This window comes from Alistipes putredinis DSM 17216, assembly GCF_000154465.1.
GTDB lineage: Bacteria > Bacteroidota > Bacteroidia > Bacteroidales > Rikenellaceae > Alistipes > Alistipes putredinis.
On the sequence record NZ_DS499580.1, the window covers coordinates 170,854 to 286,196 of the forward strand.

Annotated in this window: 105 protein-coding genes, 3 tRNA genes, 3 rRNA genes and 4 pseudogenes (2 of these 115 only partly in view); 75 read left to right on the forward strand and 40 right to left on the reverse strand. The window is 51.1% G+C overall.

Going from position 1 to position 115,343, the window contains the following annotated elements:
* Positions 1-355 carry the final stretch of a 1-deoxy-D-xylulose-5-phosphate synthase gene (dxs, locus tag ALIPUT_RS09585; protein ID WP_004329702.1) on the forward strand. It extends 1,535 nt beyond the left edge of the window, so 355 of the gene's 1,890 nt are visible here — the last part of the coding sequence; its start codon lies beyond the left edge, outside the window; the stop codon is at positions 353-355.
* Between the two features lie 37 nt (positions 356-392).
* The gene (locus ALIPUT_RS09590; RefSeq protein WP_187117647.1) at positions 393-929 is read left to right on the forward strand and encodes a lipocalin family protein; all 537 of its coding nucleotides are present in this window, start codon (positions 393-395) and stop codon (positions 927-929) included.
* A 99-nt stretch (positions 930-1,028) separates the two neighbouring features.
* Here ALIPUT_RS09590 and recR read toward each other — a convergent pair whose 3' ends face one another.
* Genes recR through ALIPUT_RS09610 form a run of 4 tightly spaced genes read right to left on the reverse strand, consistent with a single transcriptional unit; the run spans position 1,029 to position 6,008 of the window.
* The gene (recR, locus tag ALIPUT_RS09595) at positions 1,029-1,625 is read right to left on the reverse strand and encodes a recombination mediator RecR (RefSeq protein WP_004329704.1); all 597 of its coding nucleotides are present in this window, start codon (positions 1,623-1,625) and stop codon (positions 1,029-1,031) included.
* Between the two features lie 40 nt (positions 1,626-1,665).
* On the reverse strand, positions 1,666-2,493 hold the full coding sequence (locus tag ALIPUT_RS09600; RefSeq protein ID WP_004329705.1) for a tetratricopeptide repeat protein: 828 nt from the start codon (positions 2,491-2,493) through the stop codon (positions 1,666-1,668).
* A gap of 5 nt (positions 2,494-2,498) precedes the next feature.
* Positions 2,499-4,349 carry a BatD family protein gene (locus tag ALIPUT_RS09605; protein ID WP_004329706.1) on the reverse strand — a complete coding sequence of 617 codons (1,851 nt, stop codon included), beginning with the start codon at positions 4,347-4,349 and terminating at the stop codon, positions 2,499-2,501.
* Between the two features lie 48 nt (positions 4,350-4,397).
* Positions 4,398-6,008 (reverse strand): fumarate hydratase, encoded by a 1,611-nt coding sequence (locus ALIPUT_RS09610; protein WP_004329707.1) that lies wholly within the window; start codon positions 6,006-6,008, stop codon positions 4,398-4,400.
* 197 nt (positions 6,009-6,205) lie between these two features.
* Here ALIPUT_RS09610 and ALIPUT_RS09615 point away from each other — a divergent pair, with 197 nt between their 5' ends.
* The 3 genes from ALIPUT_RS09615 (at position 6,206) to ALIPUT_RS09625 (ending at position 7,969) form a co-directional block, all read left to right on the forward strand.
* The gene (locus tag ALIPUT_RS09615; protein WP_040293786.1) at positions 6,206-7,198 is read left to right on the forward strand and encodes a class II fructose-bisphosphate aldolase; all 993 of its coding nucleotides are present in this window, start codon (positions 6,206-6,208) and stop codon (positions 7,196-7,198) included.
* A gap of 122 nt (positions 7,199-7,320) precedes the next feature.
* Entirely contained in the window at positions 7,321-7,608 is a 288-nt protein-coding gene (locus ALIPUT_RS09620; protein ID WP_022460437.1) for a GNAT family N-acetyltransferase, read from the forward strand.
* 273 nt (positions 7,609-7,881) lie between these two features.
* Positions 7,882-7,969 (forward strand) — tRNA-Ser (locus ALIPUT_RS09625).
* Positions 7,970-8,478: 509 nt separating this feature from the next.
* On the opposite strand, the gene ALIPUT_RS09630 is transcribed toward ALIPUT_RS09625, so the two are convergent.
* Positions 8,479-8,814: a cupin domain-containing protein gene (locus ALIPUT_RS09630; RefSeq protein ID WP_004329710.1), complete on the reverse strand. Its 336-nt coding sequence runs from the start codon at positions 8,812-8,814 to the stop codon at positions 8,479-8,481.
* A 328-nt stretch (positions 8,815-9,142) separates the two neighbouring features.
* On the opposite strand from ALIPUT_RS09630, the gene ALIPUT_RS09635 reads away from it, so the two are divergent.
* On the forward strand, positions 9,143-10,159 hold the full coding sequence (locus ALIPUT_RS09635; protein WP_004329711.1) for an IS110 family RNA-guided transposase: 1,017 nt from the start codon (positions 9,143-9,145) through the stop codon (positions 10,157-10,159).
* Between the two features lie 4 nt (positions 10,160-10,163).
* Complete coding sequence (locus ALIPUT_RS09640) at positions 10,164-10,520, forward strand: DUF488 domain-containing protein (protein ID WP_004329712.1); 357 nt, start codon at positions 10,164-10,166, stop codon at positions 10,518-10,520.
* 75 nt (positions 10,521-10,595) lie between these two features.
* Here the strand turns inward: ALIPUT_RS09640 and ALIPUT_RS09645 are convergent, their stop codons facing one another.
* The 4 genes from ALIPUT_RS09645 to ALIPUT_RS09660 all read right to left on the reverse strand — a co-directional run bounded on the left by ALIPUT_RS09645 (position 10,596) and on the right by ALIPUT_RS09660 (position 15,473).
* On the reverse strand, positions 10,596-11,732 hold the full coding sequence (locus ALIPUT_RS09645; protein WP_004329713.1) for a cytochrome d ubiquinol oxidase subunit II: 1,137 nt from the start codon (positions 11,730-11,732) through the stop codon (positions 10,596-10,598).
* A 5-nt stretch (positions 11,733-11,737) separates the two neighbouring features.
* On the reverse strand, positions 11,738-13,303 hold the full coding sequence (locus ALIPUT_RS09650) for a cytochrome ubiquinol oxidase subunit I (RefSeq protein ID WP_004329714.1): 1,566 nt from the start codon (positions 13,301-13,303) through the stop codon (positions 11,738-11,740).
* Between the two features lie 66 nt (positions 13,304-13,369).
* Complete coding sequence (locus ALIPUT_RS09655; protein WP_004329715.1) at positions 13,370-13,600, reverse strand: DUF4492 domain-containing protein; 231 nt, start codon at positions 13,598-13,600, stop codon at positions 13,370-13,372.
* Positions 13,601-13,805: 205 nt separating this feature from the next.
* The gene (locus ALIPUT_RS09660; RefSeq protein ID WP_004329716.1) at positions 13,806-15,473 is read right to left on the reverse strand and encodes a formate--tetrahydrofolate ligase; all 1,668 of its coding nucleotides are present in this window, start codon (positions 15,471-15,473) and stop codon (positions 13,806-13,808) included.
* Between the two features lie 345 nt (positions 15,474-15,818).
* On the opposite strand from ALIPUT_RS09660, the gene ALIPUT_RS09665 reads away from it, so the two are divergent.
* A complete protein-coding gene (locus tag ALIPUT_RS09665; protein ID WP_022460302.1) occupies positions 15,819-16,469 on the forward strand; it encodes an HAD family hydrolase in 651 nt (216 codons plus the stop codon).
* A gap of 5 nt (positions 16,470-16,474) precedes the next feature.
* Here ALIPUT_RS09665 and ALIPUT_RS09670 read toward each other — a convergent pair whose 3' ends face one another.
* A complete protein-coding gene (locus ALIPUT_RS09670; protein WP_004329718.1) occupies positions 16,475-17,602 on the reverse strand; it encodes a sigma-54-dependent transcriptional regulator in 1,128 nt (375 codons plus the stop codon).
* Positions 17,603-17,795: 193 nt separating this feature from the next.
* Between ALIPUT_RS09670 and ALIPUT_RS09675 the strand changes: the two genes are divergently transcribed.
* The 21 genes from ALIPUT_RS09675 (at position 17,796) to ALIPUT_RS09780 (ending at position 34,895) form a co-directional block, all read left to right on the forward strand.
* Entirely contained in the window at positions 17,796-18,491 is a 696-nt protein-coding gene (locus tag ALIPUT_RS09675; RefSeq protein WP_040293788.1) for a DUF4290 domain-containing protein, read from the forward strand.
* Positions 18,492-18,525: 34 nt separating this feature from the next.
* Positions 18,526-19,668, forward strand: a complete 1,143-nt coding sequence (locus ALIPUT_RS09680; RefSeq protein WP_050751522.1) for a peroxiredoxin family protein — start codon at positions 18,526-18,528, stop codon at positions 19,666-19,668.
* A gap of 3 nt (positions 19,669-19,671) precedes the next feature.
* On the forward strand, positions 19,672-20,403 hold the full coding sequence (locus ALIPUT_RS09685; protein WP_004329724.1) for a UDP-2,3-diacylglucosamine diphosphatase: 732 nt from the start codon (positions 19,672-19,674) through the stop codon (positions 20,401-20,403).
* Positions 20,404-20,410: 7 nt separating this feature from the next.
* Positions 20,411-21,310 (forward strand): thymidylate synthase, encoded by a 900-nt coding sequence (gene thyA / locus ALIPUT_RS09690; protein ID WP_004329725.1) that lies wholly within the window; start codon positions 20,411-20,413, stop codon positions 21,308-21,310.
* A gap of 2 nt (positions 21,311-21,312) precedes the next feature.
* Positions 21,313-21,810 carry a copper resistance protein NlpE N-terminal domain-containing protein gene (locus ALIPUT_RS12160; RefSeq protein ID WP_004329726.1) on the forward strand — a complete coding sequence of 166 codons (498 nt, stop codon included), beginning with the start codon at positions 21,313-21,315 and terminating at the stop codon, positions 21,808-21,810.
* A gap of 2 nt (positions 21,811-21,812) precedes the next feature.
* Positions 21,813-22,295 carry a dihydrofolate reductase gene (locus ALIPUT_RS09700; RefSeq protein WP_004329727.1) on the forward strand — a complete coding sequence of 161 codons (483 nt, stop codon included), beginning with the start codon at positions 21,813-21,815 and terminating at the stop codon, positions 22,293-22,295.
* 67 nt (positions 22,296-22,362) lie between these two features.
* Positions 22,363-23,058, forward strand: coding sequence for a 4Fe-4S dicluster domain-containing protein (locus tag ALIPUT_RS09705; RefSeq protein WP_004329728.1), 696 nt, complete (start codon positions 22,363-22,365; stop codon positions 23,056-23,058).
* Positions 23,059-23,061: 3 nt separating this feature from the next.
* Positions 23,062-24,150 carry a heterodisulfide reductase-related iron-sulfur binding cluster gene (locus ALIPUT_RS09710; RefSeq protein WP_004329729.1) on the forward strand — a complete coding sequence of 363 codons (1,089 nt, stop codon included), beginning with the start codon at positions 23,062-23,064 and terminating at the stop codon, positions 24,148-24,150.
* Positions 24,147-25,157, forward strand: a complete 1,011-nt coding sequence (locus ALIPUT_RS09715) for an FAD-dependent oxidoreductase (protein ID WP_004329730.1) — start codon at positions 24,147-24,149, stop codon at positions 25,155-25,157. The genes ALIPUT_RS09710 and ALIPUT_RS09715 overlap by 4 nt, the downstream gene beginning before the upstream one ends.
* A 2-nt stretch (positions 25,158-25,159) precedes the next feature.
* Positions 25,160-25,495 (forward strand): 4Fe-4S dicluster domain-containing protein, encoded by a 336-nt coding sequence (locus ALIPUT_RS09720; protein ID WP_004329731.1) that lies wholly within the window; start codon positions 25,160-25,162, stop codon positions 25,493-25,495.
* Positions 25,496-25,497: 2 nt separating this feature from the next.
* On the forward strand, positions 25,498-27,318 hold the full coding sequence (locus ALIPUT_RS09725) for a (Fe-S)-binding protein (RefSeq protein WP_004329732.1): 1,821 nt from the start codon (positions 25,498-25,500) through the stop codon (positions 27,316-27,318).
* Positions 27,319-27,535: 217 nt separating this feature from the next.
* Positions 27,536-28,012, forward strand: coding sequence for a hypothetical protein (locus ALIPUT_RS09730; RefSeq protein ID WP_040293791.1), 477 nt, complete (start codon positions 27,536-27,538; stop codon positions 28,010-28,012).
* 132 nt (positions 28,013-28,144) lie between these two features.
* Positions 28,145-28,217 (forward strand) — tRNA-Met (locus ALIPUT_RS09735).
* Positions 28,218-28,328: 111 nt separating this feature from the next.
* Complete coding sequence (locus tag ALIPUT_RS09740; protein ID WP_004329734.1) at positions 28,329-28,724, forward strand: hypothetical protein; 396 nt, start codon at positions 28,329-28,331, stop codon at positions 28,722-28,724.
* A gap of 224 nt (positions 28,725-28,948) precedes the next feature.
* Complete coding sequence (locus tag ALIPUT_RS09745; protein WP_004329736.1) at positions 28,949-29,485, forward strand: PspC domain-containing protein; 537 nt, start codon at positions 28,949-28,951, stop codon at positions 29,483-29,485.
* Between the two features lie 193 nt (positions 29,486-29,678).
* A complete protein-coding gene (locus ALIPUT_RS09750; RefSeq protein WP_004329737.1) occupies positions 29,679-29,903 on the forward strand; it encodes a PspC domain-containing protein in 225 nt (74 codons plus the stop codon).
* Positions 29,904-30,020: 117 nt separating this feature from the next.
* Positions 30,021-30,362, forward strand: a complete 342-nt coding sequence (locus ALIPUT_RS09755; RefSeq protein ID WP_004329738.1) for a PadR family transcriptional regulator — start codon at positions 30,021-30,023, stop codon at positions 30,360-30,362.
* A gap of 29 nt (positions 30,363-30,391) precedes the next feature.
* Complete coding sequence (locus ALIPUT_RS09760) at positions 30,392-31,198, forward strand: head GIN domain-containing protein (RefSeq protein WP_004329739.1); 807 nt, start codon at positions 30,392-30,394, stop codon at positions 31,196-31,198.
* Positions 31,199-31,208: 10 nt separating this feature from the next.
* Positions 31,209-32,456 (forward strand): PspC domain-containing protein, encoded by a 1,248-nt coding sequence (locus tag ALIPUT_RS09765; RefSeq protein WP_004329740.1) that lies wholly within the window; start codon positions 31,209-31,211, stop codon positions 32,454-32,456.
* Between the two features lie 430 nt (positions 32,457-32,886).
* The gene (gene pfkA, locus ALIPUT_RS09775) at positions 32,887-33,867 is read left to right on the forward strand and encodes a 6-phosphofructokinase (protein ID WP_004329743.1); all 981 of its coding nucleotides are present in this window, start codon (positions 32,887-32,889) and stop codon (positions 33,865-33,867) included.
* A gap of 26 nt (positions 33,868-33,893) precedes the next feature.
* Positions 33,894-34,895, forward strand: coding sequence for an adenosine kinase (locus tag ALIPUT_RS09780; protein ID WP_004329744.1), 1,002 nt, complete (start codon positions 33,894-33,896; stop codon positions 34,893-34,895).
* Between the two features lie 41 nt (positions 34,896-34,936).
* Here ALIPUT_RS09780 and ALIPUT_RS09785 read toward each other — a convergent pair whose 3' ends face one another.
* The 3 genes from ALIPUT_RS09785 to ALIPUT_RS09795 form a co-directional block, all read right to left on the reverse strand.
* The gene (locus ALIPUT_RS09785) at positions 34,937-35,842 is read right to left on the reverse strand and encodes a glycosyltransferase family 2 protein (RefSeq protein WP_004329745.1); all 906 of its coding nucleotides are present in this window, start codon (positions 35,840-35,842) and stop codon (positions 34,937-34,939) included.
* A gap of 223 nt (positions 35,843-36,065) precedes the next feature.
* Positions 36,066-36,932: a Cbp1 family collagen-binding glycoprotein adhesin gene (locus ALIPUT_RS09790; RefSeq protein WP_004329746.1), complete on the reverse strand. Its 867-nt coding sequence runs from the start codon at positions 36,930-36,932 to the stop codon at positions 36,066-36,068.
* A 276-nt stretch (positions 36,933-37,208) separates the two neighbouring features.
* Positions 37,209-37,736, reverse strand: coding sequence for a DJ-1/PfpI family protein (locus ALIPUT_RS09795; RefSeq protein WP_004329747.1), 528 nt, complete (start codon positions 37,734-37,736; stop codon positions 37,209-37,211).
* 157 nt (positions 37,737-37,893) lie between these two features.
* On the opposite strand from ALIPUT_RS09795, the gene ALIPUT_RS09800 reads away from it, so the two are divergent.
* A complete protein-coding gene (locus tag ALIPUT_RS09800; RefSeq protein ID WP_004329748.1) occupies positions 37,894-38,253 on the forward strand; it encodes a winged helix-turn-helix transcriptional regulator in 360 nt (119 codons plus the stop codon).
* 84 nt (positions 38,254-38,337) lie between these two features.
* On the opposite strand, the gene ALIPUT_RS09805 is transcribed toward ALIPUT_RS09800, so the two are convergent.
* Positions 38,338-38,814 (reverse strand): PLP-dependent aminotransferase family protein, encoded by a 477-nt coding sequence (locus ALIPUT_RS09805; RefSeq protein WP_004329749.1) that lies wholly within the window; start codon positions 38,812-38,814, stop codon positions 38,338-38,340.
* 16 nt (positions 38,815-38,830) lie between these two features.
* Positions 38,831-39,993 (reverse strand): annotated as a pseudogene (locus tag ALIPUT_RS09810) (IS4 family transposase).
* Between the two features lie 251 nt (positions 39,994-40,244).
* Between ALIPUT_RS09810 and ALIPUT_RS13160 the strand changes: the two are divergent.
* The 5 genes and pseudogenes from ALIPUT_RS13160 (at position 40,245) to ALIPUT_RS09825 (ending at position 44,013) form a co-directional block, all read left to right on the forward strand.
* Positions 40,245-40,397: a CHC2 zinc finger domain-containing protein gene (locus tag ALIPUT_RS13160; protein WP_004329752.1), complete on the forward strand. Its 153-nt coding sequence runs from the start codon at positions 40,245-40,247 to the stop codon at positions 40,395-40,397.
* Between the two features lie 119 nt (positions 40,398-40,516).
* Positions 40,517-40,819: a hypothetical protein gene (locus tag ALIPUT_RS13165; protein ID WP_004329754.1), complete on the forward strand. Its 303-nt coding sequence runs from the start codon at positions 40,517-40,519 to the stop codon at positions 40,817-40,819.
* Complete coding sequence (locus ALIPUT_RS13170; RefSeq protein WP_231290545.1) at positions 40,813-41,055, forward strand: toprim domain-containing protein; 243 nt, start codon at positions 40,813-40,815, stop codon at positions 41,053-41,055. The genes ALIPUT_RS13165 and ALIPUT_RS13170 overlap by 7 nt, the downstream gene beginning before the upstream one ends.
* Positions 41,056-41,365: 310 nt before the next feature.
* Positions 41,366-42,253: pseudogene (locus ALIPUT_RS13265) on the forward strand (mobilization protein); the annotation flags it as partial.
* Positions 42,254-43,044: 791 nt separating this feature from the next.
* The gene (locus tag ALIPUT_RS09825) at positions 43,045-44,013 is read left to right on the forward strand and encodes a leucine-rich repeat protein (protein ID WP_004329758.1); all 969 of its coding nucleotides are present in this window, start codon (positions 43,045-43,047) and stop codon (positions 44,011-44,013) included.
* A gap of 127 nt (positions 44,014-44,140) precedes the next feature.
* On the opposite strand, the gene ALIPUT_RS09830 is transcribed toward ALIPUT_RS09825, so the two are convergent.
* Both ALIPUT_RS09830 and ALIPUT_RS09835 read right to left on the reverse strand, forming a co-directional pair.
* On the reverse strand, positions 44,141-44,893 hold the full coding sequence (locus ALIPUT_RS09830; RefSeq protein WP_004329759.1) for an MBL fold metallo-hydrolase: 753 nt from the start codon (positions 44,891-44,893) through the stop codon (positions 44,141-44,143).
* 21 nt (positions 44,894-44,914) lie between these two features.
* Positions 44,915-46,117 (reverse strand): L-serine ammonia-lyase, iron-sulfur-dependent, subunit alpha, encoded by a 1,203-nt coding sequence (locus ALIPUT_RS09835; protein WP_004329760.1) that lies wholly within the window; start codon positions 46,115-46,117, stop codon positions 44,915-44,917.
* A 585-nt stretch (positions 46,118-46,702) separates the two neighbouring features.
* On the opposite strand from ALIPUT_RS09835, the gene ALIPUT_RS09840 reads away from it, so the two are divergent.
* Entirely contained in the window at positions 46,703-47,104 is a 402-nt protein-coding gene (locus ALIPUT_RS09840; RefSeq protein ID WP_004329761.1) for a hypothetical protein, read from the forward strand.
* Between the two features lie 371 nt (positions 47,105-47,475).
* Here the strand turns inward: ALIPUT_RS09840 and rplT are convergent, their stop codons facing one another.
* Together rplT and rpmI are read right to left on the reverse strand one after the other, a co-directional pair.
* Positions 47,476-47,820: a 50S ribosomal protein L20 gene (gene rplT, locus ALIPUT_RS09845; protein WP_004329762.1), complete on the reverse strand. Its 345-nt coding sequence runs from the start codon at positions 47,818-47,820 to the stop codon at positions 47,476-47,478.
* Positions 47,821-47,922: 102 nt separating this feature from the next.
* Positions 47,923-48,117 (reverse strand): 50S ribosomal protein L35, encoded by a 195-nt coding sequence (gene rpmI / locus ALIPUT_RS09850; protein ID WP_004329763.1) that lies wholly within the window; start codon positions 48,115-48,117, stop codon positions 47,923-47,925.
* 583 nt (positions 48,118-48,700) lie between these two features.
* On the opposite strand from rpmI, the gene ALIPUT_RS09860 reads away from it, so the two are divergent.
* The gene (locus ALIPUT_RS09860) at positions 48,701-49,366 is read left to right on the forward strand and encodes an MgtC/SapB family protein (RefSeq protein ID WP_187117648.1); all 666 of its coding nucleotides are present in this window, start codon (positions 48,701-48,703) and stop codon (positions 49,364-49,366) included.
* 81 nt (positions 49,367-49,447) lie between these two features.
* Positions 49,448-50,104, forward strand: coding sequence for a DUF1919 domain-containing protein (locus tag ALIPUT_RS09865; RefSeq protein WP_050751524.1), 657 nt, complete (start codon positions 49,448-49,450; stop codon positions 50,102-50,104).
* Between the two features lie 168 nt (positions 50,105-50,272).
* Here the strand turns inward: ALIPUT_RS09865 and ALIPUT_RS09870 are convergent, their stop codons facing one another.
* From ALIPUT_RS09870 to ALIPUT_RS13180, 3 genes are all read right to left on the reverse strand, one after another.
* On the reverse strand, positions 50,273-50,620 hold the full coding sequence (locus ALIPUT_RS09870) for a hypothetical protein (protein ID WP_147554452.1): 348 nt from the start codon (positions 50,618-50,620) through the stop codon (positions 50,273-50,275).
* A gap of 247 nt (positions 50,621-50,867) precedes the next feature.
* Positions 50,868-51,515: a YiiX/YebB-like N1pC/P60 family cysteine hydrolase gene (locus tag ALIPUT_RS09875; protein WP_004329768.1), complete on the reverse strand. Its 648-nt coding sequence runs from the start codon at positions 51,513-51,515 to the stop codon at positions 50,868-50,870.
* Between the two features lie 459 nt (positions 51,516-51,974).
* The gene (locus tag ALIPUT_RS13180; protein WP_004329769.1) at positions 51,975-52,421 is read right to left on the reverse strand and encodes a hypothetical protein; all 447 of its coding nucleotides are present in this window, start codon (positions 52,419-52,421) and stop codon (positions 51,975-51,977) included.
* Positions 52,422-52,815: 394 nt separating this feature from the next.
* On the opposite strand from ALIPUT_RS13180, the gene ALIPUT_RS09880 reads away from it, so the two are divergent.
* From ALIPUT_RS09880 to rrf, 3 genes are all read left to right on the forward strand, one after another.
* Positions 52,816-54,342, forward strand: a 16S ribosomal RNA gene (locus ALIPUT_RS09880).
* 188 nt (positions 54,343-54,530) lie between these two features.
* Positions 54,531-57,404, forward strand: a 23S ribosomal RNA gene (locus tag ALIPUT_RS09885).
* Positions 57,405-57,512: 108 nt separating this feature from the next.
* Positions 57,513-57,626, forward strand: a 5S ribosomal RNA gene (gene rrf / locus ALIPUT_RS09890).
* The 16S, 23S and 5S rRNA genes sit together here, the layout of an rRNA operon.
* A gap of 1,229 nt (positions 57,627-58,855) precedes the next feature.
* Here rrf and ALIPUT_RS09895 read toward each other — a convergent pair.
* Entirely contained in the window at positions 58,856-59,827 is a 972-nt protein-coding gene (locus tag ALIPUT_RS09895; RefSeq protein WP_004329772.1) for a type I phosphomannose isomerase catalytic subunit, read from the reverse strand.
* Between the two features lie 234 nt (positions 59,828-60,061).
* Here ALIPUT_RS09895 and ALIPUT_RS09900 point away from each other — a divergent pair, with 234 nt between their 5' ends.
* Together ALIPUT_RS09900 and ALIPUT_RS09905 are read left to right on the forward strand one after the other, a co-directional pair.
* Positions 60,062-61,924, forward strand: coding sequence for a heavy metal translocating P-type ATPase (locus ALIPUT_RS09900; protein ID WP_004329774.1), 1,863 nt, complete (start codon positions 60,062-60,064; stop codon positions 61,922-61,924).
* Between the two features lie 16 nt (positions 61,925-61,940).
* Complete coding sequence (locus ALIPUT_RS09905; RefSeq protein WP_004329775.1) at positions 61,941-62,363, forward strand: Fur family transcriptional regulator; 423 nt, start codon at positions 61,941-61,943, stop codon at positions 62,361-62,363.
* 110 nt (positions 62,364-62,473) lie between these two features.
* Here the strand turns inward: ALIPUT_RS09905 and ALIPUT_RS09910 are convergent, their stop codons facing one another.
* Complete coding sequence (locus tag ALIPUT_RS09910; protein ID WP_004329776.1) at positions 62,474-63,055, reverse strand: anthranilate synthase component II; 582 nt, start codon at positions 63,053-63,055, stop codon at positions 62,474-62,476.
* 50 nt (positions 63,056-63,105) lie between these two features.
* Between ALIPUT_RS09910 and ALIPUT_RS09915 the strand changes: the two genes are divergently transcribed.
* Entirely contained in the window at positions 63,106-64,080 is a 975-nt protein-coding gene (locus ALIPUT_RS09915) for an aminodeoxychorismate synthase component I (RefSeq protein WP_004329777.1), read from the forward strand.
* A 5-nt stretch (positions 64,081-64,085) separates the two neighbouring features.
* Positions 64,086-64,694: an aminotransferase class IV gene (locus ALIPUT_RS09920; RefSeq protein WP_004329778.1), complete on the forward strand. Its 609-nt coding sequence runs from the start codon at positions 64,086-64,088 to the stop codon at positions 64,692-64,694.
* Between the two features lie 86 nt (positions 64,695-64,780).
* On the opposite strand, the gene ALIPUT_RS09925 is transcribed toward ALIPUT_RS09920, so the two are convergent.
* Positions 64,781-65,665 carry a HEPN domain-containing protein gene (locus tag ALIPUT_RS09925; RefSeq protein ID WP_004329779.1) on the reverse strand — a complete coding sequence of 295 codons (885 nt, stop codon included), beginning with the start codon at positions 65,663-65,665 and terminating at the stop codon, positions 64,781-64,783.
* Positions 65,666-66,181: 516 nt separating this feature from the next.
* Between ALIPUT_RS09925 and ALIPUT_RS12165 the strand changes: the two genes are divergently transcribed.
* The 9 genes and pseudogenes from ALIPUT_RS12165 (at position 66,182) to ALIPUT_RS12870 (ending at position 72,313) form a co-directional block, all read left to right on the forward strand.
* Positions 66,182-66,814 (forward strand): helix-turn-helix domain-containing protein, encoded by a 633-nt coding sequence (locus tag ALIPUT_RS12165; protein WP_004329781.1) that lies wholly within the window; start codon positions 66,182-66,184, stop codon positions 66,812-66,814.
* A gap of 575 nt (positions 66,815-67,389) precedes the next feature.
* Positions 67,390-68,241, forward strand: coding sequence for a PepSY-like domain-containing protein (locus tag ALIPUT_RS09940; protein ID WP_004329784.1), 852 nt, complete (start codon positions 67,390-67,392; stop codon positions 68,239-68,241).
* Positions 68,242-68,333: 92 nt separating this feature from the next.
* A pseudogene (locus ALIPUT_RS13185) lies at positions 68,334-68,847 on the forward strand (hypothetical protein).
* 47 nt (positions 68,848-68,894) lie between these two features.
* Positions 68,895-69,371, forward strand: a complete 477-nt coding sequence (locus tag ALIPUT_RS12555) for a hypothetical protein (protein ID WP_081443387.1) — start codon at positions 68,895-68,897, stop codon at positions 69,369-69,371.
* A 343-nt stretch (positions 69,372-69,714) separates the two neighbouring features.
* Entirely contained in the window at positions 69,715-70,116 is a 402-nt protein-coding gene (locus tag ALIPUT_RS12865) for a hypothetical protein (RefSeq protein ID WP_004329787.1), read from the forward strand.
* Between the two features lie 83 nt (positions 70,117-70,199).
* Positions 70,200-70,577, forward strand: a complete 378-nt coding sequence (locus tag ALIPUT_RS09955) for a hypothetical protein (protein WP_147554454.1) — start codon at positions 70,200-70,202, stop codon at positions 70,575-70,577.
* Positions 70,578-70,789: 212 nt separating this feature from the next.
* Positions 70,790-71,596, forward strand: a pseudogene (locus ALIPUT_RS09960) (KilA-N domain-containing protein).
* A 31-nt stretch (positions 71,597-71,627) separates the two neighbouring features.
* Complete coding sequence (locus ALIPUT_RS09965; RefSeq protein WP_147554455.1) at positions 71,628-72,107, forward strand: hypothetical protein; 480 nt, start codon at positions 71,628-71,630, stop codon at positions 72,105-72,107.
* A 32-nt stretch (positions 72,108-72,139) separates the two neighbouring features.
* Positions 72,140-72,313: a hypothetical protein gene (locus ALIPUT_RS12870; protein WP_155813749.1), complete on the forward strand. Its 174-nt coding sequence runs from the start codon at positions 72,140-72,142 to the stop codon at positions 72,311-72,313.
* Between the two features lie 378 nt (positions 72,314-72,691).
* On the opposite strand, the gene ALIPUT_RS12875 is transcribed toward ALIPUT_RS12870, so the two are convergent.
* Positions 72,692-72,862 (reverse strand): hypothetical protein, encoded by a 171-nt coding sequence (locus ALIPUT_RS12875; RefSeq protein WP_004329794.1) that lies wholly within the window; start codon positions 72,860-72,862, stop codon positions 72,692-72,694.
* Positions 72,863-73,017: 155 nt separating this feature from the next.
* Between ALIPUT_RS12875 and ALIPUT_RS09975 the strand changes: the two genes are divergently transcribed.
* From ALIPUT_RS09975 to ALIPUT_RS10010, 8 genes are read left to right on the forward strand one after another with little or no spacing between them, the layout of a single operon-like run.
* A complete protein-coding gene (locus ALIPUT_RS09975; RefSeq protein WP_004329795.1) occupies positions 73,018-73,221 on the forward strand; it encodes a helix-turn-helix transcriptional regulator in 204 nt (67 codons plus the stop codon).
* Between the two features lie 7 nt (positions 73,222-73,228).
* Complete coding sequence (locus ALIPUT_RS09980) at positions 73,229-73,993, forward strand: DUF2971 domain-containing protein (RefSeq protein ID WP_004329796.1); 765 nt, start codon at positions 73,229-73,231, stop codon at positions 73,991-73,993.
* Positions 73,994-73,997: 4 nt separating this feature from the next.
* A complete protein-coding gene (locus ALIPUT_RS09985; RefSeq protein WP_004329797.1) occupies positions 73,998-75,587 on the forward strand; it encodes a class I SAM-dependent DNA methyltransferase in 1,590 nt (529 codons plus the stop codon).
* A complete protein-coding gene (locus tag ALIPUT_RS09990) occupies positions 75,574-76,620 on the forward strand; it encodes a PDDEXK nuclease domain-containing protein (RefSeq protein ID WP_004329798.1) in 1,047 nt (348 codons plus the stop codon). The genes ALIPUT_RS09985 and ALIPUT_RS09990 overlap by 14 nt, the downstream gene beginning before the upstream one ends.
* Positions 76,621-76,623: 3 nt before the next feature.
* Complete coding sequence (locus ALIPUT_RS09995) at positions 76,624-77,742, forward strand: restriction endonuclease subunit S (RefSeq protein WP_004329799.1); 1,119 nt, start codon at positions 76,624-76,626, stop codon at positions 77,740-77,742.
* Positions 77,743-77,754: 12 nt separating this feature from the next.
* Positions 77,755-80,982 carry a type I restriction endonuclease subunit R gene (locus tag ALIPUT_RS10000; RefSeq protein ID WP_004329800.1) on the forward strand — a complete coding sequence of 1,076 codons (3,228 nt, stop codon included), beginning with the start codon at positions 77,755-77,757 and terminating at the stop codon, positions 80,980-80,982.
* A gap of 20 nt (positions 80,983-81,002) precedes the next feature.
* On the forward strand, positions 81,003-83,306 hold the full coding sequence (locus tag ALIPUT_RS10005; protein ID WP_004329801.1) for a PHP domain-containing protein: 2,304 nt from the start codon (positions 81,003-81,005) through the stop codon (positions 83,304-83,306).
* Positions 83,307-83,308: 2 nt separating this feature from the next.
* Complete coding sequence (locus ALIPUT_RS10010) at positions 83,309-83,554, forward strand: hypothetical protein (protein ID WP_004329802.1); 246 nt, start codon at positions 83,309-83,311, stop codon at positions 83,552-83,554.
* Positions 83,555-83,674: 120 nt separating this feature from the next.
* Here the strand turns inward: ALIPUT_RS10010 and mobV are convergent, their stop codons facing one another.
* The 7 genes from mobV to ALIPUT_RS10045 all read right to left on the reverse strand — a co-directional run bounded on the left by mobV (position 83,675) and on the right by ALIPUT_RS10045 (position 92,368).
* A complete protein-coding gene (mobV, locus tag ALIPUT_RS10015) occupies positions 83,675-85,216 on the reverse strand; it encodes a MobV family relaxase (protein ID WP_004329803.1) in 1,542 nt (513 codons plus the stop codon).
* A 151-nt stretch (positions 85,217-85,367) separates the two neighbouring features.
* Entirely contained in the window at positions 85,368-86,417 is a 1,050-nt protein-coding gene (locus tag ALIPUT_RS10020) for a DUF6371 domain-containing protein (RefSeq protein WP_004329804.1), read from the reverse strand.
* Positions 86,418-86,573: 156 nt separating this feature from the next.
* A complete protein-coding gene (locus ALIPUT_RS10025) occupies positions 86,574-87,962 on the reverse strand; it encodes a DUF3987 domain-containing protein (protein ID WP_004329806.1) in 1,389 nt (462 codons plus the stop codon).
* On the reverse strand, positions 87,955-88,392 hold the full coding sequence (locus ALIPUT_RS10030; RefSeq protein WP_004329807.1) for a helix-turn-helix domain-containing protein: 438 nt from the start codon (positions 88,390-88,392) through the stop codon (positions 87,955-87,957). The genes ALIPUT_RS10025 and ALIPUT_RS10030 overlap by 8 nt, the downstream gene beginning before the upstream one ends.
* Before the next feature lie 127 nt (positions 88,393-88,519).
* Positions 88,520-89,671, reverse strand: coding sequence for a DUF6043 family protein (locus ALIPUT_RS10035; RefSeq protein WP_004329808.1), 1,152 nt, complete (start codon positions 89,669-89,671; stop codon positions 88,520-88,522).
* 53 nt (positions 89,672-89,724) lie between these two features.
* Positions 89,725-91,056 (reverse strand): site-specific integrase, encoded by a 1,332-nt coding sequence (locus ALIPUT_RS10040; protein ID WP_004329809.1) that lies wholly within the window; start codon positions 91,054-91,056, stop codon positions 89,725-89,727.
* A gap of 13 nt (positions 91,057-91,069) precedes the next feature.
* Positions 91,070-92,368 carry a site-specific integrase gene (locus ALIPUT_RS10045; protein ID WP_004329810.1) on the reverse strand — a complete coding sequence of 433 codons (1,299 nt, stop codon included), beginning with the start codon at positions 92,366-92,368 and terminating at the stop codon, positions 91,070-91,072.
* A 306-nt stretch (positions 92,369-92,674) separates the two neighbouring features.
* On the opposite strand from ALIPUT_RS10045, the gene ALIPUT_RS10050 reads away from it, so the two are divergent.
* Positions 92,675-95,854: a PL29 family lyase N-terminal domain-containing protein gene (locus ALIPUT_RS10050; RefSeq protein WP_004329811.1), complete on the forward strand. Its 3,180-nt coding sequence runs from the start codon at positions 92,675-92,677 to the stop codon at positions 95,852-95,854.
* Positions 95,855-95,963: 109 nt separating this feature from the next.
* The gene (locus tag ALIPUT_RS10055) at positions 95,964-96,641 is read left to right on the forward strand and encodes a RipA family octameric membrane protein (protein ID WP_040293799.1); all 678 of its coding nucleotides are present in this window, start codon (positions 95,964-95,966) and stop codon (positions 96,639-96,641) included.
* Between the two features lie 254 nt (positions 96,642-96,895).
* Here the strand turns inward: ALIPUT_RS10055 and ALIPUT_RS10060 are convergent.
* Both ALIPUT_RS10060 and uvrC read right to left on the reverse strand, forming a co-directional pair.
* Positions 96,896-96,979, reverse strand: a tRNA-Leu gene (locus ALIPUT_RS10060).
* Between the two features lie 78 nt (positions 96,980-97,057).
* The gene (uvrC, locus tag ALIPUT_RS10065) at positions 97,058-98,875 is read right to left on the reverse strand and encodes an excinuclease ABC subunit UvrC (RefSeq protein WP_004329814.1); all 1,818 of its coding nucleotides are present in this window, start codon (positions 98,873-98,875) and stop codon (positions 97,058-97,060) included.
* A gap of 184 nt (positions 98,876-99,059) precedes the next feature.
* Here uvrC and ALIPUT_RS10070 point away from each other — a divergent pair, with 184 nt between their 5' ends.
* Positions 99,060-99,989 (forward strand): hypothetical protein, encoded by a 930-nt coding sequence (locus tag ALIPUT_RS10070; RefSeq protein WP_004329815.1) that lies wholly within the window; start codon positions 99,060-99,062, stop codon positions 99,987-99,989.
* A gap of 14 nt (positions 99,990-100,003) precedes the next feature.
* Positions 100,004-101,374: a DUF5723 family protein gene (locus ALIPUT_RS10075; RefSeq protein ID WP_004329816.1), complete on the forward strand. Its 1,371-nt coding sequence runs from the start codon at positions 100,004-100,006 to the stop codon at positions 101,372-101,374.
* A gap of 201 nt (positions 101,375-101,575) precedes the next feature.
* On the opposite strand, the gene ALIPUT_RS10080 is transcribed toward ALIPUT_RS10075, so the two are convergent.
* A complete protein-coding gene (locus ALIPUT_RS10080; protein ID WP_004329818.1) occupies positions 101,576-102,112 on the reverse strand; it encodes a 5-formyltetrahydrofolate cyclo-ligase in 537 nt (178 codons plus the stop codon).
* Positions 102,113-102,231: 119 nt separating this feature from the next.
* Between ALIPUT_RS10080 and ALIPUT_RS10085 the strand changes: the two genes are divergently transcribed.
* The 3 genes from ALIPUT_RS10085 to ALIPUT_RS10095 are packed head-to-tail and all read left to right on the forward strand — an operon-like array spanning position 102,232 to position 105,691.
* Entirely contained in the window at positions 102,232-102,930 is a 699-nt protein-coding gene (locus tag ALIPUT_RS10085; protein WP_004329819.1) for a succinate dehydrogenase cytochrome b subunit, read from the forward strand.
* Positions 102,931-102,962: 32 nt separating this feature from the next.
* Entirely contained in the window at positions 102,963-104,909 is a 1,947-nt protein-coding gene (locus ALIPUT_RS10090; protein WP_004329820.1) for a fumarate reductase/succinate dehydrogenase flavoprotein subunit, read from the forward strand.
* A 38-nt stretch (positions 104,910-104,947) separates the two neighbouring features.
* On the forward strand, positions 104,948-105,691 hold the full coding sequence (locus tag ALIPUT_RS10095) for a succinate dehydrogenase/fumarate reductase iron-sulfur subunit (RefSeq protein ID WP_004329821.1): 744 nt from the start codon (positions 104,948-104,950) through the stop codon (positions 105,689-105,691).
* Positions 105,692-105,963: 272 nt separating this feature from the next.
* Here ALIPUT_RS10095 and ALIPUT_RS10100 read toward each other — a convergent pair whose 3' ends face one another.
* The 4 genes from ALIPUT_RS10100 to zupT form a co-directional block, all read right to left on the reverse strand.
* Positions 105,964-106,248, reverse strand: coding sequence for a winged helix-turn-helix domain-containing protein (locus ALIPUT_RS10100; protein WP_004329822.1), 285 nt, complete (start codon positions 106,246-106,248; stop codon positions 105,964-105,966).
* Positions 106,233-106,886, reverse strand: coding sequence for a hypothetical protein (locus ALIPUT_RS10105; protein ID WP_004329823.1), 654 nt, complete (start codon positions 106,884-106,886; stop codon positions 106,233-106,235). The genes ALIPUT_RS10100 and ALIPUT_RS10105 overlap by 16 nt, the downstream gene beginning before the upstream one ends.
* 185 nt (positions 106,887-107,071) lie before the next feature.
* The gene (locus ALIPUT_RS10110) at positions 107,072-107,299 is read right to left on the reverse strand and encodes a 2TM domain-containing protein (protein WP_004329824.1); all 228 of its coding nucleotides are present in this window, start codon (positions 107,297-107,299) and stop codon (positions 107,072-107,074) included.
* A gap of 501 nt (positions 107,300-107,800) precedes the next feature.
* Positions 107,801-108,601, reverse strand: a complete 801-nt coding sequence (gene zupT / locus ALIPUT_RS10115; RefSeq protein WP_004329825.1) for a zinc transporter ZupT — start codon at positions 108,599-108,601, stop codon at positions 107,801-107,803.
* A gap of 877 nt (positions 108,602-109,478) precedes the next feature.
* Between zupT and ALIPUT_RS10120 the strand changes: the two genes are divergently transcribed.
* From ALIPUT_RS10120 to carB, 6 genes are all read left to right on the forward strand, one after another.
* Complete coding sequence (locus ALIPUT_RS10120) at positions 109,479-110,654, forward strand: DEAD/DEAH box helicase (protein ID WP_040293897.1); 1,176 nt, start codon at positions 109,479-109,481, stop codon at positions 110,652-110,654.
* Positions 110,655-110,674: 20 nt separating this feature from the next.
* On the forward strand, positions 110,675-111,115 hold the full coding sequence (locus ALIPUT_RS10125; protein WP_004329830.1) for a cold shock domain-containing protein: 441 nt from the start codon (positions 110,675-110,677) through the stop codon (positions 111,113-111,115).
* A 29-nt stretch (positions 111,116-111,144) separates the two neighbouring features.
* Positions 111,145-111,453, forward strand: coding sequence for an RNA recognition motif domain-containing protein (locus tag ALIPUT_RS10130; RefSeq protein ID WP_004329831.1), 309 nt, complete (start codon positions 111,145-111,147; stop codon positions 111,451-111,453).
* Between the two features lie 470 nt (positions 111,454-111,923).
* Entirely contained in the window at positions 111,924-113,201 is a 1,278-nt protein-coding gene (locus ALIPUT_RS10135; RefSeq protein ID WP_004329834.1) for a dihydroorotase, read from the forward strand.
* A gap of 162 nt (positions 113,202-113,363) precedes the next feature.
* Positions 113,364-114,455 (forward strand): glutamine-hydrolyzing carbamoyl-phosphate synthase small subunit, encoded by a 1,092-nt coding sequence (gene carA, locus ALIPUT_RS10140; protein WP_004329835.1) that lies wholly within the window; start codon positions 113,364-113,366, stop codon positions 114,453-114,455.
* Positions 114,448-115,343, forward strand: partial view of a carbamoyl-phosphate synthase large subunit gene (gene carB / locus ALIPUT_RS10145; protein WP_004329836.1) — the 5' portion only. It continues 2,287 nt past the right edge of the window; 896 of the gene's 3,183 nt are visible here — the first part of the coding sequence; it begins with the start codon at positions 114,448-114,450; its stop codon lies beyond the right edge, outside the window. Before carA ends, carB begins: the two co-directional genes overlap by 8 nt.

Genomic DNA, 115,343 nt, shown 5'->3' on the forward strand with positions numbered 1-115,343 from the left:
CGGTACGGTCGGCAATTTTGCTTCCGAGGCCATTGCGCGTATGGAGGCGGACGGGATTCGGGTGGCCCATTACGACCTGCGTTTCGCCAAGCCGCTCGACCAGGAGCTGCTGCACGAGGTCGGACGTAAGTTCCGTTGTGTGGTGACCGTCGAGGACGGAGCCTTGCGCGGCGGCGTGGGAGAAGCTGTCGTCGCGTTCTTCTGCGAGCACGGCTATCTGCCGAAGGTCGTGAGCCTGGGCATTCCGGATCGTTTTGTCGAACATGGAACGCCCGCGCAACTGTATGCCCAGTGCGGTTATGATGCCGAGGGAATTTACCGCACGCTGAAAAGTTTGCAGGAATCTTTGCAATAGACGTAATCCGGTATAGAATATGCGATACACCCTCGTTATGACCAGGGTGAAAATCGAATATATGCTGTTTGCGGCGATGTTGCTTGTGGCGGGCGCCGCGTATGGTCGGGGACCGGTCGTTGCCGCTGTCGGCAGTGGACCGTGGGCGAATCCCGATTTGTATGTCGGCGAGTGGTACGAGATCGCTCGTTTCGATCATCCGTTTCAGGAGGGGACGGTCGGATCCCGGGTGGTTTACCGATTATTGTCGGAAAGTAAAATGCGAATCGTCTATCGGGGCAAGGACGGCAGAACGGGCCGGGACCGGATTTCGAGTGCAAAAGGTCGGTTGTCTGCCGATTACGAATGCCTGCGGGTTTCGTCTTTTTGGTTTTTTTATAGCGACTATACGATGCCGGCATGCGATTCCGCTGCCGAGCGGCAGTGGGTCGTCTTAAGCGGCCGATCGGCCAAATATTTATGGATTCTCGCTCGCCGACCTCGATTATCTACGCAGGTGCTGGTCCGGATTCTGGACCAGGTCGAAAAACAGGGATTCGATACCGATAAGCTTCATTTCGTCGATCAGCGGTGAAATGTCGGCCAGGTGGAAAAACAACCGCGAATATTCGTTTCGGATATTCGCGGTTGCTTTGTATTTGGCGGAGGTTCGGATTTTCCGGGCGCGAGTTTCCTATTCGATTTCCCGCCGGTTCATCAGTGCGTGAGTAATCGTCAGTTCATCTACGTATTCCAGTTCGTCGCCGAAGCCGATCCCCCGGGCGATCGACGTGACTTTCACCTGCGGGTACTGGCGCAGCCGGTTGAGCAGATAGAACAGGGTTGTTTCGCCTTCGACCGAGGTCGAGATGGCGAGGATCACTTCCCGGATCGTTCCCTGGGCGATCCGCTCGATCAGCAGGTCGATCTTCAGGTCCGAAGGGGCGATGCCCTGCATCGGAGAGATTACACCGCCCAATACGTGATAGAGTCCACGGTACTGGCGGGTATTTTCGATCGAGAGTACGTCGGCGACCTGTTCTACGACACAGACGGTCGTATGGTCGCGCTCCCGGTCGGCGCAGATCGGACAGATTTCTTCATCCGAGAGGTTGTTGCACAATTTGCAGTATTTGATGTCGCGGCGGAATCGGTCGATGCTGCGTGTCATGTCGCTTACCGAATCGGGTTCCATGCGCAGCAGGTGGATCGCCAGGCGCAACGCCGTGCGGCGTCCGATGCCTGGGAGTTTCGACAGTTCTCCGGTCACGTCTTGAAGCAGTCTGGACACGTTCTTGGAAATTTTTGGATTCGCAGGGGCGGATCCGGTTTTAGATGGTTTCGAACGTCGAGCACTCCATCCAGCCCTTTTTGCCGTCGGCGATGGTGATTTCGCACCAGCCGTTCAGACGGTCCGAAATTTCTACTTTGGTGCCTTCGTGCAGAATGAAGAGATCGGTCGAGTTCTGATCGGGAGAGCTTTTGACGGCGACGGCATCCCGCAGTACGACGGCCGATGTGCGGTCGATCGCCTCCCGGCGGTCGATGGCTGCGAAGCAGAGGGTCAGTACCAGCAGCAGAAAGGCTGTCGCGGTGCCGTAGAATCCTATCTTGCGTCGTACCAGACGACGGGAGAGCAGGTAGAAAAGCGCCGAGCCGAGCATTGCCGCCAGGAAGACCAGCGAGAGGACGGCCCATGTCGTGCTGCTCAAAAGGTTGCGCAGATTCGACAACCAGGTTTTGACGAAAAATTCGGGGACGGCGTCGATGTGGTCTTTGGTCATTTTCTCAGCGACTTGCAGGTTGTAGCGTATGTCTTCGTTCCCGGGATTGAGCCTCAGCGCCCGGTTGTAGTTGAGGATCGCCCGACCGATTTCCTGCTCCTTGAAATAGGCGTTTGCCAGGTTATAGTAGAGTTTGCCCGATTGCCTGCCGCTCGACAGAATCGTTTCGTAAAGCGAAATTGCCGTAGGAAAGTCGTTGTTGATGTAAGCCGTGTTGGCCTGATCCCACAACTTGTCGGGATCGGATGCGTAAGCTGCCGAGGCGGTTTGCTCCGATTGTGGGTGTTGAGCCAGCGAATCGGTTCGGGCGGCAGTCTGCCCCGAAACTGCCGCGCTCAACAGCGTGGCGAGGAGAAAGAGAATATATCGTTTCATGGCTTTTAGCGTTTGATGATCGATTCGATGCGGGAAATCAGTTCGAGGCCGTCCCGATATACGTCGCTCATACGGGCCGAAGCCACCGGCGAATATTGGGCTTCGTCGCAGCGGGTGATGAGTTCCGAGAAGAGCTGGGTGTCTTCCGGCGCAGCCCCGCGCTTGTGGAGCTCCTCGCGGACATTTTCCTTGGTGAGATTGGCTACCGGGATATTGAATTTATCGCTCATATACCCCCATAAAGCCTTCAGCATCTCTTCGTAGAAGGCGTGCTGGTTGTGCTCTTCCATATAGTTCTTGGCTATCCTGAAACGCTGAATGGCCACTTTGTTGGCTCGCCGGCCCCGGATCAGAGCCGCATTCTGGCTGTCGCGGATCTGCTTGCGCAGCGCGATGTAAGTTCCGGCGAAAATGACGAGAATCGCAGCCAGCAGTCCGATATAGAGTCCGCTCAGGAAGAATGGCTCGTGCATCGGCTGGAGGTGTGCCTTGCCCAGGCGGATGAAACGGATGTCCTGTCCCAGCATCTGAACGTCCTCCTTGGAGAGTCCTTTGACCATGTAGCTCTCTCCGCCGTTGGCATCCGGTGTGATTTGCAGCGGGAAGCTTTGCGAGGAGAGGGTCACATATTCCCGGCGGTCGGGATTGAAGTAGGTGAAAAGAATCGAATCGATACGGTACGTCCCTTCGGCGCGCGCGATGAACGGATATTCGAATTGCCGGTAGCCGGAGGTTCCCGCAGTCGCCGTTTGGATGGATTCGGTGGTTTTGACGTTGTATTGCTCGAACGAGGCGGGCAGCGTCAGTTTCGGTGCTTGGATGAAAGGCAGGTTGCCCTGTCCCGTGATTTTCACCGTGAAGGTCCCGGCCGAGTTGGCCGCCAGTTGGTCTGCGGAGAGCGACGCGTCCATGGAGAATTTGCCGACGGCGCCCGTAAAGCTGGCCGGAGCGCCCGCAGGGAGCTCTTTGACCGTGATGTTCACGCGGGGCGTCTGCAACTTGCGCCGCAAATTATAGACTTCGTGCCCGCCGCCAAAGAACGGATCGATATTGCGGCGGCTCTGTACGATAACTTGTGCAATGGCGGTGATCGTTGCGGGTTCGATCACGAGCGTACCCGCCTGCTGCGGGTAGAGCAGACACTCTTTTACGACTGTCGATTCATAGACCTTGCCGTTCAGGGTTTCACGCTGCCACATGGCGTTCGAAACGTCGATGTCCTGCGTCCAGAAGCCGTTGAAGGAGGGGAATTTAATGTCTTCGTAGCCCACGATCGCCACCCGGCGGTAGAGCTTGAAGGTCGCCAGCAGGGGTTCGCCTTTGAAGACCGACTGTTTCGATATGTGGACGCGCAGCAACAGATCGTCTTTGGCAATCTGTCCCTGGGCTTCCTCCTCGATACTTTCATCCGAAGAGTCTGAATTTCCCTGCGGAGCCCGGGCGCTGCCTGCCGACGGTTTGTCGGAGATCTCGATCGGCAGAGGCTGGGTCTTGTATCTTTTTTTATCGACCTTGATCGAGGCTGGACCGATCGTGATGTTGCCCGCGTCCTGGGCCAGCAATACGTAGGTGATCGTATAATTGACGTTTTTGGTCATCGCGCCGTTGATGATCTGGATCGAGTGTCCCTGGGAGATCGCCGGGCCGGCCAGTACGTCGAACGCCCCGAAATCCGGCGCTTCGAACGAATCGTCGTCGGGCGTGGCGTTGAGCGAGAACTCCACCCGGAAACTTTCGCCTGCCGTGACGACCATCGGGGCGTTGGCGCTGAAAGTAACCTCGTCGGCTCTTGCTGCGGAGCCGACGAAGATTACGAAACATAATGCGAGGGTTATTTTACAGAAAAAACCTTTCATTGACTGTCTGTTTCCTTGGTTGCCCCTATAACGGCCGGGGCGGAGCGTTTAGTGTTTGAGCTGCGCGAAAAAATCGTTGCCTTTGTCGTCCACGAGGATGAAGGCCGGGAAGTTTTCGACGTAGATCTTGCGGACGGCTTCCATACCCAGTTCCGGGAAATCGACCACTTCGACCGATTTGATCGAATCTTTGGCCAGCACAGCCGCCGGACCGCCGATCGAACCGAGGTAGAATCCGCCGTGTTTTCGGCAAGCGTCCGTCACCTGTTGCGAGCGGTTGCCCTTGGCCAGCATGATCAGCGAGCCGCCGTGCTCCTGGAACAGATCCACGTAAGGATCCATACGGCCTGCCGTCGTGGGTCCGAAGCTGCCCGAAGGCATTCCTTTCGGCGTCTTGGCCGGACCGGCGTAATAGATCGGGTGTTTCTTGAAATATTCGGGCATCGGCTTGCCCTCATCGAGCATCTGTTTGATGCGGGCGTGGGCGATGTCGCGGGCCACGATGAGCGTGCCGCGCAGGTTCAGGCGCGTTTTGATCGGATATTTGGAGAGGATTTCGCGCACCTTGTCCATGCCTTGATCCAGGTCGATGTCCACGGCGGGCGACATGGCGGGGGCCTCTTTGGGCAGGAAGCGGGCCGGGTTCTTCTCGAGCTGTTCGAGGAAGATGCCCTCTTCGGTAATTTTGGCTTTGATGTTGCGGTCGGCCGAGCAGCTTACGCCGATGCCGACGGGGCACGACGCCGCGTGGCGCGGAGCGCGGATCACCCGCACGTCGTGTACGAGGTATTTGCCGCCGAACTGGGCGCCGATACCGCTCTCCCGGCAGATCTGGAGGATTTTCTGTTCCCACTCCAGGTCGCGGAAGCAGCGTCCTCCTTCGTTACCCGAGGTGGGCAGCTGGTCGAGGTAACCTGCCGAAGCCTTCTTGACGGTCGCCAGACACATTTCGGCCGACGTGCCGCCGATGCAGACGGCCAGGTGGTAGGGCGGGCAGGCTGAGGTGCCGAGATCCATGAGTTTCGAGCGGAAAAATTCCAGAAGCGATTTCTCGTTCAGCAGCGCTTTGGTCTGCTGGTAGAGGAAGGTTTTGTTGGCGGAGCCGCCGCCTTTGGTGATGAACAGGAATTTGTATTCGTTGCCTTTGTCGGCGTAGAGATCGATCTGTGCGGGCAGGTTCGTGCCCGAGTTCTTCTCCTCGGTCATCGTGAAGGGCACCACCTGCGAATAGCGCAGGTTGCGCTCCTTGTAGGCTTCGTAGGCGCCCCGGGCGATACATTCGGCGTCGTCCGCTCCCGTAAAGACATTCTCGCCCTTCTTGCCGATGCAGATGGCCGTGCCGGTGTCCTGGCAGGTCGGCAGTTCGCCTTCGGCGGCGACCGTCTGGTTGAGCAGCATGGTGTAGGCCACGAATTTGTCGTTGTCGGAAGCTTCCGGATCCTCCAGAATGTGGCGGAGTTGCTCCAGATGGGCCGGGCGCAGGTAGAACGATACGTCGGTATAGGCTTCGCGGGCCAGCAGTTCGATACCTTTGGGATCGACCTTGAGAATGCGGCGTCCGTCGCATTCGACGATCTTGACATACTCTTTGGTCAGCAGACGATATTGCGTCTTGTCACATTCGATCGGGAATGGTTCTTGATAGATGAATTCCGACATGGTGTTGAGGTCTTTATTGTAGCGTTAGAAAAATTGCCAATTATTCGCAAATTTACTAAAATAAAATCAGAATATTCCGTTTGAGCGCTATTTTTTCTCCCGTCTGATTTTTATTCGGGAAAGTGCCTGTTCTTTAGGAAATAATGTTTAATTTTGTAAAGATTGAAACGCATAAATTCTTAAATTATTATATAATTATGGTATCTTATAAAGAATTGGGCCTGGTGAATACCCGCGAGATGTTTGCCAAGGCGATCAAGGGTGGGTATGCCATTCCCGCTTTCAATTTCAATAACATGGAGCAGATGCAGGCCATCGTGCAGGCGTGCGTCGAAACTTCGTCGCCCGTGATTATGCAGGTGTCGTCGGGTGCCCGCAAGTATGCCAATCCGACCATTCTGCGCTACATGGCCCAGGGTGCCGTGGAGTATGCCAAGGAGTTGGGTAAGAACATTCCGATCGTGCTGCATCTGGATCACGGCGATACTTTCGAGCTTTGCAAGGATTGCGTCGATATGGGTTTCTCGTCGGTGATGATCGACGGTTCGCACCTGCCTTACGATGAGAACGTGGCGCTGACGAAGAAGGTCGTGGAGTATGCTCACAAGCACGATGTGACGGTGGAGGGCGAGCTGGGTGTGCTGGCCGGTGTCGAGGACGAGGTTTCGGCCGAACACCATACCTACACCCGTCCCGAAGACGTGGAGGATTTCGTGAAGAAGACCGGTGTGGATTCGCTGGCCATCTCGATCGGCACGTCGCACGGAGCCAATAAGTTCAAGCCCGAGCAGTGCACGCGCAATGCGGACGGCGTGCTCGTGCCGCCCGAACTCCGTTTCGACATCCTGGAGGAGATCGAGAAGCGCATCCCTGGGTTCCCGATCGTGCTGCACGGCTCCTCGTCCGTGCCGCAGGAGTACGTGCATATCATCAATACGCACGGCGGTGCGTTGAAGGATGCCATCGGCATTCCGGAGGAGCAGCTGCGTCGTGCCGCCAAGAGCGCCGTTTGCAAGATCAACATCGACTCGGACAGCCGTCTGGCCATGACGGCCGCCGTGCGTCTGGTGCTGACCGACAAACCCGCAGAGTTCGATCCCCGCAAATACCTGGGGCCGGCCCGCGAGGAGATGAAGAAGCTCTACATGCACAAATGCGAGAAAGTTCTCGGATCGGCCGGCAAGGCGTAGCCGATTCGTGCGGATTGCGATACCGGACCGGGCAAATCGCCCGGTCCGGTTTTTTCTTTCCCGAAATGTGGGTTGCGGTGCGGATTTTGTTCTTCTTTGCATACAATCAATATTCGATGGTTATGAAAAAGTATGAATTGAAGAATAATAAGGCGCTCGGACGTTATGAATTCGATTTGGGCGGTGCTACGGCAGCGGTGGATTACGAGGAGTGCGGTCCCGGGTGTATCGCCGTTACCCATACGGGCGTTCCCGATCGGTTCTGCGGACAGGGTATCGCCTCGCAGTTGACACTGGCGGTGTTGGAAGATTTGAAACGGCAGGGGCTGAAAGTGGTTCCGCTGTGTCGATTCATGGCCCGTTATATTCTGCGGCATCCGGAGTGGAAGCAGATGGTTGCGGACAAGTAGCGGGTGCGACGGCGTTATACCGTTTGCGCCTGGAGATTCGTTTTTGGGTAGGGTCGGTTCCGTGCCGGCCGTTCTTCGGCTATAAGGCACGCGGCCTTTTGCCTGACGGCGAATGGGCGGGAGCCAGGGGGAATGAATGCCGTTTGCCCGGGTTCTGAAGCATGCGGGAGCGTCTTTTGCCGACAGTGGCCGGAAAATATCGTGCCGGACGGTGAATTAGTAGGAGCGAAATTTGGTCGATTGCCGGAAAAATCATTATCTTTGCCCATCCGAGGAGAGGTGCTCGAGTGGTTGAAGAGGCGCGCCTGGAAAGCTCGTATACGTCTAAAGCGTATCAGGGGTTCGAATCCCCTTCTCTCCGCAAACGACCGGGTGGTCGGCTGGGTTGCAAACATTCGTTTGCAACCTTTTTTATTTTCGGGGTGGACAAATTTGTCCGGAACGGTCTTAAGATAAAAGTTGGTCGTATGGCTGGCAGGCGAAAATCAGGAGTTCGCAAGGTCGCCTCCGGTCCGACGGAGGGAAGGACGGGCGGCATGCGGTAACGCGAAGTCGAGCGCGCTCTGCCGAAGAGTGGAACCGGGGCGAAATGTTGTACGGAAACACAGCTTTTTTGTCTCTGCAACGCGGCAAAGTCGTTCGAATGGGCTGCCGCGATAGAATGGCCGATACGTTTTTTGTTTCGGGACATTTGTACCCTCCGGCCGGATCGGGGAGAGGTGTTTTTTGTGAAGCTGATCCGCAATCCCTGATCTTTCAAACGATAAAATTTGAAAAGCCGCAAACATTGCTTGCGGCTTTTCAGTTACCAGGATAGAATGAGTGCATTGGGGGCACGGTATACGAAATTGATTCGTGCGGTGTATCGACTTATTTACCATTTTCGTTGTTTTTCAGCGTAATGCCTATCATGACGGTTTCTGCCTGTGCGTTGTTCCATACGGAGTGGGGAATACCGCCTTTGACGACGAACGCTTCGTTTTCGCGGATGATTCGCTCTTGTCCGTCCAGCAGCACTTTGGCTTCTCCCTGCGTGACGATGAACAGGTGGTCGGTAGCGTGGGTGTGGGGCGTGACGGGGCCGCCGCCGTCAGGGGCGAGATAGGCGATGGCGCCGTTTACGATCTGGCCGCAGGCTCCGAACAGATTTTTGGCCAGGAAATTTACGTGTTCGGATGGTGTGATGAATCCATCTTTTTTATACATATCGGTATTTTTTTGAAGTTGTCCGGGGTATTTTGCCCGTTATTTGTTGAAGCGAGTACAGATTGTTAAGACGAATCGAGTACCTTAGATTTGCGCAGTAAACAGGAGATGAGATAGAGTTGGTAATTTTGTAGAGAAGAGGTTAGCTAAAAGAAAGGGAGGCAGGGAGTGAACCAGGTATCGATAAGAATTCAAGATTCATTTCCATATTAGGACTCTTTGTCTTTCTTGAACCGAGACCTGAATAAGAATTTAACCTTTCATTGTTAAGGTAGTTAGGATAGGTTCAAGTTCCTTTCTCTCAATTTGATGGTCAAAAACAAAAGTAATGGACAATTTTTATTTCATCGGGGTTGACGTCAGCAAAAAGAAACTGGACTTCTGCGTACTATTCGAGGGTAAGGTTCTGCGCGAAGAACAGGTAAGCAACCACCAGCAGGCTGTCGCCAGACTGATCGGCGAGTTGAAGAACGATTTGGAAATGGATAACGAACAGTTTTTAATCTGTGCCGAACATACGGGGCAATATACTTTCCCTCTGGTATGTGCTTGCAAGTCGGTCGAGTGCAAACTTTGGTTGGAGAACCCGTCCCAGATCAAATATTCATCCGGTATGCAGCGGGGCAAGAACGACAAGGTGGATGCAAAGCGCATAGCCATTTACGCTTCACGGTTCGGAGATAAGGTTAAGTATTACGACCGTCCCTCCGAGGAGATAGAGAGGCTTAAACAGTTGGAGAGGGAGCGTGCGCTTTACGTTACCGACCTGGCTAAATACAAAGGCCAGATGTACGATCAGAAAGATTTTATGCCGGCGGCGCTTTATCGCAAGAAAACAAAGCGGATGAAAGGCTTAATACAGGAACTACAAGCGGCTATCGATGCGATCACTGCTGAAATGGAGAAGATCATAGGCTCAACGGAAGTGCTTGCGCGCCAGATGGAACTTTTAATGTCGATAGACGGTGTAGGTAAAGTGGTAGCTCTGAATGTGATTATCGAAACAGAAGCGTTCTCCCGCTTCGACAATCCCAGAAAGTTCTGCTGTCACGCAGGTGTCGCTCCGTTCTCATACACATCCGGGAGCAGCCAGCACTCCAAAAACAAGGTCTCGCATAGGGCCAACAAGAACATAAAGAAACTGCTACATATGGCAGCCGTATCGGTAACTCATCGTAAAGAGGGTGAACTAAAGGCCTACTATATGCGGAAAGTAGAAGAAGGAAAGAACAAAATGTCGGTAATCAATGCGTTACGTGCTAAAATCGTGGCCCGCATGTTCGCCGTCATCAAAGAAATGAATTTTATACTCCTATTTACTCTTAAAAACTTGCAAAAACCATAAGAATATGGAAGTACGGCTGAAACGGGTTTACGACCCTGAAAGTCCCGGAGACGGATTTCGGGTGCTGGTGGATAAACTTTGGCCTCGGGGCATTCGCAAAGAGGCGTTTCATTACGATTTGTGGGCGAAGCGGATCGCTCCTTCGACGTCGCTGCGGGTGTGGTATCACGGGGATCCGGCAGGCCGTTGGGCGGAGTTTCGGCGCAAGTACCTCGATGAGCTGGGGAGTTCGGCTGCCATGCAGGATTTTCTCGACCGCATTCGGACCTATCCGGATGTGACGTTGCTCTATGCCTCGAAGAACAGGGTTGAGAACCATGCGGTGATTTTGAAGGAGTTTATCGAGAAAAACCTGAATTGACGGTTTTGCCATTTTGCAGCGGGCCCGGAAGATCACTCTTCCGGGCCCGCTGATCGAGGGATCGTCGAAGTGTCTTTAGTATTTGAGTTCTTCTTTGGAGCCGTCTTGGGGTTTGCGGCTCAAGGCCCACCAAGCGTAGCCGATGTAGGCGACGACGAATGGAATGCAGAGCGATACGATACTCATGGCCTTGAGGGTGAATTCGCTCGACGACGAGTTGTAGATCGTCAGCGACGACTGCATATCGGCCAGCGAAGGATAGTAGGAGGTATCGTTCCATCCGGCCGTAAGCAGCAGGGCGAGCACCGTGAGGACCGTTCCCGATCCGCTCAGCCAGATCGCCTTGCGGCTACCGCGCCAGCCCAGCCAGATACTCCAGAGAACCAGCGCCACACCCGCCAGAAGCCCTATGCCGACGTAGGGCATGGCCAGCAAATTGTGCAGGTATTTATACGGTTCCGGAGCGATGATTCCCGTCGCCGGATCGACACTCCAACCCTGGGCGAAGAGCAGGCTTACGAGGAATACGAGGAAAAACACGAGGAATGTTCCTGCGGCGCAGAGCGAGCGGCGGCGCGAGCGTTCGCGGATCTGTGTGTCGTCGATGTCGTTCATGAAGTAGTGGAGCGCCAGCATCCGCGAGAGGAACAGCACGGCCAGTCCCAGCGCCACATTGCGGTAGTCGAGCACCGCTTCGAGTCCGTGCCAGGGAGTCGTCCACTGCGAGATCGTGGTGTCGCCGCCCAGGTTGGCCATGTTGAACCGATCGACGGTGAAATTCGCACCCGTGAAGAATGTGCCGACAGCGGCGCCCAAGAGGATCGTTCCGAGAAATCCGTTGATCTTCAGGAACCAGTCGAAAGTCTTTTCTCCGAATACGTTATTGGGTTTGCGCCGGTATTCGTACGAAACGGCTTGCAGGACGAAGACCAGCAGAATCAGCATCCAGACGTAAAACGCTCCGCCGAAACTGGTCGAGTAGAAAAGCGGGAACGAGGCGAAAAACGCGCCGCCGAAAGTTACCAGCGTAGTGAACGTGAGTTCCCATTTGCGGCCCAGCGAATTGACGATCAGGTTGCGTTCGTGTTCCGTACGTCCGATGGTGTAGAGCAGGCTTTGGCCGCCCTGCACGAAGAGCAGGAAGACCAGCAAAGCTCCCAGCAGGGAGATCAGGAACCACCAGTAGTGTTGCAGCAATGCCAAAGTATCCATAATTTTTACTCTTTTTCAGGTCCGATCTTGATTTGTTTGCAGAGAATGCTGATTTCGGCCACGAGCAGTGCGGTGAAGAGCACCAGGAAGATGAAGAAGGTCGTGGCGACCGAGCCGCTGGCGATGCGCGAAGCGGCGACACCGACCGGCATCAGATCCTGTATCGCCCAGGGCTGGCGGCCCACTTCGGCGACGATCCAGCCTGCCTGGGAGGCCAGGTAGGCGAGCGGCATGCAGAGGAGCAGCACCCACAGCATCCAGCGCTTGCGTTCGAGCGTGTCCCTGCGGTTGAACCACCAGGCGGCAGCCAGCACCAGGATGAAAAGACACCCTGCGCCGACCATCAGGCGGAACGAGTAGAAAAGCAGCGGTACGTTGGGTACGGTTTGCGCGGGCGAGTCGAGGTAACCGTAGCCGAAATAGGCGAAATACTCTTTCAGGAAGACGGCTCCTTCGGGGGTGTCTGGATCGAATTTGGCCCGTATCTCGTCGAGGGTCGCTTCGTCGCCTGTTTCGCGGGCCTGTTTGAAACGCTCCAGTTCCGCGATGGCTACGCGGCCCCGTTCGATCTTTTCGATCGTCGGCATGATGCCGTATTGAGGGTTGCCGTTCACCAGGTCGTTGATGCCCGGTACGAAGGCGTCGGCGTCGCGGAAACTCATCAGCGACAGCATTTTGGGAATAGCGATCTTGAAATAGAAGGCATCCTCGTTGTTCGAGCGTTCGGCTTCGGGCCTCAAGATGCCGACTGCGGTCAGGGCTGCCCCCTCCTCTCCGTCGTAAAGGGCTTCGAGAGCCGCGAGTTTCATCGGTTGCACCCGGGCCACGATCGCTCCCGAGCGGTCGCCCGTGAATGCGGTAATCAGAGCGAATACCAGACCGAAAACCGAAGCGACGGCGATGCTCTTGCGAGCCATCTTCTGTTCGCGGCCGCGGAGCAGGTACCAGGCGCAGACGGCGCAGACGAACAGCGCGGCCAGCACGAACGACGAGGTGACCGTATGGGTGAACTTATTGACCGCTACGGGCGAGAGGAGTACGTCCCAGAAGGAAGTCATCTCGTTGCGGACGGTATCGATGTTGAAGGTGCAGCCTACCGGATATTGCATCCAGGAGTTCGCTACCAGGATCCAGAGGGCCGACAGATTGGCGCCGACGGCCGTGAGCCAGGTGGCGGAAAGATGGAAGCCTCGGCTGACGCGGTTCCAGCCGAAGAACATGACGGCTACGAACGTGCTTTCGAGGAAGAAGGCCAGGATGCCTTCGATGGCCAGCGGCGCACCGAAAATGTCGCCGACGAAGTGGGAGTAGTTCGACCAGTTGGTGCCGAATTCGAATTCGAGGATGAGGCCCGTGGCTACGCCGATGGCGAAATTGATACCGAACAGACGCATCCAGAATTTCGCCGTGCGTTTCCAGAACGGATCGCCCGTGCGGTAGTAGATGGTTTCCATGATCGCGCAGACGATGCTCAATCCCAGCGTGAGGGGGACGAACAGCCAGTGGTAGATCGCCGTCATGGCGAATTGGGCCCGCGACCAATCGACGGTTTGTAGATAGTCCGACAACATACTTTTGAGATAATTAGTTGAGTTTTAGTATTCGTTTCCGTTGTCTGGGAGGGGTTTGCGGCGGCCTCACTTGCCGGAAACGTCGGGAATGGTTAATTGTTCGAGTACGTGTTCGCTGCGCTGTTCCTGGCTCATGCCGGCCAGTTGGTCGGGAAAGAAGAAGAGTCGCAGAATGGCGAACATGATGAAGAGTTTCAGTAGGATAATGGCCCAAAGCGTCCGTCCGAGGGTCATCGAGCGGAATCCGTCCACGTAGAATCGGAAGATGTCGGCCGGGGTCGGGATGCGTTTTGCCATTATTTGAAGTGTTTTCGATCAGTCAGGGCAGAGCGAGTCGATTCGTTATGCCGGGCACAAAATAGTCGAGAAATTCAACGATTTTAAAACACTCAAAAATAGAAATAATAGTTGAATCCGCCAAATCGGGACGGACTGTTGCGGAACTTGTGCCGTGAAAAATCGGGGTGCGATAAAATTCGATCTTTTATCGCACCCCGCAGAATCAGCTCAATCCTTCGATCAGTCCGTTTACGATGTCGATGTGGCGGGCCTGCGGCTCTTTCGGAAGACCCGGCATCCGCATGATTTCGCCCATGACCACTACGATCATCTCCGCGCCGTTGTTGATGATGATGTCGCGGACTTTCAGTTCGAAATCTTTCGCTACGCCGTACGCTTTCGGGTCGGACGAGAAGGAGTACTGGGTTTTGGCGATGCAGACGGGGAAGTGGGCGATGCCCAGCTTTTCGATCTCCTTGAGTTTCTTTTCCGCCAGCGTCGTATAGACGATCGAGGAGGCTCCGTAGATTCCTTCGGCGATTTTTCGCACCTTTTTCCGTATCGAATCGCTCTCTTCATAGGTGAATTTCAGGGGTTTAGATGGGTTTTTCTCGATGGTTTCGGCAACCAGCCGGGCCAGTTCCACTGCGCCTTTCCCACCGTCGGCGAAGACCGTGTTCACCGCAAAGCCGACCCCCTTTTCCTTGCAGTGTTCGGCGACCAGGGCGATCTCTTCGTCCGTATCGCTGGCGAAGCGGTTGAAGGTGACGATCACCTGCTGGCCGAAGTTTTTCATGTTTTCGATATGCTTGTCCAGGTTGGCGAATCCCCGGATCAACCCCTCCTTGTTGGGCTCTTTGATTTGTGCTTCGGGGACTCCGCCGTGCAGCTTCAGGCTTTGCGCTGTCGCTACGATAACGGTCAGTTTCGGGGACAAGCCCGCTTTGCGGCATTTGATGTTGAAGAATTTTTCCGCACCGAGATCCGCGCCGAAGCCGGCTTCGGTGATGACGTAATCGCCGTAGGTCAGGGCCATCTGGGTCGCCAGCACGGAGTTGCAGCCGTGGGCGATGTTGGCGAACGGGCCGCCGTGGATGAAGGCCGGGGTATTTTCGGTGGTCTGCACCAGGTTGGGAAGCAGGGCGTCCTTCAGCAGGACAGTGATGGCGCCTGCGATGCCCATGTCGTTCACCGTGAACGGCTTGCCGTCATAAGTGTAGCCCAGCAGGATATTGCCGACGCGGCGCTTCAGATCGTCGATGTCGGTGGCCAGGCAGAGGATCGCCATAATTTCCGAGGCGGCCGTGATGTCGAATCCCGTTTCGGTCGGAATGCCGTTGGCCGAACCTCCCAGCCCCGATACGATGTTACGAAGGCTGCGATCGTTCACGTCGAGCACCCGCTTCCACTTGACCTCTTTCAGCCCCTCGCAACTGTTCCGGTTCTGGTAGATGTAGTTGTCGAGCAGGGCGGTAATCATGTTGTGGGCCGATGTCACGGCGTGGAAGTCGCCCGTGAAATGCAGGTTGATGTTTTCCATCGGCAGCACCTGCGAATAGCCGCCGCCGGCTGCGCCGCCCTTCATGCCGAAGCAGGGACCCAGGGAGGGTTCGCGCAGGGCGACCACCGCTTTCTTTCCGATTTTGTTCAGGCCAAGCGACAGGCCGATCGATACCGTAGTCTTGCCGACGCCCGCCTTGTTCGGGGTGATGGCCGAAACCAGGATCAGGTTGTGCTTGTCCATCTCTTTCTTGTCGATCAGGTGGATGGGCACCTTGGCGATGTAACGGCCGTAATTCTGGACTTCGTCACGGGGAACCCCCAGCTTTTCGGCTATGTCTTCTATTTTATTTAATTTCGTTTCGCGTGCAATTTCGATGTCTGTTTTCATAGGTTTTGTCCGATTTATACGATGATGACAAAGTAAACTCAAAATCCCGAAATAACAAAATGTTTCGCGTGCATCGTTGCCTTCGGACAGCTTTTTGTCCCTTTTTCGGGGCCGTTTCAAGCGCTTGGACCGGTAAAAGCGAATGAATTCGCCTTTGTGCTCGGCTCCTTTGTAATTTTAGATATTTCGCCTCGGCAAAACGCAAATAAATTTGCTTTTGCGCTCGGCTTATTCGTATCTTTGGCTCGGCTTTGGGCGTTTCGGCCGATAGGGGCCGTTTTTACGGGGCAGGAACACGGCTCCTGCCCGTTTTCGGACTATTTATTTGCAATTCAAGGACTTGATATGGATACGAAATTGATGATTTTCGACCTGGACGGGACGTTGCTCGATACGATCGGCGATCTGGCGGCTTGCTGCGATCATGTGCTGGCTGCGCGGGGATTGCCCCTGCATACCTATGAGGAGTATTGCGGTTTTGTCGGCAACGGCGTTATGCGGCTGGTCGAACGGGCGCTGCCCGAGGAGCTGCGCACGCCGGAAACGGTGGCGGCGGTGCGTGCGGATTTCGTGGCTTACTATACCGAACATATCGACCGTTTTACACGTCCCTACGAGGGTATTCCGGAATTGCTCCGGGAGTTGGTGCAGCGTGGAGTCCGGCTGGCTGTCGCTTCCAACAAATTTCAAATCGGTACCGAGAAGTTGGTGCGGATCTATTTCCCGTCGATCCGTTTCGATGCGGTTTTCGGTCAGCGCCCCGGAGTCCCGCTCAAACCCGATCCGCAGGTGGTGCGGGAGATTCTCGCCGATACGGATGCGGAATCCGGAGCGGTGCTGTACGCCGGGGATTCGGGCGTCGATATGGATACGGCCCGGGCAGCCGGTGTCCGGTCGGTCGGTGTGACTTGGGGCTTCCGCGACCGGGCGGAGTTGTATGAACACGGGGCAGACCACGTAGTGGACCGCCCCGGTGAGATTCTCGAGTTGCTCTGAAATGTTTAACAGTAGAGTTCTACGTCGTTCGGTGTGATTTTGGTGCCGCTCAGGACCACGAGCCGCTCGATGACGTTGCGCAGTTCGCGGATGTTGCCCGTCCACGGCATTTGCCGGAGCATTTCGACCGCTTTTTTATCCATCGGTTTTCGCGGCATGTCGTATTCTTCGCAGATCATATCGATGAAGTGATCGACCAGCAGGGGAATATCCTCCGAGTGTTCGCGCAGGGGCGGTACTTTGATCAGGATAACGCCGATACGATGGAAAAGGTCTTCGCGGAAATTTCCTTTTTTAATCTCTTCTCGCAGGTTCTTGTTCGTCGCCGCGATGATCCGCACATCGACATCGACGTCTTTGTCGCTGCCTACGCGGCTGATCTTGCGCTCTTGCAGGGCCCGCAGCACCTTTGCCTGCGCCGCCAGCGACATGTCGCCGATCTCGTCCATGAAGAGCGTTCCGCCGCTCGCCTGTTCGAATTTGCCCTTGCGCTGTTTGATGGCCGAGGTGAAGGCTCCCCGCTCGTGGCCGAACAGTTCGCTTTCGATCAGTTCGGAGGGAATGGCCGCGCAGTTGACCTCAACGAACGGCGCTCCGGCCCGGTTGCTTTTGGCGTGGAGCCAGCGGGCGACGAGTTCCTTGCCCGTGCCGTTCTCGCCCGTGATCAGAACGCGGGCGTCGCACGGTGCGACCTTGTCGATCAGACGCCGGACGTGTTGCATTTGCTCGGAAGTGCCTATGATCTCTTCCGTGTGACCTGCCGAGCTGCGTTTCGCTTTGGCTTTTGCCGCCGTGCGCGGCGCTTCGGCTGCCTGTTCGAGTGTTTGCCGGATCGACTGCATCAGGCGGTTCATGTCGATCGGTTTGGTGAGGTAGTCCTGCGCTCCGTTCCGGAGTGCCTTGATAGCCGAATCGACCGTCGCTTCAGAGGAAAGTACGATGAAAGGTACGTCGCTCTCGGGAAGCCTCGTTTCATGATCCGAAATGATCAGATCGAAAGGGATACGTTCGCATAATACGGATGCCGCCGCTTCATTTTCAGCGCTTTCCGCCGCTATTCCTTCAAACTCCAGCCGTTCTCGCAGCGTGTTGCGTATGCTTTTCGATTGATCCAGGATTAAAACTTTTGCCATACCTTGCTTTTGTGATTTTTTTACGTACTTTTGTGACGAAGTTAATATATTATTCGCAGGAATCCAACTTTGTAGATAAAGTTGATTTCAAAGGTGAATTTACGATCGCTTTGAAATTTATATCCGCGAAATCTTTTCAGAATGTTATTGGAACGGTTCGCAATAACAATGCCACCGAACTCCCGCAAAAATTATGCAAAAAAATTATAATTATAAAAGACGGAAGCTTTTTTTGCCCGAATACGGCCGCCATATTCACGAAATGGTCGATTCGCTGATGCAGATCGAAGACCGCCGCGAGCGCAACCGGCAGGCCCGTGCGGTCATCGCCGTTATGGGAAACCTGAATCCCCTGTTGCGGGATACGGCCGACTTCACTCACAAGCTGTGGGATCACCTGTTCATCATGTCCGACTTTCAACTGGATGTGGACTCCCCCTATCCGCAGCCTTCGCGCCAGGAACTTACCACGGTGCCCCGGCGTATGCCCTATTCGTCGGGACATATCGAGTACAAGCATTACGGCAAATATGTCGAACGGATGATCCGGCGTCTGGCCGATGAGAAGAATCCCCAGGTAGTCTCGCGGACCGTCGATAACCTGGCGCGTTACATGCGCACCAAGAGCTACGAGTACAATCAGGAACATCCGAATAACGAGGTTATCATAAAAGACATAAAAAAAATGTCCGGAAATGCGATCCAAATCGACGAAGTGGCTCTCAATAATATCCGAAGCGATTATAAACAGCCCTTTATGGCGCATCCGCAAAAAGGTCAGAAAGGTCAGAAGGGAGCGCAGCAACGGCAACAGAAGAATCGGAATCAGCATCAGTCGCGCAATTTCAACGGCAAGAACGGGGGCGCACGGCACAATACCTCGAAATAGGGTTCCGTTTTTTGATAAACCATTTTCTCGCAACATGCGCAGCAGATTTTTTATTTCGATCGTTTTTCTGGCAGGGGCGCTCCTGGCGGTTTCCTGTCACTCTTCTACGGTTAAGATTTCGGGTCGTATAGTCGGTTCGGATTGCCGGATGATCTATCTCGAGCAGGTTACTCCGTTGGCGCAGACGCTCATCGATTCGGCGCAACTGGATGAAACCGGGAATTACAAATTGGAATTGTGCGATGTGGACCGTACTCCGGCGCTTTACAACCTGGTCTGCAACGGCGATAAGATTCCCCTGTTCCTGCAGGGCGGAGATCGCTTGACGGTCAGCTCGGTCGGACGTGTGGTGCACAACTATACGGTCGAAGGGTCTGAGGAGTCGGAGTTGCTGCGCCGATTTTATCAGCCGTTTGTGGCCGGGATGCAGCGGCTCGATGCGTTGAGTTCTTCGCCGGAAACTTACAGGATGACCGACGAGGAGATTCGACGGATCGAGTCTGAATATTGGGCCGAATACCGCCGGATCAAACACGAACAGATCAAGTTCATCGTCGAGCATAAGTCTTCCCTGGCCGGGGTATATGCCTTGTACCAGCGGCTTCCGGGCGAAACTTACCTTTTCAACCTCGACGGAGATGTGATTTACTACCGCATGGTGGCGGAAGCCATCGAGGAGCGTTATCCGGAGTCTTCCTACCTGCCGTTGCTGGCCAGTGAGATCGCCCGCATGGATGCGCGGCAAAATCTGATGTCGAATATCGCCGAAACGAATTTTCCCGATGTCGAGTTGCCCGATATGTTCGGCCGTAAAGTGCGTTTGAGTTCGTTGCAGGGAAAGGTCGTGCTGGTGGATTTCTGGTCGGCCGAATTGGGAAACAGCAACGCCATCAACGCCGAATTGAAGGAGGTTTATGCCGAATATGCCGACCGGGGATTCGAAATTTACCAGATCGGTGTGGATGTTTCGAAAGATATCTGGATCAACGCCGTGCAGGAGCAGCAGCTTCCCTGGATTTCGGTTTGCGATTTCCGGGGACGAAATTCTCCCGCACTGGGGCTTTACAACGTGCAGAAACTGCCTGCTAACTTTTTGATCGATCGTGAGGGTATCGTAGTGGCCCGCGATCTTTACGGTACGGGGTTGCAACGGGCGCTCGAAGCGCAATTCGAATAGGCTATGTATTACTTCGCATCGGACATTCATTTGGGCGCGGGAGGGCCGGCTGCGGCCCGTGCGGTCGAGAAACGTTTCGTGGCGTGGCTCGACGAAGTTTCCCGCGATGCCGATGCGGTCTTTATTCTGGGCGACCTTTTCGATTTCTGGTTCGAATACAAACGGGTCGTTCCCAAAGGGTTTGTGCGCGTATTGGGAAAGTTGTGCGAATTGACCGACCGGGGGATTCGGGTGGTTTTCATGACGGGTAATCACGACATGTGGGTTCGTGACTATTTCGAAGCGGAGTGCGGAGTGGAGGTCTATACTTCGCCCAGGATCATGGAGCTTGCCGGCAAACGGGTTTTCCTGGCGCACGGCGACAATATGAAGATCGATCATCTTCCTGTGCTGCGCTTTATGAATGCCGTGTTCCGTTCCAAAACGATCCGTTTCCTTTTTTCATGGCTCGTGCATCCCGACTGGGCGATGCGTTTCGGGCAGTGGTGGAGCGGCAAGTCCCGCAAAAGCCATCTGGTAAGCGAGATGGGCGACCATATTACCGACCCGCTCATCGAATATGCCCGCGAATATGCCGGTGCCGAACGCCCCGATTATTTCATCTTCGGCCATATGCACCAGCCGCGCGACTATTCCGAAGGAAATTTGCGGGTGCTGTGCCTTGGGGAGTGGCACTCCGATCCGGTCTATGCGGTCATCGACTCCGAGGGCAACGCCTCGTTGAAAAAATATTGATTCGACCATGCAACAGTATCTCGATTTGCTCCGTAAGATCCGAAAGGACGGCATTGTGAAGAGCGACCGTACCGGAACCGGTACGCGCAGCATCTTCGGCTACCAGATGCGTTTCGACCTGGAGGCTGGGTTTCCGCTGCTTACCACCAAGAAAGTTTTCCTGAAAGGGGTGATTTACGAACTGCTCTGGTTTTTGCAGGGCGATACCAATATAAAATACCTGTTGGATCACGGGGTCCATATCTGGGACAACGACGCTTACCGCTATTACAACGAACTTTGTGTCCGTCACGGGGTTTTGCCGCTGGAGCGGGAGGCCTTTCTCGATGCCGTGCGGCGGGAAGAGCCTTCGTCGATCGACGGTTACCGTCCGGGCGATTTGAACCATGTGTACGGGTATCAATGGCGCAGTTGGCCCCGTCCCGACGGAGGGTGCATCGACCAGATCCGGCAGGTGATCGACCAGATCAAACACAGCCCCGATTCGCGGCGGATGCTGGTGTCGGCGTGGAACGTGGCCGAGGTGGACGATATGGCGCTGCCGCCCTGCCATGTGCTGTTTCAGTTTTACGTGGCCGGAGGGCGCCTTTCGTGTCAGCTTTACCAGCGGAGCGCGGATACGTTTCTGGGCGTACCGTTCAACATCGCTTCGTACGCGCTGCTGACGATGATGATCGCGCAGGAGTGCGGATTGCGTCCGGGCGATTTCGTCCATACGCTGGGTGATGCGCACCTTTATCTGAACCATGCCGATCAGGTTGCCGAGCAGCTGTCCCGCACGCCCCGGCCGTTGCCGACCCTGCGGCTGAATCCGGCGGTGCGGTCGGTCTTCGATTTCCGTTACGAGGATTTCACGTTGGAGAATTACGATCCCTGGCCGGCGATCAAGGCTCCGATGTCGTTTTAGCTATGCGGGTAATTCTGTATATGCTGTCGGTCGCAGCGCTGTTTTTTTCGGCATCGTGTTCGCATGCGGACAGAGGCGGTAAGGTCGAAACGGAAGTTCCTCGAACTTCGATGGACCCGGAGGGATTGGGCGGCCGGCAGGTGCTGGTATATGAAGGAACTCTTCCGGCGGCTTCCGGCGACGGAATAACATGTGTTAAGCTTACGATCGAAAGCCGGGAACACAGCGGCGACGGTACGTTCACACTCGAGCGGTTTTATTCGGAAGTCGATGCCTGCCGGAGAGAGGTGTCCGTGAGGCGAGGCCGCAGATATACGTTACGGGGGATTCCTGAAAATGCGGATGCGACCGTCTGGCAGCTCGTGACCGAAGAGGGGGACGAAACGATCAACCTGTTGAAAGAAGGGGGTGATACGCTGACCTTGCTGGATGCGAAACAGCGGATCCTGCCATCCGTATCCGGCTTCGAACTGATATTAAAAGAAAAAACGATTGATTAGACATGATTGCCATTATCGTCGCAGTGGCCGAAAACGGAGTGATCGGCGGTGATAATCGCCTTTTGTGGCATATTTCCGAAGATTTGAAGCATTTCAAGGCCGTCACTACGGGACATCCGGTGGTGATGGGCCGCAAAACCTATGAGTCGTTGGGACGTCCGCTGCCGGGTCGGCGCAACGTGGTCGTCACGCGGCAGAATATTTCGATCGAAGGGTGCGACGTGGTGCATTCGCTCGACGAGGCGCTGGCGCTTTTCCGCCCGGAAGAGAAGGTCTTCGTCATCGGGGGGGCGCAGATCTATGCTCAGGCGCTGCCTCTGTGCGACGAGTTCTACCTGACGCGGGTGTTCCATGCCTACCAGGGCGATACCTGTTTTCCGAGGTGGGATGAACGGGAATGGGAAATTATTGACAGCGAGTCGTTTGCTTCGGGGAAGGAGTTTCCTTACCCCTTTGCGTTCGAACATTACAGACGGCGAAAATAGGTATTTCTACTACTGTACGGTACCTGGGGAATGGATAACTTTGCTGCTGCGAAGTTATCTTTTTTGTATGGGTAAGTATTTCGATATGCTGATGGAAGATGTGCGGATGAGGGAGGGCCTTCATTCGTGCATGAATTGCGGCGTGTGTACGGGTGTCTGCCCGGCGGCGGAGTTTTACAATTACGATCCCCGTCAGATCGTCAATATCGTGCAGACGCAGGACGACGATGCGATCGAGGAGCTCATGCGCAGCGATGTGATCTGGTATTGCGGCGAGTGTATGTCGTGCCGGCCCCGCTGTCCCCGAGGCAATACTCCCGCTTATGTCATCCAGGCGCTGCGGACGCTTTCCCAAAAGCTCGGTTTCTTCGTCGAGAGCGAGAAGGGGCGGCAGCAACTGGCCCTCAAGCGCACGATCGGGGAGAATATCCTCCGTACGGGTTACTGTGTGACCCCGAAACTGGTGAAGCCCGAGCTGCATCCCGAGCAGGGTACGGTTTGGGAGTGGATCTACGAGAACGATGAGGAGATTTACGGACAGTTTTCTGCCGCTTACAACCGTCCCGGTGCCGGGGCGCTGCGCAAGCTGGACGACCGGTCCATGGAGGAACTTCACCGGATATTCGACGTCACGGGCGGCAAGGAGTTTTTCGACACGATCGAAAAGCATTCCGACCGCAAGGCCCGCGAGATGGGATACGACGGTGCGGACGACGAGTACATGATGGATACCTACACCAAAAATTCCAACGAACATTATTAGCGTATGAAACGGTCGAGCTGGAGCGATTACCAGAAGGAGATCGCCGACGATAAATATTACTATGTGCGCAGCTGCATCCGTCAGAACTTTTTTCCGGGCAGCGAGAAGGCGTTTTTGAACATGTTGCAAAAGGATCTGGGACGCGATGTCTTCGACGATCCGCTGCACACCTCGTGTACGGGCATCGGCTACCATTCGGACATCGTGCCGCTGGATACGATCATGACGGTCGTGGCCCGGCAGTTCGCGCTGATGACCGATGCGGGGTATGAGAATTTCATCTCTTCGTGCATCACTTCGTTCGGCATCTATACCGAGATACTGGCTACCTGGGAGGAGTTTCCCGAGAAGGAGGAACAGACGCGCGAATACCTTTATAAGGCTACCGGCCGCGAGTTCCGCAAGCCGAAAAGCCTGGCCCACACTTCGGACATCGTTTTCCACTTGCGCGAGGAGATCGCCCGCAAGGCGAAATACCGGCTGGTCAATGCTGCCACCGGAGAGCCGCTGCGGGTGGTCGAACATATCGGCTGCCACTACGCCAAGATTTTCCCCAAGGCGGGTATCGGCGGTTCGGAATTTCCTTATGTGCTCGCCGGTATGATCGATGCGTGGGGCGGCCAGTGCGTCGATTATCCCGAGCGGCGCCATTGCTGCGGTTTCGGATTCCGCAACTACCTGGTGCAGGCCAACCGGGGCTATTCGGTGGCCAATTCGCACAAGAAACTCGAGAGCATGGCTCCCTACAAGCCCGATTTCATCGTGGCCAACTGTCCGGGATGCGCCATGTTCCTCGACAAATGGCAATATACGATCGCCGAGATGGAGGGCGTCACCTACGGTCAGGACGGACGAGGTATTCCGGTACTGACGTACGAGGAGATGGCCGGTCTGGTGCTGGGTTACGATCCCTGGGAACTGGGTATGCAGATGCACCAGGTGGATGTGGAGCCGCTGCTCGAAAAAATGGGCATCGACTACGATCCTGCGGCCAAATACCTGGGGCGCCACGGAAAATTCATCGGGAAACCGGCACCTTCGGCCGTCAATTGCGGCGTTCAGGATATGATCTATAATATCAAGGCACAATGAAAAGAGAGGTTATCATCGTAGGCGGCGGTGTCGCCGGTATTCAGACCGCACTGCGGCTTGCGGATCGCGGCATCCGTCCGACGATCGTCGAGAAAGAGCCCGATCTGGGCGGCAAGCTCCGGGGATGGTATCATCTGTTCCCGTCGCTGACGCCTGCGTCCGAGGTGCTTTCCGAGTTGCGTCGCCGACTGGCGGCACGCGATGTCGAAGTGATGACTTCCGCCGAAGCGGTGTCGATCACCCCCGGCAGCGTGACGTTGGCCGACGGCCGCACCCTGGAGTGCGGCTCGGTGGTCGTTTGCTCCGGCTTCACGCTTTTCGATGCCCGGCTCAAGGAGGAATACGGCTACGGGGTTTATGACAATGTTTTCACTTCGGCCGACATCGAGCGGATGCTCAACGAAGGGAATGTGACTACCTCCAGCGGTCGCCGTCCGCGTCGGATCGCCCTGCTGCACTGCGTGGGATCGCGCGACGAGAAGGTGTGCCAGGCGCATTGTTCGCGTGTTTGCTGCATCACGGGTGTCAAACAGGCCATGGAACTCAAGCGGCTGTTTCCGGATGCCGACGTCTTTAATTTCTATATGGATATTCGTATGTTTGGGCCAGGTTACGAAGAGATGTACCGCGAGGCTCAACAGAATTATAATATTCATTTCGTGCGCGGACGTATTTCGGAAGCGAGCCCGACCTACGACGGCCGGTTGCAGATCAAGGCCGAAGATACCCTGACGGGGCGTCCTTTGCGGATGAGCGTCGATATGCTGGTGCTGCTCGTCGGGATGCGGGCGAACGATTCGAACGCCGATTTCGCGGCTTCGGCCGGGTTGAGGCAGGCGCCCAGCGGCTTCATGGAACCGCAGGACCTCTTCTTGAACAGCGCCCGCAGCGGTGTGGACGGGATCTTTTACGCCGGTACGGTCACCGCGCCGAAGAATATCGGAGAAACATTGAACGAGGCCGATGCGGCAGTGGAAGCCCTGACGGCTTATCTGGGGAGGGTATAGTCATGGCAGCGATCAACTGGGGATATGCGATCAACAAGCCGCGCGTGATCGACATCGACAGCAACAACCTGCGCAAGAGCGACGAGATCCTGCGCGAGATGCCCGAATTGCAGACCTGCATCGGCTGCGGCGGCTGTACGGCGACCTGTACGGCCGGCAACCTTACGGATTTCAATTTCCGCAAACTCCATACGCTCGTGCGCCGGGGCGAATATCAGGGCGTCTATGAACAGATGAACAAATGCATGTTGTGCGGCAAATGCCGCCTGGTGTGTCCTCGTGGAATCAATACGCGGGCCGTGGTGATGCTCATCAAACGTAAACTGGGGGATTTCTGACGATGAATTTTTACGCGACATTCTCTATTCCGTTCATCGTGGGCGTCGTGACGATGTTCGTCGTTCTGATCGTCAAATACGGCTCCTGGATCTTCGGTCTTTCGGCTGCCGACCGCATGCGGATCGTCAAGGGCATTCCTTCGCGGCAGACGCCATTGGCGGTCTGGGAAGTGGTGCGCGAATCGCTGCTGCACCGCCGCATCTTCAAGGTCAATCCCTTGCTGGGCTATATGCACATGAGCCTGGCCTTCGGATGGTTCCTGCTGATCGTCGTCGGATGGATCGAAACGGTCGCCTACCTGGGGTTCCGGTACGTTCCGCTGCATGGGCATGTCTTTTTCAAATATTTCGCCACGGAACTGCCGCACAAGCCGGTCTTCGATTTCCTGATGGATCTGCTGCTGCTGTTCGTACTTTCGGGCGTGACGCTGGCTTTCGGCAAGCGTATCTATTCGCAGGCGATGGGCATGCACCGCACGACCAGGCACGTACTGGGCGACCGAATCGCCCTGTCGGTGCTGTGGCTGATCTTCCCGGCCCGCCTGCTGGCCGAAAGCATCACCTGCGCTCTGCACGGCGGCGGGGGATTTCTCACGGGTACGATCGGCGAGTGGATGGCGCATCATGTCAATCCGATCGTCCTGCAGACGCTGTACGAGCCGTTGTGGTGGGCCTATTCGATCTGTCTGGGGCTATTTTTCATAGTGCTGCCCTTCTCGCGTTATATGCATATCTTCACCGAAATTCCCCTGATTTTTCTGCGCCGCTACAAGCTGCATTCGACCGAGAAGGAGGGATCGTTCGACCGTTTTCAGACCGATGCCTGCTCGCGGTGCGGCATCTGCATCGACCCTTGTCAGTTGCAGAGCGAATTGGGGATCGACGACGTGCAGTCGGTCTATTTCCTGCGTGACCGGCGGTATAACCACCTGCGTCAGTCGGTGGCGAACAACTGCCTGATGTGCGGCCGCTGCGAACAGCGCTGTCCGGTGGGGATCGAACTCAATACGCTGCGTCTGAATTCCCGCGACACGATGCGCAATACGCCCGATGAGAAGCGCTACGAGTATTTTCAGGGGGTGGACCGTTCGGCCGGCGAGGGCCGCGTGGGTTATTTCGCCGGGTGTATGACCCTGCTGACGCCCCGTATCCTGTTGGCGATGGAGCGGATTTTCAAGGCTTCGGGCGAAGAGGTCTGGTGGGCGGACAAGGAGGGCGGCGTTTGCTGCGGCCGGCCTCTGAAGCTCTCCGGTGAAACCGATTCGGCCCGCAAGATGATGGATTACAACATTGCGCTTTTCCGCAAGCACCGGATTACGACGCTCGTCACTTCGTGCCCGATCTGCCTGAAGGTATTCCGGGAGGAGTATCATCTCGAAGGAATCGAAGTGCTGCACCATTCCGAGTATATGCTGCGATTGATCCGGGACGGCCGCCTACAGCTTCGCCGAGGGGCGCAGACATTCACTTACCACGACCCCTGCGAACTGGGACGCGGGAGCCGTATTTACGACCAGCCGCGCGAGGTGATCGAAGCGGTGGGCGTGCTGCTCGAACCGGCCCAGACGCGGGAACACGCCCTCTGCTGCGGCTCTTCGGTGGCCAATACGGCGATTTCGGACGCGCAGCAGCTTCGCTTGGCGCGTTCCGTGGCGAAGGAGTTGAGCGCTACGGGAGCGGGGACGATCGTAACGGCTTGTCCACTTTGTAAAAAAGCTATCGCACGCGGAGCTGACGGCCGGGAGGTGCTGGATCTAGCCGAGGTCGTGGCGGCTGCTTTAGTGTCGAAGACAGTGGCGGCTGTGCCCGACAAGGGCGTCTGACGTTCGTCTGCTCCCGATGGTATGTCCGGATGGAGCGGTGAGGAGGCGTATGAAGTAGGGTTTCTATGAGAAGGCGCTGTTGTGGCAGAACATCGTTGTAGAGCCGTATTGCGGAATTTTTCTGGGGTCGGGGAAGTATATTCGCTAATTTTTCGTATATTCGAGTCGTAGGGAATGGAGTCGGATGGCTTTTATCCGGCATTTAAAAAATCGAGCCATGAGTAAATACGGTTATGACGATACGAGACAGACGCGTTTTCGTCGGCTTCTTTTGGGAATGGGAGTCGCAATGCTTCTGTTCTTTTTGCTGTTGAAAATCTTTTTTGCGGAGCAATTGCCATTTACCTCGCTCCATTGGAAACTGATATTCGGCTATTTTCTTTTGTTGTCTGTTGCGGTACTGGTCTATCCTGTGTTTCGGAAGATGCGCGATCAGGATCGGTGGTCTATTCAGAATGGAGCGATCGAGATCGAGGAGGGAGTATTGCACCTCTCCGTGGTCCGTGGTCGAGAGACCCGACGGTTGAATGTCGAGATAAAGAACCTGAAGATCGTTACGAGCGATGATGTTCGGATTCGGATCGATACTCCGGTCGGACAGCTGACGATCAGTGCCGACAAATTCGTAACTCCGGAGGAGTATGCGAGCTTTCAGGCGGAATTGATTGGTGCCGGCTGCAAGCGCGAGGAGTGATTCATCGGCTTGAAGGCCTGCTTAATCGGTATTTGTTTTTGGGTTTATTGTCGAAATATTTGGCAGAACCATTTTTTTGTTTTATCTTTGCAGTCACAAAAGCGGAATATTCGCATCGAATAAACGATATATCGCGGGATGGAGCAGTTGGCAGCTCGTCGGGCTCATAACCCGAAGGTCGGAGGTTCGAGTCCTCCTCCCGCTACTAAAGTGGACAATTCTCTCGAATTGTCCACTTTTTTTATATTGATGATTTTTAATGGAAATGAGGTCTAATGATTGTGTTTTGTTCTTTATCTAATTGTTTTTTGATATCATGAAAAAAGTATTCGTTGTATTCTTGTTTATTTTTTCAACCGTTTCCACTTTTGCGCAAAGTGAAGGCGAGAGTGTTAAGCCAATAGGGGGAATTACTTTATATCGAAATGTTTCATTGGCGGCAATAGAACAGAACAATTATTTAGATGTGATTGTTAAATTTAAGGCAGCAGAACTTGGTGATTATTTTACCAATGGAGTCAAAGTAGTTGTTGTGGATAATAATACGGGTAAAAAGATTTATAGGAAGCGATTTTCTAAGTCTTATCTTTATGTGTTTTCTGATGGTACAATAGAAGTTGGTAAAGGGAATGCTCTTACCCAAATTATATTATTTAAATATAAGGATGGAAGTGGTTGGGGGATGATATTAAAGGAAAGAGGCATTTATTAGTTTCGTGGAAATATTATATATTTAGTCTTTCTATCTTATGTTAAAGCGTCCGGTTTACCTCTGGCGCTTTTTTTATATTTATAGAGGTGAAATTATTGGTAAACGAAATTTTTTGTTGAAAAAATAGTACTATGTATTGCATGGTAATTACTTTTACATTATATTTGTAGTGTGATAGAACTGTAAAGAATATACAACTCATTTATTAATGATAGATATTGACCATGAAAGAGACTATTAGCGTAAATTTGGCTTCCCAGGCATTTACTTTCGACAAGGATGCTTACCGTCGGTTGAAGGAGTACCTGGATGCGATCCGTCGGCGGTTGCCGGCCGGTGATCCGGAAATTCTCAACGATGTGGAAGCCCGACTGGCAGAGATTTTCCGGTCCAGGATTTCATCGCCGATGATGGTCGTTACCCTTCAGATGGTGCAGGGGGCGATGGCGCAAATGGGCGATCCTTCGGAATTCGGCGAGCTGCCGACCGGGGAGAAGCGAGACGAGGCGTCCGTGGATGCGGAGAGTGCCTCGTGCGTCAGTTCCCGGCACTTGTACCGTTCGCGGACGAATCGTTCGATCGCAGGCGTGTGCGGCGGAATCGCTGAGTTCTTCGGGATCGACTCGACGATCCTGCGCCTTATCACGCTGTTCCTGATTCTTTTCGGCGGTCTGTCGCTGTGGGTTTACATCATCCTGTGGATCGTGATTCCGTCGGAACCTTTGAATTGTATCTCTTCGAAATCTAAGAATCTGTTTTGAATTTTATAGATGAGTTGAACATTCGCTGTGAGAAAGTGTTTCGGCTTCTTTGAGCCTCTTTTCGGTATCTTCTTTTTTAGCTGGTTTTGAAAATAGCCCGCAATTTACGGCAACTACCCAAAAAGAATCTACTCGAAAACGGCTTTCGAATAATCTCGAATAAAATTCAAACAGCTTCTAAAAATGGAAATCTATGAAAGCAGAAAGAAATCATGCGAGATTGTACCGTTCGTCGGACGATGTAGTCATTGCCGGTGTGTGCGCCGGAGTAGCCGATTATTTGGGACTCCCGTCGGGAAAGGTGCGGCTGGCGACGCTGCTCCTGGTACTGGTCGGCGGTTTGTCGATTTGGGTTTATATCCTGTTGTGGATCGTCGTACCCAAAGGTCCCAAACGGCTCGAAGGGAATTCCCGGTAGGCCGAATCCGGGACAGCCCGGAAACTGCCCGGGGAAAGGGTTGCGTATTTCCGATATGCGGACCGGACCCGGAGCTGAAACATGAAATAAGAAATTCAATGTATAAACAACGATGATATGGTTGAGGATAACGTAAAGGCGCAGATGCGCAAGGGTATTCTGGATTACTGCATCCTGGCGATCCTCTCGCAGGGGGATTCTTATGCTCCGAAGATCATCGCCGAACTCAAGGAGGCGGAGATGATCGTGGTCGAAGGGACGCTGTATCCGATCCTGACGCGGCAGAAGAATGCGGGCCTGCTCACTTACCGGTGGGAAGAGTCCCCGCAGGGACCGCCCCGCAAGTACTATTCCCTTACGGACAAGGGGCGGGAGTACCTGGCTTCGCTGGATGAAGCGTGGGAGGAACTGGTAGGACAAATTCAAATGATTCGCCACCGGGAAAACGACCCGGCATAACCGATTGATTAATTAAAAAACTGAAAACGATGAAAAAATTGATGATGGCCCTGTTGGCAATGATGGCCGTTCTGTTCGGTACGACAGCGTGCGGAGGCAGTATCTTCGGTCAAACCCGGATCAAGGGAAGCGGAAATCTGATAACCCGCACCGTGGCGGTCGGAAACTTTCATACCATCGATGCTTCGCGCGGAGTGAAGGTCCTGCTTACCGACGAGCCCGGCGATATCGAAATCTGTGCGGATGATAACCTGATCGAGTACGTGCGGGTCGGGATCGATGGTGGCGAGTTGAAGATTACGGTCGCTCCTCGCATTCATGCAGTGCCTTCGGAGCAGATCCTGGTGCGCGTACCTTACAACGGAAATATCCGCAAATTGGAGGCTTCCTCCGCTGCGAAGATCGTGGCCAAGACACTCTTTACCGGCAGAATGCTGGAGATCGAAGCGTCGAGCGCAGCCAGGATCCGTGTGGATGCACAGGTCGAAACGTGTGAAATCGACGCTTCGAGCAGCGCTAAAGTCGTGGCGCAGATCGATGCGGACCGTCTGGAAGCGGATGCTTCGAGTGCATCGTCGATTCTGTTGCAGGGGGCGGTGCAGAAAGCGGTGTTCGAAGCCTCTTCCGCTGCGTCGATCGATGCCCGGAAGCTGGTCGCACACTTCTGCGAGGCGGAGGCGTCGAGCGCTGCCGATATTCGGGTCTATTGCGAGCAGGCTTTGCAATCCCGAACGTCGAGCGCCGGAAGCGTTTCCTATGCTGGACCGTGCAGTGTGAATTCTGCCGATACGAGCGGCGGTTCTACTCGCGGTGCAGCGAATAACGAACTCAAATAGACCGATCGCGATGAAAGAGGTTAAGAAATGCAGTATTTCGGGGATTGCCTTCACGATGGAGGCCGATGCCTTTCAGGTGCTTTCGCGTTACCTGGAGAGCTTGAACGATACGTATAGAAATACCGACGGCGGAAAGGAGATCGTCGAGGATATCGAGGCCCGTATCGCCGAGCTGATTCTCTCGCACCAGGATAATTCTAAAGTGGTGGAGCTATCGTTGGTCGAGGAGATTATCGCTCAAATGGGGTCTGCCGAAGCCATTCGGGAACAGGAGGGCCGTGAAGCCCCGCGCGGCGAAGGCCGGATTCCGCGTCGCCTGTACCGGGATATGGACCAGGCGCGCCTGGGCGGTGTCTGTTCGGGTGTGGCCAAGTATTTCGGGACCAGTCCCACGTGGATCCGTCTGCTGATGTTCCTGCCGCTCATTCTGTTGCTGTTGTTGGGATGGATTCCGTTTTTCTGGTGGCTTGTGCCGCTGATGAGCAACTTGCTCGGCGTGTTCTTTATTTGCTACCTGATTATGTGGTTCGCTGTACCGGCAGCCCGTACTGCGCGTCAGAAGCTCGAACAAAACGGACAGCGGATTACCGTACAATCCATCGAGGAGGCTTCGGCGGCGAATCACGATGTCGATGCCGATGCCAAACCGGTCGTTGCCAAGGCCGTTTATGCCTTGGGGCAGGTCGTCCTGATTGTATTGAAACTCCTGGCCGGCTTGCTGGTATTCGGGTTGATTCTGGGTGCATGCGCATTGATTATCGGTCTGTTTGCTGTCGGGATGGCCGGTCCGGAGGTTGTGTCTATCGATGCGGGCATCTGGACGGTGTCGCTGGGGATTATGACCGCGTTGGTGCCGGTGCTGTTGCTGATTTATGTGTTGATGTGCCTGATTGCTTCCCGCAAACCGAGCCGCCGGGCCGTCCTGACGACTTTCCTAATCTGGATATTGATTATTATCGGCCTGGGTGTTTCTGCGGTCCGGGAGCGTGAGCGGGGATATGAATGGTATGAGATAAGGACGGAAAGCTACGATCCGGATATGGAATTACCGGCTTTGCCGGACCCCGGATCTGCCGATAACTCTTTGTTAAGAGTGGATACACCCGAAGGCATGGTTGATTTGAGTGCCGGGGAAGGCCGGGTGAAGATCGCGGTGGAGGATAAGGAGGACGGTGAGAAAGTCGATATCCGTGTCGGTTCGAAAGGCGTGAAGATTACCGCGACGGAACCTGCGGCCGAATGCGATGATTTTGATTGATTTTGAATAAAAGCGTTGATCGAAATAAAAAGTTTTTTCAGGTCGGAGCCGGATCTTTTTCCTGAGGGAAAAGTCCGGCTCCGGTTTTTGTGGCGGACCGAAGGAGCACGCCGCAAGGCATATTGCACGGAAGTTGTGTGGCGGAAGGTGCGGACGTTCGGAATTTCCCGGCTCCGGCGGAGCGGGACTGCCGCGTGCGACGGTCGTTTCCCTCGGAGTAAAGTTGCGGAGGACGGTTGTTTTTCGTATATTTGACTTCGTCCAATATACTCGCGCTCGGCCGAGCTAAAATAAATTTTGCTCGGCACTCGACTTATTCGTATATTTGGCTTACCCCGAATATACTCCCGCTCGACAAAACCGAATAAAATTCGCTTTTGTTCTCGACTTATTCGTATATTTGAACGTTTTTTCAGTAAAAAGAAAAAGTATGGCTGCAATTAAGTGTATCGGAGTGCTGACTTCGGGGGGCGATGCTCCCGGGATGAATGCCGCGATCCGTGCCGTGACGCGTACGGCGATCTATAACGGGTATTCCGTAAAAGGTATCATGCGCGGTTATAAGGGATTGGTCGATGACGAAATCATCGACCTGCAATCGGATTCCGTGAGCAATATCATCCAGCAGGGCGGCACGATGCTGAAGACGGCCCGCAGCCAGGAGTTTATGACCCCTGAAGGGCGCCGCCGGGCTTATGAGAATATGAAGCGCAGCGGTATCGATGCGTTGGTGGTGATCGGCGGGGACGGTTCGTTGAAGGGCGCCTGTATTTTCGCTCAGGAGTTCGATGTGCCGATCGTCGGCCTGCCGGGTACGATCGATAACGACTTGGGCGGTACGGACGCTACGATCGGCTACGATACGGCGCTCAATACGATCGTCGAGGCGGTGGACAAACTGCGCGATACGGCTTCCAGCCATGAACGCCTCTTCTTCGTCGAGGTTATGGGACATACGGCCGGCTATCTGGCGTTGAACGGGGCGATCGCTTCGGGAGCCGAAGCCGCGATCATTCCCGAGATGGACACGGAGGTCGATCAACTGGGCGAGCTCATCAACCAGGGATTCCGCAAAAGTAAAAATTCGGCGATCGTGCTGGTGGCCGAGAATCCCGCTACGGGCGGTGCCATGGGGCTTGCCGAACGCGTGAAGCAGGAGTTTCCGCAGTACGATGCCCGGGTGACTATTCTGGGACATATCCAGCGGGGCGGGTCGCCGTCGGCAATCGACCGTATCATGGCTTCGCGTATGGGCGAAGCCTCCATCGAGGCGCTTATGGAGGGGCAGCGCAATGTGATGATCGGTATGAGCAACGGCCAGATCGTCTATGTTCCCTTCTCGCGTGCTGTCAGCCACGACCGGACTATCGATCGCGGAGCGGTGGATCTGGTGCGCATCCTCTCTATCTGACATTATTTTCGAACAATACTGACTTCATGAAACGCGTAATAGGAATAGGAAACGCTCTGACAGACATGTTGGTCAATCTGAAGACCGACAAAGTACTCGATACGTTCAATTTGCCGAAAGGTTCGATGAGCCTGGTGGATGCCGCCTTGCAGACCGAGATTTCGAAATCGGTCGCCGGTCTGCCTTACTCGCTCTCGCTCGGAGGATCGGCCGGCAATACGATCCGGGCGATGGCCCGTTTGGGTTGCGACGTGGGCTTTATCGGCAAGGTGGGAACCGACAAGACGGGAGATTTCTTCATTCAGGCTCTTGAGAACCTGGGTATAGAACCCTTTATTTTCCGGGGAAAGGAGCGCTCGGGACGGTGCGTGTCGCTCATTTCTCCCGACGGGGAACGGACGATGGTGACATTCCTGGGAGCTGCGCTGGAGTTGAGTGCGGCAGAGGTTACGCCTGCTATTTTCGAAGGTTACGACTGTCTCTATATCGAAGGTTATCTGGTGCAGGATCACGAGTTGATTGCCGGTGCGGTCCGTACGGCTAAAGCCTGCGGTCTGAAGGTAGCGATCGACCTGGCGAGTTTCAATGTCGTGGAGGCCAACCTGGAATTTCTGCGCTCGCTCATTCAGGATTACGTCGATATCGTTTTTGCCAACGAGGACGAAGCGAAAGCCTTCACCGGCGAGGGCGAGCCGCTCAATGCCTTGCAGATGCTTTCGGAGCTGTGCGAGCTGGCCGTCGTGAAGGTCGGTATCAAGGGGGCTTTGATCAAGCGGGGCAGCGAAGTGGTCCACGTGGGGATCATGGCCGCAGCCAAGCGGGTCGATACGACGGGTGCGGGCGATCTGTATGCTGCCGGATTCCTCTCCGGGTTATGCGAGGGGCTGACGCTGCGTCAGTGCGGTACGATCGGTGCCATCGTCGCCGGGAAGGTGATCGAAGTGGTCGGAACGACTTTCAGCGAGGAGGCGTGGCAGCACGCTTTCCAGCTGGTCGAGAAGGTCCGGTCGGAGAAATACCTGTTCTAAAGGGAACAAGTGTCGTAAAAAGAGAAGGGTGACTTTTACAGTCACCCTTTTTTCAATATTCCCCGTGTGATCTGCCTCCGCATCAGGAGCAGATAGCGGGCTTTGGGGACGGAGAACCGCAACAGGAAGCCGAGAGCCAACAGAAGCGTTGCGCCCCACTTGACAGCCTCGCCCGATAACAGACGTACGGTTTGCCCCCTCATTCCGGCTCGCAGACGCTGGGTGCGTCCGACCTGGCAGCATAGCGATTCGAAGTATTCCCGGGAGGTCTTTCGCGGCGGAATGATATGCCACATGATTGCCGTCGGAACGTAGTAGCAACGCTCTCCGGCATCTGCCAACCGCTGAAAAAGATCGCTCTCTTCGCCTCCGATCAGTTGCTCGCCGGTCCGCCCCAGCGAAGGGTCGAAGGCGCCGTATCGTTGGACCGTCGAACGCCGCAGGGCCATGTTGCCGCCGCCGGGAATACGTCCTTTCGGAAACGGGCGGATCTTTCGCCCCAGGTCGATCGGATTGGCTATCGGACGTTCGGTATAACTCGACATCCAGACCGGGCGTCCCGCAGGATATTCGGGTATGATAGGGCCTCCGGCCGATGCGGCGTCGGGGTAGGCGTCGAAGAGGGCGACGTACGAAGAGATGAACTGTTCGTTGATGCGTTCGTCGTCGTCGATGATGGCGATGTATTCGCCCCGGCTTTCGTCGATACCCCGGTTGCGGGCATGGGAGAGCCCCTGCCGGGTTTCGGTCACGATCCGCAGGTTGATTGCGGGATGTTCTGTTGCGAACGCTTCGAACCGGGCGAGCGTGTCGTCCTGCGAATTGTTGTTCACGACGATGCACTCCCACTCTGCGGCCGGAAAATCCTGCCGCACGACCGACCGGAGCGCTTCGACGAGCGCTGCGGAACGGTTGTAAGTGGCGATGATGAGCGATAATCGGATCATAGGGCAAAGATAGTGAAAGCCGAGAGAAAACGGGAACTTGTTCCCAATTTTCCGAGGCGTATCCTATCTTCTACAAAGATAGTGAAAGGTGAGGGCAATCGAACATTTATTCGAGCTTTGCCGAGTTTTCTTATTTGGGCCGACGGTTATGGTCCGATATACTTTCCCGGATGAAAAATACCCCTGCAGTTCGGGCAGGGGTATTCGGTCCGGCGGAATCGGTTTATTTCCGAATGACCAGGTATTTCGATATGCTCCAGAATTTTGCGGGATCGGTGATTTCGAGCGTTACCAGTTTGTCTTCGCCCGGTGTGAGCGTGTAGCTCTCTTTGGGGTGCGAGGTGAGCAGTTTGGGCTTTTTGCTGCCCGTTTCGATTCGGGTCAGATTCCGCAGGTCGGCCGATGTGAATGCCGATTTGTCGAAGTCGCCATCCATGATGCTCTTGGTTTTGAAGAGTCCGTTGCCTTCGACGATGCGAGCCTCCTTGAGCTGCTTCATATCGGCGATGCAGAACCAGACGACATTGAGCTGGCTATCCTGTTCCTCGATCGTAGTTTTTTGGCTGGCAGTGACTTCGTTCAATCCGGCGATGTCCTTGTTGAGCTCCTCGACCGTACCGGCGAGCTCCTCGATCTCAATGTTTTTTTGGGACAGCTCGGTCTGAAGCGATTCGATCTGTGCGACTTTCCGGGTCATTTCTTCCTGCAGACGTTTGATCGTCCCGGCCAGCGAAGCGTTCTTGCGGCCGCTTTGTGCGAATTGTGCTTCGAGTTCGGCGATTCGCTCCTTGTTTTGGAGCAGGATACCCTTGATTTGGTTGATCTGCGATACCATCTGTTGTTTTTTGTCCAGCGGCTTGTTTTCGATGTCGCTTATTTGAGTCATCACGCGGTCTTCGACTTCGCGGATCGACTGAAATCCGGTTTCGATCTCATTGAGGATTTCCAGCGTTTGATCGTACTTTTGCTCGACGGTGAGCAGCGAGTCCCGTTGGGCGAGCAGGGTCTGGTATTTTCCCGATTTTTCGACGCATGACACTGCGGTCAGCGCTACGGCTGCGAGAGCCAGAATAAGTCTGAATGTCTTCATTGGTATTGGAATTTGGTTTTTGCAATTAGAAATATCCAATCGTGTGCCATTGTATTCAAAATGTTGATTGATAATTTGTTGTTGCGATATTCGTGTGGCCGATGACTGTGGAATCGTGCCCCAAATGTGTGGAAGTTGTGTGGAAACGGGCAGTTTTCGGACTGTGTATCGCGGTGCAGTCGGATTTCCGATAAGCGGAGGCGGAAGTTTCGGATAAATTGCAAAGCCCCGGCCTATGAAAAGCCGGGACTTCGTTCGATGTTTACGATTCGGGGATTATTTCAGGACTTTCAACAGTTCGGGCAGCAGGCAGGAAATCGTATTCTCGTTCTGTGCCGTGTAGAAGTTGCCGTCGATGACGGCTTTTTCGTCCGTTCCGATACAGCTTTTGACGACCGGTTTGAGGAACGGATGCAGGGCCACCCGTCTGCCCTGTGCGATGCCGAGGTTGTCGAAGAGCAGTGCTGCGGCGCAATGCCCTGCGATCGTTTTTCCCTGGTCCGCAAAATTTTTGATGACGCTCAACATATCCACGTTGTAGGGTTTGTCTGCGTTTTCCGCGAATTTGGGCATGGCGTCGCCGCAGGCGAATACGAGGGCGTCGTATTCGTGTTCATGGCCTTTGAGTGAGGCGATTATATCGTCCGTCTGGAGGCGAAGCCCCGAGTTGGTTTTTACATTCGTGGTATCCGCTACCGCGAATGTCCTGAAGGGAATGCCGTTCTCGAAGAAGGTTTCCAAATACTGAAACAAGCCCGATCCGTTGACGGGGTTTACGACCAATACAGCTACTTTCTTTGCCATAATTTTTGAGTTTTTTATAGTTATTAATGATATGTTAGTTACTTTTGTAGTGCAAACATAAAATAAGTAATCGGGTTCTGCAAGAGGTGATTTTTTGGTAAGCGAGTTACAAAAAGGTAACCGATGTTGAACGACAACGAGATAAAACCGCAAAATAATGAAAACTTTTTTACACGAGGGAATTTGCCCGATTCGGGATATCTTGAGCCGCCTCGGTGACAAGTGGTCGCTGCTGGTGCTGACGACGTTGTATTCGAACGGGACGATGCGTTTCAACGACATTCAACGTTCGCTCGGGGATATTTCGCAGCGGATGCTGACCGTCACCCTGCGTTCGCTCGAAGCGGACGGGCTGGTCCACAGAGAGGTCTATCCCGAAGTGCCGCCCCGTGTCGAGTATCGTTTGACCGATTCCGGGGGCGATCTGATGCCGTATCTGAACAGTCTGGTGGAGTGGGCGTTGAAGAACACGCCGGCCATTTTGGAACGGCGTGCGCAGGCGGTGCGGGCGAAGTGATTTGCCGGAGGTATAAAACAAGTGTTTGCAGCGGGCTCGGATGCCGTGCTGCAAACACTTGTTTATCGGTAGGGGAGGCTTTTCCTACAAGCTGTCTCCGAAATCCTTGCGGAATTTCTCCATCAGGCGTGCCGGCCAGTCGGTGGTCGGTTCCAGACCGCCCATGAAGAAACGGAGCACGGGCGGCTCGTAGGTGAAGCGCAGACCGCCGATCAGGTGACGGTTCTCGTAGAGCCACTCCAGACGGTCGATGACGTATTTGATCTGGGAAAGCGTGAATACGCGGCGCGGGCAGGCGAGGCGTACCAGCTCGACGTCGGCCAGGATCTCTTTGCCGTTCTCGTCGCGGACGCTCGATACCGTACCGCGCTCCATACCGCGTACGCCCGAGCAGAGGTAGAGGGCTGCGGCCAGTGCTCCGGCGGGGTACTCCTCCTGCGGGATATGCTCGCAGAATTTCATGGCGTCCAGGTGTCCGCCCAGGACGCCGGCCGGAGTCACGACGGGAATGCCTTTCGGATCGAGCGTGTTCACCAGGTAGCGGATGTCACTAGTGTTCACTAAAAATTATGGACGCTTAAAAATTAAATAAACTTGGTTTACTTGAATCACATCGTTCATTGACGTTGTTGATATTTGATTTGTCAAAGAGTTCTTTGAGATTAGTCTTGTCAGTAAGTGAGATTCCTACAATTTGGAGGATTTCATAAACCGACCGTTCCAATTTCATATTGTGCTTTACACATATAATTAGACAGTAAGTAATTACGGCACAGTAGATTTGTATTCTGACAGCATTTTCACTCGTACCCCAGAACTTCTTGATTTTTAGATGTTGCTTCAACCATTTAAAAAAGAGTTCAATATTCCAACGATTGTGGTAAAGTTCTGCAATGACCGATGCAGGAAGTTCAAAGTTGTTTGTCAAGAACATGAATTCACGACCTTGTTCCTCATCAAGATAAACCACTCTTCTGAGTGTAGCTGGGTAATCTTTACTACTCTTATAGACGACAAACTCAATGGTAGAGTCGGATAAAACATTCTTTGGAAGCCTCCGTTTCCATGAGATTTGTTTGAACTTCAAGTTCTTCTTCGCACGTATTACAAACGTTGCTTCTATCTGCTCTATCTTGTAGAGATTGGCGAAGTCGTTGTACCCACGGTCGAAGATGTAATACGCCCCTTTTCGTATGGTATCTCAGGCATTACCTTTATATCACTGGTTGCCGCCACCGTGATATGAAAGAAAGCTGGGACTTGGGATTCAATATCATACAGCGTATGTACTTTGATTCCGCCCTTATGCTTACGAAACTTTGCCCATTGGAATACTTCAAGACATAAATCTATCGTTGTGGAGTCAAAGGCATATACATGACCGGTAAATCCGAACATCTTCTCGGTACTCTTGGAACGTGCCGCCGCCACCAAATGATAGGCGTATTCTTCAAAAATCCGATAGTCACGACCCTCATTCGCTTTAGCAAGATTGCTTCGGGTAACGGACTTGCCCATACCCAAGTGGTATAATTTGCTCCAATGAACTTCAAGAGCAATGATAAGGTCGCGTAAGCTTTCGCTTTTTGAGAGTTGTCCGAACATCATTACAAGTAACTGATTCCAGCAGGTGAATGACTTTACGTATCTGTCTCCCTGATACTTAGCAGATAAACGATTGAACTTGTTGCGGTCAAGAAATTGAACTAATTGAGCAAAAACGTATTTGTCTTTAAACATAACAGTCTGATGTAGACTGCAAAAGTAAATTCAAGTCCGTTTGCAAGAAAATCTCTTGTAACAAATTAAATATCAATCATTTCAAAAAAACTATAGCGATTTTTTAGTGGATACTAATGAGGCAAAATAATAAAACAACCACAAAAAAATCCGACACCATGAATTACGAAGAAATAAGACGACGCATTAGTATTCGGGCTTACCTCGCGGTACGGGGAATCAAACCCCGGTGAGAACGCGGCAACCGGGGCATGTACCTCTCGCTGCTGCGTGAGGAACGTACTCCCAGCTTCAGTGTCAGTTACGACAAGAACCTCTGGCACGACTTCGGAACGGGCGAGGGCGGCTCAATCATCGACCTTGTGCCCCGTATGGAGGGTTGTGCCGAGGGCGAGGCCGTCTAAAAGCTCGTAGTAGGCGAACACGAACGCTTGTATCCCTTTCCGACCAATCGCAAAAGACAGGCTGACCGGAAGCGCTCCGCCTTGCTATCCTCTCCGACCGCGAACAGATCCATCCGGCATTGGTCAGCTATCTCACGGGGCGAGGCATAGACCCTGCCATCGCCCGGACTTATTGCCGCGAGGTGCGTTACACGATCGGCGGCAAAGAGTATTTCGCCGTCGGTTTCCGCAACGACGCCGGAGGGTGGGAGCTCCGCTCCGCACGGTTCAAAGGCGGCTCCTCGCCCAAACATATTACGACACTTGACAACGGCAGCGATATGGCAATGGCGTTCGAGGGATTTATCGACTTTCTGTCCTATCTCTCGCTGAAAGGAACCCGTTACCGTCGATTGACAGCATCGTGCTCAACTCGGTGGTGAATCTGCACAAGGCTGTTTCGTTCTTCTCGCGCCACAGGGTCGTCCATGCCCTCCTCGACAACGACGACGCAGGGCAGAAAGCGTTGGCCCGACTGGGAGAATCCTTACCCTCGTCCGAAGTGATCGACCAGTCCGTTTTTTACCGCGACCACAAATACCTGAACGAATACCTGCAAGAGAAGCAGCACCAACAAGTGCAGCGCAAACAGCAACCACACGGGCATAAGGTGCGATAGCCCGATACCGGGGGGGCGTCGGACGAGCGGAGGGAGTGGCAAGGAAACTTCAAGGCTTGCCTTGATATAGCGAACTATAACTACCGGCTGCGCTTCGGTAGTTGTGGGCACTTCCGAGGGATTCAGGGCTCTGCCCTGAAAACCCGCGAGGGTCCTGCCTTCAACCCGGCAAAGGGTTTACTCCTCTGCACTCCCGCGGCGGTCTTTCGGACTGATGACCGCCGGAAGGCCCGCACAAATGTAATCATTGCATTCATTTCACAAATGGGAAGAACGTCTTTCAGACGCTCTTTCCATAACACTGACAATTATGGCAAAGACATCCATCAACATAAAGCCCTGCCTTGAGCGGGGCGCACAACAGACGGTTAGCGGAATATCTCGCTAATATCCGCAAGGGAAAGATCTACATCCGTACCGACCTCATGGCGAAAAACGAGGAATGGGTATCGCCTGAACTGGGCGATACCTCGCTTGAAGAACGAACAGGCTGATAGCTGCAATAGTCAAGAAAAAGACAGGCCGGGCTGTGCAGACCAAAGACCGGGAACGGGTGAACAAGAAGACGGGCAAGGTAACCGTAGTCCGTGACAGCACGCCAATCAAAAAGGGCGTGGTGGTCGTCAAGGAAGATACCGCAATGAAGCAGTTGCAGCGTTTCTGCGATGTGTGTAAGGTGCGATGGGGCATTACGCCGTTGCAAATCTTCATATACCGCGACGAGGGACATTACGAAATGCCCGACGATGAAACCTCATGGAAGCCGAACTACCACACCCATATCGTGTGGGACAGGATGAACCACAACACGGGCAAGTCTTGCAAACTCTTGCCGCAGGACATGAGCGAAATGCAGACCATATGGGCCGAAGCGCTCGGCATGGAACGCGGCACGTCCAAAGTGCAGACCGGACGTGAGCATCTGGAACGGACGGACTACATTATCGCCAAGCAGAAGCAGGAGGCCGAGAAAACCCGGATAGCCAAAGAACAAGCCGAAGCGGAACTGAAAGCGGTAAAAGGAGAGCTGAGAACCGAGAAGCTGAAGAACTCCACCGCCGAGGTAGGTACGACCATCCTCGACGGTATCGGCTCGAGGATCGGCACGTCGAAAGTCAAGCGGCAGCAACAGCAGATAGATGACCTTACCCAAAAGAACGAACGCCTGCACTCCGAGATACGGAGGCTGAACAAGACGATAGACAGGGAGAGGCGGGAGCATGAACAGACCGCCAAAAGACTGCAAGGCGAGATAGACCGCATTTACGGTTGGTTTCCCGACACGCCTCAGCTTATCCGGAGGGGAGAGTATTGCAGGGAGATAGGCTTCACGGACAAGATGGCCTGCGACCTCGTGAATATGCTGCCTGTCCATTTCTCCGGAAAGCTCTATTCATCGGAGCATTCCCAGCACTTCGAAAACGAACACTCGGAAGCCCGGCTCCTGCGGGATGAAAAAGGCCCTGGTGGGTTTCAACTGGTCATCGACTTGATACCCATTTTGCAATGGTTTCGGCAAAAGGCGGAAGAATTTTTGGAGCGCTTAGGAATAGAGATCAAAGACCGCGAACAGGGTCGGGGAATGTGGATGAGATAGAGTAAAATCTATTTCTGCGTATAGCTTATATGGGCAATACCCCGAATGAGTGGTTGTTCATCTGCGAATTATTTTCTATTTTTGCAACGTCGAGCGTAGTAATGCGTTCGGCAGACATACTGAAAGTGTTTTCGCACTGTCCTTGATAGAAAATCTGACAGTTTTCACAAGCAAAAGGATGGACGAACAGCACTCATTTCTTGTTTAGATTATGGCAAGGGATACGTTTAGTGTTCCCATACTCCATATCTACTCAAGTGTGGGGTATTGCGTCGTTTATTTTTGCTTGGGCTTTGTCAGAGCCTTCTATCAGATAAACGAAATCGACTCCACACTTTCTTTTTATAAACGGGGTCCGAGGAGCCGGGACCGATCTTTATAAAATTTTTATTATGAAGAAATTTTTGTTCTTTTTGGCTGTCACGGCATGCCTGGTTACGACCGGTTGCAGCGATGAGTACGATGATTCGGTTCTGACGGAACGGATCGAGGCGCTTGAAAACCGGATGAAGGAGCTGGAGGAGTTATGCAAACGGTTGAATGAGAACGATTACATCACTTCGGTCGAGCCTGTGATCGAGAACAGGAAGACGGTCGGATACGAGTTGTCTTTCGGTAAAAGCGATCCGATTACGATTTATCACGGCAAAGACGGGGCGGACTCTGCGATTACGGAGGTGACGCAGGATGAACAGAACGTCTATTTGACATTGCAGGACGGAACAGTGATTACACTCCCGAAAAAGGAGTCGTCCGGTGGTAGCGGCGACGGGGATAATAGCGGCGAGGGCAGCGATAGTGGCGATGACGGTGATAACGGCGACGGGGGTGAAGAGGCAGATCCGACGAAGGCCTCCGTCGAAGTTCCGAAGGCCGGCGGGCTGGATTTGGCGCTGGAGGATGCCGATTTGCTACGGATCGAAACGCTTCGGGTGTCGGGATTTCTGAATGACGACGATATTCGTTTTATATATCGGAATTTGCCGCGAGTAGCCTGTCTGGATCTGTCGCAGGCGAAAATGGAGGTGTGGGAGAGTGCCATTTTCGATGAAAAAACGAGTTTGAAGCATATTTCACTACCGCAGGTGGCAGAGGTTATGTCGATGGCTTGTTACGGCTGTTCCGCGTTGGAAGAGGTGGTTATTCCTGAAGGGACGACCAAGATCGGAGGTCAGGCTTTTTATGAGTGTCGGGCATTGACGGATGTTTATTGTCGGGCTGGGGTGCCTCCTCTGCTGGGTATACAGGTGTTTGAGGGTACTTCGATAAAGAATCTCTATGTTCCGGAGGGAAGTGCCGATGCGTACCGTGAGGCAGAGGGGTGGAGTCTGTTTGAACATATCGAGGAGCGGGAGTTCTGATTGCGGAGCGACCGAAGCGTAAAAAAACGGCAGGACAGCGTTTTGGGTGTCCTGCCGCTTTTTGCGAAATATGTCGCCGGACCTCCGTTTTATGTGAAGGGAAGACCGATCGGGTTGGAAAAAAACGCTATTCCATCGGCCGGATGCGGATTTCCGTTATGTCGGTCAGTTCCCGGGACAGTCGGTCGATGTCGGTTTTCTCTTCGACTTCGCCGTAATGATAGGGGTAGAAGATCGCGGGACGGATCGCCTTGACTGCATCCACGGCTTGATCGACCGTCATCGTGTAGGGTTGATTGACGGGCAGGAAGGCGATGTCGATGCCATGCAGGGCTTTCATTTCGGGTGTATTTTCCCCGTCTCCGGCGATGTAGATGCGTGTACCTCCGATAGTCAGGACGTAACCGCAATCCTCTCTTTCGCGGGGGTGGAATTGCTGACGGTCTTCGGAGGTGTTGTAGGCCGGAACAGCTTCGATCGAGAGGTAGTCGCGCGGGGCGAGCGTATCGCCCGGCTTCATCGTCAGGCACTTGCCTCCCAGCGTTTCGCTGCTGGTCCGGTCGCACACGACGGTTGTGGCTGCGGTGGAGAGAGCGGCGACGGCCGCGCTGTCCAGATGGTCGTAGTGCGAGTGGGTAATGAGGATCAGATCGGCCTTGGGCAGCGACGCATAGTCGGCGTATTGGCTGATCGGATCGATGTAAATATGGCGGCCTTCGGTTTCGATGGCCAGCGATGCGTGTTTGAAAAAGGTAATCGTCAGCTGACTCCCGTTCTTCGTGGTCAGCGTGTCCGTGGGATACGTTGCCGCCTGGTGCTTGCATCCCGAAACTGCAAGTGTCGTCATAATGGCGAAAATGAAAAGTTTCGAATGTTTCATAAAAGGGGTGTGTAACCTGCTCTATTTTTGGGTATAGTTGCGGGCCAAGCCTCCTTCGGAGGTTTCGCGGTAGAGGCTCGGAATGTCCTTGCCGGTTTCCTTCATCACCTCTACCACGCGGTCGTAGCTGATCATGTGGTGGCCGTCCGAGAGGTTGGCATAGCTGTTGGCGTCGAGCGCACGGGCTGCGGCGACGGCGTTGCGCTCGATGCAGGGGATCTGCACCAGTCCGCAAACCGGGTCGCACGTAAGTCCCAAGTGGTGTTCGAGGCCCATTTCCGCCGCATACTCGATCTGCGAGGGAGTGCCGCCGAAAAGCTGGCAGGCTGCGGCGGCAGCCATGGCGCAGGCGACGCCCACTTCGCCCTGGCAGCCGACTTCGGCGCCGGAGATCGACGAGTTGGTTTTGGCGACGTTGCCGAACAGTCCGCCCGTAGCCAGGGCACGCAGGATGCGCAGACGCGAGAAGTTGCGCGTGTTCACCAGATGATAGAGTACCGCAGGCATGACGGCGCTCGATCCGCAGGTCGGAGCCGTGACGACGGTGCCGCCCGAAGCGTTCTCTTCGGCCGTGGCGAGGGCGTAGGCATAGAGCTTGGCGCGGGAGCGCAGCGTGTCGGTGTAACTCTCGGCCTTGACCAGGTAGGTGCTGGCCTTGCGGGAAACTTTGAGTCCGCCCGGAAGGACTCCTTCGGCAGTCAGCCCCCGCACGATGGTTTCGCACATGGCGGTCCAAATCTCATCGAGATAATCCCAGATTCCGGGGCCTTCGCACTCTTCGACATACTCCCAGAAGGTTTGCCCCTCGCGGTTGCACCACTCCAGAATCTCGGAAATATGGGTCATGGGATAGATGTTGGCAGGAGGATTCTTGGCGGTTTCCTCGTTGGCCAGAGCGCCCCCGCCGACGCTGTAAATCACCCATTCGTCCACGGGTTTTCCCGCTTTGAAGGCTTCGAAACGCATGCCGTTGGGGTGGAACGGCAGGGAGATGTCGGGACGCCAGACGATTTCGGTTGGAGCCACGGGCTCCAGCACGGAGAGGATCGCCACGTCGGTCATGTGCCCTTTGCCGGTAGCTGCCAGCGATCCGTACAGCGTTACCTTGTACCGGTCGGCATCGGAAGCCCGTTTGACGAATGCTTCGGCTGCCTTCTTGGGACCCATCGTATGACTGCTCGAGGGTCCGGTACCGATTTTATAGAGTTCCTTGAGTGATTCCATAGTAATTAGTCTTAATAGAACAAATATAGTAAAAACCGCGAGAAATCGAGAACTTGCCCATAGTTTTTCCGAGGCGCATCCTATCTGGAGCAAAGATAATGAAGGGTAAGAGATAAGCCAAACTTGTTTAAGCTCTTTTGCTTCTCTTTGCAGATAATATGATCTGTATCGTTCGGAGGTTGATCTGCTGAAAATTGTGGTGTTATGCTTTTGGCTTAAAGCTATTTTTAAGAAATTTTGTTTATATTTGTAACAGTGAAATTTTTAATATCATTTGCCTATGAATAGATAACGATAATAGCTTTTTTGATTTCCCGTACCGTTCACGCACGAAAAGTGTCGGTACATACATATAAAAGCGTTAGCTTTATTTCTTGCTTCTGAAACTTCGACAATTTCAAAAGTACGTCAAGAGTAAAGTGTGAACGCTCACGCACCAGCGTGGGCTTTACTCATTTATTTGACGTACAGGTAGTCGAAGACCTCAGAAGCAAATAATAAGTTCTGTCCCACGCTTTTTTATATTTCTATTTCAACCTGTAAATAAACCATGCCGAGGGGACACGGAATTATTTATGCTAAACAATGAAACCGTTTATTACATTGATTTGCGTCGGGTTGTTGATGAGTTCTTGTGCCTCTATTTTCTGTGGTTCGAAAGCCAAAGTTACTTTTGACGGAGAGATTTCCGAAGAGGCTACTCTGACAATCGATGGGCTTAAACACACCAATGTCACTTTTCCCTATACGACAAAAATACGAAGAGGTTTCGACGAAACAGTCGTAAAGATCGAATCACCGAACTATACGGCCTCCCCGATCATTATAAACAAAAACTTTAACGCCGTATCGGTTATAAATCTGCTCGATGTTCTCGGCTGGGGTATCGACGCTGCGACGGGCGCTATCACTAAGCCCGAATTCAAATTCTATCAGATCGATTTTCAACCCAAAGAGGCGAAGACGAAAGCATCGTCGGTGGATTAGACGTAACTTTTCGCCCATTTTTCCATAAGTCATTTTCAGACCGCAGCCACCATAGGCTGCGGTCTGAAAACTTTAGGGCGGTCGGTGCTATCTCCGGCTGAAAAAACGTTTCTGTCGGGGGGCTCGGTGAAGACAGTTATGTCCGGGAAGCGATTTCATTGGTATTTTTCCGGCTATCGTTATCGCTCCGCTGCGGTCGTCCGAATTGGAAACGAATCCGGAGCAGGAAGGGGGATAAAGATTCAGGCGGGAACGGTCTTTCGATCGTTACCCGCCTGATTTGCGGTCGGAGAAGTCCCGGATCGCTCCGCGGATTTCGACAACTGCATGGCCTTCGTAACGTCGGCATCGATGCCGACGGACGGCGCCTGCTATTTTACTGCATTAACTATTGCTTCGAATGCCTTCGGCTCGTTCATTGCCAGATCGGCCAGAACCTTGCGGTTGAGGACGATGCCCTTGGCGTTGAGTTTGCCGATAAATTGCGAATAGGTCATTCCCTGCGCGCGGACGGCTGCATTGATACGCATGATCCACAGGCTGCGGAATGTTCTCTTCTTGAGCTGGCGGTGTGCGTAAGCATACTGCAAACCCTTCTCGACCGTGTTTTTGGCTACGGTCCATACGTTTCCCCTTGAACCAAAGTTACCCTTGGCAAGTTTCAAAACTTTTTTTCTCCTTGCGCGTGACGCAACAGCGTTGACTGAACGTGGCATAGTAAATAAGTTTTTGACGGACTGTCAGCGACGTGATTCTCTCACGTTCTTCGGGGCTGATTTGTCCCTTGATTAATAAAATTGCGAATCCGGCCCGATGAATTATTTCACCAGCAGATTCTTGATCTTTGCCTCATCGGCAGCGGAAACGGTGCCCGAATAGCACAGGTTACGCTTTTGTTTAGTCGATTTTTTGGTCAGGATGTGACTGTGATAAGCGTGTTTGCGCTTGATCTTTCCTGTGCCGGTGAAAGAAAAACGCTTCTTTGCAGCGGCATTGGTTTTCATTTTAGGCATGTCGGTAATAGTTAGTTTAGTTATACATAGCCCACAAAGATACGAAAAGTTTTTTATTCTGTCATTCTGCCGGGGCGAAAAAGTTATCTGTATGGCGTTATGGGTAAAAATCGGGATTCATAAGAAGAAGGGGAGGAGCCGTACGAATATCCCGGGGATCTGTGGGGTTGCCGGCGAAGGGCATCGGATATATGCCGGTCCGTATCGTGTGCCGCCTGGAAGGTATTCGTTCCCGGTTTTATCGGCGGGAGAACCCGTGTGCAGGGGGGTATTCTGGCAGATATTTTCGTATGCCTGGCGGTGACGACGAGGATTTTGCCGGTCTTTTTTCTTGGCTGCGGATTCAAATTTCGTATATTTGCATTTTAATAATATATTTTGATGTACCGATCGGCACAGGTTCGAAACCTACCGATATTTCGACTTTTCTTCGAACTCCCTTGTGAGGTGAGGTGTGGTGGGGCCGTATTGAAAAACGGCCGCAGAGTTGTGACCGATCGCCGAAATCGGCAGGAAAGCGGTCGTGGTACAGGGATGAATAGTTGCCTATCGAAATTGAACGATGACGGGGATGGAAAATACGATGATATGGGATTTTGTCTGGCGCCTGGTACTGGCTGCGCTATTCGGAACGATAATCGGTCTGGACCGGGAGTACCGGGAGAAAGAGGCGGGTTTCAGAACCCATTTTCTCGTTTCGTTGGGGAGTGCGCTCATGATGATCGTTTCGCAGTACGGCTTTTCGGAGATTTTGACGCATGACGGCGTGTCGCTCGATCCGAGCCGTATCGCGGCGCAGGTGGTGAGCGGTATCGGTTTCATCGGGGCCGGTACGATCATCTTCAACCACCAGATCGTGCGGGGACTGACGACGGCTGCGAGTCTGTGGGCTACGGCCGGTATCGGTTTGACCGCAGGCGCCGGAATGTCGTGGCTGGCTCTTGCCGCAACGATCCTGACGCTCGTCGCGCTGGAGGGGTTGAGTTTGGTTTTCCGTTCGCTCGGATCGCGCCGGATGGTGGTCGTATTTTCGGCATCGGACCGGACCGGTGTAGCGGACACGCTGGACCGGATACGGACGGACGGTTATATGGTCGTGTCGTACGAAGTCGTGCCGCAGGTCGTGGGCGGCGATGGAATAACCTACCGGGTTACGATGGTGGTCAAGGCCAAACCCGGCAGTGACAACAATCAATTGTTGGCTCTGTTGCGGGAAAACACGGACATAATAGTAGAAAGAATCGCGTAATAATTTTGTATATATATGGGACGAAACTCTCGGGGGTTTTTAACGGGTATAACAACCTGGTGGCGTAAAAAGATAATCGCGGTGAGGCATTCGTTTTACCGCAAACGGCTGGTGCGGCGATTGACCAATCTCGCCCCGTCGATCCTTTCGCTGGATTGTGTGGGCGGTGTTATGGCGCACGACCTGCGGCTGCGTTTCAATTCCCCGACGGTCAATCTGTTTTTCGAATCCTGCGGGGATTTTATCGACTATGTGGCGGATTTGCGCTATTATTCGCAGGCGGAACTGTGCGAATGTCCCTATGCGTACGAGGGGGCGCGTCGCTATCCCGTCGGCATGCTGAAAGGAAACGGCACGCTACCCGATATAAAGATCCATTTTCTGCATTACCGCTCTTTCGAAGAGGCCAGGGAAAAATGGCTCGAGCGCAGCGGTCGTCTTGATTTCGACAATCTGTGCGTAGTCATGCAGGCGGCGGAGCTCGACGAGGGTCTTTTGGAACGTTTCGAACGGCTGCCGATATCGCGCAAAGTGATCCTGGGCTACGAAACGCTGCCGTTGCAAAGCCCGTCGATTTTCAAGATGCGTTCGCTGGATTCTTTCGTGCCGGGCCGGATCTTGGATTATAACGGTCTGTCGGGTCGGCGTTATCTCGACGATTTCGATTACGTCGCATTTCTCAACGACGGAACCATTCGAGCGCAAAATTGCCCCACCCCGCAGAAATTCCGCGACTGATTCCGGGGTATGATTTTGCTGGTAATTCTTTCGGTAAGGAGGCTGTCGTAATGAGTTTTTGTCTGTTCTGAAACAGCGCGAAAATTCACGGCTTTTCCGGAGAACAGGTCGAAGAAATGCAATTTTCCCCATCTGTTCTTTTTCAGTTGTTTACTTGCTGCGCCCGCTTCATACGATGATTCGATCGTCTATAATGAATGATTCAAAATGGGGATTGGAGTGAAGAACCAGTACCGATTGGTTGCTGAAATATAACGACAAAGAATCTCTTGCACTGGAAATGTTCGCATCTGTTATTTGTTGCTGCAACAGACATAATAATCCCGGATCTTCGGTGACGGGATAAATCTCTTCGTACACATGGGTTCTCCCGTTGCGAGAGAATGAAAACGATCCCATAATCTGAATATTTCCATTTTCCCAGAACAATCCGATTTGATTGATCGAATAACAGACCTGTTCGATGGTTTTTCCCTTCAGCCGTTCCGGACTGAAATCATCAGGAATAAGATACATAACGATTGGTTTAAGGAGAGGAAAGATCGGCATTTCAGTCCATTTTGCAGGGCTGTTTGTTGCGGTAGCGGTCGGTCGTTATAAGACGGACGTTTTCTGCTTCAGCTATTTTACCCATATTGGGCCGTAACCTCATAATTCTTATTCTGTAATTTTTGGGATGCTGGCTTGCGTGCGATGGCAGTCCGGAGAATTCGGTTGTGGAGATCGACGTGTCGGAGATCTCAGTTTTTATCGGGTTTTCGGGTTATTGCCAATATCGATATACGATCTTCAGAAATTTTTCCCGGGACATGTCTTGGGGATTCGTGCCCGGGACCCCTTCCGGTATCGGTTGGTCCATTGCTGCGAAATGGTCGATCCAGAATTGCGGCAACCGACCGTCGGCCGTGCGGAAATTCATCGGCCGGGCTGTGAAAAGATGTTCGTTTTTGGAGCCGGTCAGATAACACTCCCAAACCAGTTCGCTGCAATACATTTTGCCGTTATGGGGTAGAAAGGAGTCGTCGTAAGGTTGGCCCAGATACTTTTTGGCTTCGCCGATCGCCCGGGTCGCCAGCTCCCTGCGTTCGGGAAGAGTTATGCGGGCTATCGCTGCAGCCGGACGGCCTTCGATTGTAGCGGACGAATCGAGGAATTTTTGCAGCGGAGTCATCGTCACCCCAGGCTCGGATTTTGCTTCCAGCACATAAATACCGGCCGGTTCGACCGTGATGATTCCTACATGGGTGAACGAAAGATCGGACTCCCCGCCTGTCGCATCGGCGATGGCTTCCGTCATTCCGCCGGCGATCCCGACCTGGAAGATCAAATCTCCCGATTCCGGGTGAAATTCCTGCTGGTAGCAGGAGGTCTGCAGGAAAAATATACCTATAATATATATAAGCGTTTTCATCGGAACATTATAAGTTAAGGGCGATCGCGTAGTCAAAGGCAGTAAAAAGAGAGGGTGCAGTCGTGCGGGCATGCACGCAAAGATTGCCGAGTCACATCCTATCTTCTGCAAAGATAGTGAAAAGCGGGGGCGAGCCAAATTTATTTGAGCATGCAGCCGTAGCTTGTTCTTCCGAAGATAGCGAAAGATGGAGTAGAGTGAGGCAACTTGCCAACTTGCATGTAAGGATTACCGAATCTCCTCCCTTCTATTGCTTTTCGAGATAAGAGTAATTTTCAGGGTATTTATCGTTGGACAGTTATATATTTTTAGCTGTCACGACTGTTTTGTCGTTGATTTTGGCGGCAACTTATAGTTTGGGCAAGCTAAATCTCTTTCGGAAAGGAGGATGTCGGGCAGCTTCAGGGTGAAGGGCGGTATGTCGAGATATAAATCAGGTATTGCTGTGGAGGTATTCGGTTAATTTTCGTTTGTGTAGTGAGTTTTTGTGGTTGTTGTCCATATTTTTTTGCTGAATTTGGCGGAATAACCGGTGTGCCTGCGTACAAACGGGAAGAATGAATCGAAAATTATTGGGAGAAACAACCGAATTTTGTAGCTGCCGTTTGTGATAATATTTATATTGAACGGCAGGAACAACAGCATTGGGGGTGAGAAAAGCAGGAAAAACTTTGTCGGTAATATTTCTGAAGGAGTGATAAAACCAGAATATTTGTGCTTATTTATTCCTTGAGGAGTGAAATGCCGGGGATTGTTGTCGAGGGTTTCGAGCGGATTTGTCTTTCCCGACCTTGTGTTCTTATTTTGCTCGAGCGTGTATTTTCCATCTATTTTCAGGTTGGAGGGAGTGGAGGCAGGTTTTGTACCTGAAAAAGTTGTCGATGTAATATGTTGATGTTTAGTCAAGTGTGACGATTCGGCGAAAATAGTGTGAAAAAAGAGTGAAAAATATTTGGATAATTAGAGCAAATGCATTTATCTTTGCAACCGCTTTGAGAGAGAAACACGACTCACAGCGACAAGTTCTGAAAAAGTTTTCTGAAAAATTTCTTCTCGAAAAATTTGGAAGTTTGAAAAAAGTGCTTTATCTTTGCACTCACTTTCCGACTGAAAAATGAGAGGAGAGAAGGAGAGACTCGAAAGAGGCGATCCAATGAAAAACAGAATCGTTCTAAATAGAAATATATAGAACAACGTTCTTTGAAGATATTGAGCAGCAAGTTTTTATCCACTCTCATACGAGAGTGATTTCAAACAATACCTTTGAGATTGGAGCTAAGATTTAACAAAAACATTTTATACAATGGAGAGTTTGATCCTGGCTCAGGATGAACGCTAGCGGCAGGCTTAACACATGCAAGTCGAGGGGCAGCATAATGGATAGCAATATCTATGGTGGCGACCGGCGCACGGGTGCGTAACGCGTATGCAACCTACCTTTAACAGGGGGATAACACTGAGAAATTGGTACTAATACCCCATAATATCATAGAAGGCATCTTTTATGGTTGAAAATTCCGATGGTTAGAGATGGGCATGCGTTGTATTAGCTAGTTGGTGGGGTAACGGCTCACCAAGGCGACGATACATAGGGGGACTGAGAGGTTAACCCCCCACACTGGTACTGAGACACGGACCAGACTCCTACGGGAGGCAGCAGTGAGGAATATTGGTCAATGGACGCAAGTCTGAACCAGCCATGCCGCGTGCAGGATGACGGCTCTATGAGTTGTAAACTGCTTTTGTACGAGGGTAAACGCAGATACGTGTATCTGTCTGAAAGTATCGTACGAATAAGGATCGGCTAACTCCGTGCCAGCAGCCGCGGTAATACGGAGGATTCAAGCGTTATCCGGATTTATTGGGTTTAAAGGGTGCGTAGGCGGTTTGATAAGTTAGAGGTGAAATTTCGGGGCTCAACCCTGAACGTGCCTCTAATACTGTTGAGCTAGAGAGTAGTTGCGGTAGGCGGAATGTATGGTGTAGCGGTGAAATGCTTAGAGATCATACAGAACACCGATTGCGAAGGCAGCTTACCAAACTATATCTGACGTTGAGGCACGAAAGCGTGGGGAGCAAACAGGATTAGATACCCTGGTAGTCCACGCAGTAAACGATGATAACTCGTTGTCGGCGATACACAGTCGGTGACTAAGCGAAAGCGATAAGTTATCCACCTGGGGAGTACGTTCGCAAGAATGAAACTCAAAGGAATTGACGGGGGCCCGCACAAGCGGAGGAACATGTGGTTTAATTCGATGATACGCGAGGAACCTTACCCGGGCTTGAAAGTTAGCGACGATTCTTGAAAGAGGATTTCCCTTCGGGGCGCGAAACTAGGTGCTGCATGGTTGTCGTCAGCTCGTGCCGTGAGGTGTCGGGTTAAGTCCCATAACGAGCGCAACCCCTACCGTTAGTTGCCATCAGGTGAAGCTGGGCACTCTGGCGGGACTGCCGGTGTAAGCCGAGAGGAAGGTGGGGATGACGTCAAATCAGCACGGCCCTTACGTCCGGGGCTACACACGTGTTACAATGGTAGGTACAGAGGGCAGCTACCCAGCGATGGGATGCGAATCTCGAAAGCCTATCTCAGTTCGGATTGGAGGCTGAAACCCGCCTCCATGAAGTTGGATTCGCTAGTAATCGCGCATCAGCCATGGCGCGGTGAATACGTTCCCGGGCCTTGTACACACCGCCCGTCAAGCCATGGGAGCCGGGGGTGCCTGAAGTTCGTGACCGCAAGGAGCGACCTAGGGCAAAACTGGTGACTGGGGCTAAGTCGTAACAAGGTAGCCGTACCGGAAGGTGCGGCTGGAACACCTCCTTTCTGGAGCTTTATTTCAAAGGTAAGTTGCTTGATTCTTCAAAGAAAGTTCTAACAGCACACGCGTAAGGCGTAGCAGAGCGAAACTGCGGTGCTGTTCAACGCAAACTTCGGGTTTGCATCGTTCATTGACACGATTAAGGAGATGAGATATAGGCTATGCATATACAATAGGGTATGCATAGCGGAAAAAGAAAGTAAGTAAGGGCGTATGGGGGATGCCTAGGCTCTTGGAGGCTAAGAAGGACGTGGTAAGCTGCGAAAAGCTGCGGGGATTTGCAAACGAGACTCGATCCGCAGATATCCAAATGGGACAACCCGGCAGGTAGAAGACCTGTCACACCGCGAGGTGAGCTAACCCTCTGAACTGAAACATCTAAGTAGGAGGAGGAAAAGAAAGAAACATCGATTTCCAAAGTAGCGGCGAGCGAAATGGAAGAAGCCCAAACCGATATTGTTACGGCAATATCGGGGTTGTAGGACTGCAATATTCAATTAACAATGAACTGGAATGGTCTGGAAAGTCCATCCATAGAGAGTGAAAGGCTCGTACAGGTAAGTTTGTTATGCGAAAGCAGTATCCTGAGTATGGCGGGACACGAGGAATCCTGTCAGAATCAGCCGGGACCACCCGGTAAGGCTAAATACTCCCAAGAGACCGATAGTGGACCAGTACTGTGAAGGAAAGGTGAAAAGAACCCCGAACAGGGGAGTGAAATAGAACCTGAAACCATACGCTTACAACCGGTCGGAGCAGCTTCGTGCTGTGACGGCGTGCCTATTGAATAATGAGCCTACGAGTTACTAATCACTAGCGAGGTTAAGTGCAAGGATGCACGGAGCCGAAGCGAAAGCGAGTCTGAACAGGGCGTTTAGTTAGTGGTTGTAGACGCGAAACCTTGCGATCTACCCTTGAGCAGGTTGAAGGTTGGGTAAAACCAACTGGAGGACCGAACGAATAAGCGTTGAAAAGCTTCTCGATGACTTGAGGGTAGGGGTGAAAGGCTAATCAAGCTGGGAAATAGCTCGTACTCCCCGAAATGCCTTTTGGGGCAGCGTTGTAATAAAGAGTCTACTGGAGGTAGAGCTACTGATTGGATGCGGGGGCTTCACCGCCTACCAAATCCTGACAAACTCCGAATGCCAGTAGTATGATTTACAGCAGTGAGTGACTGGGTGCTAATGTCCAGTCGCAAAAGAGGAACAACTCAGACCAGCAACTAAGGTCCCGAAGAATATGCTAAGTTGATCTAACGATGTTTTGTTGCAGAGACAGCTAGGATGTTAGCTTGGAAGCAGCTATTCATTCAAAGAGTGCGTAACAGCTCACTAGTCGAGCGACAGAGCGTGGATAATAAACGGGCATCAAGCATATCACCGAAGTTCTGGGCGCGAGAGCGCGGTAGGGGAGCATTCCATTCAGCGTCGAAGCAGTTTCGTGAGGAATTGTGGAGCGTATGGAAAAGCAAATGTAGGCATGAGTAACGATAATGCGGGAGAGTAACCCGCACACCGCAAGACCAAGGTTTCCTGATCAACGCTAATCGGATCAGGGTTAGTCGGGTCCTAAGGGTAAGCCGAACGGCGATCTCGATGGATAATCGGTTAATATTCCGATACTAACATATACCTCGATGGAGAGACGAAGGAACGTAAGTGCCGCCACCTGACGGAATAGGTGGTTAAAGGGCGTAGGTATAGGGGCAGATTAAGAGTTAGTCCTTGCTGAAACCTGACAGTACAGAGAGCCTACGGGCAATTTGATAGAGCACCCAAGTCGACTTCCGAGAAAATCTTCTAAGTTATAGTATATGTTACCCGTACCGTAAACCGACACAGGTGGTCGAGGAGAGTATCCTAAGGTGCTCGAGTGAATCACGGTTAAGGAACTAGGCAAATTAACCCCGTAACTTCGGGAAAAGGGGTCCCTATGAAAGTAGGGCGCAGCGAAGAGGTCCAGGCGACTGTTTATCAAAAACACAGGGCTCTGCAAATTCGAAAGAAGACGTATAGGGCCTGACACCTGCCCGGTGCTGGAAGGTTAAGAGGGGATGTCATCGCAAGAGAAGCATTGAATCGAAGCCCCAGTAAACGGCGGCCGTAACTATAACGGTCCTAAGGTAGCGAAATTCCTTGTCGGGTAAGTTCCGACCTGCACGAATGGTGTAACGATCTGGACACTGTCTCAACCGTGAGCTCGGTGAAATTGTAGTCCCGGTGATGATGCCGGGTACCCGCAACGGGACGAAAAGACCCCGTGAACCTTTACTATAGCTTAACGCTGAATTTGGGTACACAATGTGTAGGATAGGCCGGAGGCTTTGAAGCGGGCACGCCAGTGTTCGTGGAGCCGACGTTGAAATACGGCCCTTTGTGTATTTGAGTTCTAACCCTGCGAAGGGGACACCGTTTGGTGGGTAGTTTGACTGGGGTGGTCGCCTCCAAAAGCGTAACGGAGGCTTCCCAAGGTACCCTCAGCACGAATGGTAACCGTGCGCGGAGTGCAATAGCATAAGGGTGCTTGACTGTGAGACATACAAGTCGACCAGGTACGAAAGTAGGGTATAGTGATCCGGTGGTTCTGCGTGGACTGGCCATCGCTCAAAGGATAAAAGGTACTCCGGGGATAACAGGCTGATCGCCGCCAAGAGCTCATATCGACGCGGCGGTTTGGCACCTCGATGTCGGCTCGTCACATCCTGGGGCTGGAGAAGGTCCCAAGGGTTCGGCTGTTCGCCGATTAAAGTGGCACGCGAGCTGGGTTCAGAACGTCGTGAGACAGTTCGGTCTCTATCTGTTGCGGGCGTAGGAAGATTGAGGGGTCCTGACTTTAGTACGAGAGGACCGAGTTGGACGAACCTCCGGTGTATCGGTTATGCTGCCAAGTGTACTGCCGAGTAGCCGCGTTCGGTCTGGATAAGCGCTGAAAGCATCTAAGCGCGAAGCCATCCCCAAGATAAGTCTTCCCTTGAGGGGCGTAGGAGACTACTACGTTGATAGGCTGCAGGTGTAAAGACAGCAATGTCAAAGCCGAGCAGTACTAATTACCCGATAGGCTTTCTTTTTCGAATCTTTATCTCATCTCCTGTACGTGTCAAATTTACCGGATGCGACGGATTATATATCGAAAAGATATATTCGCATAGTTCCGATATATTGGAGCAAAAGTTCTTTTAGGTGGTTATAGCAGTGAGGTTCCACCTCTTCCCATTCCGAACAGAGAAGTTAAGCTCACTAACGCCGATGGTACTGCGCTACGCGCGTGGGAGAGTAGGTAGCCGCCTCTTCAAGCCGGATCCTGAACAAGGGTCCGGCTTTCTTTTTGTTCGCGGGCTTGCGTGTTCCCTCCCCTCGTGCGGCTGGCTCTCTGCGGCAGAGCCTGCCAAGGAGGGTTATGCCGGTTTAGAGGTTGATATTTTGTGCTTGGAGGTTGGCGTGGGCATACGCTTTACAGCACGTATTCGTAGTGGGGGGCGGTTTATAAACGCAGCCAAATGCCGAGAATAACGGCGCCCGAAACCGAAATCCTGTAAAATGAACCGGATATTGTTGCTTTGCCGCTGCAGAAGAAATGCAGGCCGTATAGATTGTAATTCCTTCGAATGTGCGGGAGATTTGTATGTCGCAGGACGGATCTATGATCGAGATAGGCTCTTCGTTTGTGCGGGGTTTTCGGAAATTCAATGTAGAGCGATCCGCTATTTTAAGTAATCCGGCTCTTCGGGACGGAAGTGATTCGTGATATGGTTCGGGAGCGGAATGTCACTTGGGAAATACAGGAGCGATAATCGGCAAAACGGGATGGGACGGAGTTCAGATCCGAATGCGATTTTTGGAGGGTTGAAATAGTCCCAAACGATAAACAACGAAGTTTTTGCGTATGCGGCGAAGGGATCAGGGGTTTCCTCTGTCGTAGTATCGCACTGTCCTATCAATATCTATAGAGTATTGTATTGCCGGCGGAATTCGTCTGTACTACACTTTTGCTTCCTGCGGATGGATTTCCCTGACTATTCGGCCTCCTTGGAGGCGGCGCTTGGGTTAAGGACTGCGATACCGATCGTGTTGCCGGTAGGGATCGTGCTCCGGGGGAGGGGTGAGTCAAGAACTGGATGCCGGTCTGGAAACGTGTACCCGGTGGAACGGATTACTTCCGTTCGTTTCCGATGTTATGCTTTAAGGCCCGGAGCTGTGCTTGCATGCGGTGAGGACCTTGGTTCGCGGATGAAATCGCGGGTACGGGATCCCGAATGTTCTGTCGCTGCGGTTGGATCCCATATTTCAGCCGAAGATAATGGTTGGAGTTATATGAGGTCCGGATCGTTTTCGCAGACAGGGACGGATTCGTCGTAGAATTGTTGGTGTCTTCCTGCTGTGGGAATAACGGGCGGTTTCCTGGGCGCTTGATTGGTCGGTGTCGTGGTGAGGAAGTGGAGTGCCGGGAGCATGGTTTCGCAAGATAATAACCATGTTAGCTCGATCCGGTGAAGCCGGCTTCATTTGAATTCGGGGTTCTCTAAATCCGGCTTGTCAGTAGGCGCAGGGTCGCCGTATGCGGAGTGATTTCGGTCCATTGCGTCGATGCGGGCAACAACCAGGTTTCGCCCTGCCGGACATCGATTCGATTGCCTTCGTTGTCGGTCAATGAACCACTCCCCTGAAGCAGAACTATTGCCACGAAAGAGTCCGTTGCCGACCAGTCGCAGCGTGTTCGTGCGGTCAGGGTATATAGCGACGTAGTAAAGTAAGGCGTGGTGACAAGCCGGACTTCCTGATTGTTCTCCGGAGCGTACGTTATGCGGCTGTTTTCGGAAGATTCGAAATCGATCGCTTCGCGTGCCAATTCGGTATGCAACTCCCGGGAATTGCCCGCTGCATCCCGCCGGTCGAAATCGTAGATCCGGTAGGTGATGTCCGAACTTTGCTGGATCTCGACGATGAAGGACCCCTTTCCGATGCTGTGCACCCGTCCTGCCGGCAGATAAAAGACGTCGCCCGATGCGATTGCCTGGCGATTCAAAACGTCGGTCAATGTATTGTCGGCAACGCGACGTTCGTACTCCGCCGGTGCGATCGGACGGGAGAATCCGGTCAGTAACGAAGCGCCCGGTTCCGCTTCCAGCACGTACCACATCTCGCATTTCCCGCTTTTCCCGTGGCGCTTTCGTGCCAGTTCGTCGTCCGGGTGTACCTGGATCGAAAGATCTTCCCGGGCATCTATGAATTTTACCAACAAGGGAAATTCCTGCCCGAAACGGGCATAGTTGGCTTTGCCCAGAAGCTCTGCGCCGAAGCGTCCGATCAGCTCGGGCAGGGTGCTTCCGGTCCACGGCCCTTCCGCCACCACCGATTCCGAGCCGGGCATGCCGGAAAGTTCCCAGCTTTCGCCTACACGGGAGAGCTCGGATGCGAGTTCCTTGTAGGGGATGATGCGTTCGCCGCCCCAGAGGGTCTGCTTCAGAATCGGATGAAATTTGAGGGGACGCAATGCTTCAGGTCTTAATTTGTTCCTACAAATATACTATTTTTCGGCAAGCAAAAGCTTTCTGCGACGAGAAAATGAAACGGGAAGCCGGTGTATTTGCAACTGGGTTGCAAGGAAAATGCACTATATTTGACACCAAAGAAGAATAAAAGCATTATGAAAAGTCAAACGAATGGTCGCGGCTGCGCCGCTTGCGATGCAGGTCCTGACCACGACCGTCATTCGCAAAGCTATTGGATGCCCGTTGCGTCGGCCGTGTTATTTGCGGCGGGACTCGTCATGCAATATACCGGTGTCGAATTTTTCGCATCTTCCGCAGTACGGTTCTGCTGGTACCTCGCAGCTTATTTTCCGGTAGGGCTTCCTGTGCTCCGGGAGGCATGGAACGGTATGCGGCAGCGGGATTTCTTTACGGAATATACGCTGATGAGCCTCGCTGCCATCGGTGCTTTCTATATCGGAGAGTATCCCGAGGGGGTTGCCGTGATGTTGTTTTATTCGATCGGAGAGGCGTTGCAGGAGCGTGCCGTGGAGCGGGCGCGGCGGAATATTCGTGCGCTCGTCGATATCCGGCCCGAACAGGCGAACGTCTTGGAGGACGGGAAACCGGTGGCTATGCCCGCTGCGCAGGTCGTGCCGGGCCGGACGATCGAGGTGCTTCCGGGGGGACGTGTCCCTCTGGACGGCGTTTTGCTGTCCGAGGCGGCCCCGTTCAATACGGCGGCGCTGACCGGAGAGAGTACGCCGCGGACGATCTGTAAGGGAGATGAGGTGTTGGCGGGTATGATCTCTTCGCAGCATCCGGTTCGTATCGAAGTGACGCGCCCGTATGGGGAGAGCGCCCTTTCGCGGATTCTCTCCATGGTCGAAGAAGCTGCGGCGCGCAAGGCTCCCGCCGAATTGTTCATCCGCCGTTTCGCCCGGATTTATACTCCCGTAGTGACAGGATTGGCCGTGCTGATCGTCGCTTTGCCCGGATTGTGGTCGCTCCTGCACGGAGGCTTCGCCTATTCGTTCGACGAATGGTTGTCCCGGGCCCTGGTATTTCTGGTGGCCTCTTGTCCTTGTGCGCTGGTTATCAGTATTCCGCTGGGCTATTTCAGCGGTATCGGCGTTGCTTCGAAGGCTGGCGTGCTCTTTAAGGGCGGCAGTTATCTGGATGCCATTGCGCGGGTCAATACCGTGGTTTTCGACAAGACCGGCACGCTGACCGAGGGTTTGTTCGAAGTCCGGGAGGTGCATGTTGCTCCGGGCGTGAATTCCGGGGAGCTGCTCGGATGGGTCGCTTCGGCCGAACGGACCAGTATACACCCGGTGGCCCGGGCAGTCGTGCAGTATGCCGAGAGGGAGGGTGTTGCTCTTCTCGCTTCGGAGGGCGCAGTTGAAATCGCCGGACACGGCATTCGGGCCGAATTCGACGGGAAACAGTTGCTGGTGGGCAATACGCGTCTGATGGCTCGCTTCGGCGTGGAATATCCGTCGGAGGTCGATGCGATTCCCGAGACGATCGTCGTATGTGCGCTCGACGGCCGGTATGCGGGCTATCTCGTGATTGCGGACAAGCCCAAGGAGGATGCCGCGCGTGCCGTGGCGGAATTGAAGTCGCTCGGAATCGAGGATATTCGGATTTTGTCGGGCGACCGGGAGGCGCTGGTGGCGAATTTGGGCCGCAGGCTGGGCGTTTCCGAGGCCCGGGGGGATCTCCTGCCCGAAGGTAAGATGGAGATACTCGAGGCGCTGCGCGGAGAGCCCGGCAAAGTCACGGCTTTCGTCGGCGACGGATTCAACGACGCTCCGGCTCTCGCAACGAGCGATGTCGGGGTGGCGATGGGGGCTTTGGGTAGCGATGCAGCCATCGAAACGGCCGACGTGGTGATCCAGTCCGACCAACCTTCGCGTCTGCCTGCGGCGATCCGTATCGGACGTCTTACGCACCGCATCGTGCGGCAGAATATCCTGCTGGCGATCGGGGTGAAGGTTGTCGTGCTGACGTTGGGCGCACTCGGCATCGCAACCATGTGGGAAGCGGTCTTCGCCGATGTAGGCGTCACTCTGCTTGCGGTTCTGAATGCCGTGAGGGCTTCCAATCGTCGTTTTTAATGCGTATCTTGCACCTATGAACGAAAACGAATACATTTCCCGCCTCAAGGCCCGCGATATCCGTCCTACGGCGCTGCGGCTGTTGATTCTGCGTACGATGGCCGGATTCGACCGGGCTTTCAGCCTCGCGGATCTCGAAGAGGAGCTCGATACGGTGGATAAATCGACTCTTTTCCGTACGCTCACTCTTTTTCTGGCGCATCACTTGGTGCACGGCATCGACGACGGCACCGGTTCGCTCAAATATGCGCTTTGCAGCAGCGATTGCGATTGTGAAATCGACGACCTGCATACCCATTTCTATTGCACGCATTGCCGGCGTACCTTTTGCCTGCGAGGGGTGGCTGTTCCGCAGGTGGGTCTGCCGGACGGATTTTCGGCCGAAACGATCAATTTCGTTATCAAGGGGATCTGCGCCGACTGTTCGGGGCGGAACTGACAGGATGGATCGAGGCGGCTTGTCTGAACGACGAAGCCCCGTCCGCCCCGGTCGGAAACGGTCAATTAAAGGTCCGGGAATTTCCGGAGGCTCCTTTTCCGCAGCGGATGTCAGCAGGTGGCGAGCCAGTTGCGGATCAGCGCCGGGCCGCAATTCGAAATGCAGGATTCGGGGTGGAATTGCACGCCGTGTATCGGCAGGTTCCGGTGATAAAAGGACATGATGTGTCCCGCTTCATCGTGCGAACTTGCAATCAGCTCTTCGGGCATCGAGTCCGGATCGACGATCCACGAATGGTAGCGTCCTACGATCAGGGGCGGAGCGATTTTCTGCAGCAGCAGATCGCCCGCATCGGTTACGGTCAGCGTCGTCGGATGTCCGTGCAGCGGGGCCGACAGTTGTCGCAGTTCGGCACCGAATGCCCGGGCGAGCGCCTGATGTCCCAGACAGATCCCCAGCACGGGGATTCGCTGCCGCACGATCTGTCCGATCGCCGCCATAAGGTCGCCGGCCTCTTCCGGGATTCCGGGACCTGGGGATAGGAGTACCCCGTCGTAATCGCCGAATTTTTCGAAGTCGATCCGGTCGTTGAGTTGTATCGTAATATTCACCGGTTCGGACGATTCCCGAAGCAGTTGTACGGCGTTGTGGACGAACGAGTCGTAATTATCGATTACCAGTATCTTTTTCACGGCTACAAAAGTAACCTTTTTTATACCTTTGCGGAATAAAAATCGTCAGAATGGAAGCTCAGCTTGTCCGAAAAGCCGTGAATCGTTGTGCCGCGCAGGGAAAACCGTTCCTTTTCGGGGTCGATTTCGAATTGCGGGAGGGATTTTTCGTGGAGAATCCGCTCGTCTGCCGGCAGATTCCGTTTGCCTGCGGAGAGATTACCAATGTGCCGGATAGCTTCTCCGGGGAGGCGGAAATTACGCCCCGCCTGGAGATTCTGCATACCGATCGGGAGGCGTATCTTCGCCGGTTCGCCGTCATTCGCCGGGGGTTGCTTCGCGGGGACAGTTTTCTGACCAACCTGACCGAGCGGACTCCGATCCGAACGAACCTTACTCTCGAGGAGATCTTCCGCCGCAGCCGTGCCCGTTACAAACTGTTGCTGCCGGGGCGTCTGGTCTGCTTCTCTCCCGAGTGTTTCGTCCGCATTACGGACGGGGTGATCCGCTCCTACCCGATGAAAGGAACGATCGACGCTGCGTTGCCCGATGCCGAGGCCCGGTTGCTGGAGGATTACAAGGAGCGTTGCGAACATTACACCATCGTCGATCTGATTCGCAACGACCTGAACCGGATTGCCGATCGTGTGCGTGTCGAGCGTTTCCGTTACGTCGAGAAGATCGCTACCCTGCGGGGCGAAATCTTGCAGACGAGCTCCGAAATTGCCGGCGACCTGCGGTCGGGATGGCGGCAGGAACTGGGCGACCTGCTTTTCAGCCTGCTGCCTGCCGGCTCGATTTCGGGGGCTCCGAAACCCGCGACCCTGCGGTTGATCCGCGATGCCGAGGGGTCCCCCAGGGGATATTATACGGGGGTATTCGGCTATTTCGACGGTCGCGATCTGGACAGCGCGGTGATGATCCGCTATATCGAATGCGAGAACGGGCGGTTCTATTTCCGCAGCGGCGGCGGCATCACCGTGCACAGTGACCCGCAACAGGAGTACGACGAGGTCGTTACCAAAATTTACCTGCCGATTCCCTGATTGCGATGGACGAGTTGCTCTTCATAGAAACCATTCGAGTCGAAGACGGAATTTTCGTTCGTCCCGAACTTCATTTGCATCGTATGCGGCAGACGGTCCGCGAAGCATACGGCGTCGCCTCCGGTTTCGATTTGGCGGATGGTTCGATTCCGCTTCAGCATCGGAAGGGAACGGTGAAGTGCCGGATCGTTTACGGCCGGTCGCTGTCGGAGATTTCGTTTGCGCCGTATGTTCCCCGCGAGATTCGCTCCCTGCGGCTGGTCGCTGCGGACGACGAATTGGATTACCATTTGAAATATGCGGATCGTAGCGCCCTTGCCCGTCTTTTGCAACGTCGGGACGATTGCGACGAGATCCTGATCGTGCGCGACGGGGCGATTACCGATACCAGTTACAGCAACGTGGCGTTTTTCGACGGACGGAAATACGTTACGCCGGATACTTTCCTGCTCAACGGCACGCGGAGGCAGTACTTGCTCGGTACGGGAGTTTTAACCGAATGCCGCATTACGCCTTCCGACCTGGGCGGTTTCGAGCGGGTCGTGCTCATCAATGCCATGTTGGGAATCGAGGACGACCTCGCCGTTCCGATCGAACGGATTCGGGGATTATAACCGAAGGTAAGTGGCATAATCGCAGGGTTGCGGACCCTGCGTTTTTTATCGATCAAATCCGGCCTTTGGCGGGATTCAGCGGTATGTCAGTTTTGTCGTTCGTAATAGGCGATCCGGTCGCAACAGACTTTTTCCGTGATGTCGCGCATGAGTTCGAGGCGCGGGATCAAGGCGTCGATGTCGGTCTTGGTAACGACGAAATCCTTGTTGTAGCGGGCTTGTACATAGGCATCCTGTAACAGATTGAACAGGCGCCGCTCCTCCTCCGTATTTCGAGGGAAAACCGATACCAGTTGCAGCGTGTGCGTCTTGCAGCGATCCATCAGAATTTCCAGCGCATGATCTTTATAGCCGTAAAGGATATATACCAGCGGAATGGTACGCAGGTAATTTTCCGCAGCTTGATGTAGATGGAAAGAGGCCATTTTATATTTCTGCAACCCGGCATAGTAACGTGCTCCTAACAGAAAATCGCTGGCGAACTGGAATTTTTCGCTGAAATAGTCGCGGGCGATTTGCGCGATTTCCGCATAGTTCAATTTTCGGCATCGCGCCAGTTTGAACTCCTGCGAGGAGTAGAGCATGATTCCCTGCTTTTTGATTTCATGGTAGAAGTATTGTCCCAGTTCGAGGTTTTTATTCAGCCGGGAAATACTTTCGTTGATGAATTGCGGCCGGGTGTAAAATTCGCTTTGTTTGTTTTCGAAAAACCGTTCGGTGATGCGGGCGTAAACGTCGTATTCCTTCAGGCCGAGCCTTCGGCGCGTGACGATCAAAATGTCGTAGTCGCTCATGAAAAAGGTCGTCACCCCGTAATCCCGCCGACGGTCGCAATCGACGTACATATCCCGGGCGTAACTGCCGTAAAGAATAATCATTACGCAATCTTTTATTTCGTTTCGGATGATCTCCACAAGTTGATGCAGATCACGTCTTTTTTCCGCAGGCAGGAAGTTGATCGAACTTTTCATGCATACAAAGTTAGCAAGAAAATTGAAACGCCTAATTTTTACAATGAAATTAAAATACTATATTTGTGCGTAGTATTTTCGCGCGATGACGTTTGTTGTAGTGGGGCGGCGTGTGTCGTCCGGGAACAAATAAGCAGTTTGGATGCAATGCGGAAATACGGTAGTTCGGCGTAGCCGACAGACATAAAAGGGTACACAACTCTTATGCCTACCGTAAAATTGGGAATTTACAGTAATCAGGTGTAGCAGTTGTCTGTCCTTGTTATGCCCTGCTCGTTTCGACGGGAGGGGCAGGCAAGGGCGCAGGACAATCGACTGATTACGGGCTCCCAATGCCTTCGGTAGTAGATTGACACCGCGCCTTCTTTTCATTTTATATGCGAGAAGGTGCAAAATCCGATCCATAACATTTTATGTCCGGGGCCCAACAATTCCTGATATAGATTGATACATCCAAAGAAGCTGTAAATCAGAAAGTAAGAATTGCTCCTACGGAATAAGTAATTTTTGGTTGGTATGAAAAAAACGGATTATTCTTCCTGGAGAAGATTGGAGCGCGTGATTGAATCTTCTGGATTGACAATCAATTCATTCGCCAGATATGTCGGGTTGCCGCGAGGCGAAAATCTTTATCAGATCAAGCGGGGAAATTATGGAGTAAGCCTTGGTGTGGCTAAAAAGATCCATGCGAAATTTCCGCAGTATCCGATTTCCTGGTTGATGCACGGTGAAGCCGAATCCGCTGCTACGCCGGAAGGCGATGCTTTTGTCGTTCGGATTCCTGTATATCGGGACTCTTCCGTGGCGGAGTTTCCGCCCAAGGAGGTTCCAGAACGGTATCTGCTTCTTTCTGCCGAAGAGGCTCGGGGGGCTCAAATTGCATTATGCACGGACGATCAATTCGGAACGGTTTTGCAGCATTGGCTCGTGTTGCTGCGGGAGCCGGACGGAGAAGTTATAAACGGGAGAGTTTATTTCGTTATGACGGAGTGTTTCTATCTGTTTTGTTCCGTCTATCGTATCGAGGGGGATCCTGCTCGTCTGCGGTTGAAATCTTTGTTTGCAACTGCAGACGACGACCTGGAGGTCCGATGCGAAGAGATTTGTGTGATGTGGCCGGTTTGTGGGGCTATTTGCGGATTAAAATAGATTCGTAGTATACGGGTTTCCGAAGAATAGTGTTGTTTTTTGTCGGAATAGTCTTATCATAATGTAAATAGGAAGGTGTTTCAGAAGTGAATTTATGCTGAAAAAAATTAAATTCGCTCTTTCCGAAGGGATTTTGCATAATAAGAAAACACTGATTGCCGAACCTGGAAAAGAATAAGGCGATCGCTTTATTCTCTTATTTGTCAATCGAATATAAAAATAAAAAAGGATGGATTCGAAAAATCCATCCTTTTGAAAGTTGCTTTGTGCGGATAAAGGGACTTCCGCATGAATGTAAGCCCAATGTATATCAACGAATTGCGACGGCTTTGGCTTCTGTCCCCACATCGCCTACCGTCATTTTGCACGGTCTTGCGCCCGCCTGCCCGTTTCGCCTGCGCGGCCGCCGTATCTCCTTGCATGACATTATATTATTCTAATTGAATTATGCGGTTTGGATAATATCTTCCGGTTAATGCCCGATTACTGACGATGTGAATGCAGAGTATGGATATTTGTTTGTATAGTTCGGTTTTCGTATCTTTGTTTTGCTTTAATTTTAAATTGTTTTTATTATGAAACTGAGGTTGTGTTTTTTTATGCTTGCATTAGGGATATGCGGAGCAGTCGTGCAAGGTTGTGATGACAATGATGATAACTTGGATGTTCTTGATAAATTGCAGGCTGCATTTTCTCAGAAATATCCGGAAGCCAGTCCGAAATGGAAAACCCGGAGTAATTATTACATTGCGGATTTCCAGAACCAGAATTATGCAGCCGAGGCCTGGTTTACTTCCGATGCCGTTTGGCTGATGACCGAAACGGATCTTCCTCATGCGTCTTTGCCTGAGGCTGTTAAAAATGCGTTCAAGAACAGCGAATATGGACAGTGGAGCCTGGATGATGTGGATATGTTGGTGCGAGAAGGCATGGAGCCGGTCTATGTTTTGGAGGTAGAGCAGGGCCCGCGGGAGATGGATCTTTATTACAACGCGGAGGGAATTCTGATCAAGGTGGTGGAAGATTCCGAGGATGATTCCGAGGATTATCTGCCGATTGAACTTCCCGAAGAGGTGAAAAATTTTCTGCAGGAGAAATATGCGGCATCCAAAATTGTTGAAACGGATCAGGAGCACGGGCAGTTTGAGGTGGATATTATTCATGACGGAGTTGCCAAGGAGGTGCTTTTTGACAACAGCGGGAATTGGCTTTCCTCATCTTGGGAGATCAGTCTGGATACTCTTCCGGAAGTCGTTAAAACTGCGATCCGGCAGGAAATTAACGATAAGTATGTCGGTTATGAAACCGACGATGAGCCGGAACTGGTAGAAACGCCGGACGGGAATTATTATCGAATCGAGCTGGAAGCGGAAGATGACAGGGAGGTGATTCTCAAAATCCGGGAAGACGGATCTTTACTGCAGTAGATTCGTTTGAATAGGCATACCGACAGGCAGATGAAAATCTGCCTGTCGGTATGTTCGTATTATATCATTTGTTTTAATAGAACGATTTACCTATGAAAAAAATCGGTTTGCTGCTATTTTTGCGGTATTCACTTGCTCTTTGTCCGCACAAAATAGGCTTTCCGTCTTTATCGGAAATTCCAATCGGTATGCTTCGGTCGATTTGTCGGATTTCCGTCGGCGCCTCTGTGTGGAATACGATATTTCGGCAGAATCGCTCAATGATTATTACCGGCGTTGCGGCAGAGATTGGGGGCATGTGGGCCTTGCACTGGAGATCGCCTGAACCTCGGGACGAAGCATGCGCGATGTCTGTGACCATTACAAACGTTATAAATGTGAGGGCTGGGGGCGGATTCTGATCGAACTGAGAATCGGTCCCGAGTCGTCGTATCGTGTTCCGTTCTATGATCGGGTGCATTGTTATAGCGATTACTGGCACGAGCATTACGACTCCTATTGCAAACGGCATGGGAAGTATCTCCGCACAAGCACGGGTATAAGAAACACCCGAAATACGGGAAGCGGAAATACGGGAGATATCATGACGACGACGATGACGATTGAGTGACCGGTAATAATTCCATATAAATCATTATACGTATAATTGTTTTATGAAAAAGATTTTATTGGTTCTTGTTTGCAGTTTGTTTGCTTTCGAGACGGTTTCGGCTCAAGGGAAAAACGCCGTGGGATTACGGTTGGGAGATGGCGTGGAATTTCTTTATCAATGCGATCTTTCGTCTCGGAATTTTTTGCAATTCACGCTGGCGACTCCTCATTTTGAAGGGCTGTCCGTTACGGGAATCTATAATTGGCGCTGCTGCCGGTGGAATTGGACACCCCAGACTTGCGATTGGTATCTGAATGTCGGTGTGGGTGGAGCCTTGGGACTTTATGACTTTGACGATTCGGGTTTTTTGCTCGGTGTGGCCGGCTCCTGCGCTTTCGGCTGTCATTTCAAAAATGCCCCGATCTCTTTGGAGGTAGATTACCGTCCTGTGATCGGAGCTGTGATCGGCGGTGGACATGACGGCTTCTTTGATCCCGGATTCTGGAATTTCGGATTGTCCGTCAAATTCCATTTTTGAAACTATGAATGATCGTTATATATTCTTAATAGCCGTTTAAGTAGGAACGGCTATTCGATAAATCTCTGAACACGAACTGTATTGAAAAACAAATAAAAAGGTAGAAAAAACGAGAGATTTATTTTTGGTACTGATATACATATCTACACTGGAAAATCTTAGAAAGGTTAGTTCGAAAATCTTATGATTCTAACCTCTTGTAAATTACGTCAAAATGGTATTTCTGTTAAGTTCTGAAAGTCTTGTCCATTTCTGGAAATTGAAGTTATTTTCCCATTCTTTCCCTTTTTCCGTTTGGTGGCAATACAGGAGAATCACAAATGTCATTTGATTTATTTAAATAATGGATTATACCTATTTATACAAACATAGCTATCAGAGAATTGATGAAATTCAAAATTTGCTACCATATGATATCTTCATATCCAGCTATGTAAATTCACAGAGAGTGCAGGAGCCTGCAGATAACATTCAAGCAGGTCAAAAAATATGGTTTGCAACAGAAGAAGAAGGTCGGGATCTATATCTATCTGGAAAAGATGTTACGTTTGTCAAAGCGAATGAAGATTATGCTCCAATTACAGAAAAATTAGACACATTACAATTATCTGGCAAGTCTGTTTGTGTGGATGCAACTGGTTGCAGGGGCCCGTATTTGATGTTTCTAATGCGGTGCATGTCTATGTATAAGATTAATAAGTTTGATATATTATATACTGAACCCACACAATATAGATGTGCTTAAAACACTCAATTCTCTGACTTTTTTACGAAGTAAAACAGATGCATGGAAGGTCTGGTATCCATACGTCAAAGGACGACAATGATTTGCTTATTATAGCAGCAGGATATGATCATAGTCGTATTGTAGAGTGGCAACCAAAAAGAAAGGATGCAAGAAAAAAAGTGTTGTTATTTGGTTTTCCAGCCATTAGTCCTGGTATGTTTCAGGAAAATATCTTAAGAGCGCATGAGGCTGAAGCGGCTATAGAAACGGAGTGCTTTAAAGATATGGACTCGAATATATATGCACCAGCATATGATCCATTTGTTACAGCGCAGGCTATAAGTGAGTACGTTGAAAAGCAGAACAAGCGAGCACCCATTACAAATATCTACCTGTCCCCATTATCTACGAAACCTCATGCTCTTGGTATGGCTTGTATTTTTTATGGGAACATGGATTTAATAAAAACATTAGTCTGATTTATCCGTATTGTCAACAATATATAACTGATAATTCCGATGGAATTGCTCGTATCTGGCGATATGAAATTCAACTACCTTAAGTAAGAGAAAGCTAAACTATTAATATCGTAACACGAAGTAATAAAAATATATTTAAAGTTTATTGTGGGATTATAGGATAACCCAATTATATATTATAGTATGTTTGCAGTAAAGAAGACAATACAAATATGGCAAAGATTACGGTACGGGACACAAATGTTACAGTTATATTGCTCAATGAGAACGACTATATCTGTCTGACGGACATCGCGCGATACAAGAGCGACGACTCGAATGCGGTGATCGGCAATTAGTTGCGCAATCGGAATACGATCGAATATCTCGGAATTTGGGAAAGCCTGTATAATCCGGATTTCAAACCCCTCGAATTCGAGGGGTTTAGAAAGGAGGCCGGACTGAATGCCTTTACCCTGTCGCCGCAAAAGTGGATCAATACGACCAATGCCATCGGTATCATTTCCAAATCGGGGCGTTACGGAGGAACCTATGCTCATAAGGATATTGCGTTCAAATTTGCGAGCTGGATTTCCGTAGAATTCGAGTTGTATATCGTCAAAGAGTTCCAGCGGCTGAAAGAAGAGGAACAGAAACAACTCGGCTGGAGTGCCAAACGCGAACTGTCCAAAATCAACTACCGCATCCATACCGACGCGATCAAACAAAACCTGATTCCGGCCGAAGTGACCGCGAAACAAGCGAGCATCATCTATGCCAACGAAGCCGACGTGTTGAATGGGGCCATGTTCGGCATGACTGCAAAGACGTGGCGCGAGCAGAATCCCGACTTGAAAGGTAATATCCGGGATTATGCAACCATCAACGAACTGATCTGTCTGTCCAATATGGAAAACCTCAATGCCGTATTCATCGACCAGAAAATGCCTCAGGGCGAACGGCTCGTAAAACTCAACCGGATCGCTATTCAGCAGATGCAGGTATTGGAGAGCAATGACGAACGGAAACTACTGAAATAGCGCAATGGATCTCCGTAAGATCAACAGTTATATGATTCTGCTGGCGATAGTCGTTGTCGTCGGCTTGTTCGTGTCCACGGTCGCGCGACTGGTGATATTGGCAAAAGGGGTGGATGCAGGTACGGCGAATCTTGTTTTTCTGATTATGCTGGGTACCTGTGCGATAGCCTATCTGACCATTTTGGCAGCATTTTCCAGCATTGCGGATTTCATTGCCGATAAAATTCTCCCGAAGATAGCCCGAAAGAAGGCTCTTACTGCTGAAGCGACCAGGATTCCACCGATCGATGATATACCCGATTCGGATGTCGAGCAAATCAAGCAGGAGGCAGACAAACGATTTCTCGAACGGCAGAAAGAACAGATCGAACTGTTCCGACGTTATGGGCATAGAGAGGTAGGTCCCTACATCACTTCCGATGAACTTGTGCGTCTCGATCGCTACATCGAATATTATGCATGCAGGAATCCGGCTCGACAGAACTTACTCCTATTCGTCCGCAAAAGTTGAAAAATGCCGATCTATTCCATTTCGGATGGAACATGGCACACTATTTCGGACGACCGAAACAGGAGGTAGTGCCGTGGCTGAAATCCGCATTTGCTCCGCTTGCCGAGTTGGAGGATTCCTATATCAAAGGGAAACTATATTCACCACAGACACGTCAATTCACCATCCCCAACATTCCCGGCTATATGGCCGAACACGGCGGCTGATTTTCCCTTCAAAAAGATATTTCAGGGAGATTTTAAGGAGATAGCGAGTGTTTTTGATCTCCGAAAAATCTCCCTTTTTATTTGCCCCGGTTCCGATTGGACGGAACGAACGAATCCAAGTTTAATCTAAAAATTTCGATTATGAGTTTAAGGGATTTATTGGAGTCGGGGGCAAACGTCAGCGTGACGGTGACGCTCGACGATTTGAGAGCGATTTTCAACGAAGCGGCAAAAGGCGGAAGAATTTTTGGAGCGCTTAGGAATAGAGATCAAAGACCGCGAACAGGGCCGGGGAATGCGGACGAGATAGAGTAAAATCTATTTCTGCGTATAGCTTATATGGGCAATACCCCGAATGAGTGGTTGTTCGTCTGCGAATTATTTCTCATCTTCGTCATATTCCTTTATTTTAACAATCGTTCTGTAGCGCACAATGGTTGTGTCATCTTCGCTAACTTCACGTTTTAGCAAGTCGCAACCTTTTGCAATCTGAGACTTCAACCATAATTCGAATTCTTCCTTTTTCTTGATAAGATTTCCTGTAGCCATAAATCCAAATAGTTTTTTGCAAAGATACGAATTTCGCAGAACAAATTGATGATTTAATCATTTTTTTGTGTTCTTCTGCAATATATAACCTGATAAATCAAATATATTCCCATATAATTTGTATCTTTGTAACCATATTGGATAGTCATATAAATATGGAGCGTAAATTACTGAACCGAATCAAAGTCGTTCTCGCAGAGAAAAACAGAAGTAATAAATGGCTCTCGGAACAATTGGATAAAGATCCTGCCATAATCTCCAAATGGGTTACCAATACAACACAACCCAATGTAGAGACGCTGATTCAAATATCCAAAGTTTTGGGTGTAACCGTGGATGACTTGTTGAGAACGGAATAATAAATTTATGGAAGCAGTCAAATTATATAAATATCTAGATTTTACCGGTGGATTGATGATGCTACATTATAGTAATCTTCAATTTACCAATGCTACGCAGTTGAACGACCCGTTTGATTGTCACCCGTCGTTAATTGATTTCTCCAATGTTCCGAAAGAAGCGTGTGGAGGATGGACTCCGGAAATAATTGAAGAATTGAGAAGAGATCCATTTCGTAGAACCAGAGAAGAGGTGTGGATATGCAGCCTTTCTAAAATCTATGATTCAATCTTGATGTGGAGTTATTATAGCAAGCATAAAGGGATCTGTATTGGCCTGGATATGGAGAAAGCCAAAAAGTATCTTTCGATAATACAAGGAACAATCATGATTGGTTGTTCTGAGGTGGAAGTACAATACAAGGATATTGTAGAGAAGCCTAATTATTTTAGGGATGCAGAAGATTTCTTCCGTTATCAATTATCTACAAAAGCAAAAGCTTGGGAACATGAACAAGAGGTCAGACTGTTTATTTTAGATCCTTGGCCGACATATATGAGTTTATTGCCGGATCAGAATGATGAAAAAGGTCCGATTGATTGGAAAGAGGTTCGGGCTTTTCCTGAAATCGGAGGAGAGTGCTTTGAGTCTGTCTATCTGGGAATCAATATGGATACAGATGAGAAATCAAAAATAATAAGCGTTGCACGAAAATTAAATCCTGACATTAAGATTTACCAAATGGGAATTGATGCAAATGCTTTTAAGTTGAATACTGAATTGATAAAATAGTAAAATGGCTAAGAAACAGAATAAAGCTGTAAAGGAAGAAACCCTTGAAACGATACTTTTCAATTGTCGTAATAGTCTGCGTGGGCGTGCAGCCATGACAGATAAACGCGACCTGCTGTTAACTCTTGTATTCTTGAAATTCATAGGAGAACGGTTCAAACAGCAAAAGGAGAAAATCAGGCATGAGATAGTGGAAGTTCAAGGCATTCATGATACGGATTTCATTGAGCTGCAACTTTCACGTCCCAATCAATATATGCAGGACGGTGTGTTTTTCCTGACAGATGAAACGTTTTGGGACAAACTGATTCTCACATCACCAACAGGCATGGCTATCGCTTTCGATACAGCTATAAAAACTTTGGATGACAACGAACCTAAATTGAAAAATGCTCTTCCGCAGCAAATTTTCACGAAAACAGCCCTTGAACCGGGAGTTCTGAAAAGCGTAGTGGATGAGATAAACAAGATAGACCCTCAGAAATTCAATGACCACGACCTCATAGGACGTGTATATGAGTATTTTTTGCAGGCTTTTTCCATAAACACAGACAAAGAGGAAGGAGAGTTTTATACGCCACATTCCATCGTAGAGCTTATCGCCTCACTTATTGAGCCATTTGACGGGACGGTTTATGACCCTTGTTGTGGTTCCGGAGGGATGTTTGTTCAAGCGGCAAAGTTCATAGAGGCTCACGGTGGAAACACGAAAGCCGTCAACGTGTATGGGCAGGAATCAGAACCGGCAACTTATCGTCTGGCAAAGATGAATCTGGCTATCCGAGGCATCTCCTACCATTTGGGTGATAGGGCTGTGTCCACATTCTCCGATGACCAGCACAAGGAACTCAAGTTTGATTATATCATGGCAAATCCGCCGTTCAATTTGAAGAAATATGCCGAATATGGAGGTTTTGAAACCGATTCTCGCTGGCAAGGCTATGGAGTGCCTCCTACCAGCAATGCCAACTATGCATGGATTCTTCATATTCTTAACAAATTGAATGTCAGTCGTGGAATTGCAGGCTTCCTACTTGCTAATGGGGCTTTGGATGACAGCGATACACTTGAAATACGTAAGCTGCTAATCGAAAGTGACAAGGTAGAGGCTATTATCGTTTTGCCACGAAACATGTTCTATTCTACCGATATATCCGTCACTCTTTGGATATTGAACAACAACAAGAAAGGCGGACCGTGGCACGGAAGGCAACTACGCAACCGCACAGGTGAGATTTTGTTCATCGATTTGCGGACTTGGAACAGTAATATATACGAGAAGAAATATGTCCGTCTGACAGAAGCGGACATAGACAGAGTACGTCAAATATATTTCAATTGGCAAACCGAGAATTTTGTTGAGTATGCCGAGCCTGAATTATACTATGCTGCGCATCGTGACGAAATTCAGGGAAAGGGATATTCCCTCGTACCCTCCAGATACATTGAGTTCATTGACCGCGATACAGAAATAGACTATCAGTCTGCTCTTTCTGAAATGAGTGATAAATTTAATGCGCTGAAGAAAAGATGGGATGCAAACGAAACGGAACTCGTAAACGCTTTCAAAATTTTAGGGTATGGAAAAGAATAAGTTGCAACATCATAATATAACAACCGATACACTCTTTGATGACATTCGGAATATCATAGAACAAGGTCGGAGACAAGCATACGCAGCAGCCAATCAAATTACGGTACTTACCTATTGGCATATCGGGCGGCGTATAGTGGAAGAAGAACAGCATGGAGAAGCTCGTGCGCAGTATGGTACTCGGTTGATTAAAACATTGGCCGAACAACTGATGCCTAAATACGGCAATACGTTCAGCAAGCGAAATCTCGATTACTTTCGCCAATTTTATCTGTGCTTCAATGATTTGGAGATTGTGAACACGCGTGTTCACAATCTGACTTGGTCGCACTTCCGCTCGATTATACAGGTTGCAGACCCTAAGGCCAGAGAGTGGTATGTAAAAGAAGCATCGGAACAGATGTGGAGTGTGAGGACGCTTAACCGCAACATCGGTACACAATACTATGGTCGCCGTATGGCTTGTGTAAGGGAAGGATTGGCGTTACCCTCTCCCGATATTGAAGCCAATGATCCATTGGAGTATATAAAGAGTCCGGTGGTTGCCGAGTTTTTGGGCTTCCGCAAGGATAGCAAATATGACGAGAGCCAGTTGGAACAAGCCTTAATAGACCATCTGCAACAATTTATCATGGAATTAGGGCGTGGGTTCGCTTTTGTCGATAGACAGAAACATATTTCAACAGATACAGGTGATTTTTACATTGACCTCGTATTCTATAACATCAAGCTCAAGCGTTATGTGCTGTTTGAATTGAAAACACATCCTCTGACACATGCGGATGTGGGACAATTGGATATGTATGTACGGATGTACGATGACCTTGTAAAAGATGAAAACGACAATCCGACCATAGGCATATTGCTTTGCACCGAGACTGATAAGGTGATGGCAAAATATTCTGTTCTTAACGGTAGTGAACAATTGTTTGCAGCCAAATATATGGCCTATATGCCGACAGAAGAAGAACTGAGCCGGGAGATAGAACAGCAAAAACGTTTCTTCTTGGAACAACACGGAAAGGAGGAGTGATATATGGATGCTGGTAATGTAAAATGGGTCAGGCTCGGAGATTATATCGAGCAATGTGATGAAAGGAATCACAGTAATAAATATGGTATAGAGGCTATCAAAGGGATTAGTACCAGTAAAACTTTTATTGATACTAAAGCCAATCTTGATGGTGTACCTTTACAGTCATATAAATTGGTTGCACCTAGATATTTTGCATATGTTCCTGACACGTCAAGACGAGGAGATAAAGTTGCCTTGGCTTTTAATGACAGTTCTTGTACATATTTGATTTCCTCGATATATTGCGTATTTAAGGTCTCTGTTTTGGACAAATTAAGTCCAGAATATTTGTACCTATTTTTCCTCCGTCCAGAATTTGATCGATATGCTCGATATAATTCTTGGGGAAGCGCACGAGAAGTGTTCTCGTGGGGAAATATGTGCAATACAATGATTCCTCTTCCAACCATCACCGAACAGCAAAAAGTGGTGAATGCGTGGAAAGCATTTCGGGAAATCAAAGAACAAAATGAGGCTAAGGCAGCTCCGCTTATGCAAGTCTGCCAAAGTTATATTCAGGAATTGAAGCATAAATATCCTTTGCAGGAGATAGGACCATATATTGAAGAGTGTGATGAGCGAAATGTCGATTTGTCAGTTCGATTATCTCAAGGTATTGCAAACACAAAAGTTTTTCAGGCACCGAAACAAGTCGCATTAAATTCTAAATCAGATAAGATTGTGAGAACTGGACAGTTCGGATATAATAGAGCAACAACAAGAAATGGAGAGAAAATATCCATTGCATATAGAACCGGAGCGGATTGTACAGTTTCTTCCGCTTATGGAGTCTTCAAAATCACAAATGAGGACATAATTGAGCCGTATTTTTTGTGGATGTGGGTATCACGACCTGAATTTGATAGGTATGCTCGTTATATGTCCAAAGGAAGTGCGCATGAATTTTTTGAATTTGATGAGATGTGTCGTGTAAAAATACCTCTCCCACCCATTGAAATTCAACGAGCAATCGTCAATATCTACAAATGCGCTAACGAAGCCAAACAAATAGCCGAAGAAGCCGACCAGCTTTCACGCGAAGTTTGTCCGGCATTGCTTCAACATGTCATACATTCTTAAATAGCAGCGATTATGGCAGGCAAAGGGATATATTATGAAAGTCAATTCGAGGAAGCAACTATCGAACTTCTCCGCGAAGCACATTGGCAATATACATTCGGTGATGACATCCACCGTAAATATACTGACCCGCTTATCGAAGAGGATTTAAGAAATTTTCTTGCCGCTCAATACAAGGATAGGGATTTGACCACCTCCGAGATAGACGGCATTGTCGCCAATCTGCGCAATACAGGCGGACAGAATGACTATTACGCTCTTCGAAACGCTTTTTTGCTCTATCGTGACGGCTACGACTTTGCATATAGTGATGGTCGGGATAATCCGTTCCGCTTGGAATACATTGACTTTGAGCACCCCGACCATAATATTTTCCGTTGCGTCAATCAGTTTGTCATGGAGCAAGGTCGTGAGAACCGTCGCCCTGACATTCTGCTTTTTGTAAATGGCATACCCGTCTGCATCATTGAATTGAAAAATCCGACCAAGCAGAATGCCACCATACGCGATGCCCATACACAGATTTGCACGCGCTATATGCGGGATATTCCGGCATTGCTGAAATATTGTGCATTGGCGGTAATTAGTGACGGAGCAAAGAATGCTTTGGGTACGATATACACGCCATTTGAATTTTTCTACGAATGGAAAAAGATTGAGAATGAAGACAAAGCCGGAAAGGGACTTGACACGCTTCGCACACTCATTCGCGGGGCACTTTCACCGGAACGCATATTAGAGATATTACGGGACTATGTCTATTTTCCCGATCCAACAAAAGAAGATGACACGACTGAAATCGTATGTCGCTATCCGCAGTTCTTTGCTACACGTAAACTGCGAGACCATATCCTGAATCATTTGCGTTCTGTCGGAGGTGATGGCAAGGGTGGTACATATTTCGGAGCCACAGGGTGTGGGAAAACTTATACTATGCTGTTCCTTGCACGCCAACTGGTTTTGCGATGCAAGAAGCAATTGGGTAGCCCTACGATTCTCATCATAGTAGATCGGGAGGATTTGGAGACACAAAGCGGGAAACTGTTCTGTCGTTCGAAGCAGTATCTTGAAGACGAAGCTGTGAAAGTCTTTGAGACAAGGAAAGAACTTGCAGAAGAGATGAGCACGCGTAAAACCGGAGGTGTCTATATTACGACTATCCAGAAATTTGCAGAAACCACAGGGTTGTTGACAGAACGTTCCAATGTCATTTGCCTAAGTGATGAAGCCCATCGCTCTCAGAGCAATATCGGATCGAAACTATCCATACAAACCGAAGGAGAAGCCGATAAGATAGGAGCGAAAATCACATACGGATTTGCTAAATACTTGCGCGATGCGTTGCCGAATGCTACCTATGTTGGTTTCACTGGAACTCCCATTGACGAAACCATACATGTATTTGGAAAGGTTGTAGACCAATATACAATGAAGGAGTCGGAGGATGACGGCATTACTGTCCCAATAAAATATGACCCTCGATTGGCTCGTGTGTTCCTCAATAAAGAACAGGCAGAGAAAGTAGAAGAGTATTATCGCCTATGTGCTGATGAAGGTGCAACGCCGGAGGATATTGCCAAAAGCAAAGCTGCCATGTCAAGTATGGAGGTGATTATCGGTGATGAAGATGTCCTGCGCCGTGTTGCAAAAGACATTATCGAAGATTACAAGCGTCGAACTGAAACAACAGACCGTCTGCAAAAGGCTATGATTACCTGCGCAGACCGCAAGATAGCATTCAGGCTGTATAAAATCATGAGGGAGATGCAGCCCGAATGGTTCGAGAAAAAGAAAGCATTGAATGAACTTGTATTGACAGCGGACGAAAAGAATAAGCTGAATGACATCGCATTTGTCAATATGGTTATGACCAGGGATAAGGACGATGAAAAGGAACTTTACAATTTGCTTGGAGACAAAGACTATCGTAAATTTCTTGATTCTGAGTTCAAATCGGAAAAATCAAATTTCCATATCTCTATCAATGTAGATATGTGGATTACGGGATTCGATGTGCCTTGCTTGACCATGCTTTATAACGACAAACCGCTATCTAAACATACGCTTATTCAGACTATTTCGCGTGTAAACCGTAAATTCGGCACAAAAGAGTGTGGCTTTATCATCGACTACATCGGCATCCGCGAAGAGATGAAAAAGGCCATGAAAAAATATGGTGGCGAAGTCGGACCACAGGAAGATTTGGATGTTGCACATGAAGTATTGCAAAACGAACTGCAACTTTTGCAAGAGAGACTGTCAGGGTTGGTATTCGACCGTTTTTTCGGGAACAATGACCTTGCCCGACTTCAGTTCATTCAGAAAGCGGCTGAATATATCCTTGCCAACAGTGTTGAACGGAAAGGTGAGGTTTCTTTCCTCAAACTTTTCAAGGAACATGTTAAACGCCTGCGTTCTGCTTATAATATCTGTAACCCTGCCGGTATTCTGACTGAAGAAGAGGTAGCATGGAGTCAATGCTTCATGGGTATATGCTCATACGTAAACAAAATGACTGCCACAGAGCACGACACGGAAAGCATGAACAGGCATGTGGAACAGATGGTTCAGGAAGCAATTCTTGCAAGTGGTGTGGAACGAGTAATGAATGAAGGTGTTGAAGAGAATATTTTTAGCGACTCATTCGCCAAAGAGGTGGAAGATATAAAGATGCCATTCACTAAGTTCCAAATCCTCTGCAAACTCGTAGCCAAAGCAATCAGAGCATACAGCCGGACAAACAAGATACAAGCCGAACATTTCCAAAAGATGCTTGAAGATACGATAGATGCCTATAATACAAGGGACAAGTTGACATTCACCAATGAAGTGACACAAAACGTAGTGAATGATGTATGTGACATTGTTTCATACAAAATCAATGGGTTGTCGAACAAACTGATGAACATTCTGAAAGAGCTTAAAGCTGATAGCGAGAAATTCAAGGTTTTGGGTATCACTTTTGAGGAGAAAGCTTTCTTCGATGTACTTGTCGAGGTGCGGGACAAACATGGTTTTGAGTATGCGGATGAGCGTTGTATTGAGTTGGCAAAGAAAATCAAGACTCTGATTGATGATACCGCTGTCTATGCCGATTGGCTAAATAACGACAACCTAAAAAGCAAACTCGCCAGCCAGCTTACATATCTTCTCTACAAAGAGGGTTATCCTCCTCAATGGGATGAAGAAGTCTTCCAGAAAGTTCTTGAACAGGTAGAGAATTATAAGAAACATGAATAATATAAATAGAACAAATAGACATGCAACCAATATACATAGATTTACACATACATACTTCAGAGAATGCAAATAATCTGAATACTAACTACGATATAGCAGAATTGGTCGGCCAAATAAAGAAACTAAATGGAGACAGTCCGTTTATGATTTCGTTAACAGATCACAACACCATTAACAAATCTGCCTATTTGAAGGCTCAAAACCTGGACCTTAACTTAATTATTGGTGTAGAATTACACATTCAAAATCGGGCTGAGGCAAAATCGTACCATTGTCATATATATTTTAATGCTCCTATAGAAGATGCTGTGATAGATTCGCTAAACGAGATTCTAGATGAACTATATCCAAATAAATTACCTGACCGAAATGACCCCAATACGCCAGATATCCAAAAAATCATTAATAGTTTTGACACATTTGATTTCATCTTACTACCACACGGCTCACAAAAACATGGAGCATTTAATTATAGCATCAACGATGGTGAAAATTTAGATAATGCTATCAATAGAAGTATATATTATAATCAATTTGATGGTTTTACATCAAGAAGTACCAAAGGGCTGGAGGCAACTCATCAATATTTTGAACGACTCGGAATATCGGAGTTCATTAATCTTGTGACTTGCTCTGACAACTATTCTCCCAGTATATATCCTCGCTCGCATAGCGGGAATGATGATGATTTCATCCCAACATGGATGTTTGCGCAACCAACATTTGATGGATTACGACTTTCGCTTTCTGAAAGTACAAGACTTGTGGCTAGTCATGAGAAACCAATACGACGAAGTGATTATATTGGGCATGTAGAATTGCAGAATGAACATATAGATGTGAATGTAAACTTAACCGAAGGTCTGAATGTCGTAATTGGCGGATCTTCATCCGGGAAAACTTTATTTGTGGATTCATTATATAGAAATATTCATCAGGATTTTGAGGGCTCGAAGTATATAGAGCGTTATGGTGTGGAGAATATGATTGTAGAGAATACAAGTGGAATGACCCCATATTATATATCTCAAAACTTCATAGCAGAAAACATCTCGGATAATAACGAAAAAAGTATTGATAAAATAGAGATATTAAGGAATATTTTTCCTGCAGACGATGAAATTAATCGTAGTATTACAACGGGTCTAAATAAATTGCATGAGGTAATTAGTGAAATGTTGCAGTACGTGGAGAAAATAGAGGACTGCGAGCGAACCTTGAATGCATTACCTAATCCAGGGCAGTTGATTGTTACTGGCATCGTGAAGAAAAATGCGTTGAATATATTGATGCCAACGGCAGAAGAAGAAAGTCTCGTTAAGTATCCTTCGAATCAATATAAGATTGATTTAGAAGCAATAGAGACTATTAGAACTTTTTTAGAGAATAATCCTTTGATTGAAGATGCAAATGAAGAGATTAACTCCATAAAAACAAAACTTACCTTAGCTGCAAAAGCCTATACTATGTTTGATGATGTGTCTATGGTCGTAAAAGAACATAAACAAGTTGTAGATAGAATACTGAAAGATGAACTTGGACAGCAGCAATCCCGCATCACAAACAAGGATAGTTTACTTAAAACTGTAGGTGAATATATAAAAGTTCTTACGGGTTTTAAGCATTGTAAACAAGAGTTGATTAAAATAAAATATTCTTTTCAGACTAGAGAAATAGAAGCAAGAGGACATAAATTGTCTGTTATTAATAACTTTATTTTTAACGAGAAAGTACTAGTAGATGCATTGAAATACTGTTTAAAGTCTAATATCAATACTATTGCAGATGTTACTCCGTGGAATTTGATGAGCCGTTATTTCAAGAAAAATCCCAATGTCGAATCATACAACGATATGACCCAGAGGGTATATACGAAATTAATGGAGTTAAATACACGTTCGTATAAAATTATAACGAAAGACGGGAAAGATTTTAACAGTTTGAGTCCTGGATGGAAAACGGCAATTTTGTTGGATTTAATACTAGGATATGAACAAGATACTGCGCCCATTATTATTGACCAACCAGAGGATAATTTGGCTGTAAAGTATATAAACTCGACATTAACAGAAACGATCAAAGCTGTAAAATGGAGTAAGCAAGTGATTATGGTAAGCCACAATGCAACAATACCAATGATGGCAGATGCCCAAACAATTGTTGTTTGTGAAAACGATGGTAATAAAATAACCATTCGTTCTGCGTCATTAGAAAGCGAAGTCTTCGGACAAAAAGTATTGGACTATATTGCTGATCAGACTGATGGTGGCAGGACATCAATCAAAAAAAGAGTCAAGAAATATAATTTTAAAAAATACAATTAAATATGAAACTGAAATTCAATAAAACAGAAGACGGTGATATTGCTGCTGTAATTCTTGATAACACAAAGCAGGAGGCGTTCTCGTACATCAAAATGATTGCCGCCCTGCTTGATGGACAGCCTATCGAATGTGAATATGGTGAAGGGATAACCCCAGAAGAACAAGAGCAGATAAAAAGTTTAAATGATGCTATATGGAAAAAAGTACATCCCGAAGGAGAAAATGGAGAGATGAGTCTTTTTAATTAATATTTGGATATACATAGTAAACGAGGTAACATCTAACCATATTGGCATATATATATGAAATATAATCAGAAAATGGAGAAATGCCTTGCTCCATTTTCTGATATGCAAGTGCTTGTTCAATTATCTATTTCTACTTCGAATTTTAGTATGTTTTACTATTCGTGAAGCATAAAGCAAACACTTCCTCCGATACGCTTCTTCCTCCTCATCCGGTCTTCGGCCATCCCAAGGCAGATCAGAGGTTGAGCCTCCTCCACCTGAGGAGATCGGTACAGGCTGGCCACCGATAAGTGCATCGGCAACGGCAAAAATAAGGTTGCGAACAGATGGTATAGCCAACTGTTCAAGAAGCGTATTCAGCTCTGATTCCAAACTTTCATTTGTGTCGGAAAGGGATTTGTTCTCCCGTCTCAGCTGATAAAACTCACCATAATCCGCCAATACATTGCGCTGGGCGGCTTCAACCTGCCGTGCCGCATCATTTCTATATAGGGATTCTATCTTGCGAACAATTTCGGTAAACTGCTTGGCGATATGCTGGTTCTGACGTTCGACCCATTTATCCGTACCGAACAAGGGTACTTTCTCGGTAATTTGCGGTGGCGTGAAATCAACCTTGTGATTACGGAACGGCTGGACAACCGAACGGGCTTTTGTCGCATCTGCGGTCAGCCGTTCCAGTTCCAGCTCCTTTGCGTGGAGCTTGTCGGCCTTGTCTTCAAGTTTGGTCTGATACTCAGCAATGAGTTTCTGGATATCCGCTTTCTGCGACTCATACCTGTCGAGTGTAATCTTGCCGGAAGCCAGTTCCCTTTCCGCCTCTTCAAGTTGCAGCCTATACTTGAAAATCTTTGATTCCAGATTCCGCATCATAGATTGAAGCCCCTTAACGGCTTTCTCGGCCTGTTTCGCCTCTTTGGTCAGTTTGCGGATATAGTCGCGCTTATTCAGATGCTGCACATTACGCCCATCAATACTGTCCCCACGTTCAAGTCCGTATTTGCTGCCAACCTCGTCATACAGGGAAGTGTGCATATCTTTCAATATCCGGCCATATTCATAGCGGTCTTTCCCAAACTTTGCCGACCACATCACACACTCCCGTCCGCTCTTGGGGCGGATACCTACCGGAACAACCAAGGCATGGATATGCGGACTGCTCTCGTCAAGATGTACCTGAAACCCGACAATGTTTTCCTGTCCGTATCGTTTGGCGCACCAGTCATAGACATCCTTCGCCCAATTCTCGATTTCATCGCAACGGTGCAGATGGCTGTTGTCCGCACCTTTCTCCAGATTGACGGACTGATTCCCGAAAGCCATTTCAAGCGTCCGGTCATGGTTGCCTCCAAAGACGAATTTCGCACAACAGTTCGGCTGGATTTTGCTGTTCGACTTGAACGGCTTCCAGTTTAACTCGTCCAACCGTTCCTGCAAACGTACTTCGAGCGGTTTCTCCTGATAACCCAACGGATGAACTTTCCCGTCAGGACCAATCTCGAAATTCAGTTTCATTCTGGTCTTGTCGTAGTGGTTGGTCGGCTCCTGATTCTTCCTGTCAATCTTGTCATCGTTCCAACGTCTTTCGTTCTCATTGGTCTCTGCCGTGCCGAATGACTTTCCGGCTTCGACATGCATGGCTTGTTTTATATCTTTATTCATATAGGGTATTCTTTTGATAAATGATTGACGTTTGAGCTTGCTCGCTCCGAACCGGATTCTGCCGAATGCCCGAGGGACTTTATTGCTGTCAGGCAAAAAGTCCTTATTGTGTTATGGACTTTCTTACAAACTCCCGAAGCAAGACTTCGGATTACTCCACCAATGCCAGATCCAACTCGTCGATGAGTAACTGCAACGCAGGATTACGCTGTATCATCTTTGCGAGAATCATCTGTGGTGTATCCTCCATCAGCAGGAAGTCGGCAATGTCCAGTCCCTGACGGCGCTGTTCATCGGTCGCCATCTTCTCCAACAGTCCGGAACAGGTGGCAGATTTACAAACGGATTGCAGCATCTGAACCTTACACCGCCATTCATCCGTGGCCTTGAGGTCGGGGAAGAGAATCACATCACGCCCTCGTAGCACCTGCATGGCCTCGCTGTTGAAACAGCCGTGCATTCCCCCGGTGGCAAGCCATACCAAATCAGGGATGAACAGTGCTGCAATCAGTGCCGTCTTCTCGCTTTCTACAATGGCGACAGTCCTTGCCATAGATGAAGCATAGGCCAGCAGATGCTCACCGAACAGGCACTGCCTCATGTGGAAGTCCGGTATCTTTCTCACCGAATGTACCCAGCTGACCTGATTGAAGGGCTGTTTGACACGGTGTCCGGTCTTTGCATCATAGCCCATAATCTTGCCAGCACGGACATTTCCGCTGACATCAATCTGCCAGAATACGGTAGCCCCGTTCCACATCTTGGATGTACCCACTTTGTAGAGATTGAACAACCAATCTGTCTTATCCTTGCCTGCAACGGTGGTAAGGTATCCGTATAAAGGATTTATGTCATACCTCTGCATGGACTGCTCCACCCAAGCATAGGGAATATAAGAAATCTGAGGTTGGGGTTTGGGTGATGGCTTTCCTGCCGGTTTTATAACCGTTGGTATAACATTGCCATATCTGTCTTGCCCGGTCAAATTTTCCTTGACAGCGAGGTTGTCATTAAAATATTCTTTGGGGGTATAATGATAGCCACAACTGTTGATGTGGTCGCACTTGCCCACATTGTCAGGAAACGAAACCAGCCCTTCCTCGTCAATGTATCGGGTAAAACAGCCTTTCCTGCCGCATCCGGGACAGACGGTCTTGCTACCCGGCCTGTATTTCTGGAGATGGAATCTGTATTCACTCATAGCTCTGTCTTTTTGATTTCTGCAAGCCGAAAGGCCATTTGCAGTCTGCAGTCCTTGCAGTTTTGCAGGGATTCTCCGCTTTCAATGCCCCGAAACTGCAAGACTGAAAAAACTGCAAGCTGCAACAGGGAGTATTTCCTTGCAGTCTTTGGTTGGTTATTCATTTTCATTCATGGAATATTTGCCGGATTCATACACGATTTTCTCATAATGCCCGGCCTTGGCTTTCCGAAGAAGCCGGCTGTGACATAGCTCCTTCAGATAGTTCATCACAGTACGCTCGCTGATACCCTGTAGCTCTTTGCCTATGGCAATGGCCGTCTTTGTATCAAAAGTATCAGGCAGCAACGACAGCAACACCTTCGGTGGCTCTTCACAGGTGTCGTTCGCCATAAAGGAACGGATGCGGACATATGAATCCTCGAAATAGTCATTCAGACGTATGGCGGCTTTAACTGATACCGTATCCACAAACTGAAGATGGCTTTCATCGGAAGCATAACGCAGGACTTGGATTATCAGAGCCAGCCGTGCCACGTGTACCGGGTGTTTCATCTCCCGGCTGTCCACCTCGACATCATCCTCTATCCGATTGATACGCTCCACTTTCCTGTTCCACCAAGAGAAGAAGTATTCCTTGGCCTCCCTGTCCATAGACAGTACACGAGGCATTCTCTCTTCCGCTTCTGTATCATATTCCAAGGCAAACACCTTGTCCAATATACGCTCCCAGCGTGCAGCGGCCAAAGATGTCATTTCTCCGTCATCGTCCCGGTTTATCCATGGCGATATTTCGGGGGATTTGGGCAATACGAACAGGATGCGGTCAAGCAGTCCGTTTTCCTCGAACCCTTTCCTGAGAAGTTCATGCACACGCTTGGTCTGTGTACCCCCGATGATGTTGATACACGGATGTTCTATATGAACAGGAATAGTATTACTTACCCTTGTCACGTCCAAAGCCCCGCCACTCCATGCGGTAAGCAGCTGTTCTATGAGCTGCCCGTTCGTGTAGCGGTTGACAGAATTGAACATGCCCATTATCTCGTCCACCAGAATGACCACACTTCTCGGATTGTTATTATGGGTCAGCATAAGCGATTCGGGAGTGAAGTCGGAAACGATGGTACGTTTCAGAACTGGTTTCCTTCCGTTTTCTCCTGCCGCTTTCCATGCTTCCATTTCTGCTTCATACGCCTTGAACAGGGCATAGTCATGTTTTCGGATAGGACGGAATGCCGCCTCCAACGGTGGGGTCTTGCCCAGTCCGGGTCTGCCTATCAGAATGACATACAATGTACCGTTGCTCTGCCAGTCGCCTTTTATGCGGATGCGGTATGTGCCGCCCAAGGCCGCAGACACAGCCGACAGCATGGACGTTGCGATGAACTCAATCTTGTAGTTCTCGTATTTGGTCATATCGAGTATGATTGACTGCACATTCTGGGGAAACACATCCAAGGGGAATCCCGTATCTTCGGTATGCTCCGCTTCCATACGGATTCTGTTACATAGTTCAAGCCGGGTGTTCTTCATCTCAGCCATTTCTCTTCTTGCAATAGGATGTTACACTCTCAGACTTGCCTCCCGTCTGTACACGATGCACATCGGACTTGGCATACATGTTCTTGTTGCCGACCTTGACGGGGACAAGATAACCGCGCTTCGCCCACAGGTTGAGCGTACCCTCGCACACGTTCAGCAACTCACGGACCTGCCTTGTGTTCAGCCAGCCCTCTTCCGCTTCACGCTGCATGGCTGCCTTGTGTTCTTCCTGCTGCGCCATGATGGTACGCTGCACGATGGATTCCGCAAACATTTTAAGGTCTGTGGGAGTGACTTCCAGTTTCACGTTCGCTCCCTGTTCGACTAGACTTTCAATCGTAATCATAACTATCAGCTTTTGAAGTTTTTGACGACCATCTTCAAAAGTTCCCTGATGCCCCGCTTCCGATGGCTTATAAAAGAGAAGCACCGTCGACCCTCGGGAAAAGGATTGACGGTGCAAAGGTATATCGGAATTGAAAGTGGTTGAAAGAATATAAGTTGGCATATTTGTCATGACAGAAAAGACAATTCTGACAACTCCAAACAACCTTATTTTACCCAGTTTCACCTGATTCGTCCGGGTTGGGAAGAGTTTCCATAAGGTCGGTTTTGAGTTCGTCCAGCAGGGTCTGGCAAATGTCGCCATTAATCATCACGCACATTTTGTTCACTCCGTCTTTTGCGACGTGTTGCGTTGTCGTCAGCGTGTGGATGGCCTGCCGATAGGAGCTTTCGCTTTTTATACCGCCCATGTCTTCAAACTGACAGGTAAGAGCTGCTGCAAATTCTTTTGCGCTACCCATGTTGGTTAACAGCCCAAGCTCATTCAGGGCATAATAGGTCAGAGCCTGCTCTGTTGCCGTATCATATTTGGAGATGAATTTCCGGATAACTCCGATAACAGCATCTTTGTCGTTACAATCAAGATAATCTACAAGTGGCTGTACTTTCGCTTTCCGGCGTCCGCGTGTTTTTTGCGCATCATCAACAGTCTGGGTATTGTCAGATGTTTGCCCTGTTCCTGTATTATGTCCTTCCTCTGTTCCGCTGTCCATTTCCTCTGTCACGGACTGTAACGCCCACTCTCCGACATCGCCCTTTTCAATGGCTTCGTTCATGGAAAAGTACCTGTCCCAGTCGGTCTGGGTACGGAAACCGCTCTTGATGGACACATCTATAATCTGTCTGATGACAAAAGAACAGCTCATTTTGTCCGCCTTGTCTGCTTTCGGGTTCTTCATCTGCCTGTCTACCATGCCGACCATTGCCTCGAAGCTCTTGCCGTAATACAGCCAGCTCAACACAAGCGGTGCCGACAGGGTTATACCCGGATCTTTGGACTTGCCGCTAAAAAAGGATTTCATTCTGCCCCAAAGTGTGGTAGGAGGTGTATCAGGCAGAGGGGAACTCTCTTCCCTCTGTTTCCTGTACAGCTCAACTATCTGTCCGGGCACTGCATTCTCCTTGAACTGCAGGTCTATATTTGCAAAATTCTCCGCACTGTCATCGTTCCAGCACAGTTCCCATTCAGTTTTGATTTTGGGCAGTTGTCTGAATATGGCCCGGCAGATGGCAAGGTACTGCTTCTCGTCACCGTTTGTCATCAGACGTGCGAAACGGACGTATTCCTCCCTGTGCGTGTTCTTCCACCGGAGAATGTCCTCCTTGAACTGTTCGTAGGTCAGTTGTTGTTCATCCATATTCATGCTGTATTATCGGGTTAAATATAAAAGGGGATAGAAATGAGGAAACGGCCAAATCAATCCAACAGGTTGACCAGTTCCTTCTTCATCTCGTCGTCAATCTTGCGGTATCGGGCGAAAGCGCGGCTACCTTCGGAATGTCCCGACATGGAGGCAATCAGGTTCGGGTCTTTGACCTGTTTGTAGAGGTTGCCTATAAAGGTCTTCCGTGCCGTGTGGGTGGTTGCCACTTCATATAAAGGTCTTGCCACATCCTCACGTGTCTTCGGGTCGAGGACTCTGACCATGCGGTCGATGCCCACATACTTGAGGATTTCCTTTATCTTCTTGTTGTAACCGAAATGCGAGAACCTTGGAAGCAGCGCATCTTCCAGTTCCTTGTAACGTTCTAATATATCCAATGCTTTCTGGTTGAGCGGTACCCGTACCGTGCCCGCGTGTTCCAGTTTGGTCTTCTGCGGAATGTACTCCACACAGCCGTCAACGATGTTCGCCTTGGTCAACTTGTTCAAATCGCTAACACGACAACCGATAAGGCACTGGAACATAAATATGTCACGATAGACCGGATAGGTGGCACCCATTCCGCTCAAATCGGCATAATACACCTTGTCTCTCTCTTCAAGGGTAAGGTAGAACGGGTCGCCATACATGGGTTGTGTAATCTGGTACTGGTCAAACGGATTGTTCCTTGTCAGTCCGCGCTTGATGCACCACTTGATGACGGTACGGATGCGGTAGAGGCTTCCTGACATGCTGTTCTCGGAACGTTGTTGGGTCACATCACGAGGCAATTCGTCTTTATAGAATACAGGGTACATTTCCACGTACCTATACTCCTCCTGCATCCAGAACTTGAAGTCACGGATGTCGTCAGCGGTAATGGAATCAATGCAAAGGTGAAATCCTCGCTGGTGCATGACTTCATGGCGGAAACGCTCGTAGCGCAGCACCTTTTTCAGATTGTCACGGTGGTGTTTCCAACTTTCATCGGCAAGAGGTGTTTCGTCCATGTATTTCTTAATCTGGAACGACAGCAGGTATTCGTCTGCCTTGTTGCCGCCCCTCGCGTTGATGTTGGGATGGTGGTATTCCTCTATCAGCCCCTTGAGCCAGTTGCCGTCCACACCGCGGTGGTATTCCTTGGTGATAAGGTGCGTAATCTGCTGGATGTCCCGGTCGAAGTTCATCCGCTTTTCCTCCGAGACCAATGCCACACGGGGCTTGTAGCCCTGTTTCTCCGCGCTCCAGTGGTTGGGGTTGATGGAAAGCTCGCTTGCCGCCTTGATGTCCACTCCGCCGATGTCCCGGACACGGAAATAGACACGTGCCAGATTCGTCACGTTGTTCTTGGCCGATGTTTTTCTGATGAATGCCGTCACTTTCATATATATGTCCTCCTTAGTTTATCATCTCTACCATTTTGCGTTTCATGTCATCATCAATCGTTCGATAACGTCTGAACGCCCTGCTTCCCTCCACGTGTCCCGATAGGGAAGCTATCAGGTTCGGGTCGGGAACTTGTTTGTACAGATTGCCTACGAATGTCTTGCGTGCCGTATGGCTGCTGGCCACCTCGTACAAAGGTCTCTGCACGGTGTTGTAGCCGTGCGTGTCAAGGATGGTCACCATCCGGTCTATGCCGCAATGTTTCAGCAGTTCCCGTATACTCAAGTTATAGGTATGCACCGTTTTGAACGGAAGCAGCCTGTCTGCATTCTTATCGTAGTGTTCCAGTATCTTCAATGCTTTCTCGTGCAGGGGTACTCTGACGGTCTTCGCCTGACACTTCTTCGTCTTCTGCGGCATATACTCTAGGAAACCGTCCTTGATGTTGTCCCTTGTCAGCCGGTAAAGGTCTCCGACACGGCAGCCTACATAACAGTGGAACACGAATATGTCCCGGATGATGGACAACTTCGGGCAGTCACTCAAGTCTGCATTATAAAGAATATTCCTCTCTTCGGATGTAAGGTAGAAGGGATCACCGTAGGTCGGCTCCTTGCAGCCGTAGAGCGCATAGACCTCGTTGTCGGAATACTTCATCTTCTTGCACCAGTGCAGAAAGGTACAGAAGAGGTTCATGATGTTGATGACGGTAGTGCCTGAAAGCGGCTTGGGCTTGCGTTTGACAAGCAGGCGTGAGGCATAGAAGCCGGGATGCTCCTGTTGCAACAGATGTTCATTTACGACATAATCCCGGAAATCGTTCATCTGTTCCAGTGTGACCGTCTCCACAAAGAGCATGAAGTCTGTGTTACCCAATATCTCCCTTTGATAGTCATGGTAACGTGACATCTTGCGCTCGAAACGGATGATATGCTCCTTCGTCCTGTCCGCACCGTCAAACTTTACTAGATATTCATGGATGCGGCGGAGCAAGTTCGGATGGTTGCGTTCGAAGGCGCGGGCAGGGTACAGCACATCCTCGATGGCCTGTTTCAGCCATTTGCTGTCTGCCTTGTCCGAGAAGGTCTTTTCAACATGCTCGATGATGGCCGCAATCTGTCTGGGCAGCCGTTTCTGCTCGGTGGCAGGAACAGCTGCAGTGCGCTTGTAACTGAGGGTATCGGAATCCCAATACTTGTCATATACGGCAAGGGGAGAGACGACCTTTATATCCACGTTCTTCTCCCTGACCCGGAAACAGATGTTCGAGGTCGAGGAATCGCTCTTTTTCAGATATACGGAAACTTTCATCGGCAGTGTTTTTTGAATTACTCTGCAAAGGTACAATAATTCCCGTATATGTTCCCATATATCCCGAAGAAACTTGAAACGGATTAAAACAAATTAAGATGTCAATCCCGAATCTGATACCACATAAAACACTGTATATTAGCGGTTACATTTACAGTTATTATGCTTTTGTTTTCATTTTCGAGTTTCCCGAACACATATCAAAACATATATTGCAGTTCCACACTTTCTTTTTGATTATTCACCATTGAGGGGCCGGATGGTAATTACAATTTGAATATTCAATCAATTCAAATAATAATTACTATGAAAAAAATTCTATCGGTGTTGTATATTGCTACATTGCTGTTTGCAAGTTGTAGCGATGAGTATGACGATTCGGCATTGACCGGGCGCGTAGATAATTTGGAAAATCGGGTGGCCAAATTGGAAGAGCTCTGCAAACAGATGAACACCAACATTTCATCGTTACAAACTATTGTAACGGCATTACAAAAGAACGACTATGTTACGAACGTGACCCCCATCATGCAGAATGGGAAAGAGGTTGGCTATACGATAACGTTCAGTAAAAGTAATCCGATCACCATTTATCATGGTAAGGATGGACAAAACGGAACTGACGGAGAGGATGGGAAACCCGGAGTTGACGGTGAAGACGGAAAGAACGGACATACTCCCGTTATCGGAGTAAAGCAAGATACTGACGGGAGCTATTATTGGACACTCGACGGTGACTGGCTGACGGACGATAGCGGCAATAAAATCAAAGCAGAGGGAACCGATGGCAAGGATGGTACGGACGGGTCGAATGGAGAAGACGGGAATGATGGGCAGGACGGAAAGCCCGGCATGGACGGCAAAGATGGTATTACCCCTAAATTCAAAATCGAAAACGATTATTGGTACATTTCCTATGACAACGAGTCCACGTGGACACAACTCGGTAAAGCCACCGGTGAAGACGGTAAAGATGGAGAGGACGGTATTAGCGGTGATCCGATGTTTACGGATATTGACTATGAAACCAATACCGACTATGTAATTTTTACGTTGTCTAACGGTACGCAGATCAAATTGCCCACGTGGTCGGCATTCGAGGCTCTGAAAACACTCTGTAATCAGATGAATACCAACATTTCGTCTTTACAAACGATTGTTACTGCTCTGCAAAATAATGATTATATTACAGAGATTACCCCTGTTATGCAAGATGGGATAGAAATAGGCTATACGATCAGATTCAATAAAAGTAATCCAATTACTATTTATCATGGTAAAGATGGCCAAAACGGGACAGATGGTTCGGATGGCAAGCCCGGGGCTGACGGACAAGACGGGCATACTCCTGTTATCAGCGTAAAGCAGGATACTGACGGCGTTTATTACTGGACGCTTGACGGCAAGTGGCTGACGGATGATAGTGGTAATAAAATCAAAGCCGAGGGGACAGACGGAAAAGATGGTGCAGACGGTTCAGATGGAGAAGATGGAACGGACGGAGCGAACGGTAAAGACGGCATTACTCCCAAACTCGAAATCAGAGAGGGATATTGGTACATTTCCTATGACAATGGAACAAACTGGACACAGTTGGGCAAAGCCACAGGTGAAGATGGGACTGACGGAACTGATGCCGTTTCGATTTTCAAGGAAATTACCCAAGATGAAGATTATATCCATTTCAAATTGCAGGATGATTCGGTTATTTCCGTGCCCAAACATCATCCGCTGTCTATCACATTCTCCGAAACCGAGGATATTCGGGTATTGGCGGATAAAACATACTCGATCGGTTATACCATTACAGGAGCTGATGAAAATACCGTTATCAAGGCTTTGGCACAAGACGGGTTTCGGGCTGTGGTAAAAAAGACGGACAATGCAACTGGAACCATCGAAATCACTACTCCGAGTACGATTCTGCCGAGCGAGGTGCTGATATTCGTCACCGACGGTAAGGAACGGACGATTATGCGTTCGATCAACTTTGTCGAAGGAGTTATCGTTGTAACGACCAAATCCTATACGGTCGGTTACAATGGCGGTACGGTTACTGTCGATCTCTCGACCAATATCGACTATACGGTCGAAATACCCGAAGCCGATAAATCGTGGATTTCCGTAGCTGATACACGTACCCGTGCCGCTATGCGTGATGAAACCCTGACATTTACCGTAGCCTCCAATTCGGCTCTTACAGTTCGTTATTCGACAATCCGGTTGGTCGATAACCTCGGTATAACATCAGAAACGATTCTTATCACCCAAAAATCTGGAACCTCACAAACCGTTCATGTTACAACGGCCGGAACCCTCGATCAACTTATCAATTCTGAGGATAAGGACATCATCGAGGAATTGACCCTTACTGGCAAGATCAACACATTCGACTTCGACTTTATCAGAACGATGAAAAATCTTAAAGCCCTTGATCTTTCAAAGACCGACAATACGACTATTCCGGCAAGTTGCTTAGCTAATACTAATATTTCGACAGTTTTATTGCCTCTTGGTCTTACTGCGATTCCAAATCGTGCATTTTATCAAGCAGCAATCACTTCGATATACATTCCCGAAACAGTGCAGACTATCGGAGAATATGCATTTTATCAGTGTAAATCTATTACAGGGAACCTTGTAATTCCTGATGCCACTACCTCAATTGGCAACTACTGTTTCACATCATGTACTTTTAACGGCACCTTGACACTCGGCAATGGATTACAAACTATTGGTGAGTCTGCTTTTGGAGGGAACCAATCATTGGTAGGGGATCTAACAATACCTGTAACAGTTACGTCATTAGGCGCTTCTGCATTTAGTGGGAATGTAGGCTTCAATAGACATCTCACGATTGATAGTGGTATAAATATACCGTTTGCCTGTTTTTATGATTGCCGTAATTTTTCTAAACTCACTATAGCTGAAGGGGTTAATATTATTGGCGAGTCTGCCTTTGAAAATCTTTCAAGCATTACAGGTAATCTTAAGTTGCCTAATTCCATAACATCAATTGGGGCTCGTGCATTTTTCGGTTGCTCTAAAATTGATGGGTATTTATCTCTTGGTCCAAACATTACATCAATTGGAGATTGTGCATTTGTAAAAAGCATTGATTCTGAAGAAATAATACAAGAAAAAGAAAAGCTCTCCACCGATCCCGATATGGACTACTATGATCGTATTATATACGACGATACTTATTATTCTGCTATTTTTTCCAAAATATATATCCAATCTTCACTACCGCCGACGATTACTATTAAATCATTTGGGCTGAAAGAAACGACGATTTCAGATAAGAGATTTATTAAAAGAGAAATCGTCGAAAGACAACCGGGATGGAGCAGGAAAAGACAGTATGACATCTATAATGCTTACAGATATAGAGGCTCGTATCCAAATCATTTGATTGTTCCAACCGGATGTACAGCAAATTATTCTGATTGGGAAGTTGATTTAATTGAAGAAGTTGATTTTTAGCTTTTTAACATCAATAATTATGTGTACAAATTCCAACACTCAACCATCGAATGGACAGCAACTGTCACCCGATGCATTTATTGAGAACTCCCAAAACGATACTCAAAAGATGAATACATTTACAGCTTATGAAAAAGCAATTGAAGGCTATCAGTTTCAGGTAGGCCGCTACAACATCTGGATGAACTATTATGCCATCTTCGTCGGCGCTTTATTCGTCGCTCTTTACTCGATCTGGCCGAAAAGCGAAATCGAAACGCTATGTTGCGCATGCAAACCGGTTTGCGGCAAAGCTCCTGCGGCAGTTGCAGAATCGCAGGAGTGGTTCTTGCCCCTGATTATATCCGTTCTCGGTTGGATCGCCTCCCTTTGTTGGTACGGAGCCTTGCTCGGGTACCGTAAGTGGAACGAGCACTGGATTAAAGTGGTACAGGGTATAGAAATGGTACTTAATAAAGATGTATATCCTAATGTTTACACTGCCCAACCGGAACGTCCTCAGAAAGAGAGTTTGTGGAAACGTATTAAGAATATTTTTCGATGCAATAAATCAAAATGTTATGCGCCAGGCTTTGTCTCTACTCAGAAAATTACCGGAATTTTTATTTTTTTCGCAGCATTGGCTTGGGGCGGTTTGATAACCTACATTTTATATCAATGGTGCTGCGGATGGAACCTTTGGAGCATTATCCTTAGTGTCCTGTGTGGCTTTCTTACTGTTGTATTGCTGTGTCGTTTACATTGGGGAAAATCAAGATTTTATTCGTCAACTATTATTGATAGATAGCTACCGGCGATGAATCGTTGAAAAGAAACTATATTTACTTACGAATCATTGCAAGCTACGAATATTATTTTAGTGGAACAATCCCATTTGACGTAAAAAACGGAGGCTCATCGGCCTCCGTTTTGTTTAAAATCCAATATTCAATAAACAAAAATTTTCAACTTTACAAAAAAATGCGGACAAAATGCGGACATATCAGCCAAAATAAAAACCTCAAATGATTGTTTATAAGTCATTTGAGGTTTTTTGAATAGTACCCGGAGCCGGGATCGAACCGGCACAACATTGCTGTCATTGGTGTTTGAGACCAACGCGTCTACCAATTCCGCCATCCGGGCTGCTAAATCGGTGATTTGCTCTGCAAAAGTAATGATTTATCGAGGAACTCCAAATTTTTTTCGCATTTTTCTGCGTCCTTACTGTCTGCCGAAGTGGACGAGGAGCCTGGCGGCCTTGGCCGGTCCGACGAGGGCCGAGAGTTCTTCGGCAGGGGCCGTGCGGATTTTCTCCACCGTACGGAAATGGCGCAACAGGAGCTCTATGGTCTTCGGGCCGACTCCTTCGATATTTTCCAGTTCACTGTGAATGAAACCTTTGCTTCGCTTCTGCCGGTGGAAGGTGATGCCGAAGCGATGGGCTTCGTCGCGGATGTGACACACCACTTTGAGCGGTTCACCCGTACGGCTCAAGTAGTAGGGCATCGGGTCCCCGGGGAAGAAGATCTCTTCGATCCGCTTGGCCAGGCCTACGATGGGGACTTGTTTTTCGATTCCCAGTTCGCACAGCACGGCATAGGCGCTGGAGAGCTGTCCTTTGCCGCCGTCCACGATAATCAGGTCGGGCAGTTCGGCTCCTTCGGCGATCAGGCGGCTGTAACGGCGGAAGACGATCTCGCGCATCGAGGCGAAGTCGTCTGCACCGATGACGGTTTTGATGTTGAAATGGCGGTACTCCTTGCGTGAAGGCTTGCCGTCCCGGAATACCACGCATGAAGCTACCGGGTTGGTCCCCTGCAGGTTGGAGTTGTCGAAGCATTCGATGTGGCGGGGCGGACGGTCCAGGTGCAGCTCCTTTTGCATGGCGGCCATCAGGCGTTCGGTATGCCGCTCGGGATTCTTGATCTCGAGGTTCTTGAGCTGTTCGGCGCGATAGATACGGGCGCTCTTGAGCGAGAACTCCAGCAGATCGAGTTTTTCGCCCCGTTTGGGAACGGTGAAGGTCACTCCGTCGAAAAGTTGCGCGGCCGAGGGGAGGTAGGGAACGATGACCTCTTTGGCCAGCGTTCCGGCGATCGTTTCGGCGATGTGCTGGATGGCCAGGGTCAGCATTTGGGCCGGATCGGTGTCGATGCCCGTGGTGAGCCGTATCGTATAGACGCCCACGACCGAACCGTGGCGGATGCGCAGGAAATTGCAGTAGGCCACATCGTCGTCCACCAGCAGGGAGAAGACGTCCACGTCCACGATGCGTGCGCTGACGATCACCGATTTGCTCGAATAGTTGTCCAGGGCGTCGAGGCGTGTCTTGTAGCGTTGTGCGACTTCGAATTTCAGGTTTCGGGCGGCTGCCTCCATCTCTTTTTCAAGATAGGTACGCACGGGGCGCAGGTCGCCTTTGAGAATCGAAACCGTCATATCGACCAGTGCGTCGTATTCTTCTTCGCTTTGCGCTCCCACGCAAGGTCCCTTGCAGTTGCCCAGGTGGTATTGCAGGCAGACCGAATAGCGCCCTTTGGCGATAGCCGCCGGCGAAAGGTTGAGCGAGCAGGTTCGCAGGGGAATCACCTCGCGGATAAACTCCAGGATACTGCGCTGCATCATTACCGAGCCGTAGGGACCGAAATATTGGGAGCCGTCGCGGTTGAGGATGCGGGTGGACTGTACGCGCGGGAACGGTTCGCGGCGCACGACGATCCAGGGATAGGTCTTGTCGTCCTTGAGCAGGATGTTGTAGCGCGGCTGGAGGGTCTTGATCAACGAGTTTTCGAGCAGCAGGGCGTCCGTTTCGGTATCGACGACGATGTGCCGGATCGCAGCGATCTGCCTCACGAGTACCTGTACCTTGGCGCTGTGTTCCTTGTTCTGCATGAAATACGAGCTGACCCGCTTGCGCAAGCTTTTGGCTTTGCCGACGTAGATGATCGCCCCGTTCTTGTCCAGAAACTGATATACGCCCGGTGACAGAGGCAGCAGGGCCACCTGTTCTTTCAACCCGTATTTTTTTACGTTGTCCATCTGTCGCAAAAGTAGCAAAATTTTAACAAAGACCTCTGCCGTGCGCTGAATCGGAGAATGAGCCGGAGTTTTTCGGCAGAAGTCGTCGATTGAACAGATTGTTCGTGGTTGAAAAGTATTTATATTTTGATTATTTGTCGAAAACATTATACCTTTGGGCCATTGTATTGAGCAAAATCTGCCTATGAAAAATTTTTTATCCCTGTTATGTATTCTTTCGCTCTGCTTCGGGTGCGACAAGGCGTATGATCTGAACAAGATCGAATCCGGCGATGTAACCATCGGCAACGACCAGAGCGAATGGATTATGCCGTTGGCGCAGATCACGGTCGGAATGGACGAGTTGCAGGACGGCAGTGCGGATATCCGCGCTATTTTCGACGAGGTCGATATCTGGTTGCCGACGACGCTCCCGGGCAATGCGGAGTGGGTCGATATCGTCCGTCTTTCGAGCGATGGAACTTATCTGGACGGAATGCTGGAGGCTCTTATCGACGAGATGCTCGTTCCCGGATCGAAAAAAATGGACGAAGTGGTCGATCTGATTTGGTCCAACGAAGGTTACCGCGAGCGTTTTACGGCGTTGATTCCGGCCGATAGCGAGGAACTTTTCAAGGCGGAATTCAAGGAGTTTTTCGGCGAGGACAACGAGGCTGGCGAAGCGTTGCGCGATACGATGGGCGAGCTGGCGCGGGAATTTCTTTCCCAGATTAAAATCAATACGATTACTTATAATGCGACGTTGGATGTCGACGATGATTTGATCGATATGCTTGCCGACAACCTCGATCCCGAGGGTACCGTCGATCCGGTCAATACGCTCGATTTGTACGGCGAGGTGCGGAGCAGTCTGCCGGTGAGCTTCGAAGTAGCTGCGGATTTTTCCGAAACGAACGTGGCTATCGCGCCTTTCCTGGTCGAACCCGACGAAGAGAATGACATCGCTCCCGTGCGGCTTTACAAGGATGATATCCGGAGTTTGTTCTCTTTCTTCGAACTGAATGTCGATTTTATGCCGCAGAAATATTATCCGCGCATCGGATTCAGCGACAGCCAGTCGATTCGTATGATGCTGCATTTGAAGAAACGCGGCGGTCTTAATCTGAACCTTTAATCCGGATTCCTCATATGAAAAAGATCATATATACTTTGATTGCGGCATTTGTCGCATGTACGGCCGTGGCACAGACGCCGAGTGCCTACTTTATGGAGGGTTCGACTTTCCGCAGCCAGCTTAACCCGGCTTTCGCTCCGCTGCGCGGCTATGTGAATATTCCCGTATTGGGCGGTGTGCAGGTCAACGTTTCCGGTAACCTCTCCGTCAGCGATATTTTTTATCCGGTGAACGGAAGTTTGGTAACGCTGTTCGACAAGAATGTTTCTGCGGCCGAGGCGTTGGGAAATCTGCGCTCGAAAAATATGCTCGGAACCGATGCCCGGATCAATATCGTCGGTTTCGGTGCATTCCGCAAGGATCATAAGACATTCTGGTCGTTCGATCTGAATATGCGTGTGGAGGCGGAGGCCAATATGCCCTATTCGTTGTTCGACTTTCTCAAGAACGGACGGAACGAGGCCGTTATCAACGATATCAAAGCCTCGACACAGGCTTATCTCGAGGCCGCTTTCAGTTACTCTTTTCCGCTGACGGATCAGATTTATCTCGGTGCTCGGGGTAAGTTTCTCGTCGGCGCGGGCCGTGCGCGGACGTCGATCGACCGGCTCGATATAAAATTGCAGGAGAATAGTTGGAATATCGACGCGGACGGTTCGTTCGAAATGTCGGGCCTTGAGATGAGCTCCATGCAGCGTCCCGACGGGTCGGAATATTATTCGTTCAACGATTTCGACGTCTCTTCCTACAAAGGGCCTGCGGGTTACGGTTTTGCCGTCGATCTGGGTGTGATGTACGACGTGATTCCCGATTTGCAGCTCTCTTTCGCCGTGAACGACCTGGGTTTCATTTCGTGGGGAAAGAAATACCTGGAGCGTGGGCAGATGACCAAATCCCAATCTTTTACCGGCGTGGAGATCATCGACGGTGAGGTTCACGATCCGGAGTTCGATTTCGGCGAGCTGGAGTTCGACCGGGTGCAGGCTTCCAAAGGCAAGACCGAGATGCTGCGCACCTCGATCAATCTGGGGGCCGAGTACGAGGTTTGGCGTCACAAGATCGGCCTGGGTCTGCTTTACAACGTACGTGTCTGGGATGTGAAGACGTTCCACAACCTGACCGCCTCGGTGAACTTCCACCCGATTCCCTGGTTTACGCTGACTACCAGTTATTCGTTTCTCAACGGCCAGGGGCACGCCCTCGGTGTGGCGATCAATGCCTGCCCCAGTTGGATCAACTTCTTCCTGGCGACCGATATGTTGATTTGCAGCCATACGCCGCAGTTCCTGCCCGTCACTTCGACTTCGATGAACGTGACGCTCGGCATCGGCGTTCCGATCGGGCGGCGCAGCCACCGCATTCCGGGAGAGTATCTCTACCGATAATAATATTGTATGATATTAGTTAAGAAGCCTGCATCGGTAGATGCAGGCTTCTTTGATGCGGTGTTTTCTCTTTTTACGATTCTTTGCCGTAACCGGTGTTTGCCGGTTTTCGATGGCGGAATCCCGAAGGGGTACGTCTTCGGGCCGGAGAACACGTGGGAACGGTAGGATTTGATTATGGGACCAAAGTCGGCACTCGTTTTACCGTCCGCAGCAAAGGTGATCGACCGGAACGTCGAACGGATCGGCGGGCAGCTCCTCCACGACTTGATGCGGATAGCACACGCCTGCCTTGAAAGCCCGGAAACCCGGCTGCGACAGGTATTTGTCGTAGAATCCCTTGCCGCGTCCCAGGCGCATGCCTGCGGCGGTGAACGCCACACCCGGCACGATGATAAAATCGATCTCCTCGGGGCGGCACAGCGCAGTGGCCTCCGGTTCCGAAATGCCGAACGAGCCGGAATCGTTCATCGAGGCGGGATCGTAATCGTAGAATCGCATTATGTCGCCTTCCACGCGGGGCAGCACGATCCGTTTGGAGCGGCTCCAGCGTTCGAGTGCCGGGGCGGTGAGGGGTTCGTCTTTGAGCGAAGCGAAAAGGGCCACCACTTTGGCGCGTGCGAAGGCCGGAAGCCTCTCCGCTTCGTTGAAAATACGTGCGGAAAGCTCTTCGCGCTGTTCCGAAGAAAGGGCCGTATTGAGCCCTTTCATCTGTTTCCGGATTTCCGTTTTGGTCATAAAATGCCTGATTTTAAGCGTAAATTTCGAATTGTTTTGTGTTGTTATTATGCAAACAATGACTATCTTTGCCGAAGCGCAAACAAATTTTTAACAAAAATAAACAAATTTCAAACATTATGGGCTGTTTTCTAACTAATTCTTCTCTTGGCAAGAAGTTGGTAATGAGCATTACCGGTTGTTTCCTCGTGCTCTTTATCCTCTTCCACATGTCGATGAACATCGTGGCGATCTTCTCGCCCGAGGCGTACAACACGGTCTGCGCATTCCTGGGTGCCAACTGGTATGCGTTGGTCGGAACGCTGGTGCTGGTCGCCGGTATCCTGATCCACTTCATTTATGCGCTGGTGCTGACCGTGAACAACTACAAGGCGCGCGGTTCGCAGCGTTATGCCGTTACCGTGAAGGAAAAGGGTGTGCAGTGGGCATCGAAAAACATGCTTGCGCTGGGATGGATCATCCTCGGCGGTCTGTTGCTCCATCTGTTCAACTTCTGGTCGAAGATGCAGCTGGTCGAGGTGCTGGGACACCATGAAAATTCGCTCGGCTTCTCGCCGCAGGACGGCGCTGCGCTGATTCAGTACACCTTCTCGCAGTGGTACTACGTGGTGATCTACCTGGTTTGGTTCTTCGCCCTCTGGTTCCACCTTACGCACGGCGTGTGGTCGATGTTCCAGTCGGTGGGCTGGGGCAACGACATCTGGTATCCGCGCCTGAAATGTATCGCCAACATCGTGGCGACCGTCGTGTTCCTCGGTTTCGCTGTGGTCGTGCTGGTCTATTTCTTCCGGAGTCTTTGCTGCGGTTGTGTCTGCTAACATCTTACGTTGAATTATAAAAATATAGAGATATGGCTTTCAAATTAGATTCAAAAATACCCGCCGGGGAACTCGCGCAAAAGTGGAGCAACCACAAGGCGGCGATCAAGGTAGTAAGCCCTGCCAACAAACGCAAACTGGATATTATCGTCGTAGGTACGGGCCTGGGCGGTGCCTCCGCAGCCGCTTCGCTCGGCGAACTGGGATACAACGTGAAGGTTTTCTGCATCCAGGACTCTCCGCGCCGTGCGCATTCGATCGCGGCGCAGGGCGGTATCAATGCGGCCAAGAACTACCGCAACGACAACGATTCGATCTACCGGCTGTTCTACGATACGATCAAAGGCGGCGACTACCGCGCCCGTGAAGCCAATGTTTACCGCATGGCCGAAGTTTCGAACTGCATCATCGACCAGTGCGTCGGCCAGGGCGTTCCGTTCGCACGCGAGTACGGCGGTATGCTGGACAACCGTTCGTTCGGCGGTGCGCAGGTTTCGCGTACGTTCTATGCCCGCGGCCAAACCGGCCAGCAGTTGCTGCTGGGAGCTTATGCCGCACTCAACAAGGAGATCGCTGCCGGTTCGGTGAAGAGTTATCCCCGTCACGAGATGCTCGACATCGTGATCGAAGACGGCGAGGCGAGAGGTATCATCGCACGCAATCTGGTGACGGGCGAATTGGAGCGTTTCGGCGCACACGCCGTAGTGATCGCTTCGGGCGGTTACGGCAACGTGTTCTTCCTTTCGACCAACGCGATGGCTTCGAACGGTTCGGCCGCTTTCCAGTGCTACCGCAAGGGTGCCGGCTTCGCGAATCCCTGTTTCACGCAGATCCACCCGACCTGTATTCCGGTGCACGGGGATCAGCAGTCGAAGCTGACCCTAATGTCGGAGTCGCTGCGTAACGACGGCCGTATCTGGGTTCCCAAAAAGATCGAGGATGTGAAAGCCCTCCGTTCGGGTGCCAAGAAACCTTCGGATATTGCCGAAGAGGACCGTGACTACTACCTGGAGCGCCGTTATCCGGCCTTCGGTAACCTCGTGCCGCGCGACGTGGCGTCGCGTGCCGCCAAAGAGCGTTGCGACGCGGGCTTCGGCGTGAACGAAACGGGACTGGCCGTGTTCCTCGATTTCAAGACCGCGATCGAGCGTCTGGGCAAGGATGTCATCAAGCAGCGTTACGGCAACCTGTTCGACATGTACGAGGAGATCACCGACGTAAATCCCTACGAACAGCCGATGCAGATCTTCCCTGCCGTACACTATACGATGGGCGGTATCTGGGTCGATTACAACCTGATGACTACGATCCCGGGTCTCTACGCCATCGGTGAGGCCAACTTCTCGGATCACGGCGCCAACCGCCTGGGTGCTTCGGCGCTGATGCAGGGTCTGGCGGACGGTTATTTCGTGCTGCCTTATACGATCGGCGACTACCTGTCGCACAAGATCCAGGCTCCGAAGGTAAAGACCGATACCAAGGCCTTCGACGAGGCAGAGAAAGGGGTGAAGGATAAGATTTCGAAGTTGCTTTCCATCAACGGCAAACAGTCGGTGGACGATATTCACAAGAAATTGGGACACATCATGTGGGAGAACGTCGGCATGGCGCGTTCGAAGGAGTCGCTCGAGAAGGCGATCGTCGAGATCCAGGCGCTGCGCAAGGAGTTCTGGAAGGATGTGAAGGTCGTAGGCAAGGCGAACGAGTTCAACGTCGAGTTGGAGAAGGCGCTGCGTCTGGCCGATTTCCTGGAGCTGGGCGAGCTGATGGCACGCGACGCGCTGAACCGCGAGGAGTCGTGCGGCGGACATTTCCGCGTCGAGCATCAGACCGAAGAGGGCGAGGCCAAACGCGACGACGAGCACTTCGTATATGCCGCCGTGTGGGAGTACAAGGGCGAGAACGAAGCGCCGGAGCTCACGAAGGAGCCGCTGAACTTCGAGTTCGTACACCCCGCACAGCGTAACTACAAGGACTAATTCTTCTGTCGTCTAACTTTAATACACAATTTGAAACTATGAATTTCACGTTAAAGATATGGCGCCAGAAAGACGCCAAGGCAAAAGGGGCATTCGAAACCTACAAAGTCGAGAACATCTCCGCCGACACCTCGTTTCTCGAGATGCTGGATATTCTGAACAACAACCTGATCCACGAGGGCAAGGAGCCCGTGGCGTTCGACCACGACTGCCGCGAGGGTATCTGCGGTATGTGCTCGCTGCACATCGACGGCCGTGCGCACGGCCCGGGCGACGGCGCCACGACCTGCCAGATTTACATGCGCCGTTTCAAAGACGGGGCGACGATCGTCATCGAGCCCTGGCGTTCGGCGGCTTTCCCCGTAATCAAGGACCTCGTGGTGGATCGCAGTGCCTACGATAAGATTCTTCAGGCCGGCGGCTTCATCTCGGTCCGTACGAATGCCGTGCAGGATGCCAACAACATTCCCATCCCGAAGGCCGATGCCGACGTTGCGATGGATGCCGCTGCCTGCATCGGTTGCGGTGCCTGCGCTGCGACCTGTAAGAACGGCTCGGCGATGCTTTTCGTCGCCGCCCGTGTGTCGTCGCTCGCGAAACTGCCGCAGGGACGTGTCGAGGGTGCCCGCCGCGCCAAGGCGATGGTGGCCAAGATGGACGAACTGGGCTTCGGTAACTGTACCAATACGGGAGCTTGCCAGGCCGAGTGTCCGAAGATGATTTCGATTTCGCACATCGCCCGTCTGAACCGGGAGTTCCTCTCGGCGAAGTTCGAGGACTAATCGTTTGAAGAATAGATGCAAACAAGCCCGGAGCGAAACTCCGGGCTTGTTTGCGTATGGCGGGATCCGAAACTCGCCGAAATTGCGGGGCTGCGGCTGATTTACGCTGTTCGCCTTTCCGGTCGTTGCAGCAAGGAGGCCCGCCGGGAGATTGCCGGCTGGCGATTCGGCCGGATTCGAGGTCGGGGTTGAAAATATGGGGCATAACGACCTTTATGCCCCATTCCGAACCGGTCGTTGTCGCCGCCGGAGCCGAGAATCTGTTTTCCTTCCTACTTTTTTATGTAGCTCTTCAACGCTTCGACGTACTCCTCGAAAGCATCCACGCCTGTCGGGGTAATGCGGCAGAGCGTGCGGGGCATTTTTCCCCGAAAGGTCTTTTCGACCGTGATGTAGCCGGCTTTTTGCAGTTTGTCGATCTGTACGCTCAGGTTGCCCGCCGAAGCTCCCGTCTGTTCCCGGATGAAAACGAAGTCGGCCTCTTCGACCCCGAGGAGGATCGACATTACCGCCAGGCGCAGTTCCGAGTGCAGCAGGGGATTCAGTTCCTTGAACATCTTTTGTGCGATTGGTAGTTGATGATATGTCCCGGGACGACCATCATGATGAAAAATACGCCGGCAAAGATAAGGATTTCGTTGTTCAGGAGTCCGGCGGTTATCTCAATTCCGTCAGAAGTTGCGATTTTTTTCAGGAAATAGTCGTATAAAGGGAAGAGGACTGAAAGAGCCATACAGGTAAGTCCTGCGACGATGTATATTTTCGAACGAACGATCATTCCGGTTGTTGCCGTTGCCGTAGCCATCACCAGTGTAATGAGTTCGAAAAGACTGTGTCGGTAGGAGAGTCCGTGAAATAGCGAAAAGAGGAAGATCGGAATCAATGATAATGAGGATACTAACCAGACCTTGCCGACGATGCGGTCGATCTCCGTGCGGGGCTCCGTCGGCTTCTTGTCCGGGAACAACCGCATCAGCAGACAGCCGATGATGGGAATGAGAAACCAGGTGAAGCACCAGGCGGGATGGCATCCGGCGATGTTGAACCAGTAATTGAGCAGGGCGATCCCGACGGTCGTATAGCCCCATACGAGGAACGGGCGTCCCGCATGGTTTTCCAGCCGGTTGCGGGTGTTTTGAATCATGCGCGAGATGAGTTCCATACTCTCTCGTGTGTCTAATTTTCTCTCTTCCATACGCAGTGAGTTTTGATGATTATATATTTTAGCATGCCGCTTTTTTCTTTGCAGATTCGGGTATCCGTTCGTTGGCAGCCGTTTTTGACTGTGTTTACAAGGCATCCCTCGCCCCGAATGATTTCGGGCTGTTGTCCGACCGTATCGGAAATCGAGTTTTTTCGTGCGGTCCGACCGTCGGCGGATCACTCCGCATCGTCATCGTCCGAGAGTTTTGTCAGGTGGAATATCAGATCCAGAATAAGACCGAGCCCCCAGCCTGCCATGACCCACAGCACCCACCAATAGTGGGGCGTCGTGAGGGCATTGACTCCGGCCAGAAATGCACAAATTACTGCGTATGTTATCCATTCCCGGATGAGCCGGCGCTTTCTGCGTGCGGCTTTCGCATCGATTTTTCGAGTTGTTTCCATAGCTTTCGGTTTTTGTTGGTATTACAAATATAAACTACTTTATTTTATAAACCAAATAAAATGCCTGAAAAATTGAAATTTTACGATGATTCGGGGCAGGGGGCGTTGAGGATGAAATGTACGGGGTAGGCCGAAAGGCTTTACCGAGATCTGTTAAATTATGGTATTATATGCGACCGTTTTTTTTGAATTCGGCGGTAGCCGCAATTTTGCGGGCCGTTATTCGATGCCGGGTTCACCCTGAACTTTTTTCTTGGGAGGGCGCGAGAAACGTCCGAGCATTGTCGGTCAGATTCGGATCGGAGGGCAGTATATTGATTGAGATATATCTTTCGTGGCCCTTTATTCGACGGTTGCAGCGTCGAATCCGAAGGGACGTTTATTCGCGGGCTTGTGGCCGCGTTTATAATTCGCCCCTTGCCTGCATCCTTTTCCCGGAGGGGATTTGGGGTGCTGTGCTTTCGAAGAGGTACATTAAAGTATATAATCGCGCCGCATACTTTATCCGAGCAGGATCAGGCTGAGGGCCATGATCGCCATGCCGCTCATCACGCCGTAGATCGAGATGTGGGCTTCGCCGTATTCGCGGGCGGCCGGCAGCAGTTCGTCGATTGAGATGAAAACCATGATTCCGGCGACGCCTGCCAGGATGCAGCCCATCATGACGGGAGACATGAACGGCATGAGGATAAAATAGGCGAGCAGGGCGCCGACCGGCTCTGCCAAACCCGATAGGAGCGAATAGCGGAAGGCTTTCATCCGGTCGCCGGTGGCGTAAAAGACGGGGATCGAAACCGCGATACCTTCGGGTATGTTGTGTATGGCAATGGCGACGGCGATGGCGATACCCAGCGTGGGATTTTCGACGGCGGTGGCGAAGGTGGCGATGCCTTCCGGGAAGTTGTGGATGCCGATAGCCAGGGCGGTCATCAGTCCCATGCGCATCAGTTTGGCATTTTTCGGTTTCTTCTCCAGCTCTTCGATCATATGGGCTTCGTGCGGGTTCTCGACCGAAGGCACCAGCCGGTCGATGACGCCGATCAGCAGTACGCCGCCGAAAAAGGCCAGGGTCGTAATACCCATCCCGGTTTGGGGTCCGTAGATGGCTCCGATAGCCTCCCGTGCCTGTTGGAACAGTTCGACGAACGAAACGTAGATCATCACGCCGCCCGACAGTCCCAACGAGAACGAAAGCAGTCGCTTGTTGGTACGGTGAGCGAAAAGGGCTATTGTGCTGCCGATACCGGTTGCCAGGCCGGCGCCAAGGGTGAGCATCAGGGGTACAAAAAGAGTGTGAGCCATCTCGAATACTGTTTTTCAGTTGGTCTTTGCAAAGATAGTGCAAGCCGAAAGCTGTGTCAAATTTATTTGGATGCAACCGAGGCGCCGCCTGTTTTCTGTAAAGATCGTGCACGCGGAAGCCGTTCGGTTTTGTCGGAAGCGGCCAGGGGCTGCCTATTTGCCGTAAAGTTAGTGAATTTTATCCTTTCTTTGCCGGAGAACATCGAATAAGGAGTGTGCGTTGTGTGAAAATCCCGTCGTATGGCGATCGATTCACTACTTTCGGCAGGAGAAGATCACTATTCCCGGCGAGTCGCGTGTTTTCCCGATCCGGTCTTTTTTTGCGGCGCTTGAAAATATCGAGCGCAGTGCACGATGAAATTATTCTTGAAGAAATTTTATTTAATTTGTTGATAAGTAGTGTTATATGTATTTTTAGGGTGGAAGTGGACGATATTTTTCGGAAAAGATGGTGCGAATGGTGTAATAATTGTTACCTTTACCCAATAAACAAGGCAGGTTCATTCTGATCTTTATCTTCTTTGCATTTTCCCGGACCTATATCCCGTCCGGATTTTTCCATCGTTGAAATCGACCTTTGTAAACTTTCTTTGTTTAGGCAATTTCGCTTGAGTATGTCTGTCGCAGGCAGAAGAGAGCCGTTGCCGGGTTTTAACGATGTCCCGAAATTGAGATTATTTTTTTACTTGCATACGCCCGTTCTGACCGCCCTTTTTCAGCGTGGTTCGGGCAGATTGCGCTGTCGGGGAACAAGGTGTGCGTGACTGCGGTTTCGACCGGGAACAGGAAACTTCCTCGCTTCCGTTTTTCCGCTTCCGCACCGGATGCCTCCGCGACAGATGAAAACTCCGTCGTACGACGGAATTATACGATGATTATGACATTTAACGAATTGAAAATTACCGACCCTATTTTGAAGGCGATCGGTGAAAAAGGATACCTGGCTCCTACGCCCATTCAACAAAAGGGTATTCCCGTGGCGCTCGATGGGCGCGATATGCTGGGCATCGCCCAGACCGGGACGGGTAAGACGGCGGCGTTCGCCATTCCGATCCTGCAGCATTTGAGCAGTGGGATGCAGGCAGAGCCGACCGACGTGCCGCGCCGCAACCGGCGGGGGCGGAATCATGGTCGGGAATACGGAGTGCGGCCGATCCGGGCCCTGATCCTGACCCCTACCCGGGAGTTGGCCGTGCAGATCGGCGACAGTTTTTCGGATTACGGAAAATATGTCGGTCTGAAGCATCTGACGATTTTCGGCGGTGTGAAACAAGGCCCGCAGGTCGAGGCGCTTCGTGGCGGCGTGGATATTCTGATAGCTACGCCGGGGCGTCTGCACGATCTGATCGGACAGAGGTTCGTCGAACTCGACGCGATTACGCATTTCGTGCTGGACGAAGCCGACCGGATGCTCGACATGGGATTCGTCGCCGACATCAAACGTCTGCTGCCGCTGCTGCCGAAGTCGCGCCAGACCCTCTTTTTTTCGGCGACGATGCCTGCGGACATAGTGGCGCTCTCGAAAAGTATGCTGACCGACCCCGTGCGGGTGGAGGTGACTCCGGTTGCGTCGGCGGTGGATGCGATCGATCAGCGGGTCTATTTCGTGGAGAAGCCGGAGAAGAAGAAACTGCTCGTATCTCTGCTCCGCGAGGAGGATAAGTCCGTTCTCGTCTTCTCCCGCACCAAACACGGAGCGGACAATATTTCGCGTCTGCTCTCCAAGTCGGGTATTCGAAGCGAGGCGATTCATGGCAACAAGTCGCAGAATCACCGCCAGCGCGTACTCACGGATTTCAAGTCCGGCAAGATCCGGGTGATGGTCGCTACGGACATCGCTGCCCGTGGCATCGACATCCGGGAACTGGAGATCGTCATCAATTACGATCTGCCGGATGTGCCGGAAACGTACGTACACCGTATCGGCCGCACCGGTCGTGCCGGACATTCCGGAACCGCCCTTACGTTCTGCACCCCGGACGAGCGGCCGCTTATGAAAGACATACAGCGGCTGACGGGCAAAAAACTCAATGCGGAAACATACCGTGCATAATAATCTTTAAGTTGAATTTAATGGCAAAATCGCAAACATTCGGAAAAAGAGAGAACGAAAAGAAAAAGCAGGCCAAGCGCCTCGAAAAACAGAAACGCAGGGAAGAACGTCAGGCCGGAGGAAGCTCTTCGCTCGACGATATGATCGCCTATGTGGACGAGAACGGGAATATTACCGACACTCCGCCCCAGCTGCGGCCGAAAGTCGAGATCCAGCTCGAGGATATCGTGATAGCCACGCCTAAAAAGGAAGATATTGCGGCCGAACCGCTGAAAGGGCGTGTCGAGTATTTCAATACCGAGAAGGGGTACGGGTTTATCAAGGACCTGGCTTCGACGGAAAAATATTTTTTCCATATATCTTCGGCTCCCGAAGGGATCGGCGAGGGGCGGATCGTCCTTTTCGAACTCATGCGGGGTACACGCGGTATGAATGCGGTGAAAATCGCATTTGCGCAATAAACATTTATCCACAGTCAAAATAGAAAAAAATGAACATTTACGTATCGAATTTGAACTTCCGCACCCGGGGCGAGAGTTTGCAGACTTTATTCGGGGAGTACGGAGAAGTATCTTCCGCCAACATCATCACCGACCGCGAAACCGGCCGCTCGCGCGGCTTCGGTTTCGTCGAAATGCCGGACGAGTCGGCCGCACGGAACGCGATTAACGCGTTGAACGGTTTCGAGCTCGACGAGCGGGCTATCAACGTCAATGAGGCCCGTCCGAAGACCGAGCGCAGCGACCGGGGTGGTTACGGCTCCAATCAGGGCGGCAGTTACGGGCGCAACCGGTATTGATTCAGATCGGCCGGAAAGAGCGGGGAGGAGCGTTGAACGCCCCTCCCCGCTCTTCGATAAGGCCGTGCTTTTTCCGGCGGGGGATGGGGCGGAGGTTTCCGGAGGAACGCTCGATGGCCGTCCGGTCGGGTGGACGGGCGTCGGAGCGCGGACCGAAACTTCTGCCGGGGCGTATCGTTCTGTCGTTGCAGGATGCCGGCGAAATTTTTTGGCCGGGTTGTCTTGCCGAAACCGTAAATTATGCTTACCTTTGCCCCTGATAACACCGGAACCCGATCAAGCCAATGTTTAGTTTCATACCGAACGCATTTCAGGAGGCCCAGTACGTACGGCGCCGTCATTTCCGGGGTAATCATTCGGAAAATATTTCCAATTTTTATTATAATTTTTCCAAGTTATTAGGGTAGCTGTCCAAGTTGCCCTATTTTTTTGTGCACCCGCTGCGGCGAGGTGCGAAACGGTACAGCAAAATGAAGACGATTCTCAAAGGTGCGAAGTTCTATCGGGACGGAAGGTTCGAAACGGGCGATCTGGCGATCGAAGACGGTAAAATCGTTGCCATAGGCGGTCGGGTCGCGCTTGAGGCGGACGACCGGGCAGTCGATTTGACGGGTTGTCATGTATTGCCGGGATTGGTCGATGTGCATGTCCACCTGCGCGAACCGGGTTTTTCGGAGAAAGAGACCATTGCGACGGGTACGGCTGCCGCCGCGCACGGAGGTTATACCACCGTTTGTCCGATGCCGAATCTCAATCCGGCTCCCGATTCGCCGGAGCATCTGGAAGCGGAGCTGGCTCTGATCCGCCGCGATGCGGTCGTTCGGGTGCTGCCTTACGGTTCCATTACGCGGGGACAGAAGGGACGCGGGGAGCTGGTCGATTTCGGGGCTCTGGCCGGAGAGGTCGTGGGCTTCTCGGACGACGGACGGGGGGTGCAGGGGGAGGAGCTGATGGCCGAAGCCATGCGTCGCGCCGCAGCGGTCGGCAAGCCGATCGTGGCCCATTGCGAAGTCGATGAATTGCTGAAAGGAGGGTATATCCACGACGGTGTTTATTGCCGCGAGCACGGGCACAAGGGTATTTGCTCCGAGAGCGAGTGGCGGCAGGTGGAGCGCGATATAAAATTGGCAGCCGAAACCGGATGTCAGTATCATGTCTGCCACGTTTCGACCAAGGAGAGCGTCGAGCTGATTCGCCGGGCGAAGGCCGCCGGGTTGAAAGTCAGCGGCGAAACGGCTCCGCACTACCTGCTGCTCTGCGACGAGGATTTGCAGGAGGACGGTCGTTTCAAGATGAATCCGCCGCTGCGGGGACGTGAAGACCGCGAAGCCCTGCGGCAGGCCGTCGCCGACGGGACGATCGAGGTGATCGCCACGGATCATGCGCCTCACACCGCCGAACAGAAATCGCGCGGATTGGCCGGCAGCGCGATGGGTATCGTGGGGTTGGAGTGTGCTTTCCCGCTGCTCTATACCTATTTGGTGAAGCCGGGGCTGCTTACGCTGGAGCAGCTCGTCGAGCGGATGTCGATGGCTCCGCGCCGGATTTTCGGCCTCGGCGGAGGCTTGCAGGCGGGCGAACCGGCTGATTTAACGGTGTTCGACCTCGATGCGGAGTACGAGATCGATCCCGAAACCTTCCTGTCGAAAGGCCGCGCTACGCCTTTTGCCGGCTGGCGGGTTGCGGGCCGTACGCTCTGGACGCTGGTCGGAGGACGTACGGCATACGCGACGGAGCGTTTCCGATAGACGGGGCGGGAGCGATGTGCGCGGATTGTCCCGGATCGGAATACGAAATGCGATTCCGTTTTTCGACGGGCGGTGACTGCGGTCGTCGCGGATTCTGCCGGATGCGGGAAACAGGGCCGGAAATTGAAAAATGAACGAAGACAAATTACGAAATAACCGAATATGAAACCATTCACCAAAAAAATCGTGCTTGAGTCGGGCCGCGAGTTCTACGGCTACGGTTTCGGCGCGGACCGGGAGGCGACGGGCGAGATCGTGTTCAATACCTCGATGGTCGGCTACCAGGAGATTCTCTCCGATCCCTCCTATACCGACCAGATGGTCGTGATGACCTATCCGCTGATCGGCAACTACGGCATTACGGACGAGGATTACGAAACCAAGTATCCGACTATCGGCGGTATGATCGTGCGCGAATACAACGACCTGCCGAGTAATTTCCGCTATACCAAGACCCTTGGCGAAGTATGCGAGGAGTACGGCATACCCTGCGTCTGGGGGATCGATACCCGTATGCTGACGCGCATTATTCGTGACGAGGGTACCCAGCGGGTGATCGTCGTCGATGCGTCGATGCCGCAGGAGGAGGCCCTGCGCCGCCTGAAGGAGGCGCCCGTGCGCCGCGACATGGTCGAGCGCGTGAGCTGCCGCAAGCGTTGGTTCTCCCGCACGGCCAATCATCGTTTCGACGTGGTGGCGGTCGATTGCGGCATCAAGCACAACATCATCCGCAAGCTCAACGAGAAGGGTTGCAACGTGACGGTAGTGCCCTACGATATTACGGCCGAGGAGGTGATGGCTTTCCGTCCCGACGGACTTTTCCTCTCGAACGGTCCCGGCGATCCGACCGACGTGCAGCCGGTCATCGAGATGGTCCGCACGCTTCGGGGGCGCCTGCCGATCTTCGGTATCTGCCTGGGACACCAGGTGATTTCGCTGGCTTACGGAGCCCGCACCTTCAAGATGAAATTCGGACATCGCGGCGGTAACCACCCCGTGAAGAACCTCGAAACGGGCAAGGTCGAGATCACGAGCCAGAACCACAGCTTTGCGGTCGATACGGAGTCGCTGAAGGGCACCGGACTGACCCTTACGCACCTGAATCTGCTGGACGATACCGCCGAAGGCGTCGAATGCCGCGCCGATCGGATTTTCAGCGTCCAGTATCATCCGGAGAGTGCGCCCGGTCCGCAGGACAGCACCTATTTGTTCGATAAGTTTATCAAAATGATGGAGGAGAGTCAAAATGCCTAAGAGAACGGATATCAAGAAAGTGATGGTGATCGGCTCCGGCCCGATCGTGATCGGCCAGGCTGCGGAGTTCGACTACGCGGGTACGCAGGCTTGTCTGGCCCTCAAGGAAGAGGGGTACGAGGTCGTGTTGGTCAATTCCAATCCGGCGACGATCCAGACCGACGTGCAGATTGCCGATAAAGTCTATATGGAGCCGCTGACGCTCGAGTACGTGGCCAAGATCGTCCGTTACGAGCGTCCCGATGCCATCGTGCCGGGACTGGGCGGGCAGACGGGCCTGAATCTGGCCGTGCAGCTCGCCAAGAAAGGCGTGCTTCAGGAGTGTCAGGTGGAGATTCTGGGTACTTCGTTCCAGAGCATCGAGCAGGCCGAGGACCGCGAACTCTTCAAGGAGCTTTGTCAGTCGCTGGGCGAGCCGGTGCTGCCGTCGCTGATTGCTAACAATATCGACGAGGCGGTCGAGGCGGCGAAGCGGATCGGTTACCCCGTCGTGTTGCGTCCGGCCTTTACGCTGGGCGGTACGGGCGGCGGCTTCGCCGACGACGAGACGCAGTTGCGCGAGATGATGCGCAATGCGCTTTCCCTCTCCCCGGTGCATCAGGTGCTGATCGAGAAGAGCATCAAGGGGTATAAGGAGATCGAATACGAGGTGATCCGCGACCACAACGATACGGCCATTGCGATCTGCAATATGGAAAACATCGATCCGGTCGGCGTCCATACGGGCGACTCGATCGTGGTGGCTCCGAGCCAGACGCTGACCAACAAGGAGTATCAGTTGCTGCGCGACAGCGCCCTGCGGCTGATCCGTGCCCTGAAGATCGAAGGCGGCTGCAACGTGCAGTTCGCGCTCGATCCCCTCTCGTTCAACTACTACCTGATCGAGGT

Bases quoted from the DNA above. Each gene is read 5' to 3' on its own strand.
- ALIPUT_RS09660 (WP_004329716.1), bottom strand. From the start codon at position 15,473: ATGAAAACAGACATCGAAATTGCACGCGAAACGAAATTAAATAAAATA.
- ALIPUT_RS09755 (WP_004329738.1), top strand. From the start codon at position 30,021: ATGGTTGAGGATAACGTAAAGGCGCAGATGCGCAAGGGTATTCTGGAT.
- ALIPUT_RS09630 (WP_004329710.1), bottom strand. From the start codon at position 8,814: ATGTATAAAAAAGATGGATTCATCACACCATCCGAACACGTAAATTTC.
- uvrC (WP_004329814.1), bottom strand. From the start codon at position 98,875: ATGGACAACGTAAAAAAATACGGGTTGAAAGAACAGGTGGCCCTGCTG.
- ALIPUT_RS09860 (WP_187117648.1), top strand. From the start codon at position 48,701: ATGATATGGGATTTTGTCTGGCGCCTGGTACTGGCTGCGCTATTCGGA.
- ALIPUT_RS10025 (WP_004329806.1), bottom strand. From the start codon at position 87,962: ATGGCTGAGATGAAGAACACCCGGCTTGAACTATGTAACAGAATCCGT.
- ALIPUT_RS09920 (WP_004329778.1), top strand. From the start codon at position 64,086: ATGGACGAGTTGCTCTTCATAGAAACCATTCGAGTCGAAGACGGAATT.
- ALIPUT_RS09765 (WP_004329740.1), top strand. From the start codon at position 31,209: ATGAAAGAGGTTAAGAAATGCAGTATTTCGGGGATTGCCTTCACGATG.
- ALIPUT_RS10135 (WP_004329834.1), top strand. From the start codon at position 111,924: ATGAAGACGATTCTCAAAGGTGCGAAGTTCTATCGGGACGGAAGGTTC.
- ALIPUT_RS09940 (WP_004329784.1), top strand. From the start codon at position 67,390: ATGAAACTGAGGTTGTGTTTTTTTATGCTTGCATTAGGGATATGCGGA.
- ALIPUT_RS10095 (WP_004329821.1), top strand. From the start codon at position 104,948: ATGAATTTCACGTTAAAGATATGGCGCCAGAAAGACGCCAAGGCAAAA.
- ALIPUT_RS09645 (WP_004329713.1), bottom strand. From the start codon at position 11,732: ATGGATACTTTGGCATTGCTGCAACACTACTGGTGGTTCCTGATCTCC.
- ALIPUT_RS09995 (WP_004329799.1), top strand. From the start codon at position 76,624: ATGGATGCTGGTAATGTAAAATGGGTCAGGCTCGGAGATTATATCGAG.
- rplT (WP_004329762.1), bottom strand. From the start codon at position 47,820: ATGCCACGTTCAGTCAACGCTGTTGCGTCACGCGCAAGGAGAAAAAAA.
- ALIPUT_RS09980 (WP_004329796.1), top strand. From the start codon at position 73,229: ATGGAAGCAGTCAAATTATATAAATATCTAGATTTTACCGGTGGATTG.
- ALIPUT_RS09985 (WP_004329797.1), top strand. From the start codon at position 73,998: ATGGCTAAGAAACAGAATAAAGCTGTAAAGGAAGAAACCCTTGAAACG.
- ALIPUT_RS10020 (WP_004329804.1), bottom strand. From the start codon at position 86,417: ATGAGTGAATACAGATTCCATCTCCAGAAATACAGGCCGGGTAGCAAG.
- ALIPUT_RS09780 (WP_004329744.1), top strand. From the start codon at position 33,894: ATGAAACGCGTAATAGGAATAGGAAACGCTCTGACAGACATGTTGGTC.
- ALIPUT_RS12875 (WP_004329794.1), bottom strand. From the start codon at position 72,862: ATGGCTACAGGAAATCTTATCAAGAAAAAGGAAGAATTCGAATTATGG.
- mobV (WP_004329803.1), bottom strand. From the start codon at position 85,216: ATGAATAAAGATATAAAACAAGCCATGCATGTCGAAGCCGGAAAGTCA.
- ALIPUT_RS10005 (WP_004329801.1), top strand. From the start codon at position 81,003: ATGCAACCAATATACATAGATTTACACATACATACTTCAGAGAATGCA.
- ALIPUT_RS12865 (WP_004329787.1), top strand. From the start codon at position 69,715: ATGGATTATACCTATTTATACAAACATAGCTATCAGAGAATTGATGAA.
- ALIPUT_RS09825 (WP_004329758.1), top strand. From the start codon at position 43,045: ATGAAGAAATTTTTGTTCTTTTTGGCTGTCACGGCATGCCTGGTTACG.
- ALIPUT_RS10010 (WP_004329802.1), top strand. From the start codon at position 83,309: ATGAAACTGAAATTCAATAAAACAGAAGACGGTGATATTGCTGCTGTA.
- ALIPUT_RS13160 (WP_004329752.1), top strand. From the start codon at position 40,245: ATGTACCTCTCGCTGCTGCGTGAGGAACGTACTCCCAGCTTCAGTGTC.
- ALIPUT_RS09620 (WP_022460437.1), top strand. From the start codon at position 7,321: ATGAAAAAGTATGAATTGAAGAATAATAAGGCGCTCGGACGTTATGAA.
- thyA (WP_004329725.1), top strand. From the start codon at position 20,411: ATGCAACAGTATCTCGATTTGCTCCGTAAGATCCGAAAGGACGGCATT.
- ALIPUT_RS09925 (WP_004329779.1), bottom strand. From the start codon at position 65,665: ATGAAAAGTTCGATCAACTTCCTGCCTGCGGAAAAAAGACGTGATCTG.
- pfkA (WP_004329743.1), top strand. From the start codon at position 32,887: ATGGCTGCAATTAAGTGTATCGGAGTGCTGACTTCGGGGGGCGATGCT.
- ALIPUT_RS09800 (WP_004329748.1), top strand. From the start codon at position 37,894: ATGAAAACTTTTTTACACGAGGGAATTTGCCCGATTCGGGATATCTTG.
- ALIPUT_RS12870 (WP_155813749.1), top strand. From the start codon at position 72,140: ATGGCACACTATTTCGGACGACCGAAACAGGAGGTAGTGCCGTGGCTG.
- zupT (WP_004329825.1), bottom strand. From the start codon at position 108,601: ATGGCTCACACTCTTTTTGTACCCCTGATGCTCACCCTTGGCGCCGGC.
- ALIPUT_RS09915 (WP_004329777.1), top strand. From the start codon at position 63,106: ATGGAAGCTCAGCTTGTCCGAAAAGCCGTGAATCGTTGTGCCGCGCAG.
- ALIPUT_RS10100 (WP_004329822.1), bottom strand. From the start codon at position 106,248: ATGTTCAAGGAACTGAATCCCCTGCTGCACTCGGAACTGCGCCTGGCG.
- ALIPUT_RS09745 (WP_004329736.1), top strand. From the start codon at position 28,949: ATGAAAGAGACTATTAGCGTAAATTTGGCTTCCCAGGCATTTACTTTC.
- ALIPUT_RS12165 (WP_004329781.1), top strand. From the start codon at position 66,182: ATGAAAAAAACGGATTATTCTTCCTGGAGAAGATTGGAGCGCGTGATT.
- ALIPUT_RS10035 (WP_004329808.1), bottom strand. From the start codon at position 89,671: ATGAATATGGATGAACAACAACTGACCTACGAACAGTTCAAGGAGGAC.
- ALIPUT_RS09870 (WP_147554452.1), bottom strand. From the start codon at position 50,620: ATGTATCTTATTCCTGATGATTTCAGTCCGGAACGGCTGAAGGGAAAA.
- ALIPUT_RS12555 (WP_081443387.1), top strand. From the start codon at position 68,895: ATGAAAAAGATTTTATTGGTTCTTGTTTGCAGTTTGTTTGCTTTCGAG.
- ALIPUT_RS10110 (WP_004329824.1), bottom strand. From the start codon at position 107,299: ATGGAAACAACTCGAAAAATCGATGCGAAAGCCGCACGCAGAAAGCGC.
- ALIPUT_RS09680 (WP_050751522.1), top strand. From the start codon at position 18,526: ATGCGCAGCAGATTTTTTATTTCGATCGTTTTTCTGGCAGGGGCGCTC.
- ALIPUT_RS09610 (WP_004329707.1), bottom strand. From the start codon at position 6,008: ATGTCGGAATTCATCTATCAAGAACCATTCCCGATCGAATGTGACAAG.
- ALIPUT_RS09635 (WP_004329711.1), top strand. From the start codon at position 9,143: ATGGACAATTTTTATTTCATCGGGGTTGACGTCAGCAAAAAGAAACTG.
- ALIPUT_RS09640 (WP_004329712.1), top strand. From the start codon at position 10,164: ATGGAAGTACGGCTGAAACGGGTTTACGACCCTGAAAGTCCCGGAGAC.
- ALIPUT_RS10125 (WP_004329830.1), top strand. From the start codon at position 110,675: ATGGCAAAATCGCAAACATTCGGAAAAAGAGAGAACGAAAAGAAAAAG.
- ALIPUT_RS09655 (WP_004329715.1), bottom strand. From the start codon at position 13,600: ATGGCAAAACGCATCCCGACCCCGGCCGACATCTTCCGATTCTACGTG.
- ALIPUT_RS09835 (WP_004329760.1), bottom strand. From the start codon at position 46,117: ATGGAATCACTCAAGGAACTCTATAAAATCGGTACCGGACCCTCGAGC.
- ALIPUT_RS10090 (WP_004329820.1), top strand. From the start codon at position 102,963: ATGGCTTTCAAATTAGATTCAAAAATACCCGCCGGGGAACTCGCGCAA.
- ALIPUT_RS09875 (WP_004329768.1), bottom strand. From the start codon at position 51,515: ATGAAAACGCTTATATATATTATAGGTATATTTTTCCTGCAGACCTCC.
- ALIPUT_RS09710 (WP_004329729.1), top strand. From the start codon at position 23,062: ATGAAACGGTCGAGCTGGAGCGATTACCAGAAGGAGATCGCCGACGAT.
- ALIPUT_RS09785 (WP_004329745.1), bottom strand. From the start codon at position 35,842: ATGATCCGATTATCGCTCATCATCGCCACTTACAACCGTTCCGCAGCG.
- ALIPUT_RS09715 (WP_004329730.1), top strand. From the start codon at position 24,147: ATGAAAAGAGAGGTTATCATCGTAGGCGGCGGTGTCGCCGGTATTCAG.
- ALIPUT_RS09760 (WP_004329739.1), top strand. From the start codon at position 30,392: ATGAAAAAATTGATGATGGCCCTGTTGGCAATGATGGCCGTTCTGTTC.
- ALIPUT_RS09600 (WP_004329705.1), bottom strand. From the start codon at position 2,493: ATGAAACGATATATTCTCTTTCTCCTCGCCACGCTGTTGAGCGCGGCA.
- ALIPUT_RS10050 (WP_004329811.1), top strand. From the start codon at position 92,675: ATGAAAAAAATTCTATCGGTGTTGTATATTGCTACATTGCTGTTTGCA.
- ALIPUT_RS09900 (WP_004329774.1), top strand. From the start codon at position 60,062: ATGCCCGTTGCGTCGGCCGTGTTATTTGCGGCGGGACTCGTCATGCAA.
- ALIPUT_RS09965 (WP_147554455.1), top strand. From the start codon at position 71,628: ATGATTCTGCTGGCGATAGTCGTTGTCGTCGGCTTGTTCGTGTCCACG.
- ALIPUT_RS09700 (WP_004329727.1), top strand. From the start codon at position 21,813: ATGATTGCCATTATCGTCGCAGTGGCCGAAAACGGAGTGATCGGCGGT.
- ALIPUT_RS12160 (WP_004329726.1), top strand. From the start codon at position 21,313: ATGCGGGTAATTCTGTATATGCTGTCGGTCGCAGCGCTGTTTTTTTCG.
- ALIPUT_RS10080 (WP_004329818.1), bottom strand. From the start codon at position 102,112: ATGACCAAAACGGAAATCCGGAAACAGATGAAAGGGCTCAATACGGCC.
- rpmI (WP_004329763.1), bottom strand. From the start codon at position 48,117: ATGCCTAAAATGAAAACCAATGCCGCTGCAAAGAAGCGTTTTTCTTTC.
- ALIPUT_RS10105 (WP_004329823.1), bottom strand. From the start codon at position 106,886: ATGGAAGAGAGAAAATTAGACACACGAGAGAGTATGGAACTCATCTCG.
- ALIPUT_RS09590 (WP_187117647.1), top strand. From the start codon at position 393: ATGACCAGGGTGAAAATCGAATATATGCTGTTTGCGGCGATGTTGCTT.
- ALIPUT_RS10000 (WP_004329800.1), top strand. From the start codon at position 77,755: ATGGCAGGCAAAGGGATATATTATGAAAGTCAATTCGAGGAAGCAACT.
- ALIPUT_RS09685 (WP_004329724.1), top strand. From the start codon at position 19,672: ATGTATTACTTCGCATCGGACATTCATTTGGGCGCGGGAGGGCCGGCT.
- ALIPUT_RS09675 (WP_040293788.1), top strand. From the start codon at position 17,796: ATGCAAAAAAATTATAATTATAAAAGACGGAAGCTTTTTTTGCCCGAA.
- ALIPUT_RS09725 (WP_004329732.1), top strand. From the start codon at position 25,498: ATGAATTTTTACGCGACATTCTCTATTCCGTTCATCGTGGGCGTCGTG.
- ALIPUT_RS09750 (WP_004329737.1), top strand. From the start codon at position 29,679: ATGAAAGCAGAAAGAAATCATGCGAGATTGTACCGTTCGTCGGACGAT.
- ALIPUT_RS09650 (WP_004329714.1), bottom strand. From the start codon at position 13,303: ATGTTGTCGGACTATCTACAAACCGTCGATTGGTCGCGGGCCCAATTC.
- ALIPUT_RS09830 (WP_004329759.1), bottom strand. From the start codon at position 44,893: ATGAAACATTCGAAACTTTTCATTTTCGCCATTATGACGACACTTGCA.
- ALIPUT_RS10085 (WP_004329819.1), top strand. From the start codon at position 102,232: ATGGGCTGTTTTCTAACTAATTCTTCTCTTGGCAAGAAGTTGGTAATG.
- ALIPUT_RS09795 (WP_004329747.1), bottom strand. From the start codon at position 37,736: ATGGCAAAGAAAGTAGCTGTATTGGTCGTAAACCCCGTCAACGGATCG.
- ALIPUT_RS10130 (WP_004329831.1), top strand. From the start codon at position 111,145: ATGAACATTTACGTATCGAATTTGAACTTCCGCACCCGGGGCGAGAGT.
- ALIPUT_RS09720 (WP_004329731.1), top strand. From the start codon at position 25,160: ATGGCAGCGATCAACTGGGGATATGCGATCAACAAGCCGCGCGTGATC.
- ALIPUT_RS09740 (WP_004329734.1), top strand. From the start codon at position 28,329: ATGAAAAAAGTATTCGTTGTATTCTTGTTTATTTTTTCAACCGTTTCC.
- carA (WP_004329835.1), top strand. From the start codon at position 113,364: ATGAAACCATTCACCAAAAAAATCGTGCTTGAGTCGGGCCGCGAGTTC.
- ALIPUT_RS09790 (WP_004329746.1), bottom strand. From the start codon at position 36,932: ATGAAGACATTCAGACTTATTCTGGCTCTCGCAGCCGTAGCGCTGACC.
- ALIPUT_RS10070 (WP_004329815.1), top strand. From the start codon at position 99,060: ATGAAAAATTTTTTATCCCTGTTATGTATTCTTTCGCTCTGCTTCGGG.
- ALIPUT_RS09990 (WP_004329798.1), top strand. From the start codon at position 75,574: ATGGAAAAGAATAAGTTGCAACATCATAATATAACAACCGATACACTC.
- ALIPUT_RS09905 (WP_004329775.1), top strand. From the start codon at position 61,941: ATGAACGAAAACGAATACATTTCCCGCCTCAAGGCCCGCGATATCCGT.
- ALIPUT_RS09605 (WP_004329706.1), bottom strand. From the start codon at position 4,349: ATGAAAGGTTTTTTCTGTAAAATAACCCTCGCATTATGTTTCGTAATC.
- ALIPUT_RS10045 (WP_004329810.1), bottom strand. From the start codon at position 92,368: ATGAAAGTTTCCGTATATCTGAAAAAGAGCGATTCCTCGACCTCGAAC.
- ALIPUT_RS09615 (WP_040293786.1), top strand. From the start codon at position 6,206: ATGGTATCTTATAAAGAATTGGGCCTGGTGAATACCCGCGAGATGTTT.
- ALIPUT_RS10055 (WP_040293799.1), top strand. From the start codon at position 95,964: ATGAATACATTTACAGCTTATGAAAAAGCAATTGAAGGCTATCAGTTT.
- ALIPUT_RS09840 (WP_004329761.1), top strand. From the start codon at position 46,703: ATGAAACCGTTTATTACATTGATTTGCGTCGGGTTGTTGATGAGTTCT.
- ALIPUT_RS10040 (WP_004329809.1), bottom strand. From the start codon at position 91,056: ATGAAAGTGACGGCATTCATCAGAAAAACATCGGCCAAGAACAACGTG.
- ALIPUT_RS09665 (WP_022460302.1), top strand. From the start codon at position 15,819: ATGGATACGAAATTGATGATTTTCGACCTGGACGGGACGTTGCTCGAT.
- ALIPUT_RS10120 (WP_040293897.1), top strand. From the start codon at position 109,479: ATGACATTTAACGAATTGAAAATTACCGACCCTATTTTGAAGGCGATC.
- ALIPUT_RS09975 (WP_004329795.1), top strand. From the start codon at position 73,018: ATGGAGCGTAAATTACTGAACCGAATCAAAGTCGTTCTCGCAGAGAAA.
- ALIPUT_RS10075 (WP_004329816.1), top strand. From the start codon at position 100,004: ATGAAAAAGATCATATATACTTTGATTGCGGCATTTGTCGCATGTACG.
- ALIPUT_RS09670 (WP_004329718.1), bottom strand. From the start codon at position 17,602: ATGGCAAAAGTTTTAATCCTGGATCAATCGAAAAGCATACGCAACACG.
- ALIPUT_RS09730 (WP_040293791.1), top strand. From the start codon at position 27,536: ATGAGTAAATACGGTTATGACGATACGAGACAGACGCGTTTTCGTCGG.
- ALIPUT_RS09705 (WP_004329728.1), top strand. From the start codon at position 22,363: ATGGGTAAGTATTTCGATATGCTGATGGAAGATGTGCGGATGAGGGAG.